General features: G+C 47.1%; 80 protein-coding genes. 30 read left to right on the forward strand and 50 right to left on the reverse strand.

The window, feature by feature from the left end:
- Window positions 1-584 precede the first annotated feature (584 nt).
- Entirely contained in the window at window positions 585-1,943 is a 1,359-nt protein-coding gene (locus ACQ4M5_RS18370; protein ID WP_430677110.1) for a CmpA/NrtA family ABC transporter substrate-binding protein, read from the forward strand.
- A gap of 350 nt (window positions 1,944-2,293) precedes the next feature.
- Here the strand turns inward: ACQ4M5_RS18370 and ACQ4M5_RS18375 are convergent, their stop codons facing one another.
- Window positions 2,294-3,532: a pentapeptide repeat-containing protein gene (locus tag ACQ4M5_RS18375; RefSeq protein ID WP_430677111.1), complete on the reverse strand. Its 1,239-nt coding sequence runs from the start codon at window positions 3,530-3,532 to the stop codon at window positions 2,294-2,296.
- A gap of 226 nt (window positions 3,533-3,758) precedes the next feature.
- Between ACQ4M5_RS18375 and ACQ4M5_RS18380 the strand changes: the two genes are divergently transcribed.
- Window positions 3,759-5,750: a CapA family protein gene (locus ACQ4M5_RS18380; RefSeq protein WP_430677112.1), complete on the forward strand. Its 1,992-nt coding sequence runs from the start codon at window positions 3,759-3,761 to the stop codon at window positions 5,748-5,750.
- A gap of 20 nt (window positions 5,751-5,770) precedes the next feature.
- Window positions 5,771-6,640, forward strand: coding sequence for an aldose epimerase (locus tag ACQ4M5_RS18385; RefSeq protein ID WP_430677113.1), 870 nt, complete (start codon window positions 5,771-5,773; stop codon window positions 6,638-6,640).
- A 65-nt stretch (window positions 6,641-6,705) separates the two neighbouring features.
- On the opposite strand, the gene ACQ4M5_RS18390 is transcribed toward ACQ4M5_RS18385, so the two are convergent.
- The 3 genes from ACQ4M5_RS18390 to ACQ4M5_RS18400 form a co-directional block, all read right to left on the reverse strand.
- Window positions 6,706-7,476 carry a PEP-CTERM sorting domain-containing protein gene (locus ACQ4M5_RS18390; protein WP_430677114.1) on the reverse strand — a complete coding sequence of 257 codons (771 nt, stop codon included), beginning with the start codon at window positions 7,474-7,476 and terminating at the stop codon, window positions 6,706-6,708.
- 401 nt (window positions 7,477-7,877) lie between these two features.
- Window positions 7,878-8,534 carry a phycobilisome degradation protein NblB gene (gene nblB / locus ACQ4M5_RS18395; protein WP_430677116.1) on the reverse strand — a complete coding sequence of 219 codons (657 nt, stop codon included), beginning with the start codon at window positions 8,532-8,534 and terminating at the stop codon, window positions 7,878-7,880.
- Between the two features lie 19 nt (window positions 8,535-8,553).
- Entirely contained in the window at window positions 8,554-9,018 is a 465-nt protein-coding gene (locus tag ACQ4M5_RS18400) for a CBS domain-containing protein (protein WP_430677117.1), read from the reverse strand.
- A gap of 193 nt (window positions 9,019-9,211) precedes the next feature.
- Here ACQ4M5_RS18400 and ACQ4M5_RS18405 point away from each other — a divergent pair, with 193 nt between their 5' ends.
- Together ACQ4M5_RS18405 and ACQ4M5_RS18410 are read left to right on the forward strand one after the other, a co-directional pair.
- Entirely contained in the window at window positions 9,212-10,276 is a 1,065-nt protein-coding gene (locus ACQ4M5_RS18405; protein WP_430677118.1) for a potassium channel family protein, read from the forward strand.
- Window positions 10,277-10,617: 341 nt separating this feature from the next.
- Window positions 10,618-11,604 carry a glycosyltransferase family 2 protein gene (locus ACQ4M5_RS18410; RefSeq protein WP_430677119.1) on the forward strand — a complete coding sequence of 329 codons (987 nt, stop codon included), beginning with the start codon at window positions 10,618-10,620 and terminating at the stop codon, window positions 11,602-11,604.
- Here the strand turns inward: ACQ4M5_RS18410 and ACQ4M5_RS18415 are convergent.
- Window positions 11,588-12,835 (reverse strand): EAL domain-containing protein, encoded by a 1,248-nt coding sequence (locus ACQ4M5_RS18415; protein WP_430677120.1) that lies wholly within the window; start codon window positions 12,833-12,835, stop codon window positions 11,588-11,590. The two genes, ACQ4M5_RS18410 and ACQ4M5_RS18415, sit on opposite strands and share 17 nt — an antisense overlap.
- 85 nt (window positions 12,836-12,920) lie before the next feature.
- Between ACQ4M5_RS18415 and trpD the strand changes: the two genes are divergently transcribed.
- The gene (gene trpD / locus ACQ4M5_RS18420; RefSeq protein WP_430677122.1) at window positions 12,921-13,958 is read left to right on the forward strand and encodes an anthranilate phosphoribosyltransferase; all 1,038 of its coding nucleotides are present in this window, start codon (window positions 12,921-12,923) and stop codon (window positions 13,956-13,958) included.
- Window positions 13,959-13,960: 2 nt separating this feature from the next.
- On the opposite strand, the gene ACQ4M5_RS18425 is transcribed toward trpD, so the two are convergent.
- The 3 genes from ACQ4M5_RS18425 to ACQ4M5_RS18435 form a co-directional block, all read right to left on the reverse strand.
- The gene (locus tag ACQ4M5_RS18425) at window positions 13,961-14,839 is read right to left on the reverse strand and encodes a hypothetical protein (protein WP_430677123.1); all 879 of its coding nucleotides are present in this window, start codon (window positions 14,837-14,839) and stop codon (window positions 13,961-13,963) included.
- A gap of 3 nt (window positions 14,840-14,842) precedes the next feature.
- Window positions 14,843-16,591: an iron uptake porin gene (locus tag ACQ4M5_RS18430; RefSeq protein WP_430677124.1), complete on the reverse strand. Its 1,749-nt coding sequence runs from the start codon at window positions 16,589-16,591 to the stop codon at window positions 14,843-14,845.
- Between the two features lie 125 nt (window positions 16,592-16,716).
- Window positions 16,717-17,037: a hypothetical protein gene (locus ACQ4M5_RS18435; RefSeq protein ID WP_430677125.1), complete on the reverse strand. Its 321-nt coding sequence runs from the start codon at window positions 17,035-17,037 to the stop codon at window positions 16,717-16,719.
- Window positions 17,038-17,447: 410 nt separating this feature from the next.
- Between ACQ4M5_RS18435 and ACQ4M5_RS18440 the strand changes: the two genes are divergently transcribed.
- Genes ACQ4M5_RS18440 through ACQ4M5_RS18450 form a run of 3 tightly spaced genes read left to right on the forward strand, consistent with a single transcriptional unit; the run spans window position 17,448 to window position 20,168 of the window.
- Complete coding sequence (locus tag ACQ4M5_RS18440) at window positions 17,448-17,729, forward strand: HU family DNA-binding protein (RefSeq protein ID WP_058998595.1); 282 nt, start codon at window positions 17,448-17,450, stop codon at window positions 17,727-17,729.
- Window positions 17,730-17,760: 31 nt separating this feature from the next.
- The gene (gene cobD, locus ACQ4M5_RS18445; RefSeq protein ID WP_430677126.1) at window positions 17,761-18,807 is read left to right on the forward strand and encodes a threonine-phosphate decarboxylase CobD; all 1,047 of its coding nucleotides are present in this window, start codon (window positions 17,761-17,763) and stop codon (window positions 18,805-18,807) included.
- Window positions 18,783-20,168 (forward strand): FAD-dependent oxidoreductase, encoded by a 1,386-nt coding sequence (locus tag ACQ4M5_RS18450; protein WP_430677127.1) that lies wholly within the window; start codon window positions 18,783-18,785, stop codon window positions 20,166-20,168. The genes cobD and ACQ4M5_RS18450 overlap by 25 nt, the downstream gene beginning before the upstream one ends.
- Here ACQ4M5_RS18450 and ACQ4M5_RS18455 read toward each other — a convergent pair.
- Both ACQ4M5_RS18455 and ACQ4M5_RS18460 read right to left on the reverse strand, forming a co-directional pair.
- Complete coding sequence (locus tag ACQ4M5_RS18455) at window positions 20,146-21,054, reverse strand: N-acetylmuramoyl-L-alanine amidase-like domain-containing protein (protein WP_430677128.1); 909 nt, start codon at window positions 21,052-21,054, stop codon at window positions 20,146-20,148. The two genes, ACQ4M5_RS18450 and ACQ4M5_RS18455, sit on opposite strands and share 23 nt — an antisense overlap.
- A gap of 64 nt (window positions 21,055-21,118) precedes the next feature.
- On the reverse strand, window positions 21,119-21,634 hold the full coding sequence (locus ACQ4M5_RS18460) for a DUF4168 domain-containing protein (RefSeq protein ID WP_430677129.1): 516 nt from the start codon (window positions 21,632-21,634) through the stop codon (window positions 21,119-21,121).
- 153 nt (window positions 21,635-21,787) lie between these two features.
- Between ACQ4M5_RS18460 and ACQ4M5_RS18465 the strand changes: the two genes are divergently transcribed.
- Complete coding sequence (locus ACQ4M5_RS18465) at window positions 21,788-22,606, forward strand: Uma2 family endonuclease (RefSeq protein ID WP_430677130.1); 819 nt, start codon at window positions 21,788-21,790, stop codon at window positions 22,604-22,606.
- A gap of 250 nt (window positions 22,607-22,856) precedes the next feature.
- Here ACQ4M5_RS18465 and holA read toward each other — a convergent pair whose 3' ends face one another.
- On the reverse strand, window positions 22,857-23,843 hold the full coding sequence (gene holA, locus ACQ4M5_RS18470; protein WP_430677131.1) for a DNA polymerase III subunit delta: 987 nt from the start codon (window positions 23,841-23,843) through the stop codon (window positions 22,857-22,859).
- 131 nt (window positions 23,844-23,974) lie between these two features.
- Between holA and ACQ4M5_RS18475 the strand changes: the two genes are divergently transcribed.
- Window positions 23,975-24,757 (forward strand): DUF1868 domain-containing protein, encoded by a 783-nt coding sequence (locus ACQ4M5_RS18475; RefSeq protein ID WP_430677132.1) that lies wholly within the window; start codon window positions 23,975-23,977, stop codon window positions 24,755-24,757.
- Between the two features lie 37 nt (window positions 24,758-24,794).
- Here the strand turns inward: ACQ4M5_RS18475 and ACQ4M5_RS18480 are convergent, their stop codons facing one another.
- From ACQ4M5_RS18480 to ACQ4M5_RS18490, 3 genes are all read right to left on the reverse strand, one after another.
- Window positions 24,795-25,460 carry a Uma2 family endonuclease gene (locus tag ACQ4M5_RS18480; RefSeq protein ID WP_430677133.1) on the reverse strand — a complete coding sequence of 222 codons (666 nt, stop codon included), beginning with the start codon at window positions 25,458-25,460 and terminating at the stop codon, window positions 24,795-24,797.
- 3 nt (window positions 25,461-25,463) lie between these two features.
- Window positions 25,464-27,077, reverse strand: a complete 1,614-nt coding sequence (locus tag ACQ4M5_RS18485; protein ID WP_430677134.1) for a DUF6930 domain-containing protein — start codon at window positions 27,075-27,077, stop codon at window positions 25,464-25,466.
- A gap of 89 nt (window positions 27,078-27,166) precedes the next feature.
- Entirely contained in the window at window positions 27,167-27,748 is a 582-nt protein-coding gene (locus ACQ4M5_RS18490) for a TetR/AcrR family transcriptional regulator (protein WP_430677135.1), read from the reverse strand.
- A 108-nt stretch (window positions 27,749-27,856) separates the two neighbouring features.
- Here ACQ4M5_RS18490 and ACQ4M5_RS18495 point away from each other — a divergent pair, with 108 nt between their 5' ends.
- Window positions 27,857-28,537 (forward strand): NADPH-dependent F420 reductase, encoded by a 681-nt coding sequence (locus tag ACQ4M5_RS18495; RefSeq protein ID WP_430677137.1) that lies wholly within the window; start codon window positions 27,857-27,859, stop codon window positions 28,535-28,537.
- 12 nt (window positions 28,538-28,549) lie between these two features.
- Here ACQ4M5_RS18495 and ACQ4M5_RS18500 read toward each other — a convergent pair whose 3' ends face one another.
- Window positions 28,550-29,941, reverse strand: a complete 1,392-nt coding sequence (locus ACQ4M5_RS18500) for a PLP-dependent aminotransferase family protein (RefSeq protein ID WP_430677138.1) — start codon at window positions 29,939-29,941, stop codon at window positions 28,550-28,552.
- A gap of 88 nt (window positions 29,942-30,029) precedes the next feature.
- On the opposite strand from ACQ4M5_RS18500, the gene ACQ4M5_RS18505 reads away from it, so the two are divergent.
- From ACQ4M5_RS18505 to ACQ4M5_RS18545, 9 genes are all read left to right on the forward strand, one after another.
- Window positions 30,030-30,497: a DUF3291 domain-containing protein gene (locus tag ACQ4M5_RS18505; protein ID WP_430677139.1), complete on the forward strand. Its 468-nt coding sequence runs from the start codon at window positions 30,030-30,032 to the stop codon at window positions 30,495-30,497.
- A gap of 52 nt (window positions 30,498-30,549) precedes the next feature.
- Entirely contained in the window at window positions 30,550-31,224 is a 675-nt protein-coding gene (locus ACQ4M5_RS18510) for a gamma-glutamylcyclotransferase (protein ID WP_430677140.1), read from the forward strand.
- Window positions 31,225-31,463: 239 nt separating this feature from the next.
- Window positions 31,464-32,477 carry a glycosyltransferase family 2 protein gene (locus tag ACQ4M5_RS18515; RefSeq protein WP_430677191.1) on the forward strand — a complete coding sequence of 338 codons (1,014 nt, stop codon included), beginning with the start codon at window positions 31,464-31,466 and terminating at the stop codon, window positions 32,475-32,477.
- Between the two features lie 30 nt (window positions 32,478-32,507).
- Window positions 32,508-33,950 (forward strand): NAD(P)/FAD-dependent oxidoreductase, encoded by a 1,443-nt coding sequence (locus ACQ4M5_RS18520; protein ID WP_430677141.1) that lies wholly within the window; start codon window positions 32,508-32,510, stop codon window positions 33,948-33,950.
- A gap of 9 nt (window positions 33,951-33,959) precedes the next feature.
- Entirely contained in the window at window positions 33,960-35,162 is a 1,203-nt protein-coding gene (locus ACQ4M5_RS18525; RefSeq protein WP_430677143.1) for a glycosyltransferase family 4 protein, read from the forward strand.
- The gene (locus ACQ4M5_RS18530) at window positions 35,162-36,199 is read left to right on the forward strand and encodes a glycosyltransferase family 2 protein (protein ID WP_430677144.1); all 1,038 of its coding nucleotides are present in this window, start codon (window positions 35,162-35,164) and stop codon (window positions 36,197-36,199) included. The genes ACQ4M5_RS18525 and ACQ4M5_RS18530 overlap by 1 nt, the downstream gene beginning before the upstream one ends.
- Window positions 36,196-37,638, forward strand: coding sequence for a lipopolysaccharide biosynthesis protein (locus tag ACQ4M5_RS18535; protein ID WP_430677145.1), 1,443 nt, complete (start codon window positions 36,196-36,198; stop codon window positions 37,636-37,638). The genes ACQ4M5_RS18530 and ACQ4M5_RS18535 overlap by 4 nt, the downstream gene beginning before the upstream one ends.
- Window positions 37,635-38,534: a glycosyltransferase family 2 protein gene (locus tag ACQ4M5_RS18540; protein WP_430677146.1), complete on the forward strand. Its 900-nt coding sequence runs from the start codon at window positions 37,635-37,637 to the stop codon at window positions 38,532-38,534. The genes ACQ4M5_RS18535 and ACQ4M5_RS18540 overlap by 4 nt, the downstream gene beginning before the upstream one ends.
- A gap of 3 nt (window positions 38,535-38,537) precedes the next feature.
- Window positions 38,538-40,202, forward strand: a complete 1,665-nt coding sequence (locus ACQ4M5_RS18545; RefSeq protein WP_430677147.1) for an LIC_10190 family membrane protein — start codon at window positions 38,538-38,540, stop codon at window positions 40,200-40,202.
- Here the strand turns inward: ACQ4M5_RS18545 and ACQ4M5_RS18550 are convergent.
- The 4 genes from ACQ4M5_RS18550 to ACQ4M5_RS18565 form a co-directional block, all read right to left on the reverse strand.
- Window positions 40,151-40,504: a hypothetical protein gene (locus tag ACQ4M5_RS18550; RefSeq protein WP_430677148.1), complete on the reverse strand. Its 354-nt coding sequence runs from the start codon at window positions 40,502-40,504 to the stop codon at window positions 40,151-40,153. The genes ACQ4M5_RS18545 and ACQ4M5_RS18550 overlap by 52 nt on opposite strands.
- Before the next feature lie 40 nt (window positions 40,505-40,544).
- The gene (locus tag ACQ4M5_RS18555; protein ID WP_430677150.1) at window positions 40,545-41,027 is read right to left on the reverse strand and encodes a hypothetical protein; all 483 of its coding nucleotides are present in this window, start codon (window positions 41,025-41,027) and stop codon (window positions 40,545-40,547) included.
- Window positions 41,028-41,253: 226 nt separating this feature from the next.
- The gene (locus ACQ4M5_RS18560; protein WP_430677151.1) at window positions 41,254-41,553 is read right to left on the reverse strand and encodes a type II toxin-antitoxin system RelE/ParE family toxin; all 300 of its coding nucleotides are present in this window, start codon (window positions 41,551-41,553) and stop codon (window positions 41,254-41,256) included.
- Entirely contained in the window at window positions 41,550-41,828 is a 279-nt protein-coding gene (locus ACQ4M5_RS18565; RefSeq protein ID WP_430677152.1) for a ribbon-helix-helix domain-containing protein, read from the reverse strand. Before ACQ4M5_RS18565 ends, ACQ4M5_RS18560 begins: the two co-directional genes overlap by 4 nt.
- A gap of 238 nt (window positions 41,829-42,066) precedes the next feature.
- Between ACQ4M5_RS18565 and ACQ4M5_RS18570 the strand changes: the two genes are divergently transcribed.
- Window positions 42,067-45,483: a leucine-rich repeat domain-containing protein gene (locus ACQ4M5_RS18570; RefSeq protein ID WP_430677153.1), complete on the forward strand. Its 3,417-nt coding sequence runs from the start codon at window positions 42,067-42,069 to the stop codon at window positions 45,481-45,483.
- Window positions 45,484-45,504: 21 nt separating this feature from the next.
- Here the strand turns inward: ACQ4M5_RS18570 and ACQ4M5_RS18575 are convergent, their stop codons facing one another.
- The 3 genes from ACQ4M5_RS18575 to ACQ4M5_RS18585 all read right to left on the reverse strand — a co-directional run bounded on the left by ACQ4M5_RS18575 (window position 45,505) and on the right by ACQ4M5_RS18585 (window position 47,307).
- Complete coding sequence (locus ACQ4M5_RS18575; RefSeq protein WP_430677154.1) at window positions 45,505-46,122, reverse strand: Uma2 family endonuclease; 618 nt, start codon at window positions 46,120-46,122, stop codon at window positions 45,505-45,507.
- A 63-nt stretch (window positions 46,123-46,185) separates the two neighbouring features.
- The gene (locus ACQ4M5_RS18580) at window positions 46,186-46,995 is read right to left on the reverse strand and encodes a carbon-nitrogen hydrolase family protein (protein ID WP_430677155.1); all 810 of its coding nucleotides are present in this window, start codon (window positions 46,993-46,995) and stop codon (window positions 46,186-46,188) included.
- Window positions 46,996-47,118: 123 nt separating this feature from the next.
- Window positions 47,119-47,307, reverse strand: a complete 189-nt coding sequence (locus ACQ4M5_RS18585) for a hypothetical protein (protein ID WP_430677156.1) — start codon at window positions 47,305-47,307, stop codon at window positions 47,119-47,121.
- Between the two features lie 221 nt (window positions 47,308-47,528).
- Here ACQ4M5_RS18585 and ACQ4M5_RS18590 point away from each other — a divergent pair, with 221 nt between their 5' ends.
- Window positions 47,529-47,981, forward strand: a complete 453-nt coding sequence (locus ACQ4M5_RS18590; protein WP_430677157.1) for a hypothetical protein — start codon at window positions 47,529-47,531, stop codon at window positions 47,979-47,981.
- A 62-nt stretch (window positions 47,982-48,043) separates the two neighbouring features.
- Here ACQ4M5_RS18590 and ACQ4M5_RS18595 read toward each other — a convergent pair whose 3' ends face one another.
- Window positions 48,044-48,820: a response regulator transcription factor gene (locus tag ACQ4M5_RS18595; RefSeq protein WP_430677158.1), complete on the reverse strand. Its 777-nt coding sequence runs from the start codon at window positions 48,818-48,820 to the stop codon at window positions 48,044-48,046.
- A gap of 231 nt (window positions 48,821-49,051) precedes the next feature.
- On the opposite strand from ACQ4M5_RS18595, the gene ACQ4M5_RS18600 reads away from it, so the two are divergent.
- Window positions 49,052-49,294: a DUF6761 family protein gene (locus tag ACQ4M5_RS18600; protein WP_068384969.1), complete on the forward strand. Its 243-nt coding sequence runs from the start codon at window positions 49,052-49,054 to the stop codon at window positions 49,292-49,294.
- Between the two features lie 39 nt (window positions 49,295-49,333).
- On the opposite strand, the gene grxD is transcribed toward ACQ4M5_RS18600, so the two are convergent.
- From grxD to ACQ4M5_RS18615, 3 genes are all read right to left on the reverse strand, one after another.
- Window positions 49,334-49,654: a Grx4 family monothiol glutaredoxin gene (gene grxD / locus ACQ4M5_RS18605; protein WP_430677159.1), complete on the reverse strand. Its 321-nt coding sequence runs from the start codon at window positions 49,652-49,654 to the stop codon at window positions 49,334-49,336.
- A 23-nt stretch (window positions 49,655-49,677) separates the two neighbouring features.
- On the reverse strand, window positions 49,678-49,923 hold the full coding sequence (locus ACQ4M5_RS18610) for a BolA family protein (RefSeq protein WP_430677160.1): 246 nt from the start codon (window positions 49,921-49,923) through the stop codon (window positions 49,678-49,680).
- A 66-nt stretch (window positions 49,924-49,989) separates the two neighbouring features.
- A complete protein-coding gene (locus ACQ4M5_RS18615) occupies window positions 49,990-51,525 on the reverse strand; it encodes a caspase family protein (protein ID WP_430677161.1) in 1,536 nt (511 codons plus the stop codon).
- A 135-nt stretch (window positions 51,526-51,660) separates the two neighbouring features.
- On the opposite strand from ACQ4M5_RS18615, the gene ACQ4M5_RS18620 reads away from it, so the two are divergent.
- The gene (locus tag ACQ4M5_RS18620; protein WP_430677162.1) at window positions 51,661-52,041 is read left to right on the forward strand and encodes a hypothetical protein; all 381 of its coding nucleotides are present in this window, start codon (window positions 51,661-51,663) and stop codon (window positions 52,039-52,041) included.
- A gap of 168 nt (window positions 52,042-52,209) precedes the next feature.
- Here ACQ4M5_RS18620 and ACQ4M5_RS18625 read toward each other — a convergent pair whose 3' ends face one another.
- Genes ACQ4M5_RS18625 through hpxO form a run of 3 tightly spaced genes read right to left on the reverse strand, consistent with a single transcriptional unit; the run spans window position 52,210 to window position 55,123 of the window.
- Window positions 52,210-53,466 carry a Zn-dependent hydrolase gene (locus ACQ4M5_RS18625; RefSeq protein WP_430677163.1) on the reverse strand — a complete coding sequence of 419 codons (1,257 nt, stop codon included), beginning with the start codon at window positions 53,464-53,466 and terminating at the stop codon, window positions 52,210-52,212.
- Window positions 53,463-53,963 (reverse strand): 2-oxo-4-hydroxy-4-carboxy-5-ureidoimidazoline decarboxylase, encoded by a 501-nt coding sequence (uraD, locus tag ACQ4M5_RS18630; RefSeq protein WP_430677164.1) that lies wholly within the window; start codon window positions 53,961-53,963, stop codon window positions 53,463-53,465. The genes ACQ4M5_RS18625 and uraD overlap by 4 nt, the downstream gene beginning before the upstream one ends.
- Complete coding sequence (gene hpxO, locus ACQ4M5_RS18635; protein ID WP_430677165.1) at window positions 53,963-55,123, reverse strand: FAD-dependent urate hydroxylase HpxO; 1,161 nt, start codon at window positions 55,121-55,123, stop codon at window positions 53,963-53,965. Before hpxO ends, uraD begins: the two co-directional genes overlap by 1 nt.
- A gap of 270 nt (window positions 55,124-55,393) precedes the next feature.
- On the opposite strand from hpxO, the gene ACQ4M5_RS18640 reads away from it, so the two are divergent.
- From ACQ4M5_RS18640 to xdhB, 3 genes are read left to right on the forward strand one after another with little or no spacing between them, the layout of a single operon-like run.
- On the forward strand, window positions 55,394-55,807 hold the full coding sequence (locus ACQ4M5_RS18640) for a gamma-glutamylcyclotransferase family protein (RefSeq protein ID WP_430677166.1): 414 nt from the start codon (window positions 55,394-55,396) through the stop codon (window positions 55,805-55,807).
- 17 nt (window positions 55,808-55,824) lie between these two features.
- Window positions 55,825-57,240, forward strand: coding sequence for a xanthine dehydrogenase small subunit (gene xdhA / locus ACQ4M5_RS18645; RefSeq protein ID WP_430677167.1), 1,416 nt, complete (start codon window positions 55,825-55,827; stop codon window positions 57,238-57,240).
- Window positions 57,237-59,561: a xanthine dehydrogenase molybdopterin binding subunit gene (gene xdhB, locus ACQ4M5_RS18650; protein WP_430677168.1), complete on the forward strand. Its 2,325-nt coding sequence runs from the start codon at window positions 57,237-57,239 to the stop codon at window positions 59,559-59,561. Before xdhA ends, xdhB begins: the two co-directional genes overlap by 4 nt.
- On the opposite strand, the gene ACQ4M5_RS18655 is transcribed toward xdhB, so the two are convergent.
- The 11 genes from ACQ4M5_RS18655 to ACQ4M5_RS18705 are packed head-to-tail and all read right to left on the reverse strand — an operon-like array spanning window position 59,558 to window position 78,832.
- Entirely contained in the window at window positions 59,558-60,424 is an 867-nt protein-coding gene (locus ACQ4M5_RS18655) for an FkbM family methyltransferase (RefSeq protein WP_430677169.1), read from the reverse strand. The genes xdhB and ACQ4M5_RS18655 overlap by 4 nt on opposite strands.
- 33 nt (window positions 60,425-60,457) lie before the next feature.
- Window positions 60,458-63,457 (reverse strand): DUF6519 domain-containing protein, encoded by a 3,000-nt coding sequence (locus tag ACQ4M5_RS18660; RefSeq protein WP_430677170.1) that lies wholly within the window; start codon window positions 63,455-63,457, stop codon window positions 60,458-60,460.
- 11 nt (window positions 63,458-63,468) lie between these two features.
- The gene (locus ACQ4M5_RS18665) at window positions 63,469-67,902 is read right to left on the reverse strand and encodes a WD40/YVTN/BNR-like repeat-containing protein (protein WP_430677171.1); all 4,434 of its coding nucleotides are present in this window, start codon (window positions 67,900-67,902) and stop codon (window positions 63,469-63,471) included.
- On the reverse strand, window positions 67,899-72,749 hold the full coding sequence (locus tag ACQ4M5_RS18670; RefSeq protein ID WP_430677172.1) for a putative baseplate assembly protein: 4,851 nt from the start codon (window positions 72,747-72,749) through the stop codon (window positions 67,899-67,901). Before ACQ4M5_RS18670 ends, ACQ4M5_RS18665 begins: the two co-directional genes overlap by 4 nt.
- Window positions 72,742-75,198, reverse strand: a complete 2,457-nt coding sequence (locus ACQ4M5_RS18675; RefSeq protein WP_430677173.1) for a putative baseplate assembly protein — start codon at window positions 75,196-75,198, stop codon at window positions 72,742-72,744. Before ACQ4M5_RS18675 ends, ACQ4M5_RS18670 begins: the two co-directional genes overlap by 8 nt.
- A gap of 1 nt (window position 75,199) precedes the next feature.
- The gene (locus ACQ4M5_RS18680; protein ID WP_430677174.1) at window positions 75,200-75,571 is read right to left on the reverse strand and encodes a GPW/gp25 family protein; all 372 of its coding nucleotides are present in this window, start codon (window positions 75,569-75,571) and stop codon (window positions 75,200-75,202) included.
- Between the two features lie 2 nt (window positions 75,572-75,573).
- Entirely contained in the window at window positions 75,574-75,897 is a 324-nt protein-coding gene (locus ACQ4M5_RS18685; protein ID WP_430677175.1) for a hypothetical protein, read from the reverse strand.
- Window positions 75,898-76,704, reverse strand: coding sequence for a phage baseplate assembly protein V (locus ACQ4M5_RS18690; protein ID WP_430677176.1), 807 nt, complete (start codon window positions 76,702-76,704; stop codon window positions 75,898-75,900).
- A gap of 10 nt (window positions 76,705-76,714) precedes the next feature.
- Entirely contained in the window at window positions 76,715-77,863 is a 1,149-nt protein-coding gene (locus ACQ4M5_RS18695) for a phage late control D family protein (RefSeq protein WP_430677177.1), read from the reverse strand.
- Window position 77,864: 1 nt separating this feature from the next.
- Complete coding sequence (locus ACQ4M5_RS18700; RefSeq protein ID WP_430677178.1) at window positions 77,865-78,155, reverse strand: LysM domain-containing protein; 291 nt, start codon at window positions 78,153-78,155, stop codon at window positions 77,865-77,867.
- Between the two features lie 5 nt (window positions 78,156-78,160).
- Window positions 78,161-78,832, reverse strand: coding sequence for a hypothetical protein (locus tag ACQ4M5_RS18705; protein ID WP_430677179.1), 672 nt, complete (start codon window positions 78,830-78,832; stop codon window positions 78,161-78,163).
- Between the two features lie 245 nt (window positions 78,833-79,077).
- Between ACQ4M5_RS18705 and ACQ4M5_RS18710 the strand changes: the two genes are divergently transcribed.
- Complete coding sequence (locus ACQ4M5_RS18710; protein ID WP_430677180.1) at window positions 79,078-79,500, forward strand: hypothetical protein; 423 nt, start codon at window positions 79,078-79,080, stop codon at window positions 79,498-79,500.
- Between the two features lie 7 nt (window positions 79,501-79,507).
- Here the strand turns inward: ACQ4M5_RS18710 and ACQ4M5_RS18715 are convergent, their stop codons facing one another.
- The 10 genes from ACQ4M5_RS18715 to ACQ4M5_RS18760 all read right to left on the reverse strand — a co-directional run bounded on the left by ACQ4M5_RS18715 (window position 79,508) and on the right by ACQ4M5_RS18760 (window position 92,850).
- Window positions 79,508-79,741 carry a hypothetical protein gene (locus ACQ4M5_RS18715; RefSeq protein WP_430677181.1) on the reverse strand — a complete coding sequence of 78 codons (234 nt, stop codon included), beginning with the start codon at window positions 79,739-79,741 and terminating at the stop codon, window positions 79,508-79,510.
- 19 nt (window positions 79,742-79,760) lie between these two features.
- Window positions 79,761-80,255, reverse strand: a complete 495-nt coding sequence (locus tag ACQ4M5_RS18720) for a DUF4157 domain-containing protein (RefSeq protein ID WP_430677182.1) — start codon at window positions 80,253-80,255, stop codon at window positions 79,761-79,763.
- A 245-nt stretch (window positions 80,256-80,500) separates the two neighbouring features.
- Window positions 80,501-82,030 (reverse strand): hypothetical protein, encoded by a 1,530-nt coding sequence (locus tag ACQ4M5_RS18725; RefSeq protein ID WP_430677183.1) that lies wholly within the window; start codon window positions 82,028-82,030, stop codon window positions 80,501-80,503.
- Between the two features lie 120 nt (window positions 82,031-82,150).
- Window positions 82,151-84,100 carry an ATP-binding protein gene (locus ACQ4M5_RS18730; protein ID WP_430677184.1) on the reverse strand — a complete coding sequence of 650 codons (1,950 nt, stop codon included), beginning with the start codon at window positions 84,098-84,100 and terminating at the stop codon, window positions 82,151-82,153.
- Window positions 84,097-85,302: a DUF4255 domain-containing protein gene (locus ACQ4M5_RS18735; protein ID WP_430677185.1), complete on the reverse strand. Its 1,206-nt coding sequence runs from the start codon at window positions 85,300-85,302 to the stop codon at window positions 84,097-84,099. The genes ACQ4M5_RS18730 and ACQ4M5_RS18735 overlap by 4 nt, the downstream gene beginning before the upstream one ends.
- Entirely contained in the window at window positions 85,299-87,818 is a 2,520-nt protein-coding gene (locus ACQ4M5_RS18740; protein ID WP_430677186.1) for a hypothetical protein, read from the reverse strand. The genes ACQ4M5_RS18735 and ACQ4M5_RS18740 overlap by 4 nt, the downstream gene beginning before the upstream one ends.
- Window positions 87,818-88,585 carry a phage baseplate protein gene (locus ACQ4M5_RS18745; protein ID WP_430677187.1) on the reverse strand — a complete coding sequence of 256 codons (768 nt, stop codon included), beginning with the start codon at window positions 88,583-88,585 and terminating at the stop codon, window positions 87,818-87,820. The genes ACQ4M5_RS18740 and ACQ4M5_RS18745 overlap by 1 nt, the downstream gene beginning before the upstream one ends.
- Window positions 88,554-89,090 carry a phage tail protein gene (locus ACQ4M5_RS18750; RefSeq protein WP_068385056.1) on the reverse strand — a complete coding sequence of 179 codons (537 nt, stop codon included), beginning with the start codon at window positions 89,088-89,090 and terminating at the stop codon, window positions 88,554-88,556. Before ACQ4M5_RS18750 ends, ACQ4M5_RS18745 begins: the two co-directional genes overlap by 32 nt.
- Window positions 89,091-89,153: 63 nt before the next feature.
- Window positions 89,154-90,725: a phage tail sheath C-terminal domain-containing protein gene (locus tag ACQ4M5_RS18755; protein ID WP_430677188.1), complete on the reverse strand. Its 1,572-nt coding sequence runs from the start codon at window positions 90,723-90,725 to the stop codon at window positions 89,154-89,156.
- Between the two features lie 529 nt (window positions 90,726-91,254).
- On the reverse strand, window positions 91,255-92,850 hold the full coding sequence (locus ACQ4M5_RS18760; protein ID WP_430677189.1) for a cation:proton antiporter: 1,596 nt from the start codon (window positions 92,848-92,850) through the stop codon (window positions 91,255-91,257).
- A gap of 159 nt (window positions 92,851-93,009) precedes the next feature.
- Between ACQ4M5_RS18760 and ACQ4M5_RS18765 the strand changes: the two genes are divergently transcribed.
- Window positions 93,010-94,257 (forward strand): aspartate aminotransferase family protein, encoded by a 1,248-nt coding sequence (locus ACQ4M5_RS18765; protein ID WP_430677190.1) that lies wholly within the window; start codon window positions 93,010-93,012, stop codon window positions 94,255-94,257.
- Window positions 94,258-94,384: the final 127 nt, after the last annotated feature.

The raw sequence follows: 94,384 nt of genomic DNA on the forward strand, positions 1-94,384 counted from the left end.
AAGCAAAAATTGACCTGAATTCAAATCGCAAAGGATAGAGCACACCTAATCTAAATAAAAGCTTGGATTCGATAAACATAGAACAGTCAACTGTCCATCTCATCGAGACTTCAAGCATTTTCAGATTTTGCATAGCTCACACTCAATTCTTATGATTAACCAATACAAGCGAGAAGAACCACTTAAGAAAACAGTCAATAAAACAATCACAACAAAAACTTATCGAACCAATTGGATATTACTCTTATTGTTTTATTCCTACCCTGTTCAAGATCACCATAAAAGGCTATACACTGAGTCTCATCACGAAGGAGAAACAACGAACTTCTCCAAAGTTTATTTCTCAATTGAATACTTGAACACAGATACAAATGCCGTTCGATTGCAGCTTCTATCCGTTTGTCCAAGCGCTAGAAAATGCGAGAAACTGCGCGGCTTTGCGTCCATCTGGTCGCTAAATTTGTGTTGAGAATTCAATCAATTCGTACTCAGCTTAACTTCTCGAAAAGCTGTCACTTTGGGATTACTCCTGACGGCTTCTCATGTCAAAAAATAGCGATTTTGTTTGTTAGGAGATTCGTGTTATGAGTCAGTATTCTCGCCGCCGATTCTTGTTCACCGCAACTGCAACCGGATTTGGTGCAGTCTTGCTCAAAAGCTGTGTCGGCAATCCTCCAAGCTCTGGCGGCAATGCTTCTGCTCCCGCCTCCCCTGGTGCTGTACCTGCGGTAAATCCGGGTAGCGGCGATGCTCCAGAAGTCACCACTGCACGTCTGGGCTACCTGCCGATTTTTGAAGCAGCACCCTTTGTCGTTGCCGTTGAAAAGCAAATGTTTGCTAAATACGGCATGACCGATGTGCAAGTTCTCAAGCAATCCTCTTGGGGTGCATTGCGCGATAACATCGTCATCGGTGCAGGTGGTGGTGGAATCGATGGCGCACAATTCCAAATGCCGATGCCTTATGCGATCGCAGATGGCAGAATCACCGATAATCGGAAAGTGCCGATGTACGTGCTGATGCAAACCTCGACGCAAGGAAACGGAATTGCGATCGCCAACAAGCACCTCGGCAAGAATCTCCACCTCGACCTTTCCAAAGGTGGCGCGAACTATCTCAAAGAGCTTGCCTCGAAAGGAACGCCATTCACCGCAGCTTACACCTTCCCTGGCGCGAACCAAGAACTCTGGATTCGCTACTGGTTGGCAGCAGGCGGAATCAACCCCGATACCGATGTCAGACTGATCGTTGTTCCTCCAGCACAAACCGTGGCGAACATGAAAACCGGAACGATGGACGGATTCAGCACAGGCGACCCCTGGCCCTTCCGCATCTTGGCAGACAACATCGGTTTCATGGGCACTCTAACTGCCCAAATGTGGAAAGATCACCCAGAAGAATACTTCGGGATGAGAGCCGACTGGGTAGACAAGCACCCGAAAGCTGCGAAAGCAATCATGAAGGGCTTAATGGAAGCTCAACAATGGTGCGACAATCAGGCGAACCGTAAAGAACTCGCGCAGATTCTCGGCGGGCGGCAGTACTTTAACCTGCCTGTGAACGTGCTCGAACCGCCGCTTGCAGGTCGGTACAACATGGGCGACGGTCAGCCTGAAATTAACGACACTGCAATGGGTCCGCTCTACTGGAAAGACAGCAAAGGCAGCGTGTCTTACCCATACAAGAGCCACGATACTTGGTTCCTGACCGAGAACATTCGTTGGGGCATAATTCCAGCCGAAACCAATGTCAAAGAATTGGTCGATAAAACTAACCGGGAAGATCTGTGGAAAGAAGCAGCAAAAGAAGCGGGAATCACTGATGCAGACATTCCAAAAGAAACCACTCGCGGTGTTGAGACCTTCTTCGATGGCACGAAGTTCGATGCTGCCAATCCGACTGAATATCTCAAGAGCCTGAAAGTGAAGAAAGTCAACGTTTAGTAAAAGCATGCGATCGCATCAGTCCTGTCTGATTTGTGCGATCGCGCTCTTCCAACCTGAGTCAAATACGACACTAGGGCAGGTTGAGACGTTGAAGAAATCTCCGATTCTTGTAGGTTTGATCTAGGTTTGATCAAAGAGAACAAGCTGAAAGTCGTGGGCGCGTACTACGACCTTGACACGGGCAGAGTCGAAATTCTCAAGGATAAAGCCGCGAAAGTTTAGAAAGTTTTGGCAGTTTGGAGCGTCGATACAAGTTCCTTCAAACTGCGATCGAGTGTCCCAAAGGATAGCATCAAGAGTGTGGAACGTCGAAAGACGGACTGTGCTCTTGTTTTCTTTTTTAAACTTCAGCGTCCCAATTTGTTTGGAATTCCCTCACACCCGCCCGGAATTGTTCCACGAGTCTTTGCACCGCCCCAAGCGCAGCAATAATAGCGCTGATCTTCCGTCATATCTTCTGCACCCGTGAAGTCTGCATTTTCAACCACCGCACCCGTATAAGCTCCCGTTCTAAAATTTGCGGGTTCAGTCCGGCTTCTGGGAGTCGCGGTTTCTGCTTTGCCATAGAAGAATCGAGTGCCACTCAAATCGGCTCCCCGCAAACTGGCACCACACAAAACAGTACGAGAAAAATTCGTTTTGACTAAATCGCAATTGGTTAAATTCGCTCGAATCAAATTGGCTTCACTCAAATCTGTCCAGCGTAAATCGGTTCCCGAAAGATCTGCCGCTGCCAACATAATGCCTAAATCGATCACGCGAATTCCATGCAGCCGATCTTCAGCATATCCACCTGTTCCATTCAGAATTGCCCGTCCTAACCGCGAATCTCGTTTGAGTGGCGACAGTAACTTTGCACGAGACAGGAATCGAATGATTTTTGCTTTTCCTGCCCCATCGACGCTGCTGAGAATCGCTGCCGTTCGTCCTTCTGCGATCGCTCTTTCTTGGGGCCAATCTTCTAATAATCCCTCTTCATCCAAGACCAAATCGGAAATCCCTTGAAAATAAGTATCGATCGTTTGTTGCTGCGTAATCGTATTTTGTTGAACCGTAAGCTCGATCGAGATAATGTACTGCCGCCACGCAATATAAACTGCCAAAATCGCAATTAGAATCTGCCCCAACGCGCCAAAGACTTCACCCAAAGCGCCGATCGCGTCCCATTGCAGATTGTTGTACAACTCTCCGATCACCCGATCTGCGCCCAACAGCTTGAACAATCCAATCAAGCCGACAATTCCCCCGATCGACCCCAGAACAATTCCTTGGTCTTGCTCGGTGAGAATTTCGATCACGATCGGCTTCACGGTTGGGTAGAGAATTTGAGCCGATAGCAGCAGCGTCACAATCGTGCCTGCCAAAATGATCCAAAACTGATTGAGAAATAGCCCGATCGACACCACCAACAACGCCACGATCAAGATTAGCGATCGAGACAGATTCGGCGACGAACCCAATTGGGTCGGAGAGTGATGGGCAGCGGTGCGCTCTCTAGAGACTTCTGCACGAGTAGGAATCGAGGAAATATCGGGCGATGAACCGTTCGTTGTGGACGATGGAGCCAAGTTTGGATCGACAGACATGGGCAATGGTGAACTCAGTCATTATGCTTATCCTACTCGCTTCCTAGAAAGGCGATCGGGGTCTTCTGGGTCATCCATTCGAGTATTGATCAAAATATCGCGTCATCATGCAAAAAATATTTCCGTAATGTGACAAAAATCGGCTGTTATGCCATAAAATTCGTTCAACTTCTCAGAATTGCAGTATTACTAATCTGTGTGATTGTGCGTGTGGAGTCTAAACAGTATGGGTTACGCAACTGAATCTAGTCCGCCTTCAGTTGAGGACAGAGCGCGATCGGGTGATCTCGAAGCGATCGCGTATTGGCTGAATGTGTTTCTGCTTCCCCATAATCTGTTTGCTCAAACTGAAGCCGCTCCCCAACCAGGTTGTATTCGGGTGTTTGTCGAGTTTCATCCGTCCCCAGAAATCGATGCGACCTCGCCCGAATTTCAACAAAGTTTAGTTCGATTCATTTGTCATCACATCTGGAAATTAAATTCGGATGCGATCGAGGGTGTTCAAGTCGTGGCTCGCTTCATCGGAAAGCCGCAACTCCTCTGGCGCAAGACGGTGAAAGTGATTTCTCCCGCCCGTCGCGCGAAATTAGCAGCAGGTTCAGAACCGCAACCTTCTCCTGATGTAATCAAGACCCGAATTCGGCAAGTCACTCGGCAGAAAGTTCAGTTTCGGGCATTACGATCGCTGTTGTTAACCGGAACGACTGCGGCTGCGTTTATTTTCGGATGCTGGCTCGGTTACGCAGATTCGCCTACAGAGCAACAAACCGCGACTGCTGCAAATTCGGAAACGGTTGCTCGATCGAATACAGTCACGACCGCATTAGAACCCGTTCAAGTCGAAACCGCTGGCACGTCACAGGATGGAACGGCAACACTCTTATTTGGGGGTGATGTGTCCTTGACGCACAGCTACACCGATATGGTGAAAGACGATAAGCACTGGGCATTTGCGGCACTTCAGGAGACTAAACTAGCGGATGTCTCGATCGTCAATCTCGAAGCGCCATTCACGACTGCAACTGATTCAGCTAAAAGCGATCCGTTCAAAGTTGATCCCGCTCAAGTGGAAGTCCTCAAGAACGGCGGAATCGGACTGGTGAATCTCGCGAACAATCGCATCATGGATTATCAGGGTGCAGGGTTAGAGGAAACGATCAAAACCTTAGATCAAGCGGGAATTCGCCACTTTGGAGCGGGACGGGATGCGAAAGAGGCACGCCGCCCAGAAATTCTCGATGTGGATGGGCAACGAGTGGCATACCTTGGCTACTACGGCACAGCAGATCAAGCCGCAGAAGACTCGAAACCTGGAACCAACCTGAAACAGAACAATCGCATTGCCGCAGACATTCAAGCGATTCGGAGCCAAGTCGATTGGGTGATCGTTAACTTTCACTGGGGCGAAGATATTGCCAAGTATCCGAATGATGCTCAGATGGCGTTAGCACGATTCTCGATCGACCAAGGAGCCGATTTAGTGATCGGTCATCATTCCAATATTTTGCAAGGTGCAGAAGTTTACAAAGGTCGCCCGATCGTTTACTCGCTTGGCAACTTCATTTTTGGGGGCAAAACCGAAAGTGATTATGACACTGCAATGCTGCGAGTTGCCCTGAAAGATCGGCAGATGAGAGTTGAGTTGTTACCTGTTGAGGTGCAAGGATTTCAGCCCCGTGTTGCCACTGGCGATCGTGGAAAAGAAATTTTGCATCAAATCGAATCTGTGTCCGATGTGTTCCAACAGCCGTTAAAGTCGCCCACTGTGATCGATGCTCGATCGAATACAGTGACTCATTCAGAAGAGTCGATCGTCAAACCGGATTCGTCGATCGATCAAACGACTCCATCCCCTGATTTGCAGACTGCTCCAGAATCTTCTCCCGATTCGCAGCTTGCACCATCCCCAGAAGCCTCGCCTGAGACGAGTCCGGATGCTTCGAGTGATCCCCAATCAACGCCTGATCCCGCTGCTCAACCCACTCCCTCTGATCAACCGTGGAATAACAATTCATTTATCAATCAAACCCCGTCTCCGGCTCCGGTGGTTCCCGAAACTGCGCCGCCTAATCCACAGGCAACCGACCCATCGAGCGATCGACAGACCGATTCCAGCAGCGATCGCAGTCGTCCCACACCGACCCAGAGTCTCGAACCTGTTCACCGTCGGTATGCAGACCATTCTTCTGAGACGATGACTGCTAATCTCCATCCTTAACACCATTCATTCACCTGCCTGTGTTTTCTATCGAACGTCGTCGCCTCCAATTTGATACTTATGTGCTTGTCGATCGAGCTTCTAATTCCAAGCTCGAAATCGTTCCCGATCGCGGCGGCATTATCACCAGTTGGCAAGTTCAGGGGCGCGAATTGCTTTACATGGATACCGCTCGATTCGCTGATCCGACTCTTTCCGTAAGAGGGGGGATTCCGATTCTGTTTCCAATCTGCGGGAATCTACCGAATAATACCTATACGTATAAGGGACAGACTTACACGCTGAAACAGCATGGATTTGCACGTGATCTGCCTTGGGAGGTCGTGGGGCAAAAAACCGATGGAGAACTGAGTTTCACGATCGCGCTTTCTAGCGATGCTCAAACCCTCGAAAAGTATCCGTTTCAGTTCCGGTTGGAATTTACGTATACCTTGAAAGGTCAGACTTTATCGATCGATCAAAAAATCACGAATCTGTCTGATGAAGCGATGCCGTTCTCGATCGGGTTTCATCCGTATTTTCTGGCATTGGAGAAGCACCAACTTCGATTTGAAATTCCTGCAACTGAAGCGCTCGATCAACGCACTCAAGACCGTTACCCATTTTTTAATACGTTCGATTTTGCTCAAGATGAAATCGATTGGGCGTTTCTTGAGGTGAGTCGTCAAGTCTCGAATGTCACAGATTTAAGCCGTCACACTCGAATTACGCTGACTGCCGCGAATGAATTTCCGCTCCTCGTATTTTGGACATTGAAAGGGAAGGATTTCTATTGTCTCGAACCTTGGAGTGCTCCTCGGAATGCGTTGAATACAGGAGAGCGGATCTTGTCGATCGAGCCTGGAAACACGCTCAATACAACGGTAAGTTTGTCGATCGAATTTTCGTAAAAAAACGATCGCCCCGTGAAGAGCGATCGCACCAGAGTTAGCTGCACGAAAAACCGAGAATCGGATTAGTCTGCTTTCGCGATCGTCCGACGACGCGCAAACGCCAGCAGACCGACTAAACCTAAACCAGCCACCGTCGTGGGTTCAGGCACTTGTACCGCAGTTAGAGCAAAGTCAGAGTTTCGAGAATCAGACGGACATTTTTTGCCAGTCGAACAAGTTTTCGTCGGGTCATCACTACGAACTTTTAACGCGGTCAGGCTAAAGCCTTGAATCTTGGAATCTCCAAATGGATTGAAAATTCTGTAAGCTCCGCCCTTGCGTCTGGTGGAAGGCGAAAGATTGATCACCGATCCGTCAGTCGATTCCCAAACCGCGCTGGTATCTCCGGTGACGCGCAGTTTACCCGTTTGCGTTCCACCCGTTTCTTTCACCAATGCAACTTCAAAGACTGCATCATTGAAAACACCAGGTTGGTAGAGGAAACTCAAATCAAGATACTTTAAGTTCAGCGATCGACCAAATCCCACGCTAAGAATCTCGTTAAAATCGATCTCACCGCCTGACGGATCAGGGTTCGTGCCGTTGCTTACACCCAAACCGAGAAGACCGTTCACGGTTTTCTGAGTGATCGTGCGGGAATTAGCAGGAGTGCTATTGTCTGTTGCAGTCAGTTTAAAGCTGTTGACAGTGCAAGTAGATGCTCCGACACAGCCTGCGTTAACAGCATCTTGAGCGGTGAAAGAAGCAGCGTTTGCTGTGGGCTGGAAGGCTGCGATCGCACCAGTGGCAACAACACTCGCAAGAACAGAGAGAGACAATTGCTTATTCATCATTTATTTCCAATTCGAGAAGAAGGTCTATGAAAGATCTAGGGGTAGAAATGCACAAGTTTACGGTGCGTAAAACTGATACGTAAAACTGAGGGGGAGAGCGAAGGAACTCGGTATTTCTGAGGGCGGCTTGCGGTTCCTGTCTTCGATATATACAGGTTATTACGGATACTGCGTGGATGCCCTATCCGTATCCACTTATTTATCCAAGCTTTAAGCACTCTGCAAAAATCACGAGTTTTCTATGAGGATATTGTCAGCATGAGAACTCACATGTTACTGAAACGCCTTTGTTTAATTTGCTACTTCATACGCAAAATGCCCATACCTCTGCGTGAGAGATACGGGCAAAAGCTAGGGAATTTAACTAAATTTTCGCCAAGCGCGATCGAGAATCCGGATGATTACGCAGCGAGGATTTGTTGAGCGTGTTTTGCCACCTGCTCTGTTTCATCGTGGGCGAGGGCTTCGATCGTGGCTCTTGCCTCCGGAGTATTCAATCGTCCCAAGGCTTGCACCACTCGATCGCGGACTTGCCAATCCGGATCAGAGGCATACGGAGTCAGTATTTCTACGGCACGAGTATCGCCCAATTCTCCGAGTGATCCGATCGCTGCGGTTTTCACCAATTCGCTGTCTGAATCTAGGGCTTCTTTTAATAAATCGAACGATCGAGGATCGCCCAATTCTCCCAATGCCGCGATCACACTGAAACTTACGAGCCATTCTGGAGTTCTGCGATAAAGTGCTTCAAGATCGCCGTAAGCTTCTGTAAGTTGTAGCGCTCCAACGGAATCAGCCGCCGCCGCTTGCACATCAGGTTCAATATCTGCCAGCGCTACTTTTAACAAAGACAGAGCCGCAGAGCGATCTTGGCTACCCAGAGAAGCGAGTTGACTGACAGCCGCATATCTCACCCGAACATTGCTATCTGCAACGGGAGTTTGAATCAGTTCAAACGCGATCGCAGGATCAATGTCTCGCAATTGATTAATCCCACGTAAGCGATCGCCAAAATCTTGGGATTGTAATAAGTCTCGAATTGAATCCGGTGTATTCATTTGCAAATCTCTTTATAAATCAAGCTTGATCGGCTGCCATTGTGCGGATAATGTCTCCACGGGTGAGAATTCCCACGACTTGACCAGCGGAATCGACCACGGGCAAGCGATGAACTTTGCGATCGTGCATCACTTTGGCAGCTTTGGAAAGAGGCGTATCTGGAGTCGTCGTCACAGGAGCCGGACTCATCACTTCTCCGACCGTTTGCCCTAGCGCTTTATGGAGTTCTTTCTCGTAGCGTCCCGGATTTTCCAGGTAGATAACGCTATCGAGCAGCATGATATAAGCGGGAGGCGTAACATCCGTTTCGCGCCACATTAGATCGGTTTCGGAAATGATGCCGACTAAGCGCTGATCCGCATCCAAGACGGGTAAACCGCTGATGTGACGTTCAGCTAGGATTTTGATGACATCGTTAATTGGGGTTTCAGGATGAACCGTGATCGGATTTTGGCTCATCGCGTCTGCAACAGTTTTTGCCATGAAGATTGTCGATCGCGTTTATCAAAGGTCTTACTGATCAATTATTAAGGAATTCCTGACGGAGACTGAGCTTATTCACTGGATTTAACAAACCGAGGCTCGATGTCAAAACCGTTACCGTTGCCGAGCGCACAGACCGAATCTTGATAAATCTGCGATGATAAGGTCACTTCGTCACTAAAATCCGCGATCGATGCAAGCTTCACTCAGACGAATTCTCATTGGAGTCGTCTTTTTCCTGATTACCGTTTTCCTAGCAACGATGGGCTATATTGTCGCGGGTTGGGAGCCGCTTGAGGCGTTCTATATGGTGGTGATTACGGTGTTCGGAGTGGGGTTTGGAGAAGTTCGCCCTGTGAATACACCAGAACTAAAGATTTTTACCATATTGGTGATCATCAGCGGTACATCGTCTGCGGTCTATGCGGTCGGCGGCTTTGTGCAGATGGTGACAGAAGGCGAAATCAAGCAGATTTTACAAAGAAAACGTATGTCTGAAACGATCAAGGCGCTAGAAGATCATGTGATTATCTGTGGATTTGGGCGCATGGGACAGATTTTGGCGAAAAAACTCACCGATGCCAAAGTGACGTTTGTAGTGATTGATAATGATGCCGATCGAATTGAGCAAGCCGAATCTCAGGGCTATCTCGTGCGGATGGGAAATGCGACAGATGATACGGTGCTGTATAAGGCAGGGATTGATAACGCGAAAGCTTTAGCAACAGTTCTTCCAGATGATGCAGCGAATGTTTTCATTACGCTAACCGCTCGCGAATTGAATCCGAAGCTGATGATTCTCTCGCGTGGGGAACTGCCTTCGACTGAGAAAAAACTCCGACTGGCAGGTGCGAATCAAGTGGTGTTACCTGCTTCGATTAGTGCTTTGCGAATGGCGCACATGATTACACATCCAGCGACTTTGGATTTCTTTAGTAAGGGTGACGATCGCAATACGCTGAATGAACTACTTGGACAGATGGATGTTCAGATTGATGAGCTGGCGATTACTCAGAAATCGGGGATGATCGGAGCCACGATCGGGGATATTGAAGTCCGAGGAAAAGGGACGATGATTATCGTGGCGCTGCGTCGGGCGGATGGAACGGTGATGACGCATCCGGGACAAATGACCGTGTTGGGAGAAGGCGATGCGGTGATTGTGATGGGACATCGGCAGGATATGCCGACCGTGATGCGGAGTTTAGTCGTGCGGAAAAGGATGCGATATCGCGGATCGCCTCGAATTTGGAATTGATGCGAATTACATAAACGCGCTTTAAGAAATAAAGTTTCATCTGTGGGTGTGATCTCGATCACGTTCATATCGCCTCTTGCTGTGACAATAGAGTTTCATCCGTGGGTGTGGTCTCGATCGCGTTCATATCGTCTCTTGTGTGAATCCCTGGCGAATGGAATTCGCGGCTATGCAAACAAAACCCGCCGTTGCGGGTTGACTACCAAACGCTCCTCGGACTTTGTTTGTATAGCCGCATACTTCAGTGTGACGGGCTTGAAGGATTCACATATGGGGTTTGATTTACTACCAGTGAATGTCGCGATAATGTGGAATAATCTCGAACGATCGGAGTATTTTCGATGCGTTGTCCCCGTTTGTCAGATCTGCCTCCACCGCCTCCAGGTAAAATAGGATTCCCGTGGACAGAAGAAAGCCAGCCGCTTCCAGATACGCTTCCGAATGGTGAAGCCTGGGACAAAATTAGTATCGTTACGCCGTCCTACCAGCAGGGCGAATTTATCGAAGAAACGATCCGATCGATATTGCTGCAAGGCTATCCGAATCTGGAGTACATCATCATTGATGGTGGCAGTACAGATGGAACGGTTGAGATCATTCGGAAATATGAGCCGTTTTTAACGGATTGGATGAGTGAACGCGATCGAGGACAGTCTCATGCGATCAATAAAGGCTGGGAACGGGCAACTGGAGAGATTTTGCACTTTCTGAACTCGGATGATCTTTTGCTGCCTGGAGCATTAGCCACGATCGCTCAGGTATTTTCTGAGGATCAAGCGATTCAAGTCGTTTCAGGCGTTTGTCCGGTGAAAGATGTGGAGCTAAAAGAAGAACTGCGGATAAAGCTGCCGAGAGCATTTGATTTGGCGTATTTTTTACTCGATCGAGAAGGTGTCGGACAGCCTGCAACGTTTATTCGGCGAGACGTTTACGAAAAAACAGGCGGCATGGATGAACGCTTGCATTACACACTGGATCGTGAATATTGGATGCGGATATGTTTGCGCTGTCCAGGAGTTCAGGTTGCAAAATTAGAGCAGCCTCTAGCAATTTTTCGGTGGCAATCGAACTGTAAATCGGCTCAAAGTGAAGCATCGTACTGTGAACGCGAACAATTGCTGAATATCTATTTTTCAGAGCTTGAGCTACCCGATCATTTACGATCGCTCAAACGAGAAGCTTACCTAACGTTTTATTCAACTGCGGCGGACTTGTGCCAGCAAACTCAAGCAAAACGCAAAGCGATCGAATTCTTCTTTAAAGCCATGTACTGGAATCCTCGTTTGATTCGATCGACTCCCAGATTTTTGCTCAAGTTGATGAAGTGACCGAAGCTCGATCGCATGATCTGAGTGGAGATCGCTTTCGGATGATGCCAATCGGTTTGAGACTCGGCATTCCCAAACCAAATCCCTGACCTAAATTCACACCAATCGATCGACAAAATTCGATGTCTTCTACGGCTTCCAATCCTTCTGCAAGTACCGTAATTCCAAGTTCTTGCGCCACATGAACTAAGCTTTTCACCATCACTTGTTTCATGTCATAGCGACTACACCCATCGATCAATCGTCGATCGAGCTTGATCACATCCGGGCGCAATTCTGTACAGTAATGGTCGATCGCGACATTGCTTCCTAAATCATCCAGTGCGAGTCCGAATCCCCCCGATCGAATTTGCGCGATCACTTTCGGCAGATTTGGATGATTGCTCAAAGCTTCAACTTCAGTCAGTTCAAACACGATTTGATTCGGGTGCAATCCTAGATCGAGAACTTGCTGAAAGTTGTGTTCTAACGATTCGGGATGATGCGCGATCGCGTTGGGTAACACGTTAATAAAAAAGATCGGGCGATCCGAATGACTCCACTGTGCCAGAGCGCTAAAACACTTCGATCGAGCTAAGTTATCAAACTCGCGGGTCAAATTCATCGTTAGCGCAGCATCGATCAACTGCTGTCCATTAAATAGCTGCCCTTGATCATTCTGAGCACGTGCTAAACATTCATGCGCTACCACTTGACCCGAATTTAAATCAAAGATCGGCTGATAGTTAAAAAAGAGTTGCTGTTGAGCTAAGACTTGAAAAAACCAAGAATGCTTTACCAGCATCGTCATTTGGTGCAGCGGTTGAGCATTGAGAAATTCACTGAGTAACGGAGCGGCATCAAGCGGCGATCGCGTCACAACATAGCGAGAAAGTGCTTGTCCCTGATCCGAAATTCGCTGACAGAGCGACACAAACAGATTAGACAATTCAAATTCGTTCACCGTCCGGTAAAGCAATTGCGGCACGATCGCGATTTTCTGAAAGCCCAATTGATACAGCACCAAATAGGTTTCCCGATCGCTCGGCTGCACGATCAGTTTTAGCGAGTGATTGAACTGAGGATTAAGTTGCACAAAAGAAGACCCTTCGCGTGAGACAGATGCGATGGTGATGCCCTGATCGTAAAGAGACGATCGCGCTGGATTAATCCGCCGACCGTCTAAAATATTTCCGCACTTATACGGTATCAAATACAGCTTCAAACTTGCCAATTCAACCCATCGCTTCATGTAATTTCCATAATTTGAGTGAAAAATCCGCAAGAAATCCATTGCATGAGATCATTTTTTACAGCGTTCTTTTTTGCCCTGACCTATGACTTCTCTGGCTGTAGACACCGCTCAATGGTCTGAATTGCTTCAACAACTGCTCGATCGCGATTCTCTATCGATGCAACAAGCCTCAACACTAATGCAGGGTTGGCTCAAGGATGAGATTCCGCCTGTGATTTCTGGCGGGATTTTGATGGCGTTGCAGATGAAAGGAATTTCAGCCGCAGAACTGGCAGGCATGGCGAAAGTTTTACAATCTCAGGCTCAGTTTGTCGATCGACCAGAGTTTCCCTTAATCGATACCTGCGGAACTGGCGGCGATGGCTCTTCAACGTTCAATATCTCGACTGCGGTGGCGTTTGTGGCTTCAGCAGCAGGACTGCGCGTGGCGAAACATGGGAATCGATCGGCTTCGAGTTTGGTCGGTTCAGCGGATGTGCTGGAAGCATTGGGCGTGAATTTAGCTGCGCCACCAGAACGGATTCAAGCCGCTGTTCAAGAAGTTGGGGTTACGTTTTTGTTTGCTCCCGGTTGGCATCCAGCATTGAAAGTAGTTGCCCCGATGCGGAAAACTTTGAAAGTTCGCACTGTGTTTAATTTGTTAGGTCCATTGGTCAATCCGTTGCAGCCGAGTGGACAAGTAATCGGGGTGTATAACTCAGTGTTATTGGAACCAATGGCAGAAGCGCTGAAACTTTTGGGGAAAGAAAGCGCGATCGTACTTCACGGACGAGAACGACTCGATGAAGCAGGCTTGGCAGATTTAACCGATATTGCGGTATTGCACAATCAAACGGTTGAAGTAACGACGATCGATCCTCAAGCTTTGGGATTACAAAAAGCTCCGATCGATTCCTTACGCGGTGGTGATATTTCTGTGAATACGGAAATTCTGCGATCGGTGTTGCAAGGAAAGGGAACTCAAGCCCAACAAGATGCAGTCACGCTCAATGCAGCGTTGGCTTTACGAGTTGGGCAAGAGGTAGACTCTTATGAACAGGGTATCGATCGAGCCAGAGACGTGCTGAAATCTGGTGCAGCCTGGGAGAAGTTGAATCAACTGGTTGAATTCTTGACTTGAGCTTATCTCAGCAAAATCCGGCTACTGGGTCCAATTTGCGTCGGGGTTGGTCGTGAGCCTTCTAACACGACGCGGCTCACCTGTTGAAGCTGATTCGTGCTGAGGATGCCGCTTGGATCGAAGTCAGGACTAATCGGAGTGGGCAGAATTGGATTCGGAACCGGAGGCGCGATCGGTGGCGCGATTGGAGGTGTAATCGGAGTAGGGCTGGGTGCTGCGGGAGGAGCTTGGATCGGGGCTAAACCTGCGGGAATCGTGACGCGCAATTGAACAGGCATCGCATCGATTCGGAAAGAATTCACCGTGGGGCGAGGCGGCAATTGCGGATTGGTGTTGAAATTGTAGTGCGATCGAAAATCGAACACGGTCGGACTCGTACCCCCATTACGATCGCTGTATCTCGGTCCTTGTCCACTAATATCAAACGTGCCTTGATACTGGAGTCCGGTGCTTGGATCAGTTGCAGTTCCGGTATATTTCCCTCGGACTACCAATTCGTCTTGAATCGTGCCGTGAAATCGAGTCGGAGCATTGTGATTCCGGCGAATCGGATCGAGTTGACCGTTTGATAGTACAGGAGAAGTTAGAGTGCCGTCTGTGGATACGATCGGGATTCCGCGAAAATCGACCCAGAATCGTCCTTGCCCATCGGTTTGAATGAGAGCGGGATTTGGGGCAGTGTAGACGAGTTGACCGTTTCTAAAAAACCGTCCTTGAGCATCAGTATCGACTCTGGTTGTCCCTTGGTTAAAATTCGGGTTTTGGCTTGGTGGAACGACGGTTCCAGTCACGACACCTGTACTGCGAATCACGACTTGAGCCGAGACAGATTGGACTCCGAGAGTAACGAGAGAAAGAGCAATTGCAAAAACTGTTTTCATAATTTAGAACCGGAAAGTCGCTCGAACTGCACCGACCACGATCGGATCATTGGCGGCGTTGTGATTGGAATTGAAAACGACGAAAACGCCAGGAGTAATATCGAGAAATGAGTTCAATCTGGCGCGGTAGAATGCCTCTAAATGCAGCGCGGTATCAGGTTGTCCGCCTCTGCCCCCTGTATCACTGAACCGAGGAAAATTATAACCATCGGGTAAGGTACTGCTTGTGATCTTAGGCGGTTGCCCAAAGAGAATTCCGCCGAGATTTCCGGGTACGAATAGATCAGGAAACGCGGAAAAGACCATCCAATTCGTGGTTTGGACAGAACCGGAGATGTCGATCGCTTTCGAGCTTGTCCATCCACCCCAACCACCGATCGTCAATTTCGGATTCAGTCGCCAAGCGAGTGTTCCCCCGATCGCATGAGTGGTAAATGCAGAATTCGTTGGCGCAAAAGGTGAAAGAAGTTGCGAATCTCCGATGCCAGTTCCCAGGAAGCCATCGGGAGAGCGGGAGAACAAATAGTGAATGCCAATGTCGATCGTATTTGTAGGTGCGATCGTCAATTGTGCTCCTGCTACATACCGACCGCCGATCAATCCACCTGCATTTGAATTCCCTGCAAATGAAGGCAGTTCCGCGCTGTAGAGTCCTTGTAAACTGAGGCGCGGATTAATTTGCCAATCGAAACCAATTCCACCGATTCCATTCCCGATCGTTAAGATTGGATTGCGCTGACCGAGTAACGAAAGCGTTCCTTCCCCTGAACCTTCTAAGGGATTGATGCCTCGGAAAACATTCGAGGGATTCACACCCGATGCACCAATCAAAACTCCGAAATTATTTGCAACTGGGAATCGATAGGATAAGTCACTGATAAGAAGCTGATTGTCTAGGTCAGACTCATAAGAAAGCCGTCCCATGTTGGTGGATAGATTGGGAGCATTCGATCGAACATTTCCCGTTTGCAGCGTTGTTAACAGCAAATCTCGTCCACTAAACGAAGTCGCGAGTGAAATTTGCACATTATTCGTTAAAGTCGGTTTCGTTTCTGCTCGACGCTCTGGAGTGCCGTCTCTTGGGAAAAGATCGACATCCGCTTTGTTGCTGAATTGAGTCGATACAATCGCTTGTCCTACTAATCGCGTTGTCGTTGAAAAATGATTTTTCTCCAACGTTGCAGTTCGGGCTTCTAAGTTATCCACTCGCCCTTTCACTTCTGCAAGCTCAGTCGAGAATTCAGTCTGTAGTTTTTGCAGTGCATCCAAATCTTGTCGGGTCACGGCATTCGATCGTTGAGCATTAATCAATTCTTGAACTCGATCGAGACAAGCATTCAAGCCCGCTGCAAATTCGTACCGAGTCAATGCCCGATTTCCTCGAAAGGTTCGGTCTGGATAGCCTGCAATACAGCCATACCGTTCTACTAAACTTTGAAGCGCCTGGAATGCCCAATCGGTCGGCTGCACATCTGACAATTGAGAAACAGAAGTGACTTGTTCCATTCCCTCTGAGCTAAATTCTGGGACGGCTGAGGGCAAAGGTTCTACAGTTGTTCGATCGAGATCCGGTTGAACTTCTTTAGTGTCAGATTTTACAGTGCTAAATTCTGGCGATCGCTCAGTTTCGGGAGCGGTTACGGAGGCGTTAATTGGGAGAGTGACGGACTGAACGGAGTTCTGAAGCGTCTGTTTCTGGGCAATTAACGGGGGCTGTTGGGGGGGAAGCGCGATCGCTCCAATCTCGGTCATCGTCTATCTATGTTAAGTGCGGCATTCCCCTTATACCCAAACACTCGTATAAAATTGCACTTTATGTAATGATCCGCGTCTCGAATGACTATTGATTGCGAAACGACAGGGCTGGATCACGATCGTTAATTGGTCGTGAGTGCGGTGACTAATTGAGCGATCGCAGGACTGAGATTCGATAAAACGACAACTGAAGCGGCAGCAATAATAATTGTGGTTGCCATTCGCACCATTGCATCTGTGCCTTTTTGGTAGACATCGAACTTGTAATCGATGCGATCGACCTTTTCTTCCAACTTGCCGAACCTTCCTTCCAACTTGTCGAATTTTTCGTCAAACTTCTCTTCAAGCTGTACCACTGTTGCATCAAGTCGTACTACTGTTGCATTCAATTGCAATAAAGCATCACGGATGTCGGTATTGGTTGGATTTTCTGAAATATTCATTTTGGATTTGTCAGTCAGACTGTATTTAGTCTATCGTTCCCTCATTTTTATTTGTTCTCTAAATTGTCTCAATTGAGACTGAATCAGAGGAGCGATCGCAGGTTTCTCGATCGACTCTCGATCGCCGATGAATATTGCCAAATCGTTAAAAACCTACTGAGTCTGATCAGGAAAACTGATTTTTTGAGTACAAATACTTACCAAAAACGTAGATTTTCAAAAAATAATTCTGAAATCCATATAACTTAAAGCTTTCAGACGTTCACATTTTGGAAACAGCCTATAGAATGAGCAATTGAAATTTCGAGGGAATCGGACTTTCAGACGATCTGAATTTCCCACCTTGACGTTTCACAAACCCGTCTCACTTGAGACACGAAAACCCTGATTACTTCTCTTAGGAGATTCTTATGAACAAAGGTGAACTCGTTGATGCAGTGGCAGAAAAGGCAAGTGTCACGAAAAAACAAGCCGATGCAGTCCTGTCCGCCGCGATCGAAACGATCGTAGAAGCGGTTTCCTCTGGTGACAAAGTGACTTTGGTTGGATTCGGATCGTTTGAATCGCGTGAACGCAAAGCGCGGGAAGGACGCAACCCCAAAACTGGCGATAAGATGGAAATTCCTGCAACTCGCGTTCCTGCATTTTCGGCAGGAAAACTGTTCAAAGAGAAAGTTGCACCCGAAGATTAAGCTCACCGTTGTAAACAGGCAGGAAATCATTTTGGTTCGTCCAACGCATGGGGGAAACGTATCTTGGGCAGCAAGTCTCGCTGGCTGTTCCCCCAGTGCAATTCTTGATTTTTCTGCCAGTATCAACCCACTCGGAACTCCTCGATCGGCAATTGAAGCGATTCAAGCTCATTTGCCGCTATTACGGGACTATCCTGATCCGAATTATCAGCAGGTGCGATCGATGCTAGCTCAGATCCACCCGCTTTCCCCGGATTGGATTTTGCCCGGTAATGGGTCGGCGGAGTTGCTGACTTGGGCGTGTTGGGATTTGGCGGAATTGGAGCAGACTGCGCTATTTGTGCCTGCGTTTAGCGACTATTTTCGGGCGTTGAATGCGTTTGGGGCGAAGGTTCAGCGGGTTCCAATGGAATCGCAGATCGAAGGGTCTCGATCGTCTGGATTGCTGTTGAACAATCCGCACAATCCAACAGGAAAACTGTTCGATCGTGTATGGATTCGAGAACAGTTGGAGCGGTTTGCGCTGGTCGTGGTGGATGAGGCGTTTATGGACTTCTTATCGCCGGATCAGGAGCAGAGTCTAATTTCCGAAGTCGAGAACTATCCGAATTTGGTGATTTTACGATCGCTGACTAAGTTCTATGCGCTACCGGGATTGCGGTTTGGATATGCGATCGCTCATCCCGATCGGATTAAAACTTGGCAACAACGGCGCGATCCGTGGTCGGTGAATACTTTGGCGGCGGCGGCGGCTGAAGCGGTTTTACAAGATTATGAGTTTCAAAAGCAAACGTTCGAGTGGCTAAATTCGGCTCGATCGCAGCTTTTTGAGAGATTAAAAGCGATTCCGGGACTGTCACCGCTTCCGGGTGTCGCGAACTATTTTCTGGTTCAATCTGAACGTTCCGTCCCGCAATTACAGAAACAATTACTAGAACACGATAAGATTCTTATTCGAGATTGCCTGAGTTTTGCGGAATTGGGCGATCGCTATTTTCGAGTGGCGGTTCGCTTACCTGCGGAAAATCAGCGTTTAATTGATGGGCTTAATTCATGCCTGCTGACTACGATTTCGTAATTATTGGATACTCAGAAACGGGAATTTATGCGGCAATCGAAGCGGCTCGAAAACGGGCAAGGGTCGCTCTGGTAGAGCAAGATTGTCAGCCGAAGATTTCACGCGGAACTGTGCTTTCTCAGTTTGCAAAAATAATTGATCAAAGTTCTCGATCGTGCTTCGATTCGGATGTGAAACTCCGGTTAGATTCGGTGAATCGATATACAGATGCGATCGCTCAATCTCATCAGGAATATTACGATCGAGCCAGATTAGAAGCGTTAGGAATTGAGTTCGTTTCCGGTGCAGGTGAATTCTGTCGCAAGCCTCAGACTGGATTTACGGTGAAAGGTCGAATTCTGCGATCGCGTTCTTATCTAATCGCAACTGATTACACGCCGATCGTGTCCGAAATGGTGAGTGCTTCAGGCGTTGAATTTCTCACTCCGAATTCTGCGATTACGAGAATTCCAGAATCGCTCGTGATGATTGGCGATGATGCGATCGGGGTTGAATTTGCTCAGTTGTATTCGCGATTGGGCGCACAAGTGACGATGTTAATTCGACAGCCGCACTTGTTATCGATCGCTGATTTGGAAACGGCTTTCCTGGTTCAATCTGCGCTCGAAGCTGAGGGAATCCGAATTATTAATGCGCTGCATATCCGAGATGTGCGGCAAAACGGGAATCGGAAATTAATCGACATTGAGAATTATACGATCGAAGCCGATGAGCTTTTTATCGCGGCAGGATGGCAGCAGAACGTTTCTAGTATGAATCTGCAAGCATTAGAAATTGATTCACCGATCCAACTCAACGATCGCTTACAAACGAATCATCCGCGTGTTTATTGGATCACTCATCCGATCCAATCGATCGCACGTTATCAAACGGATATTGTTCTGAAGAATTTATCATCGCTGCCGATTTTCAAAGTCGATTACGATCGCGTTGTTCAATCTGTTGCAACTGATCCAGAATTTGCGTGGATTGGACTGACTGAAACTCAGGCGATTCGCCGTTATCGTCGCGATGTAATGATTTTGCGTTTGCCGTTTAACACTTTAATGCAGGCACAAATCACCGGAGCAACTACCGGACTGTTTAAACTGATTGTGCGGCGCAATGGTCAGATTTTAGGAGCGCATATTGTTGGAGAAAGAGCCACAGAATTGATTCATCTGATGTCGATCGCAATCTCTGAGAATTTGAAAGTGCAATACTTCGATCGTTTTTCTTATGCGTCTCCAGCATTCTCAGAAATATTCAGAAATGCGGCTCACGAATATCGCAAGTTACGGCGAAATTATTCTGCACAAGATTTACAAGAGAGCTACTTTGCTTGGCAGCGAAATCGAACTAATTTGGACGGGCGACGATAACCCCGATCGCATCTTCCACCCGATTCAAATAAGTCTCTAAATCTGGAGAGATCTTCACTCCTCGACCCGGAGCCGCGTGAATGATGCCAACTTCGCCGTTTGGACTGCGGTAAACGAATCCGGTATGAGTCACATCCAAACCAGGAACACGAGTTGCGATCGCTAAAATATCCCCAGATTTCAATTCACGATACCGACTCCGAATCTGATTCGTCGGAATGTAATTTACCGTTGTCGCATTCAATCGCGCTTCCATTTGCTCGATGCACTGATGCTCTTTCTCACTCGCGACCAATTTCGGATATTTCTTCCAATTCGTACTCATGAAATTAAGCGTTTTACCGAGCGATATTCCACCCAATTCTTTCGTAATATCAGTAACAATCCCGCGCCGTTGATTATCTTCGATCCAATAAGAGAAATAATGCAATCGACTACAGTAGCCGTTAATTTCTCCGTTCTCGTATCGTTGCTGTTGTAGATGTTTTGTGAAACTGCTGGATGAATAATCTTGATTAACAATTCCACGCGCCATTGCAAGAACCGTTTCCACAAACAGCACACAATCGAATTCTCGCAACGATGTAAAAAGCGTTTCGTTTTTTGATCGATCGAGTAATCCCTCTGCGTAAGGCGTTCCTAGAAACTCTTCTGAGATAGCTTGAGTTACTTCTCCAAGCGATCGACGATGCCAATTTTGCTCGATCGCTAATTCCGTAATCTTTTGAAAAATCTTCCGATCCGGCTTAGATAATGGTTCCGGGGGCACAAGTGTGATCGAAGAAACAGGCTGTAAAGCAATCTTGGGCGGTTCCGTTTGGATCTCTAAACTCGTCCCGCAACCGAGCAGAAACGCGATCGTTGTCAAAGCATACAATTTTCTCATCGCGTTCCTGCTCAAATCGCCGTCACGATTCTACTGGAAAAACACAGAATGTTCCTACGAATCGTTACTTAGCATCTTTACAGCTAATTTCGCCTAACTGAAGACGACGTGCTTCTTGCGCCACCTTTTCGCACATTTGGCGATTGCCCACCTGACTTTGGAACGAATTGAATTCATCGATCGACAAAGCTGGCTTCTGATCCGCCAAGATTTGGTAGAAACTTTGACGAAACTGCTGACACAAATTCCGCACCTGATCGCGTGAATTGGTGTTCACTTGACCGATATTTTGGCAAACGCCGCTCGGAACATTACCGCCTGTCACCTGTTGAAGTTGAGTTTGGAGCGCTTGACGACGCTGTTCGAGCGCAACTGCCGATCGAACATACCGAGTAAAAGCGGACTCTTGAGCGAACGCGGAAGAATTAAAGGCTTGGGACACGGTGGGGGCAGAAAAATCAGGTGCCCAACCTGCCAAGACCGCGATCGAAGAAAATGCGCCTAACACGATCGAGCGTTTGACGAGCCAACGAGAGAGAGAAGAAAAATCACGGTTCATCATCATAAGGCGGTGTGACATTCCGAAAACTAGCACACAAGAGAGGTACAAATAATCTGAATTATTTTACTCGCAAGAAGTTCCAGGACACGGAAAAAACTTTGAAAAATTTTGACTTAGAACTGTGAAGTAATGATTTCGAGCATAATGAAATAACGAGTTTGATGACTGCCGATGACTGGTCAACTGCTGAATTCAGAAGAAATCGTCACGGAGCTAGACATTAGCCATTTGACGATCGAGGACGATACGCCCGTGGACAATATTCAATCTGAAAAACAGCAACGCCTGTTAGTTGAACCGCTCTACAGTTCCAAAGCGTTAACGTCCCCGTTTTTTGTGGCGGCAAATGTTGGGCTGTTCTATAAGCTGAAAAGTGATCCAGTCGTTCCCGATGTCATGCTGAGTTTGGATGTTCAGTGTGCGGAAGACTTTTCTCAAAAACAAAATCGTTCTTATTTCGTGTGGGAATTTGGCAAGCTGCCAGAGGTTTGTATTGAAATTGTCTCGAATGCGGAAGGCGATGAATTAGTTCTAAGTCGGAAATCGCAGCAGAAGGGGAAGTCGATCGCTAAAAAAGATCTCTATTCTCAAATCCGCATTCCTTACTACGTAGTATTCGATCCGCTCCGACAAATTCAGGGCGAAACCGAGATGAATGGTGCTCTATTACGGGTTTGGTCGAATTTTGCAGGTCGATGTACAGAACTCACCCCGCCCCAAGGAGTCACTGAGGTCGGGCAGTCGATTTGGCTCGAAGAGGTGGGATTGGGTCTTACGCTTTGGTCAGGACAGTTTGAGGAAGAGATCACGCGGCTCTGGTTGCGATGGTGCGATCGTTCTGGGCAAGTGATTCCCACAGGCGCAGAACTGGCGGAAACCGAACGGCAACGAGCAGAAACTGAACGGCAACGAGCAGAAGGAGCCGAGGCGAAAGCGCAACGATTGGCGGAGCGATTGCGATCGATGGGAATTGATCCAGACGAAGTTTAATGGGGATTATTTTTCTCGAATTTGCGCCCTAGCGAAGAATATACCCAGACCTTTGTATCGATGGGGATTCGTCGCTGCGATTCAGTCCGCCCGGAGGTAAACGCTCCGGGCTAATGGAAGAAAGGAGGCTGAAGCCCCCTAGAGCCGCAATTTCAGCCCTCTTCAGAGGGGTTCCCTCCATTAGCCCGGAGATTCATTTCCGGGCGAAATCGCGGGTAAACGAACCTGCCAAAATCTACAAGTCCGAAATCTAACGCCGCTGGAAAATTTGACACAGTTCGATCGTTTTAGTCTGAAGCGCGATCGTTTCATCACTTCCCCGCTTTAGGCTAAATTCTAAATCAAGCAAAATCGGCAAAACTCGCTGCAACTGCGCCACTGAAGTCGAGAAAAGCTCTTGTTTGAGAAAGTAAAGCTGTTTCGGATTGTTCAACTCCGCAGCTTTGGCAATTTCTCGATCGTCGCGTTCTCCCGATTCGAGCATTAATTTAATCCACAATCGCAATCGAAACTGCCCAACTAACGTGCTGACAATTCTTAGCGCTGGTTCGTTCTGACGGAGAAGATCCGCCACCAATTCTAGAGCTTCAGCAGTTTTCCCTTGGCGAATTGCGGCGAGTAACTTTAAAGAACTTTGGGTGCTGGCGGTGATTAGAGGCGCGATCGCATTCTCATCTAGTGGCTTTTTCGTGCCGCCTGCAAAAACTTTCAGCTTTTCGAGTTCGCTATAAAGCTGGCGGGTATCATTTCCAACCGCTTCGGTGACGTAACCGATCGCCTTCGAGGTCAATTTCAAATCCAATTCTTGAGCGACTTGCTGAACTTGTTTCGCGATCAGTTCCGTTTTCCAGGGCGGAATCAGCGAGAATTCTTGAATCGTGGCGTGAGTTTGTAGCAATTTCGTGGATTTCAAGCGCCCGTCCGGTTTCGTTGGACTGGTGAGCAAAAGCGTTGTAGTTTCAGGCAAAGCGGAAATTGTTCGATCGAGTTCGCTCAAAACCTCTTCTGGACAGCGTTGCGCCAAAGTCGTATCCGCCAGCCAGACCAAGCGATTCCCCGATCCAAAGGGCGGAGTCATCGCTTGATTCAATGCCTGCACGATCGCATCACTTTGTTCTGGCGAAAATTTATCAAAATTAAAACTTTCCCACATCGGGTCAAGCGTCTTCTGCTTCAAGACTTTCACCGCTTGAGCGATCGCAAAACTATCCTCGCCCCAATAAAAGTAAATCCCCATACCGAACTCCGCTTTCCCCTAGCTTAGAGTAATCATTCATCGTTAAATCTCTCGGAGTAGGATGTCACTTTACCGTTAGATTTAAGAATGGATTTCTAATTTATCGATTTACGGCGCGAGGCGATCGCACATTGGACGAGAATTATCAAACTTTCCTCAATCGGGTGATGCGGCTGACGCTTCCAGACACTTACAAGTCTCAGGTGCAGCACATCCAAGAATCCCCGAAGTTCCAGCGCTCAAATGGCGAATGGACTCCGACTCCGTTTCCAGGCTACACGGTGATTACGCCGCCAGGGTCAGAAGACGGCAAAAATCTAGGCATCTACGAGTCTCTACAGCGCTATCAGAAAAAGATCGCGGAAACGTTAGGGGATGAGATGTTTGCGCCGATTCCACCTGAGAGTTTTCATGTGACGATCGCGGATCTCATCTGGAATGGGGCATACCTCCACGCGGCGGAATCTCCGGGGTTCGATGACCGATTGCGCGATCGGGTGGCGAGTAGTTTGCGTCAGAGTCAACCGATGAGCACTGGACAAGCCATTCGCTTCCAGGTAGTCGGATTGATGGTGATGGCACGTGCGATCTCGGTGTGTCTGGCGACGACGGATGAAATGGGATACGAACGGATTTTGAAATTGCGTCGATCGGTTTATCAAAATCCCGATTTGATCGAGATTGGCATTGAGCAGCAATATTACTTTACGCCGCATATCACGCTCGGATATTTCGGGAAATTGTCACCCGATTTGGATCGAGATCGACTGAGCCAAACGTTTGATGAACTGCACCAGGAGTGGTTAGAGCACTATCCTGATAACGAGTTTTGGATTCACCAAGCGGAGTTTCGCAAGTTCAACAACATGGCGGAATATATACGAAATCCAGATTGGGCAACGTTTCAGTTTTGATTAAAAAGGTCGATCGTGTGGAGTGCGATCGACCTTTTTAGATCTGATCTGGATCAACTCCTAATTGGCGCAATCGTTCCGCTAGTCGTTCCGCCCGGAGACGTTCTTGCTGGAGTTGTTGGTCTAACTCGTCATAACTCAAGAACTTCTCGCCATTGGGACGGTAAAGCTCCATCGGGCTTGCAGTGACATCAAACCGAATGCCTAATCGCGGACTGACATAGCCCGAAAAATCCTCGACTTCCTGCAAAAAGATCTCGTTTCGCAGCCAGCCGCGCAACTGATTTCGATCTGGATTGTAGAGATAGTATTCTTCGACTCCGTACTGGTTGTAAAACAGGAGCTTCTGATCCATTTCTGGCTGTGTGTTCGTTGGCGATAGGATCTCAAACACGACTTGCGGCGGGATGTTGTCCTCTCGATGCTGAACGTATGATCCTCGCTTCGCGCCTCGTACTCCCATTGGATCGCCTTTGGGTCTGCCAAAGACAACCATCGCATCGGGAGCCGTACAGATATTCGTTTTGCCTTCGACTGGATACCAGAGTAAATCTCCCGCGACAAAGACATTTGGATCGTCTCTGAACATCAGATCTAAATTCTTTTTGATCAGGACGATCCATTCAAACTGTTGGGTGTTCTCCGCCATCCGCTTGCCGTCACTTTCTGGATAAATAATATCCGATTTAATTTCAGCAACCATAAATTACATCCAATCTACAGCGAATTTTCTTTCTAACAAGCCTAAACCGAGATCATCTGAAGAAAGCGATCGTACTTCATACAATGCCATCATATCTTTCAGGCTCGGATTGCCCCGACTCGCTCCCGTTAAGCCTTTCGCAATCAGTAAGCCGCAGATTCCTTGCGTTTTTTTGCACCGCTGATCCCATTTTTTCCGCGCTTGAACATGAGTCGGATCGTCCTCGTCAAACTCACCGAATAAATGCAAATCGCCGTTCTGAGTTTGCAGCAAGCCCAAATCATAGCGACTGCCCATAAATGGGTCAGATCCCGGATTAAAACAAATGCCGCCGAGTCCGCTACAGGCTTCGATTTCTTCGATCATTTGTTTGGCTTTTGGGCGGGAAGTTTGGATCAAAATAATCGGTAAACCGTCGCCTGCTTGGGTAGGGGCATCCAGTTGAAAATGATCGGAAACTAATCGCAATTGTTCAACAATTTCCCAAGGCACGACTCCGAGGCTCAGAAAGGAATTTTCGGGGACTAAATCATCCCGAATCATCGGCATTTCCCCGATTTCCGGTTCATCGTCATCCACCATCGCATACAGTTCTTCTGCGATTTCAGGCAGGGTTGAGACTTTGACAGAAATCGTATCGCCTTCGGGAGACGGAATCTTGAATTTACTACTGATGGCAGGAAAAGCATCGTTCATCAATTTGCGGCGATGCGTTCTGATAAATCGGTGAAATGCTTCAAGGGCGACAATAAACGCCATCGCTTCTTCATCGTAGAGAAACGATCGAATTCCTTCTAACGGATGCAAGTTGCCGAATACGGGTTTTAAGGCAGGCTCGATCGACATCATTTCCAAGTCGTCGTCGAAGTCGTCCTCATCGTCTTCGGTTTCAAACGTGAGAAACAAACAGTCCTGAGCTAAAAACGCCTCTTCCATCCGATCCATCGAATCGTTTGAAAGCACTCTCTGACGAAATTGTTTCAGCGAATCGAGCGATCGATACAGCAAAACGCCGTATTCCATGCCCAACATCCCCATGACTGAAGCGTAGACCGACCCTAAATCCCACCGATTCAATTCAATTTCTAAAATCTTGTGGTCGGGCAACAGTGACCAAGGCGCATCTTCCCAAAGTAGATCGGCTTTCGCTAACAATTCCTCAGCAAATTGGGGCGGTAATGCAGGGGGGCGGGAATTTGTCGCATCCTGAAAGCCTCGGAAAATCTCATCAATCAGCGGCAATTCTGGAACGTAATCGAGGGTGATGTCTAAATCTTGGAGAACGCCTCTTAAATAAAAGAGCGTTTCTCGATCGCGCACCACGATTTTTTGCGGTCGAGCGGGTTGCGCGGGATTGTGGGGATGTTCCATCGCCCGGAGTAACGTTCTGACGATCGCTTCATGCCCCGTCTCGATCGGCACGACATCCATCGCTCTCACCATGCCTTGAGAGCCATCGACCCAGAGAATACATTCTCCTTCTGGTGTGGGCGATTCAGACCAGGCGGGGTCGATCGGCGCTCCAGAAGTTAAGACTCGTCGATCGCCTTCCCAAACTGAGGGGATTTGCGGCAATTCCAATAATCGACGAAGAGTAGAAGGGTTGATACCAGTCATAAACGCGCCATGAACACAGTGGAACGATGCTGCATACGAAGCAGTAGCCTATATCTTAATCTGTTCATCTCAACTCAGCACCGAAACGATTAAGCTTCCGCAATGTTTCTCGGTTCGTAGGCTTGTAACAGAATGGTGGCAGCTTGTTGAAGGTTCACTTGATGCGATCGATATAACCGTCTCTGAACAAATGCACCATCAACGAGCAGCATCAATCCTGTGCTGAGTTCTTCTGCTTGTTGAATGCCTTGTGCTTTTGCAAGTTCTGTGAATCGATCGCGCATTTTGGTTTTATGAGCGATCGCGACTTGATGCCCTGGATAGTCTGGCTCTGGAAATTCACTCGCGACCATCAGAAACGGACATCCATAATTGGTTTCACTCGCAAGCAATTCGTCTAGCCAGCCGAAAATGTCTGATAGCTTCTGTTCTGGATTCGTCGATCGCTGCACAACTGTTTCAAACAACGCCCAAAACTGTGCATTTCTATTTTCTAGATAAGCAACCACTAAATCATCTTTTGACGGAAAGTACCGATACAAAGTCGTCTTCGCGACTTCAGATTTGGCAATAATTGTATCGACTCCGATCGCACGAATCCCTTCTTGATAAAACAACTGATCTGCGATCGCTAAAATTCGTTCTCTAGCATCCGTTCGGGTTTTGGGCATATTGATCTTCCGCGACTTCCTTGAGTATACCTTGACAAGATACAGACCTGTCTGTTTTACTAAACTTACAAACGATACAGACCTGTCTGCTTACTTAGGAGAACTCAAATGAAGATCGGGATTATCGGCAGTGGCAATATGGGAAGATCGCTCGGCATTCTCTGGGCAGAACAGGGACATGAAGTCTTTTTTGGGGCGCGAACTGCTGAGAAAGGACAAGCGATCGCAGAATTTGCCAGACATGGAACGCAAGGGGGAACGAACGATCAAGCCGCAGAATTTGGAGAGGTGCTGCTGTATTCTGTGCGGGGCGTTCATCCAGCCGAAGTGTTGACTTCTACGGAAGTGTTAGCTGGAAAAGTTTTAATTGATCCCAACAATTCAACCATCCCTGATGGATTTGCTTATGAACCGATCGCGAAATCATTAGCGGAAACACTCGCAGAACAGGTTCCGAATGTGATCGTTGTTAAAGCCTTTAATACAATGGCGCAAGAAGTGTTTGAGCTTGCCCCTGAACCTTTGAGAACGCATCAAGTCTCAGTCTTTGTTGCAAGTGATGATGATCAGGCGAAACAGAAGGTTATGACTTTAGCGGAAGAGATTGGATTCAGTGCGATCGATAGTGGAAGCTTGCGAAATGCTCGATTGATCGAAGGTTTAGGAGACTTCATTCGCTTGATTATTATTGGGCAGCAGAAAGGAGGCTACGCAACGATTTCCGTCAATGTATTACCTGGAGCAACTTCGCAACGTTTAGGTGGAAGACAAGCTTCGATGTTGAAATGAGGAAATTTCTCATCATTCAGCAATTCCATTTTGGTTGAGTGCAATGTTTAATCGATCGACTCCTTGCCGAATGGTTTCGATCGACAGATTGCCATACCCCAACATAATTTGATCTAATCGTGCTGAACTTGCATAGTTTGAAATCGGATACACCCGAACTCGCTGTTGGTTTAACTGTTGAATCACTTCGGGAGTAAATTGAACCAATGTAAACTCTGCGACTAAATGTAATCCGGTTGAGTCTCCAAGAATTTGAACCTCATTGCCGAAACATTCAGTCATGTGCTGCCGTAGAAAGTTACGACGCTGGCGATAGAGCTTTTTCATGCGTAAGATATGTCGTTCGAGATGTCCGTCTGCAATAAAACAAGCTAAGGTCAATTGATCGATGGTAGTCGTATGTAGATCACTGAATCGTTTTAGTTCTCGACCTCGATCGATGAGTGCTGAAGGCAGAATCAAATAGCCCAATCGCAAACCGGGAGCCAGTATCTTGCTGAATGTTCCAACATAAATTACACGATCGGGTGCTAATCCTTGCAATGAACTTACTGGCGTTCCTTCATAGCGAAATTCACTATCATAATCATCTTCCAGCACATAGCTATCCGTTGCTTGAGCATATTCGAGCAGAGCGATCCGACGCTGAATCGTTAAAACACTTCCCATTGGAAACTGATGCGAAGGTGTGACATGAATGAAGCAAGGGAATTGATCGTGTGGGAGCAGATTCGTTTGCAATCCATGTTCATCAACGGGAATTGAATAGAGGTTGCTATAGGCTGAGTAAATCGATCGTAGTTCTGGAGCAGTTGGATCTTCGATCGCAATCATACGATCGGGTTTTGCCAGTAGTTTTGCAATCAGATTAAATGCTTGGGTTGCTCCAGTCGTCACAATAATCTGATCTGGATGACACTGAACGCCTCGACTGCGCCATAGATACTGTGCAAGAACTTGCCGCAATTCTGCCAAACCTTCTGCGGAACTATAGCTTAGTGTATGTTCAGACAAGGTTGTGCAAACTTGGCGCGTCAGTTGTCCCCATAGTTTTTGTGGAAACTGATCTAGTGCAGGAATGCCCGATCGAAAATCGATCCAATCTTCATCGATCGTAGATTCGATCGACGAAATTGTTTGAACGGTTCCTATCTTCCACGTTGCACCTTTAGCAACATAAGTTCCCGCACCTGGACGAGTTTCTAAGTAGCCTTCTGCAATCAATTGATCATACGCTTCAACAATCACATTGCGCGATACGCCTAAATGCAATGCCCATTCCCGCGAGGCAGGTAAACGCTCACCCGCTGATAGCTGCCCATTGAGAATACGATCGCGCAATTGCAAATAAATCTGTCGAATTAACGGGACATCAGAAGTTCGATCGAGTGATACCCACAACAAACTGGTACTCCCAAACTGCAATAAAACTGGCTCTACCAAAAACCACTTTAGCGGCTTATCGTAAACACTGTCATTGTTTGCAAAGCCTATGCAGCCTTATCATCTAGCTCAATTCAACATTGCTCGAATGCTTGCGCCGCTCCACGATCCAATCATGGCGACCTTTGTTGAACAATTAGAAGAGATTAATACGATCGCAGACAACACTCCGGGTTTTATCTGGCGCTTAGTTGGCGATGATGCGATCGGGGCAACGAGTATTCGCCCTTATGAGGACGATCGATGGTTGATTAATCTATCGGTGTGGGAGTCGATCGAAGCACTCTCGGACTATGTTTATCGCAGTCAGCATGGTCGTGCAATGCGAACTCGTCGCGATTGGTTTGAGAAATCGGATCAGGCAACCTTTGTTCTATGGTGGATTCAAGCTGGACAGATTCCAACGGTTGAAGAAGCTCAGATTCGTTTAGAGCATCTTCGGCAACATGGAACAACTCCCACTGCATTTACGTTTCGGCAACCTTTTCCGAGTCCAATCCAACACTCTGAAGTGTAATTCCAACTCTGGCAAGACGCTACAATCAAAGCGCTCTTTAGAGATTGAAGGCATGACACTGACTCGTGCAGCGCTAGTTACGGGAGCCTTGAAACAGATGATTCAGGCGTTCCCCGAATTAAAATCCTTTCTGCTCACTGAAGACGAGTTACAAGCCTCGATCGACCAAATTCTCCAGCAAAAACCGCCCCAGTCTGATGTTTGGATCTTCGCTTACGGCTCATTGATTTGGAATCCGATTATCGAATATCGCGATCGCATTCCTGGAAAAATCCACGGTTGGCATCGTAGCTTCTGTCTACGCACTCCGGTTGGGCGCGGAACTCCCGAAAATCCGGGGTTAGTTCTCGCTTTAGAATCCGGTGGTAGCTGTCGTGGGATTGCTTATCGAATTGCACCCGAACAATTGGCAACAGAACTGTTGCTACTGTGGAGGCGTGAAATGGTTGCGGGGGCATACATTCCTCGTTGGGTGAAAGTCTGGACAGCAGGCACTTTCATTGATGCCATTACGTTCACAATCAATCCTACTCATCCGATGTATGATCCGCATCTCTCAGTTGAACAAGTTGCAACCACGATCGCAACGGCTGGAGGTGCGCTAGGGTCTTGTTCGGATTACTTATCGCAAACGATTCAAGGATTGGCAGAGCATCAAATTGTCGATCGAAGCTTACTGAACTTAAAAAAACGAGCGATCGAGATTGATTTCGATCCTCAGAGATAAACAATCTGTAAAGATACGCAGGAAAGTTCTGCTTTCAATCTGACCTACAGGTGCGCTTATTTCAAGGCTTGCCGATCTCAGTTACAAGTTAGAGCGAAATCCTCCGGACAAACCATTGATTCTCTGAAATCTGAAGTAATTGTTTTTACTAGATTTAGGCTTTATCCGCTTGGGTGTATTACCAGTCTGCAAACTTACCCGATCTGGAGACAACTCCGGTGCTATCTTTACCTGAGCTAATGGTCTCTGTTGTGATCCCCGTACACAATGGAGGCGAAAACTTTCACCACTGTTTAGTAGGAGTGTCCAGCCTCTCTACAGCACCTCTAGAAGTCATTGTCGTGATTGATGGAGAGAGCGAAAATTCATCGGATGTACAACAGGCAGAGCTTTCAGGAGCCAAGATTGTTCGATTACCGATCAATCGCGGTCCTGCTTGTGCGCGAAATGCAGGAGCCAAAATTGCTCAAGGTGACATTCTGTTCTTCATAGATGCTGATGTTGTGCCTCATCCGGCTGTGATTGCTCAAGTTCAGCAAGTCTTTCAGCATGATCCAAACCTTGCAGCTTTGATTGGGTCTTATGATGATGCACCAGGACAAGAAAACTTTCTCTCTCAGTATCGAAATCTCTTGCATCACTATGTCCATCAAACAGGCAGCGAAAGTGCTTCAACCTTCTGGGGCGCGTGTGGGGCAATTCGTCGATCGCTGTTTCTCTCAATCGGTGGATTCGATGAACGCTACCCGAAACCGTCGATCGAAGATATCGAACTCGGCTATCGCTTGAAAAAAGCAGGCTATCGAATTCGACTTTGTAAGCAAATTCAGGTCAAACACTTGAAGCACTGGGGTGCAGGGTCGATTCTGAAGACGGATTTCTTCTGTCGGGCACTGCCTTGGACAGAGTTAATTTATCGCGATCGACAATTTATCAATGATCTGAACCTACAAACCTCGAACCGGATCAGTGTTGTGCTGGTTTATAGCTTGGTTTGTAGTTTGGCGTTGTCTTTGGTTTGGTCTAATGCCTGGATCGTGAGCGTGATTGCAGCAGTGTTCTTAACGCTACTGAATCTATCTGTTTATCGGTTTTTTGCTCGAAAGCGAGGATGGAAATTTGCGATCGCGACCCTTCCTTGGCATTGGTTGTACTACGGCTACAGCGGATTAGCATTCGCGATCGGAACCCTTCGGCATTACTCACGCAATCTGATCAAAGCGGGCAAGTCACGTCTGCCACAAGCATCTTAGTAGATTTGAAAACAGCTCGGAGATTCATCTGTGAAACATCATCCTGTGATCATTGTGGGCGCGGGTCCTGCTGGACTGACTGCGGCTTATGAACTGGTAAAGCGTGGAATTAAACCCCTCGTGCTAGAAAAAGCGGATAAGGTTGGCGGAATTTCGCGGACTGAAACTTATAAAGGCTATCGCTTTGATATTGGAGGACATCGGTTTTTTACGAAAGTCGAGGAAGTTACGCGCTTGTGGTATGAAGTGCTGGGCAACGATTTTATCAAAGTGCCGCGAATGTCCCGGATTTACTATCAAGGTAAGTTTTTTAACTATCCACTGGAAATCTTTGATACGCTGTCAAATCTGGGAATCGTGACCAGTGCTTTGATGGTTCTGAGCTATTTCAAGATCAAGGTTCGTCCCTTGCCTGTGGAAGAGACGTTGGAGCAATGGGTTACAAATCGCTTTGGTGGGCGGCTTTTTCAAGCCTTTTTTAGAACTTACACCGAGAAAGTTTGGGGAATTCCTTGCGACCAAATTCAGGCAGATTGGGCGGCACAGCGGATTAAAGGACTGTCGTTGAAAAAAGCGATCGTCAATGCTCTTTTTGGAAGTAACGACACGAAAACCTTGATCAAAGAATTCGACTATCCGCGATTAGGTCCCGGCATGATGTGGGAAAAGTTCCAAGCGCGAGTCGATGAGCAAGGTGGCGAAGTTCAGTTGAACACAGGCGTAGTTCAGTTCAAGCGCCAAGGCAAGAAGATTACGAGCGCGATCGTGCAACAGGCTGGAAATCTCATCGAACTCACCGCAGACCACTACATTTCCAGTATGCCTGTCACGGCTCTGATTCATCGCCTTGATCCGCCTGCTCCAGATGCAGTGATCGAAGCTGCGAATAGTTTGAACTACAGAGCCTTCATGATTGTGTCGATCGTCATCAATCAGCCGACTCTATTTCCGGACAATTGGATTTACATTCACAGTGCTGGTGTGAAAGTGGGACGAATTCAGAACTTCAAAAACTGGAGTCCCGAAATGGTTCCTGATCCGAGTAAAACCTGTCTGGGTATGGAATATTTCTGCAACGAAGGCGACGAACTCTGGAATCTAGCGGATGCAGAACTCTTAGATTTAGCAACCAAGGAAATTGCAGAACTTGGTCTTGCTTGTGAATCTGATGTTGAAGATGGCGTTGTGATTCGTCAGCCCAAAGCTTATCCAGTGTATGACCAGCACTATCGGAAGCATCTTCAAGTGATTCAAGACTATCTCGCAGATTTTGACAATCTCCAAACGATCGGGCGGAATGGAATGCACCGCTATAACAATCAAGACCATTCCATGCTGACCGGAATGTTAGCAGCGAGTAACTTGATGGGCGAAGAGCATGATTTATGGGAAGTCAACACAGAGCGGTCTTACCACGAAGAGTTTATGACCAAAAAGACAAACTCTGAGAAACAACCCGCTTCAAAGATCTGAGCCATCTCTATGAAAGTGCTGCTTTTACATGATTATGGAACCGCGATCGGGGGTGCTGAATTGATGATGTTAGCGCTGCGGGATGGGTTGCGTCAGCGGGGACATGATGCACGACTGTTTACAACTCGTGCTGAAGGAACGGGGATGCAGGCTGACTATGATTGTTTCGGCACAACTTCGCGCTATCGTACCTTACTGCAAACGGCAAATCCTTGGGCGTTTTGGCGATTGCGTCAGGTGTTAGCTGAATTTCAGCCCGATGTGGTTCACGTCCGCATGTTCTTAACACAGCTATCTCCGCTGATCCTACCGCTGCTCAAACCCTTTCGGAGCTTGTATCATCTGGCGTGGTATCGTCCGATTTGTCCGATCGGGACGAAGATGCTCCCCGATGGCACAGCGTGTACAAACGATTGGGGTAAAGCCTGTTTGGACTGTTTGCCTGTTTGGGATTGGTCGGCTCTGATGCTGCAAATGAACTTATGGCAGCATTGGCGAGATGCCTTTAACTTGATCGTGGCAAATAGTGGAGCGGTTAAACAGCAATTGATTTCGCAAGGAATTTCTCCGATCGAGGTTGTCTGGAATGGGATTCCGGTTCGTCCGGTTCGTCCGGCTCTGACTTCTCCGCCTACGGTTGTCTTTGCAGGTCGATTAGTTCCAGAAAAAGGAATTGATCTCTTATTGAGTGCGTTTGCCAAAGTGGTTCAGCAGATTCCAGAAGCTCGATTGTTAATTGCAGGAGATGGAGCAGAACGCGATCGCATTCTTTCACTGATTTATTCCCTCAATTTGCACTCGAATGTTTCTCTGCTCGGTCATCTCTCCCGCTCAGACCTTGAACAAGCCTTTTCAACCGCTTGGGTGCAAGTTGTCCCATCTCGCTGGGCAGAACCGTTTGGAATTGTAGCAGCGGAAGCCATGATGCGAGGAACTGCCGTGATTGCGAGTCGGGCGGGAGGATTGGCAGAGATTGTACGCGACGGGCAAACTGGTTTTTTAGTGCCTCCAGGTGAAGTTGAACCATTGGCAGAAGCACTCTTGAAGGTTTTGCAAAATCGGGAGCTTGCTGAACAAATGGGACACACGGGACGCACGATCGCACTCTCGCAGTTTAGTGAAGGGGCATTTGTCGATCGATTCATTGAACTTTATCAGCAGCTTTTACAGAATTCAGCTCACTTCAATCCTGATTGGGAGGCTTCTTATTAATGGCTGAAATTACGATCGTCGTTGTTCCTCGTGAGCGTTTCAGTTACACTCGCGAATCCTTGGAAAGCGTTTATCAATATACGACTGTTCCGTTCAAATTAGTCTACGTAGACGGCAACTCTCCTCCAGACATTCAAACCTATCTCCAAGGGCAATCTCAAGAGAAGGGATTTCAGATCATTCGCACAGACTATTATCTCTATCCCAACCGCGCTAGGAATCTGGGATTAAGCTTGGTCGATACCCCGTATGTTGTGTTCCTTGACAATGATGTGGTTGTTTCTCCTGGCTGGCTAGAGGCATTGATTCACTGTGCCAAAGAAACAGACGCAACGATCGTCGGACCGCTCGTCTGTCATGAAGAACCCGTTCATGAAGTCGTGCATTGTGCAGGCGGCGAAGTTCACATCAATGTAGACATCAAAGGAAGACGACGATTACGAGAAAAAATGTACAAGCAGGGACATCGAGTAGAGAAAGTGCGACCCAAAATGCACCGGACTCAGACTGAACTCTGCGAGTTTCACTGCATGTTGGCGCAGACAGATATCTTTCAACGAGTGGGACTGCTCGATGAAACTCTGCTCAATTCCAAGGAACATCTAGACTTCTGCATGACTGTGATTCAGGCGGGAGGAACGATTTACTATGAACCTGATTGTATTTTGACCTATGTTCCTAGCACTGCATTAAGACTCTCGGATCTACACTTTTATATGCTGCGGTGGAGTGATGCTTGGGAGCAAGCCAGTCTAAGTCGATTGCGAGAGAAATGGGATTTAGCAGAAGATGGATACTTTCAGCACAAGTACAAGATTATGGGATGGCGGCGGAAAAATACGATTCTGCGTCCGCTGGCTCGTCGATTAGCCTTGGGCTGGAAAGGGAGCTTATTAGAGAAAGGATGGGTCTTCGTATTAACTCTGGCTGAAAAACCGCTAAATCGCTATCTCACGGCTCGGTATGCTGCGATCGAACGTCAGCGCACAGAGGTATCACAACAGGTGAAGCCGCCTGTGTTGGAGACCACTCGATGAATCAATCCACGGCTTCTGCTAACCGTCGGATGCTGAGTGGAGCGCTGCGGATCTTTCTTGCGGAAGCCGTTCTACTGCCGACCGGATTGTTAACCGCAGGTTTTCTCAGCCGTCAGCTTGGTCCAGAAGGGTATGGATTATTTACGCTGGCGGCAGTGATTCTCACTTGGGTGGAGTGGGGAACTAGCTCTGTGTTTTCCAGAACCACGATTAAGTTTATCAGCGAGACTCGCGACGATTGGCAGCCTGTCATGGTGACTGTGTTGCGGCAACATCTCTGGTTAGGAAGTGGAGCCGCGATCGTACTTTGTTTGTTGGCAATCCCGATCGCAGGTGCAATGGGAGAACCGAAGCTGGCTCCCTATCTCTGGCTGTTTGCGCCCCAGATCTTATTGTTCAATCTATCGCGTGCCCATCGCACGACTTTGACCGGATTGGGACGATTTTCAGAGCAAGCGATCGCGGGTGCAAGTCGATGGATTGCTCGATTAGGGTTGATTGTGCTCTTTGTAAGCTTGGGGTTTTCGATCGGGGGAGCGATCCTTGGTAGCGTGCTGGCAACCTCGATCGAGTTACTTATGGCTCGTCGTTATGTACAGTTGCCGCTGTTTCATCCCAACCCGATGCCCGCTCGGAAACTTTGGGCGTATGCGGCTCCGATGACGTTCTATTCTCTGGCGCTTCAGCTTTATACCAAGATTGATTTGCTGTTGCTAAAAGCGTTGGGCGGAACTGCTGAACAAGCTGGATTTTATGGCGCGGCTCAGAATCTGGCGCTGATTCCAGGACTGTTTTCGATGGCGTTTGCTCCCGTGTTGCTGTCTAGTTTGGGGAGAATTCGTCGAGAGGACGATTTGGGGGCTGCCAAAGAGATGAGTCGAAATTCAATGCGACTGGGGTTTTTGGTGTTGCCGCTAGGGGCGATCGTAGCAGGTGCGGCTCCAGAGATTGTTCGATTTATCTTTGGAAATCAGTTCTTTGCAGCGGCTCCATTGTTGGCGTTGCTGATCTTTGGAGCATTGATTCAAATCCTCACGTCTGTAGCATCGGTGACTTTGGTTGCTGCGGACAAACCGCAATGGACGGCTTTGTTAACACTCCCCTTAGTGCCGATCGTTTGTGTCGCGCATTGGATCATCATTCCGCGTTGGGGCGCGATCGGGGCGGCAAGTGTGACGGTCGGAATAATTAGTCTAAGCGCGATCGCAACGTTGATCGCGGTTTATTTTACTTGGCGAATTGTTCCACCGTTGGCAACCTTTTGTCGATCGATATTAGTTTGTGTTGGCATTTATTTCTTATCCGCGCATTGGTCAGGAACCGGACTTTGGTTGTTTCTAAATCTAAGTGCGATCGCGCTTTTGGTTCCTGTTTGCTATCTCTTGCTTGGAGAATTCACTTCTAAGGAAATTGCTCTGATTCGTCACTTGAAATCATGATTCAGCCTTTATTCTCGATCGTCATTCCTACGTTTAATCGTCCGGTTCAGATATTCGCTTGCTTACAGTCGATCAGTCGATTGGACTATCCCCGCGATCGCTTTGAGGTGATTGTGGTCAATGATGGCGGTGTGAGTCCGAACATTGAGCCTTTTCAATTTTTGAATCTCAGTGTGATCGATCAAGACAATGCTGGACCTGCCAGCGCTCGAAATACTGGAGCAAGTCACGCAAAAGGACAATTTCTAGTCTTCACCGATGATGATTGTTCGATGCTTCCGAACTATCTCAGTGTTCTAGAATCTCATTGTTCAGAGCAAGGATTAATCGGTGGAAAAACTTTGAATGCACTGCCACACAATGTTTTTTCCACTGCGAGCCAAATTCTGATTGACTATCTTTACGAGTACTACAATCGCGATCCGAATCGAGCAAGCTTCTTTGCCTCGAACAACTTCGCAATGTTGCGCGATCGCTTTCGAGCTTTGGGCGGATTTCACACCGGATTCCCACTCGCTGCGGGTGAAGATCGAGAATTCTGCGATCGTTGGTTGGCTCAAGGCTATCCATTACTCTATGCGCCAGATGCCCAGATTGCTCATGCTCACAGTTTGACTCTTGCTAAATTCTGGCGGCAACATTTGAACTATGGACGTGGAGCTTATTGTTTTCACCAAATTCGCGCCGAGCGGCAACAAGAATCGATCAAAGTCGAACCGCTGAAATTCTACTGGAAGCTCTTAACTTATCCGTTTGTTTGTCGATCGACACAACCGCCAATTCTGCTATCGATGCTACTCTTTGTTTCCCAAGTTGCGAATGTATACGGATTCTTTCTCGAACGCTGGCAACAAAGAAGAAACTCAGGTGAACAAGTCTGGAGTGCAGGAGAATGATCGATGTTTTATTTTATTGTAGTCTGGTTAATCTTATTGATTGTTTGCGGCATCATCGGTACAGGAATTCTGAAGGGATTGAGAGTTAGTTGTTTTGATCGAATGGGCGATCGAGCAGTTTTATCTCTGTGGTTGGGCGTGATCGTGATGTCGATCGCGTTATTAGTTACCTCTTGGTTTCTCCCCTTATCCCCACTCACCGGAATCATACTAGCAGCAATCTTTTGTGGTCTATCATTCAAATCAGCACGATCGGAGCTAGTCCAGCTTTTCACTCAACTGCATCCCAAGCAAATCCCTCTACTGTTGATGCTTTTAGTTGGGATTGCAGCCTTTATCATGCAGCCTGTCACTTGGATGGATTCAGGATACTATCATGCTCAAGTCATTCAATGGTTTGGTAAATTTGGTGCAGTTCCAGGGCTTGCTTTATTGTTTAACCATTTGGGCTTTACATCGTCCTGGTTTGCGTTTGCGGCTCCTTTGAATGCAGTTAGCTTAGAAGGGCGAGTTCTAGCGATCGCGAATGGATTTGCTTTGTTGCTGGCTATCTTGCACTGTGGTATGGGTTTGTTTTATATTGCTCGATCGCAAGCTAAACTCTGTGACTGGTTTATCGTTTGCTTCTCGATCATCCTGTTGCCGACCATTGTCCAATGGAATCACATCTTAGCGGAGATCTTTGTTTCACCGTCTCCAGATATTCCCGTCTTGTTCATCACAGGCACGATCGCTTGGTCGATGATCGCGATCGCAGAATCCGAACAAAGATCTGCACCCCAAAACCGCCTCCTTCCAGTCATCTTGGCAGGTGGAGCCTTCACATTCAAACTAATCGCACTCCCATTGGTTGCAGTCACAGGCGTATTCTATCTTCTGAATAAACAGTTAAACCTCAAGCATTTGCTACTCAGCTTAGTAATTTTAGTAGGATTGCTTTCTCCTGTATTAATTCATGGCGTGATTGTTTCTGGATGTCCCCTATATCCTTCTACAAAGCTGTGTTTCGATTTACCTTGGACTCCCGATCGTGAAGCTGTTCAACAGATCGCCAGCAGAACGCACCAATGGATACCTGAATATCAATCCAACTCATCGGGTCTAGTCTCTGAAATCCAGCAGCGATGGCGATGGTTTGAGGACTTTATCGGGAACCCCAAAATTGTCGCGAGTTTGCTATTGGCTTCGATCGTTTCTTTGATTGGCTTATTCAGCATTCGTAAACGTCCACTCGGTTCAGAATGGATTGCAGGATTAGCGATCGCGGGAATTACTTTTTTCTTTCTAACTTCGCCCCTAACGCGATTTTGGATTACGTACTTATCAATGTTGCCGATCCTTTGGTTGGCGATATATTGTCGATCTCAAATCAAGCTAAAAATCGCCAAACTGCCCCAAACTGTTCTAGTCGTTCCAATTTTTCTAACTACAATCCTATTGTTCAACTACCTTCATTCACATTCAGTTGCAGAACTCTTGTTACCGCCTGCTCGATCGAGCCTTCCTACATCTCAAATTGCGGTCAATAATATCGTAATCAATGTTCCCAATGAAGGAGTTCACTGCTGGGCAACTGAGATTCCTTGTGTTCCGAAACCGCAGATCCCAAAGCGAATTCAACTCCGTGATCCAGAGCGTGGAATTGGAGCAGGATTTGCTCGCAATTGAAGCGAAATCAAGATAACAAAGCTTGTCCGCTTAAACGGATCATCCGAACTTGGCAAGGATCGCTCCCGGATGCAGGTCATTTTCTGCGATCGTTGCTTGTGATCGAGCGTTAACAGGCAACGATCGTGCCTTCCTGCTTCATGCTTGCCACTCAGACGAGAATTGATTGTGCCTTCTTCCCCGATCGTTGCTGCTTCAACGGACAACGATCGAGCTTTGAGAGGAATGGATCGTGCCTTCTTCCCCGATCGTGGCTGCTCCAACTTGGATTCAAGGAGCTTGCCACAGAAAAGGAGCATCATGACGATGCTCCTCTGCTGGTCACGAGTGGAATGATGACCGTTAATTGAGCGAGACGGTTGCGCTCTTCTCCTCGGATGGCTTCGATTTGCGCGATCGACGGAAGTGTTCTCGCATCTCAGCCACGATCGGCTCCATGCCATTCGCATTCATGCCGCTTTTCTTGGCATAGTCATAGACGGTTAATGCTGCCGTATAGGTTTGACTGCCGACGAGCATACAGGTATCGTCTACCATGTCATGAAGCTGAGTCAGGCTCATCAAAATTTGGTTGAGATCTTGAAACAGTTCCAGGTCTTGCCGCATTTCCTCGACATCAAACGATCGCGGTAAAAAGTCGGGATTGTGACTGGCAAGATTCAGGGCAGTGCTGACGAACGATCGCGATTTAGGGCTGAGTTTCGGCAGCGATGAGCGTTCTTCCGCAACTAAATCGATTAGAAAAGGGAGATGCTTTTGGATCGTGGTGATGGCTTGTGCGATCGCGTCTCGATCGGCTTGAGAAAGGGTGGCGCTAATAGTCATCTGAGTCTATCGAGAATAAAAGGACTCTCCCAATGTGATAAATATTACAAGCAGTGTGCAGAGGGTTGTGACCCCTCAGTTGGATTTAGCGCGATCGTGACCAGACGAATAGACAAGAGACGTTGTTGAGAGGAGCAGCATATTCTATCAATTGGATATCGATCGAACTTAGAATCTGCGCTAACGAGCGGGAGTTGAGTGACGATCGCACGACTCTGATTGCTGCCTAGAACAGGGCTTCTAAATTTCGTCGTCCGCTGACAACTCTCAAAATTTCGATTCTGACCAACCCGTTTATTTCACTCACTCGGTACAGAATAATAAAGCCACGTAATGCTAACCCACGTAGATCAGGACGAATGTGAGCATAACTCCGTCCGATGTTGGGAAAGCTCACGAGTTGCTGACATTTTGTATTGAAGGCGATGAGGAACTGTTCGCCTGCTTCCACATTGGTTTGTAAGAAGTAATCAGAGATATCGTTGAGATCCCAAATTGCTTCATCGGAAATAACATATTGACTCATTCTGGACTCTGCCGCGCCTGTCGAAACTTATTAAGAAGTTGATTGACCGCAGTTTCTCCATCTGTACCGCCGTTTTGCTCCAAGGATTGAATCGCAGCATCTACTTTTTGGCGAGTCGATTCGATCCAGGCGGGATCTTCAGTTAAACTTTGCTCCTCCCAGTCGTCGAGAAGTTGAAAGGCTTGTGCGAGAAGATCATCAAGAGTTTGATAACGTCCACTTTGCAACTTCTGTTGAATGATTTGGGCTTGTTCGGGAGTGAGAGTAATGTTCATTGTCTGAACAATTATGATGATTTGCCTTTAGTGTAGCACTGGAGAGTTTGACAAATTGCGCTCTTGATCCCGAAGCGTACTTTCCAAAACTCTCAGCGTGGAAGGTCGTTGAGTGCGTCCAAGACACTTGCGCTGAGTACCACAAAGAACTAAACATTTTCCGTAATCCAAAGCATCGAAGCGAATCCTGTGTTATTTCTGTAAGAAATCGACGCAGTTCCTCTTTTTGCTAGTCCCTATGTCGCAATCGATGACGCATGATGAACTCTTGAAGCTGATTGACCAAGCGGCGGCGGAAGGCTGGGAAGAGCTTGATCTGTCGGGAAAGGGGCTAGAGTCTTTGCCATTGGAAATTGGGAAACTGACAGGGTTAAAGTCACTTAATCTTTTTGACAACCAACTGACGGTCATCCCGGATGCGATCGCCCAACTGACGAATCTCACCACGCTTTACCTCTCTTTCAACCAACTGACGGTCATCCCGGATGCGATCGCTCAACTGACGAATCTCACCACGCTTTACCTCTCTTTCAACCAACTGACGGTCATCCCGGATGCGATCGCTCAACTAACAAATCTCACCACGCTTCATCTCTCTGGAAACCGACTGACGGTCATCCCAGATGCGATCGCTCAACTAACAAATCTCACCACGCTTTTCCTCTCTAGCAACCAACTGACGGTCATCCCGGATACGATCGCTCAACTAACAAATCTCACCACGCTTCATCTCTCTGGAAACCGACTGACGGTCATCCCAGATGCGATCGCTCAACTAACAAATCTCACCACGCTTGACCTCTCTAGGAACCAACTGACGGTCATCCCGGATGCGATCGCTCAACTGACGAATCTCACCGAGCTTTCCTTCTATAGGAACCAACTGACGGTCATCCCAGATGTAATCGCTCGACTAACAAATCTCACCACGCTTTCCCTCTCTAGGAACCAACTAACGGTCATTCCGGATGCGATCGCCCAACTAACAAATCTCACCACGCTTGACCTCCTTAACAACCAACTGACGGTCATCCCGGATGCGATCACTCAACTAATAAATCTCACTGAACTTTCCCTCTTTGGCAATGAACTGACGGTCATTCCGGATGCGATCGCTCGACTAACAAATCTCACCAAGCTTGACCTCTCTAGGAACCAACTGACGGTCATTCCGAATGCGATCGCTCGACTAACAAATCTCACCAAGCTTGACCTCTATAACAATCAACTTGCGGTCATTCCGGATGCGATCACTCAACTGACGAATCTCACCACGCTTTCCCTCTCTAGGAACCAACTGACGGTCATCCCAGATGCGATCGCCCAACTGACAAATCTCACCACGCTTGACCTCCTTAACAACCAACTGACGGTCATCCCGGATGCGATCGCTCGACTAACAAATCTCACCACGCTTTCCCTCTCTAGCAACCAACTAACGGTCATTCCGGATATGATCGCCCAACTGACAAATCTCACCACGCTTGACCTCTTTGGCAACCGAATCACAGAAATCCCTTCATCCATCACATCACTTTCTGAGCTAGAAGAACTTGATCTGCGTGGCAATCCACTTAGCATTCCAAGAGACATTTTAGACCCACCAGAAACATACGGACTGCCAGCCGCAAAGCCGATTCTCGACTACTACTTCACCGTCCGCGACCCCAACCAAACGACCCACCTCCACGAAGCCAAACTCCTCATCGTCGGTGAAGGTGGAGCCGGAAAAACCAGCCTTGCCCAAAAGCTGCTAGACCCCGACTACGAACTCACCCCCGAAACCGAGGATACCTCCACCCAAGGCATCGACATTCTCAAATGGGAATTTCAAGGTACAAACGGCAAAGACTACTGCATCAATATCTGGGACTTCGGCGGACAAGAAATCTACCACCAAACCCACCAATTCTTCCTCACCGATCGATCTCTCTATCTCCTCGTCGCTGACAGCCGCAAAGAAGACACCGATCACCCCTACTGGCTCAACATCGTTCGCCTCCTCAGCGACAACAGCCCCGTCCTCCTCATCCAAAACGAAAAACAAAACCGCACCTGCACCCTCAACCTACGAGAACTCCGCGCCGAATTCGATAAACTCAGCTTCCCCACCCCCATCAACCTCGCCGACAATCGCGGACTCTCCGACCTCCGCAAAACCATCCAACGCGCCCTCGAAGACCTGCTCGGTGACGGACTCCCCTTCCCCAACAGATGGCTCAACGTCCGCCACAGCCTCGAAAACGACAACCGCAACTACATCCCCCTCACCGACTACGAAGCCACCTGCCGCCGCCACGGAATCACCGAGCGGAGCGAAATGCTCGATCTCAGCCGCTTCCTCCACAGTCTCGGCATCTGCCTCCACTTCCAAAAAGATCCCATCCTTCGCAACACCTTCATCCTTAAACCCAACTGGGGAACCGCCGCCGTCTACAAAGTCTTAGACAACGATCGAGTCAAACAAAACCTCGGACAATTCCATAACTCTGACCTTGCCGAAATCTGGAGCAGTCCCGAATACGCCAACCTCCACCACGAACTGCTGCAACTAATGAAGGAGTTCAAAGTCTGCTACGAAATCCCTCGCCGTCCCGGTTACTACATCGCCCCTCACCTGCTCAGTCCTGCCTCCCCAAACTACCCTTGGGACAGTACTCACAATCTCACGCTCCGTTATCGCTACCAAGGCTTCATGCCCAAAGGTATTCTGACCCGCTTCATTGTCGAAATGCACCGCCAAATCGAAAACGTCTCCTGTCCCGGTGAAGCGCTCGTCTGGAAAACGGGAGTCGTCCTCACGAATGGCAGTGCCCGCGCCGAAATCCTCGAAAACCAAACCCATCGCGAAATCCAAATCCGCGTCTCTGGCAACCGCCCCCGCGATTTTCTCACCGTGATTAATCACCAATTCGAGGAGATTCACGCCAGCTTCGACGATCGCTTAAACTACGACACCCTCATTCCTTGCAATTGCAACATCTGTAAATCCAGCAAAACTCCCTTCACCTTTCCGCTCGATCGCCTCTACACTTGTCTCGATCGCGGTCGCTATCAAATCGAATGCCATGAAAGCGGCGAAGATGTTCAAGTCCGTGGCTTAATCGATGGCGTAATTGAACCTTATTTCAGTGAACCTGATTCGCCCGATTTCAATCCCAACCTTGCCTCTTTCCGAAAGCGCGATCGCAGATTCCGTAGTTATCCAAAACGTGATCGACCGATTGTGATCGAAAACCACATCCACAACACTAATCAACAGGCAGAAAACATGAATAATGACAAAATCTGGAACGGCGATCGCATTGATGGCGATAAAGTAATGGGTGACAAAGTAGCAGGTAATAAACAACAGATTGGAACAGTACAAGGCGATGCGATCGCAGGAAACAAAATTGTTCATTCCCAAAACCTTGCTCAAGCAGCCCAAGATATCAAATCGCTCCTGGATCAAATCTCTGCGGCTGATAGCACAAACAACAATACTTTAGTCGCTATCAAAGCGATCGAGGAAATCGAGAAGAATCCCACTTTAAAAGCCCGAATCATTAATGCTGGCAAAGAAGCTGGATTTGCTGCTCTAGACGCTGCTGTTGATCACCCTGCCGTTAAAATCGTCACTGCTGCAATCAAAGGCGCGATCGAAGCTTCATAGTCCTTCTAGAGAACTACGAAATTAGTCTTGTGCTGCAAAGACTTGTGCTGCGGTAACTGTGAGTTCGGGGAAAGTGGGGGAAACAATGCGATCGTCCCCTCGAAACGCCTTCATCTCGTATTCTCCATCCTCCAAAGAACAGACGAACACGGCAGGCTGTTTCGGATTGCCAAGAAATCGTCTTCCTCCGATCGCCGCATAGTCTACAATCCAATATTCCTGAATGCCTAGTGCTTCATAATCTGCGAATTTCTTGAAATAGTCATCCCGCCAGTTTGTACTCACCACTTCAAGAATCAGTTTGATCGAAGCACCATTCTCGATCACAGAGGACTTATTCCAGCGAGGCTCATGTGCCGTGGCTTGCTTATCCAAAACAATCCCATCCGGTTCGTAACCCGACCCTCCGTCCGCCGAACGCACAATACATTCTCTAGGAATGGCATAAGGCAGGTTAAGCTGACGGAGTTCAGAGTTCAGTTCACCACTGACAAATCCAGCAACATAAGAATGCGGTCCACGCGGCTTTGGCACTTCAACAATCACTCCTTGATGCAGTTCATAGCGCATCTCAGAGTTTTCTGGATACCATTCGATAAATTGATCAAATGTCACCGTCTGCCGTAGTGCCTGAATCATGGCGGCTCCAATGAATTGCAACTCATTGTACTTAAGATTCGGTCGAAGCGCGATCGCTTCCAACTAAAACACGCGATGCTGCAAAGAAGGCATTTGTCGTCGGACTTGTTCTAATCGACCTGGAACAATTTCCGCGATCGCAACTCCCGGCATTTCCCCTGCATCCGCTAAAATCACACCCCACGGATCAATAATCATCGCGTGACCGTGAGACTGTCTCAATGAATTGTGCCGTCCGGTTTGTGCGGGTGCGATGACATAACACGTATTCTCGATCGCTCTTGCCTGTAACAAGACTTGCCAATGGTCCTTCCCGGTATGAGCCGTGAATGCTGCGGGAACAAACAGCACCTCAGCACCCATCTGAGTCATCTGGCGATACAGTTCTGGAAATCGCACATCATAGCAAACCGATAAGCCAATATTGCCAAGCTCTTTAGACGGATGAATTGGGGGAACTCTCGTACCTGCGACCACCGTTGCCGATTCGCGATAAGTATTGCCATCCGGGAGATTCACATCGAATAAGTGAACCTTCTCATAACGCGCCAGTTCTTGACCATTCGGAGCTACAAGCAGCGCTGTATTGTAGACTTTGCCCTGTTCAACCGGAACCGGATAGCCGCCGCCCAAAATCGTCACCTGAAAGCGTTGCGCCATTGTTTTGAGAAACTTTTCGCTCTCAACTGCGATCGAGTTTGCTTGAGCAATCTTCGCCTCTTCATCTCCTAAAAACGAAAAATTTTCTGGCAAACCGATTAACTCTGCCCCACGTCGAACAGCTAAATCGATCAATTCTTCTGCTTGCGCCAAATTCTTTTGCAGATCAGGCAAGCTATTCATTTGGACAGCGGCAGCTAAGTAAGGCTTCATGGGATCAACTCACGGGGTATCGCTGGAAAAAAGTGATTGTACCGGGGATTTAAAACAGCTTTAAGTGAGCCACCAAACTCGATCGCTCACTTACTACTTTAAATCGCGTTGATCCCGATCGATCTAAGTTCTCTGAGAATCCGATCGCTCTGGCGGATTGTGATGCACAACTAAATGCACCATCGAGTTAATCGTTCCGGCAATTCCACCTACCAACAGAAACAGCATCAACATCGCTAATGCGGAAAAGGGGGAAAGCACAAACGTTAGCAGCAACGTCATCACTAAAAGCGACACAACTGCGCGATTCATATTCGGTCTCCTGCAAAACTTGAAAGCTGTTTTTACGTTAGCAACGCAACTGTTCGATCGACCTCTAACGAAAGCAGCACTTTAATTTATTCACAGACGAAAAGCGTAAGATTCCTTCACAGTTATGTCACGAACATTCAAGTTATGATCACGCCTATGAGTCGATTTGAGCGATCGTCTCAGTCATCTAAACCTGCTGAATTTCCCCGGCAATACCTGTTATGAACGATTGGCAAAAGGATTGGTTTGAAATGTTTGACACGATCGCGGATCAAATTGAAGGATTCTTGCTCGACGTGGCGCAGGATATGACCGATGCCATGAATGATTTTGTTGAGTTTTCCGAAGAAGTTTCGATGCAACTCAACACAACATTTGTGGATGAAATTGAGCAATCGATTACCGTGTTAGTCAGTCCGATTCTCGAAGCTTATTTTGGAATTGGTGGCGCGATCGAAGAGTTCACCCAGCCTGTGACCCAAACCGTTGAACCGATGTTAAAACAGCATCCAGCTTGTGTCGGTTGCCGCCATTTTCACGGGCAATACTACGGGGATAGTTTATTAGTCTGTGGAATGCACCCGTATGGAATGGCAGAAGGTGTGGAAACCTGCCCGGATAAAGAAGCCGTAACTTGGGGCGTGTTCCACGCTGATGATTCTGAAAATTGGTAATGCGATCGCATTCTTGTATGAGTGCCCTCCGAATAGAATTCGCCCAGGCATTCGGAGGTCTACTACATTCGAGGACGGGGAGCCGAAGCCATCCGAGACACCGGAGCGGTTGCGGCTCTCCGATTCACATGACCATTCGGAGCAGGCAGCGCAGCATTCAAAATCTCTAGATTCAGCCGATAACCGACATTGCGAACGGTCTGAATCAAATTCGGCTGACGTGGATCGATCTCAACCTTTTTCCGCAGCGACAGCACATGAGTATCGACCGTCCGAGGATTGTCAATTTCATCGGGCCAAGCGCGTTCAAGTAACTCCGATCGACTCAACGCCGATCCCCCCGCCTGCGCCAACACATAGAGCAGACTAAATTCTTGCGGCGTTAACTCGATCAATTCCCCTTTGAATCTCACGCGACGATGCACGAGATCAATCTTCAGATCGCCAAAATCCAGATTGATCGGAGGAGCCGCGATCCGTTGCCGACGCATCAGAGCTTCCACTCGTGCAAGAAATTCCTGCATTCCGAACGGTTTGGTTAAATAATCATCCGCACCCGATCGCAATCCTTCGACAATATCCGACTCTGCCGTTCGTGCCGACAACATTAGAATCAAGCACTGCTGCTGTTGTAACCAGCGACAGAACTCCAGACCGCCCCCTGACGGCATTTCGGCATCGAGAATGACGAGATTGGGCTGACGCAGCAAAAACACTTCCCGCGCCTGATGCAGATCAGCGGATTGGTGCACTTGGTAGCCCGCCTGCTGGAGATGCCATCCGAGCAGCGATCGCAGGTGCGGATTTCCTTCAACGATTTGTATGTGAATGGCTCCCACGGGGGCTGATTTCCTCAAAATGCTTGAGATAAGGGTATCAGAGCTTTATCGATGCAATTTGTAACGGGTGCTACTCAGCTAGACTCAGGTTGTACTACGATCCGTTTCCGAATATTCCAATCTGTAGATTTTCGATACAAAGCGAGAGACAGTGAGCCGAAATGTTAAGCTTAGGTAATACCAAAGTGAGTCAGATGTCAAACGGCATCTATTCTTCTCGTCGATCGCATTATGCTTCAAGATTCTTTGACGATCCGCTACTACCAACGCCTCTCCGACAACCTAGTCGAACTCTGGAACCGTGGCTATCGCTTTGATGATCTGCGGCTCTATTTAGACGGTTACTTGTCTGCCCTCAGACACGCGAGTGTGTTGGAACCCTACCAAATCAACCGTCTTGAGGAGGAAATAACTCGCTACATCTATGATCCGTCGAATTTCGATGCCGTGATGCCAGAACCCGATTACCGATAGAGAAGAAAGGGGCGCGTGTGTGCCCCTTCTTTATTGGAATTAGGAGGCGAGTGCGACTTCTACGAGTTGTTGCAGTTCGCCTTTCTGGTACATCTCGATCATGATGTCCGAACCGCCAATAAATTCCCCATTGATGTACACCTGGGGAATCGTGGGCCAGTTCGAGAATTCTTTGATGCCCTGACGGACTTCGGGGTTTTCTAGCACGTCTACGGTTTCGTAAGGGACTCCGAGCGTGTTGAGAATTTGCACGACATTGTTAGAGAATCCACACATGGGCATGAGTTTAGTGCCCTTCATGAAAACCATGATTTTGTTGGTGTCAACCAGGTTTTTGATTTGTTGTTGAGCGTCTGACATAGGGATTTAAGAGGGGGTAAACGTTAGTTTTTGGTCGCCCATTCTTCGGGCGTGAAGGTGTTGAGGGAAAGCGCGTGAATTGCCTCGGTGGAAAGCGCCTGTTTCACCGCACCATAGACGAGTTGATGCTGTTGAACGCGCCGTTTTCCAGCAAACTCAGAAGAGATGACCGTGACTTCAAAATGCTCACCATCGGGACTATTGACCGCAACTTGAGCATCCGGTAATCCTGTTTTGATCATTGCCTCAACTTGATCCGGGCTAATCATTCTTTCTCCTCGTGATTGATTCGCGACTGTTTCTTCTCTAGTCTAGCGGGAGATGCCAGAGAATTTTTATCGCGATCGTCGCCATTGCTGAATTGCTTTTTGTGCTTCGGCATACACTTCAGGGCGATCTTTGGGCACGAGTTGGGCGGCAGCGATCGCTTGCTGAAACTGCTTCTGTGCGGCTCTTTGGCGGGCAATGTCAAGAATATTCCGACTCCAGCGATCGATGTCTTGTTGTGCCTGAGCATAAAGCGGATCGCTCGGCGGAATTTCACGGGCGCGGACGATCGCTCTACTCGCATCGGAGGCAAGAGTGGGCTTGATCAGCGATCGGGCTTCATTCAGAATTTGAGTCGAAGATTCGGTAGTCGGACTCGGAGATGCCACTGCTGTTGGAGCAATCTGAGTCTTCGCAGTTTGTTGCTGTCCGCCCATAAACGCTGACCAATTTCGGAACAAAACACCGAGCAGTAAGACCAATAGAATCGCACTGCCGCCAAATAGAAGCCGTTCCCAAAACATCTGATCCTGACCGTCGGATTCTGGAGGAATCGGAGAAGAAATCGGAGCGGGATCAGGAATCGGATCAGACAGAGTGAGATCGGGAACTGGCTGAGAAACTGTTAAATCAGGAGCCGGGTCAGAAATCGTTAGATCTGGTATCGGCTCTGGATCATGGATTTCTACTGGGTCAAGTCGGAATTGATCGGGAATTTCTTCTTGAGATGCTTCTGCGGTTGCGCCCATGATCGTGGACGGATTGATGAAATCACCGAATGGAGAATCACTCTCGCTTGTGAGATACAAGTCATCTTCGATCGCGAACGGATTCGAGTTTGCTGCCACCCAAGAATCGGTTTCCGCCCAATTCACAGGCATGACCACTTGATAAAGCTGGTCGGGATCAGAAACGACGAGAACCGGATCTTGTAGCGGTCGATCGCTGTGATCACATAGTTCTGGTAAGCGCAGTTTGAGAAAATCTTCGAGAGCAGACAGCGTTGAACATTGATGCGATCGCAATCCCTCCAACAACGCCTGAGTAAAGAGTCCGTGATTGTAAGCGGGCGCTTCATGAGAAAACTGTTCTGGACGGCAAGAAAGCATCGTAGGGATGCCATACTCCCGTGATAATGCAGCCGTTTGAGACCCAATTTTCTCATTGGAAACCGACGAAGAACGATTGAAATCGAGCAGGACAAAAATCTTTTGAGTTGGAAGCGATCGTAAAGTTTGAAAGAGAGTACGAACCGAGAATCCGGTTTCTTTAACGCGATTGGGATCAGCATCGATTGGTAATAGAAAATCTTCACCATCGACACAAATTCCATAGCCGCTGAAGTAGCACCATAAGCCATCTTCGGGCTGAATCTTTTCCTTGATAACTTTTATCCAATACTGCAAATTCTCGTGATTTGGATCAGTGGAATGTCCGAGTAAATCCGGAGAAGTATCGGTGAGTAGTAAGCAATGATCAGGTAAAAATCCAGCATCACTCACCAGACTTTCACAGAGAGATTGGGCATCCGGTTGGGCAAAATGAAGAGGTTGAAGGAACTGGTAGTGATTGATTCCGACTGCGATCGCCCAATAATTGCTCATCCCGATACCTCAACTGTTTAGAAAGATTCGCGCAAACACATCATAGAAAAAAACTGCTTTTTTGCAGCAAAAATCTATCCGTCAACTAACATGATTCACAACTTTTCCCGTATTGTTCGTTTTTTGACTTCTCCTATGAATTTTCGTTCTTCGGTGGTTCTGAGTCTACTTACGCTTGGATGTGGTGTTTCAGTTTGGGGAATCGAAGCGATCGCGAATCCGGTCTCCGTTCAGGCTTATACGGCTCGGATGGAGGTAATGCTCGATCGCACTGCCAATGAGACGTATGAAGGAATGGTGCGTCGGGCGGAATTGGTCGCACGAACGGCAGCGCAACGGGGATTCGATCGGGATTTGTTGGCGGATCAGGTGTCGGTGATTGTGGTGGGACGTAATGGCGGAATGGCGGCTCCGGTCGTTACGTTGTGGGTGACGCGATCGCAGTGGCAGCAACGTCCAGAGGTGCGACGCTGGGCAACGTATTATCGGAATTCGTCGGCGCTATTGGGATTTTAGCGATCGACCTTGCTCTGACTTTAGAGCAGTAGAAGTTTAGATTAGGACATCCTCGGAGTCGCCCCCAAACCCCCAATTCTGGGGGCTTAAGACTCTTGCTCCCCCAAACTTGGGGGCTGGGGGGCGAGAGATCTCTGCAATGACCAACTCGATCGCATTTTGCTTCATTTAATGCGCGTACATCTGATCCAATCGCAGAAACGTTTGTAGCAACACATTCGTCCCTTGAGCGCATTCTTCAGGCGACGTATATTCCTCCTCAGAATGACTAATTCCCGCCTGACTCGGAATAAAAATCATCCCCATATCCGTCACCCGTCCAATCTCTTGAGCATCATGCCCCGCACGACTCGGAAGCTGCATATTCCGCAACTTCAACTCCTGGCACACTTGCTCGATCGCATTCATAATTCCCGGTGCTGCCAACGTCGGAAGAATGTGTAACGTTTGACGCATCTCGATTTCGGTTTCAGTGGATTGAGCGATCGCATCAATTTCCGTTTTCAACTGCTCGACCAATTTTTCTAAATGCGACTGCGACAAATCCCGCAAATCAATTCTCAAATCGACTTCACCCGGAACCGTATTCGTCGCATTCGGAGAAACAGTGAGATAACCAACTGTTGCAACCTGATCGCCTGGAGTCTCTACCGCGATTCGATTTACCGCAAGAACAATCTGTGAGCCAGCAACTAGAGCATCCTTTCTCATATTCATCGGAGTGGTTCCTGCATGATTCGGGCGACCTTTGATCTTGAGCGCGAATCGATACTGACCAACGACACCGCTCACAACTCCGATCGGCAATTTTGCATGTTCTAATACGCCACCTTGTTCGACGTGTAATTCGACAAAAGCAGCAATATCACTCCGTTTTGCGGTAGTAATCTTTGACCAATCGCCGCCCACTTTTGCCAAACAGTCTTGAATCGGTGTCCCGTCTAAGCGGACATAGTAAGCGGGATCTTCGTGAACTTCACCCGCGATCGCTTTACTGCCAATCACCGATCGTTCTTCGTCACTGAAGATAATCACTTCGATCGAATGATCCAACCGAATGTTATTTTCTCTCAGCGTCCGAACCACTTCAATTCCGGCTAATACGCCCAAACAGCCATCAAATGCACCACCAACCGGAACCGTATCAATGTGCGATCCAGTTGCCAATACGGGCGCATTCGGAAACTTGCCTTCGTAGCGTCCGATCACATTTCCAGCCGCATCAATTCGAGTGGTCATGCCTGCGTCTTCCATCCAGGCTTGAACTTGATTTCTGGCTTGCAAATCAACATCGGTAAAAGCAATTCGGCAGACTCCACCGTTTTCGAGTTTGCCGATCGAGGCGAGGTCAACAATACTCTGATTTAAGCGATCGCTATTGATCGTCAAACGTGCAGTAGTTAAGGATACGGGAGTCATTGTCATACGTTCACCTGTTGTAAGAGTCGAAAGTAAGCAATCTGGGAAATTTCAGAGATCGCTTGACGCATTTCGTCGGGTTGGGAATGTTGAAGTCGGGTTTCAAACGCTTCGAGAATGCTGGATTTGGTGTGGTTTTTCACAGCAATAATGAAAGGAAACCCGAATTGAGATTTGTACTGATCATTCAGTCGGTGAAAGCGATCGTATTCTTCGGGAGATAAGCGATCGAGTCCGGCTCCAGCTTGCTCTTGAATGGATGCTTCCGCCATTTTTGCTTTGCTGCCTAGATCCGGATGGGCACGAATCAGAGCTAACTGTTGCTCATTGCTCATTGAATTCACAACCGTCAACATTTTTTGATGAAGATCATCGACATCAGTAAACGGTCGCTGCTCCCAAGCTTGAGAAACGATCGTTGGAGTTTGTTCAAAGATCTCGCCTAATGCTTTTGTAAAGGTGGATTGATCCATCTGATTGAGTTGTGAGAGCGAATAAGGCATCAGTGCATCGGTCCTGTCAAAATGGTTTTCGCGATCGCGCTGGTGACATCACTGGGCGATTCTGTTCGCAGTTGGTCGTACCATTGGGCGGTGAGTTCAGGATCTTTTCCGTGGATCATTTCGGCACGACTGCGGGCTTTCTTGACGATCGAACTGGTGCGATCTTTCCGCGCCTTCTCGTATCGCTTCAGGGCATCTTGAACGCTGATATTGGTAGTCATTAGAAAATGGGTCAGCATATAGACATCTTCGAGCGCCTGACAGCCTCCTTGACCGAGATCAGGACAAGTCGCATGAGCGGCATCACCGAGGAGGGCAACTCGACCGCGCACCATTCGATCGACAGGTCCCACATCGGAAATCTCCAAGCGATTCGTTTTTTCAGGATCAATCCGCTGAATCAAAGTTTGAACGGGTTCTGCCCATCCTTTGAAATGTTCGACCAGTTCCGATCGAATTAATTCTGGTGGCGCACTCGTTCCGATCGGCAAGGGCACATCGAAGAAGAAATACAAGCGATTTCCCCCGACAGGCATCATTGAAGCGCGTTGATGATTGCCGACGTAAATCGTCCAGGTATTCGGGGGAGTAATCACTTCATCGAATTCGACCAAGCCATTCCAGTTCACATAATCGCGATACGTTGGATGGACTTCGTGTTCGAGGACATATTCACGTAATGTCGATCGAACTCCATCGGCTGCAATGACTAAATCGCCAGTCGCTTGATGTCCATTGTCAAACGTCGCTGTCACTTGATCCCCGTGTTCTTCGACTCCAACACAGCGATATCCCAAATTCACAGTTCCAGGAAACGCTTCTAACAGCATCGCTTGTAAGTCGGCTCGTGCGACCGGATAAGGACGCTGCCCGACTTCCTCGATCAAAGGCTGGAGGTGAATTTGGTTTAGAACTTCGCCCTGAAAGCCGAGATACTGCATCTGATTCATCTGACCGCCGATCGCGGCGATTTTCTCTCCCAATCCAAAGCGATTCAGGACTTTGACACCATTCGACCAGAGCGAAATTCCTGCACCACGGGGACGAAGTTCTTGAGCGCGTTCGTAGACTTCGACTTCATAGCCCGCTTGAGAAAGTGCGATCGCAGCCGTCAGACCCCCAATTCCCGCACCAATTACCACAACTTTTAAGCGATACATAACCCATTCCCCCTAGAAACTGAGCGGACTCTCAAGCAATGCTGCGGTATATCTTGATTGTCACAGAATTTAAGAATACTGTATACAGGTAGATCTAGCAGTCACCATTGAGAGAGATTTATGGCGCGATCGTTGTAATCGCACCCTGGAAAAGATCCGAAAATCCAGACGGCACAAGGCTGTCAAAATGGAGAGTTGCTCGGATGGAATCGATTCGATCGGATCGTTCCTCTCAAAGTTCTATAACATTACAGAAGGAGCATTGGTATCGTGACGAGCAAAGTGAACCCCGGAAATCGGCGTGTATTTATTTGTGGTTCTGCTCTGCGTGGACAGCCCGACCACCAAAATCTACAGGGAGCAGAATTTGTTCGATCGGCTGCAACTCAACCGCGCTATCGGTTGCACGTGGCGGGAGAAGATTGGCATCCAGCGATTTACGAAACTGAGTCGGGTGGGATCTCAATTCCGGGTGAGGTGTACGAAATGACACAAGAACAGTTCGATTATCTCGCTGCTAATGAGCCACCCAATATGTATCCGGTTGAGGTGCATTTGGACAATGACGAAACCGCAACTGCGTTCTTGTATCCCAAGGCACTGATTGACGAGTACAATTTGCCCGACATTTCTAATACTTATGGAGGTTGGGCAGCTTACAAAGCGAGAGTTGCCACTGTTTAATTTTCTTTTAGTAACTCATGATGACTCAGGCGTTCGAGAATCGATTGTGTCTCACTCTGAATGGCGATCGCATTACGCTCAAAAATGTGTCGCCTTCGATGACTCTCCTTCAATATCTCCAGCAATCTAGACGGACTGGAACCAAAGAAGGCTGCGGAGATGGGGATTGTGGAGCTTGTACGGTTGCGATCGTCTCTCGTGATCCAGGAGGCAATCCAACGTATCAAGCGGTGAATAGCTGTTTGATTCCGATGGGCGCGATCGCGGGTCGGGAAATCGTCACCGTCGAAGGAATTGCGAATGGGAAGCTTCATCCGGTTCAAGCCGCAATGGTAGAAACGGGTGGATCTCAATGCGGTTACTGTACGCCCGGATTCATCATGAGTTTGTTTGCAGATTACTACACAGGCAAAGTTGATGATTACACTGTCGAAGGAAATCTATGTCGCTGTACAGGCTACATTCCAATTCGACGAGCCGCCCAAATGGTTACGGGTGCTGAACCTTCCGATCATTTCTCAGAACGATTAAAGCAAGCAGAATTAGATCTCAGTTCAGTTACTTACTCGAATCAGGAACAGCAATTTTATCGCCCAACCCAACTATCAGAAGCGTTGGAACTATTGCAGCAACATCCAGAAGCAACCTTGGTCGCGGGCGCAACTGATTTGGGTTTGGAAATGAGCCATCACAGGCAGACCTTTCCAATTTTGATTTCGTTGGAAGGTGTGGCGGAACTTCGACAAATTGAACAAACCAACGATCGAGTAACAATCGGTGCTGCTGTTCCGCTCCATACTATTGAAACGAACTTACACGGCATTTTTCCAAATCTCGATGAAATGCTACATTGGTTCGCTGCTAAACAAGTGAGAAATCGAGCCACGATCGGCGGAAATATCGGAACGGCTTCACCGATTGGTGATCTTCCTCCGGTGTTGTTGTCATTGGATGCGGAACTATCGATCGCGCATTTGACCGGAACCAGAACAATCCCATTAATTGATTTCTTCAAAGGCTATCGTCAAACCGATCTCAATCCTGGCGAAATCATTGTTTCAGTGACAATCTCAAAGGATATTGCTGAAGGTGCTGCCAAACGCTTGAGTCAGTCTTACAAGATTGGAAAACGTGGAACAGATGACATTAGCATTGTGGCTGCATCGTTTGTGATTGATCTGGATGCAAATAACACGATTGTTCATGCACGATTGGGATATGGCGGAGTTGCAGCAACACCTGTAAGAGCGATCGACATTGAAAACACTTTGATCGGTCAATCTTGGACAATTGAAACGGTTCAACGAATTAAACCGCTTTTAAGAGAAGCCTTTACACCGTTAACTGACCTGCGCGGCAGTGCTGACTATCGAAAGCTATTAGTTGCAAATCTATTTGAGAAATTCTTTGTAGAAATGGAGGGCGAATCATGAGTGTCGGTAAACGTCGATCGCACGAAAGCGCAGAACTCCACGTGACTGGAAAAGCCATCTACACCGATGAGCAGCGTTTACCTGCGGGAATGCTTTCTGTTTATCCGGTAATGGTTCCTTGTGCCAAAGCAAAGATTCACAAAATTGATTGTTCTGAAGCTTCAGAAGTTGATGGATTTGTCACAGTTATCACTGCTGATGATGTTCCAGGTTTAAACAATACAGGCGTGATTGTTCATGATGAGATTTTATTACCCACTGAGGAGATTAGCTATTGGGGGCAAGCAGTTGTCTGGACAGTAGGCGAAACCGAGGATGCAGCGCGGGAAGCAGCTTCTAAAGTGAAAGTGGACTATGAACCGCTTGAGCCGATATTGAGTATTAAAGATGCGATCGCAAAAGATAGCTTCCATTCCAAGCTACCTACAATTAAACGCGGTGATATTCAAAGCGCTCTATCGTCCTCTGCTTTTACTCTCAGCGGCGAAGTTTCAATGAATGGTCAAGACCATTTTTATCTTGAAACGCAAGCGACTTGGGTGATTCCAGATGGCGAAGGGAACTATCAAGTTTATTCTTCAACTCAGCACCCGACCGAAACTCAAATCATTGTTGCTCAGGCGTTAGGATTGCCCTCAAATCGAGTGATTGTCACTTGTATTCGGATGGGTGGCGGATTTGGTGGAAAGGAATCACAAGCGAATCCTTATGCCTCGATCGCAGCAATTACGGCTCACAAAACAGGTCGTCCGGTGCGGGTGAAATTAAAGCGATCGCACGATATGACCTTAACCGGAAAGCGTCATGGTTTCCTTGGAACTTACCAAGTTGGATTTTCTGAGACTGGAAAAATTACTGCGCTTGATGTGGATCTCTATTCCGATGGAGGCTGGAGCTTAGATTTATCGCCACCTGTCTTGTTGCGAGCAATGTTGCACGTTGACAATGCTTACTATATTCCAAACTTAGAAGTTAGAGGCGCGATCGCAAATACAAACAAAGTCTCGAACACGGCTTTTCGAGGGTTCGGTGGACCTCAAGGCATGGTCGTGATCGAAGATATTGTTGATCGGATTGCTCGTACATTGAATCTTGCACCCGAAATTGTTCGAGAACGGAATTTTTACTATGGTTCTGGCGAAACCAACACAACGCACTACGGACAAGAGATTTTTGAGAATCGGATTGAACGAGTTTGGACAGAAGCTCAAGAGCGATCGAGCTTTTCAGAACGGAAATTAGCGATCGCTGAGTTCAATCAATCTCACCGCTACAAAAAACGTGGACTTGCTATCACTCCAGTAAAATTCGGGATTTCCTTCAATAAAACTCAATACAATCAAGCGGGCGCACTCGTTCACATCTACACCGATGGCAGCATTCAACTAAACCACGGTGGCACTGAGATGGGACAAGGCTTGCACACTAAAATGCTACAAGTCGCAGCGATAACATTGGGAGTGAACATCGATCGGATTCGGATGATGCACACTAGCACCGATAAAGTTCCGAATACTTCTGCAACTGCGGCTTCTAGTGGGGCAGATCTCAATGGTCAAGCAGTGAAAAATGCTTGTGAAACCTTGAAAGCTCGAATTGCGATCGTAGCGGCTCAATTACTCGAACTTGATACTCCAAACGATTTAGTATTCGAGGATGATTGGATCTATTGCAGAACTTACCCCAGTGCTCGGATCGAATTCGATGAAGCGGTGAGACAAGCTTACGGCTATCGAGTTTCGCTATCTGCAACGGGTTACTACCGAACACCGAATTTATCTTGGGATGCTGAAACTGGAAAAGGTAGACCATTCTACTATTTTGCGTATGGTGCAGCCGTGAGCGAAGTTGAAGTTGATGGTTTGACAGGAATGTTCAAACTGCGACAGGTTGATATCGTGCATGATGTTGGGGAATCTCTAAATCCATTGGTCGATCGAGGTCAGATCGAAGGCGGTTTTGTTCAAGGAATGGGCTGGCTCACAATGGAAGAATTGGTCTGGGATGCTCAAGGACGACTCCGAACGGATGCACCGAGTACTTACAAGATTCCGACGATTTGCGAAGTCCCTGAAGCCTTTAATGTTCATCTGCTACAACGTGCGGCACAAGATGGCGTGATTTACGGCAGTAAAGCTGTAGGAGAACCGCCGTTTATGTTGGCATTGTCGGTTCGGGAAGCCATTCGATCCGCGATCGCATCTTTCGGTCAGGTGGATTCTGTGCCGCTCCCCTCTCCTGCAACTCCTGAAACGATTCTTTGGGCGATCGAGCAAATCCGAGCAACTTCGGCTCAACCTCAACTGAGTCAAGTTCATTAGAGTCCGATCTTGCGTTTGATCGATCGTACATAGCTCCGAAAAGAATTAGGTGCAAATCCATGTTTGTAGAGCTTCCTGAACTGCTCAAGTTTGTTCTCATTGAACGCTGCTAGTAAGTTTGGGAAGTTGCCTTGCAGAATGTGATGATACATGACTGTGTAGCTTTCATCTTCATTGTGTAGGTTCAGATAGTTCGAGTCGTCGATCGCTAAAAGAATCGGAAATGTCGATCGCAGAAAATCAAAAAAATCTGGGATCGAGGTTCGCTGGAACGCATTCAGACACCAATGATTCAATTCCAGAACAATGATTGGCTGATAGGTTGAGAGTGTTTCTGTTGCTCCTCGAAGCACTTGTCCTTCAAATCCTTCCACATCAATTTTGATGAAATCTATCTTGGATAAATTCAGCGATCGAACTATTTCATCAAGCGGACGAATCGTAATCGTTTCAGTCACATGACCTGCATTAATTTGAGTTTGATTTGAGACGAAACCACCCGATCGATTTGCAGGTGAAAATGTCAAAGTAAACTCACCCGGTTCGGCTCCAAGCCCAATGTTTTGCAGCGAAATATTCTTCAGTCCTGACTGTAAAACATTCTGTTCAAGAAAGTGAAAAGTCGTTTGAGAAGGTTCAAAAGCGTAAACCCGCTTCGATAGTTCACCAAACAGTAATGCAGTACAGCCAATATTTGCACCGATATCTAGAATCACTTCACTATCAGTTGCAAGTGTTTTGAATAGCTGCACCATTTTTGGTTCAAAACGGTTTTTAAGCTGCTTCACATAGTTGTCATCAGAGCAAATCGTATATGTTCTGCCTCCAATTTCTACGATCGATTGTGTGATAATAGTTCCCATCTTCTTCCGCGCTAATAATTCTGTAATAGCGTATCATCTGCGCCCTTTACGCGGATTGAAAAATTGCATCACACCTGACACGAGCGATCGCTGTGGAGCGCGTTCACCTCGATTGCGAGTTTCTAAAGCAAAAATGCGATCGCTCATCACTGCCATTTGTTCGGCTTGATTCGCTAATTGTTGCGCCTGAGATGCGATCGTGGTTTCGTGGTCTTTTAGGTTCTTTGTAAGAATCGCGACTAGCTCCATTAATCGAACTGCTTGACGGTCTTCGGATGCAACTAAATCTGGCACTTCTTCTGCAATAAATCCGGCACGAGGTTGTTGTTTTTCATCTTCTCGACGCACAAATTTAACTGGATTCAATCCTCTAAGCAGTGATGTAGCTTCTTCGCTCGTGAGATCCACAATGTTATCTTTGTTTGCGCTTGAAGATGAAACTTGGGCATCGTTGTGGAGCACTTTGCCATCGACTTTAATATCTCCGGTGATGTGCAGTTTTGCTTCAGGTGTCGTTGTTCCAATACCAACATTGCCAGATTGTAAAACAGTGATCTGAGCAGTCTTGTTTGTTTGAAATGACAGCATTTTTGGACTGTTTAGAATGCCAGATGCGATCGTAATCGATTGATCAAAGTGATAGCCGCTTGTATTCGTTTGAAACTCAGTTTGATCATCAGTTTGTACTTCAAAAAAGCGATCGCTATGACTTAATCGTAGAATTGCAGGACTATCCGAAGCGATATGAAGCCTAGTCGTAGGTGTTTCCGTTCCAATACCAACATTGCCATTGTTCTGCAACACAGTGATTTGATTGTTCCCTGCGGTTTGTAGCTTCAAATCCTGAGTGCTATTGATGATCCCAGATTCAACATTGATAGATTTATCAAAATGGTAGCTTTGACAGTTTGTTTGAAACTTTGCTTGCTCTAGAGTACTGAATGCAAAAAAGCGATCGTTGTTACTGAGCCGAAGTGTCTGTCCTGTGGTTGTCGCAATGTGTAATTTTGCTTCTGGTCGATCAATTCCGATGCCAACATTGCCGTTTGCACCGAGAACAGTCATACGATTGAGGCTGGCAGTTTGGAATAAGAGATTTTGTCCAGCGATCGCATTAATGCTTCCTGTCGAAAGTCGAATGTCTTCATCGAACTGATAACCGTTTGTATTGGTGACAAAATGGATCAGATTATCGTCTTGAATGCTTGTATTGATGAAGCGATCGCCGCAACTCAATTGTAGAATTTGAGGCTGTTTAGAAGCGACTTGGAGCTTAAATTGGGGATTCGTCACACCAATGCCAACATTCCCGGTTGCTTTGAGAATTGCAACTTGAGATTGATCATTGGTTTGCAACAATAAATCGGTTGAACTATTGAGCTTTCCTGATTTGAGTGTGACCGTTTCGCTGTTTAGGCTTTTAGTGGTTAAGGATTGATCAACTGTGAGAGAATCTGCGATCGCTAATGAGCCAGTAATTTCTCCACCCGTTTTTGGTAAACAATTTGCGAGTGATGGTAGAGAATTGCGATCGTCTTTAACTTCCAGCTTTTCGTCTGCATAACTGAGCAATGCAAGACGCGCATAAGCATGATTGATACCATCAATTTGTTGGGGAAGCGGTTGGCGAAAATCGTCTCGTAACCATTCAATATCATTCGTAATCGTTCGCGCTGGAATTAGCCAATAATCGCCAGTATTATAGTCTGAATTCTCATCAAACCGAATCTCAATGCCTTCCTCGCCTAGCGGAATCCACTTGTCTTTTGCAGTTAGAATCTCAGCCGTCGAAGTGGTGTGATCCCATCGTCGCACTTTTGGCTTCTGAGCTTTCGGAAACTGAGTAAGATTGACACGATCGCGATCTTTTGCTTTTTGAAAGACTAACTTTGTGCCCGAAGTTGCTGCTGTCAGCCTCACCAGTGTTCCTGGGATACGATTAAGGTCGCGCACTTCATCCGTAATCTCAACCCATTGATTCGGTGCAAACAACTGTGATGCGTCGCGATGGGATTGAGCGATCGTCATTGTATTCGCGATCGTATCGTCCATCATCTCGATCGCAGCCACGATCGCGCCATTGTCTCGTGACCATTTGAAGGTTGCTTGCCCTGCTTTACCGGGTGAATGAATTTCGATGCGATAAAGCTGATTTTCGAGCCGTTTTAAGCTTGAACTGGTGTTTGTTGCTTGTGCAGTTAATAGAGCAGTTCTCGGTTTGAGAAACGTCTGCCATTGTTGATCTAGATCAGTGTTAGGCGCTAATTCTAATAGCTTGACTTGCCAAACTGTTTTCGTTCGAGTGGTAGTATCTGGAAGACTGAGGGCAGATTCGCGGATGGTTGGATCTTCGATCGCGGTAATGTGTCGCTGCCAAACATCGAGATAAGCAAGATACCGCTTTCCTAATGTGAGTGTTTGATTAGATTTTGGATAGTCTGGCTGTGTGTTGAGCGTTAAAATTCGTCGAAGTATTCCCGTCGCTGGAAATGGTTTAGGTGGAGCAGTAAATGGCTCTAATGTTTGGGGATCGAGAGTAATGGTAAAACCAGTGCTACGGGAAGTCGGATCAACAGTTAAGATCTTCACGCGATAGATTGGTTCAACTTGATCGAACTCTGGATCAAATAGTTCGATCCATTGATTTGCTTCCAGATTGCGCCCATCTAATAATAGTGTTTTAACTTCGATTTCAGTTCGATCGAGTCCTGGAGTAACTTTCTGTGTAAACGTCAAAGTGCTTCCTGGCTCTAACTCACAGAGAATCCCATCGACATAGATGCGACCGGGAGTAATCGTGAGATCTTTGCCCTTATCGATCGCATTCAGTTGAAAGCTTAATTCAGTACTACGATCGGCTAAAGGCACACCCGCGACACCGAGCATATCTCGCGCTTGCATTTGCAATAAATGTCGTTGAATATCAATTTGCTCATTCCAATCGGCATCAAGTTGTAAGCGTCCTTGCTGCATTCGGACACTGCTGTAATGTTTTTCGCGTCGAAATGTCGATCGAGTAAAATCACCTTTCATCGTCAATCTCCTCAAGTTATATAAAACGGGTTAACTTCTAAACCAAATCGCAGATATTCAGTGAGACTCGTTTGCAGGTTTGCTTTGCGTTGAGGCTGCTTCAGACTGTTGAAACATCCAATTTCGGCACTATCTTCAGCACCCACACAAATTTCATTTGCACAAGTTAAACTCAGTTGAGCATAACCCGGATCGCCATATTGTCTTGAGGTAAAACTCGGCTGTAGTTGATTGAGCAAAAGTTGCTTTGCTTCTGCGTTGTTAAATCCAGTTTGGCTCGAAGTCCAATTTTCTCCATTGTTCTGCGATCGCCAAATCATTCCTCCTGCTGTCCCCACAAAAATCTGTCCTTGAGCATTGATAGTTAGTGCTGTAATGTTCCGAGCAGGTAAGCGAGTTGTTGCCCAAGTTTGTCCCCCATTTTGAGAGTGAATGAGTCCTCCGCTAGTAGTTCCCGCAAAGATAGAACCATTCGGATGAATTGCGATCTCGCTAATGTTGCGCTGATTCACTGGAAGCTGTACAAAGACCCAACTTTCTCCATTGTTGATCGAGTAGAAAATGCCGCTATCTTTGGTAAACACTCCAGTCGTTCCAGCAAAAATCTTACCTTTGGAATCGATCGCTAATGCTGTAATCGTTTGATTCGTGAGATTGATATTGAGCGGTTTTCTCCAGCTTTGAGCATTGTCCTGTGAGTAGTAGATTCCACTTCCAGCCGTTCCCACGAAAATCCAACCTGTTAGGGGATGAACTGCGATCGTATTCATTGTCCAAATGGCTTGCTCTAATCCAGTTTGGGAAGCTGTCCAATCCCACGATCGAAACACTCGCCCGCCCAAGGTTGCCGCGAAAAGCTGTCCATCTTTCGCAATGATGTGATTGATCGTTGGTGCATTAATACTAATATTTCGAGTTACAACCTCGCTCCGAAGCTGAATCAAAGGCTTCCAATTTTCGCCATTGTCGGAGGTAGAGAAAATATAGCCTTCGGTTGTTCCTGCGTAAACTTGCTGAGCATCAATCACGATCGTTTGAATCGGTAGATTGAGCAATCCGGTGTTTGCCTCTTGCCAAGATTCGCCAGCATTTGTCGATCGCCAAATCTTCCCAGTTGCAGTTCCCGCAAACAAAGTATCATCATTGCTTGTCAGTGCAGTAACTCTAGAGGGAAGTCGATCCAAAGATTCCAGTACTTGATCGGGTTGGCAACGATACCGACGCGGTGTTCGAGATTCATCAGGAACATAGCAAAATCGTAAGCTTCCGACCTGTTGCCGCCAAACAGCTACATGCTCTGTGAACAGTGTATTAGTTGCTTCAAGACTTAGGACTGTGGTGCTACCCAAAACCGTTGTATTCTTGCAGAAAACCGGACTGCTCAAGGCTTCGATTTTATTTTCGATGATGCTATCTGCGATCGACAATTGCGCGATCGCGGCATCGATTTGAATTGCCCCACAAATACTATGATCGAGAGTAATTTCTAGCTGTTCATTATCCTCTGTGTCTACCGTGTAAGTTGCGAGAATATCACCAGCTTTCAGAGAACGACACGATCGCCAGCAATCCATTACCAGATGCCGAACCCGCTGAATTCCATGCTGAATCAATTGAGCTAGAATCTGACTCGAAGTTCTCTGACTATTGAGATTGATCGTGATTAGCTCTCGAATGAGATAGACATAGTACATTACAAAAGCAATCATTGACCATTCTGAAAACTCTGAATCAATCACTGGTTTTGGTACAGATTGAACGACAAGACGACCTAAGTTTGGAACCAATGTACAGTGAGTTAATTCAAAGTGTTTGAGGCTTCCAGGCAGAATCGTAATATTCCCTTCAATTAACAATCCTTCTAATGTAAATTCTCCAGAGCCGTGAACTTTGAGATTGCCCTGTAGATGAGAGCGAAACCCATTTGCAGCAATGATTTCTAAGCGCTTCTCTGAAGGGACTTGAACTTCTAAATTTTGAGTGTTGTAAGAGGCACTATCTTGAATCTCGATTCTGCCGATTTCAGCCTCTTCAGCAACCGCTCCAAATCGCCATCCAGAACGCGCTTCATAAGCTAAGAAGAGCACTACTGTTTGTCCTCGATAGTTCCGCAGATCAAAGTTCTCTTGGCTTGGAATGGTTAGAGATCGACCTTGAGCATCGATCGCAGTTCCCGCCCTGATCGATACTTGTGGAGTAGCAGTCTTAGTTTGAGCATTAACCTCTAACCCTTGCAAAATGCCAGGATTGAAGCGCGATCGCAGATTAACATCGGGCAAATCATACACTCGTCCCTGTGAATCCAGTGTAATTCGTGCAAGTGCGATCGCAGTTTTTCCTGGAGAAGTTCCAGCAACCATAATCGACCACTCTGAGGACTGATAGATCAAGTAAATCGTCACCGTTGAAGACGGATAACCTCTTAACGGAATTCGTTGATTGATTGGAACAGAAATCGTTTCTCCTTGTATCCCAATCGCGACTCCAGGAGTTACGATCGCTCGATTTTGACCTGGATAAGCGATCACAGACAAGCCCCATACAATGCCCGATTTGAAGTTCGGACGCATATCATTGTCTGTACTAGCGATTGATTGTTTAGGAGAACCAGGCAGTTGAACTAACCGGATAAATCGCTCACTCGGATAGTGATGTTCTTCAGATTTTTGAACCCAATCTAGTTTCCATTGTTGTCCTCGTTGTTTGCCAAGTTCAAGACATCGAGAGAGAACTAATAGCATTGTTCGATCGCGCTCTGGAGTGAATGCGATCGCGTCTTGAACTTGCACATCGATTAACTGTCCTGCCCCATTGACTGCTAAGCCTGGTTGAATCAGTAAACCATCTGAATCTTGGTTGAGTTCAACTTTCAAACCATAGATAATTCCAGGCTGAAAATTAAGCCGTTGTGCGGTCGAATGGCTGATCATTTGTCCATTACCATTCACAGAGACTAATGCAAGACGGATATAGATTTGAGGAGAGTGACGATCTGCGATCGCGGCAGAAATGACTTCGATCCGACTTCCCGAATTACTACAAACTGCAACTACGAACATAGTTTGATCTTTGTACTGATCGAGCAGAATTGTAAAGGGTTGCTCTAGTTGAATCAATCGTCCTTGAGTGTCGATCGCGCTTCCACGATTTACAATGATTGCCCCTGTACCTGGAGTTGCTAAAACCTCTAAACCCGTCACAATTCCAGGTTTAAAGAACTCTCTTACAGATTCCAAAGCAAGTCTAGGTAAGGATGGAACTTGCAATTTTGCTAGTGGAATGTAAGTATAATCTCGACAAGCTTGCCAAGCTTCGATTGTTTCATGCCATTGCGCGATCGCACTTTGCAAACTATCTTTGACTTGCCAAACGATCGTCTTAGTATTCGTTTCTACTCTCGGTCGATTGTACGAACCCCCACCAATATCAGCACTAAACCCATAGGAATAGCTCACTTCTACTCGTTTCGGTCGCGGACGATTCAATACAATAAACCGTCCTAATTCTGGATCGACTGCCACTTCATAACTAATCCTCGAATCATCACTCGGCAATGTCCAGTTCGGAACTTTCCAGGCTGATAAATCTGTGATCAAAATCTGCTCAGGTTGCAACGCTTCAGTTTGACCATCTAGAAAGATTTCAAATACAGGTGCAATTCCAAAGTAGCCGCCACCCATGTTTTTCGAGGTTCGTCGCTGTTGAATTTCGTTAAACAATGCGGCTCGATTGAGTCGATCGGGAACATGTAGCGCGATCGTCGGTTCTGTTGCGATCGATTTTGTTTGCGGTTGATTAAAGAGCGGCGCATCATAACCTAATGGATTGAATGTATATCGGTTTGAAGACAGTCCGATCGCTCTTGCGCTTACTCTGGTCAAAGGATAGCTCTGTAGTCGCCAGAGAAACAGTCCGATTGTTCCTAAGCTATATCGTCCATTGCGAATTTCAGTTGTAAATGCACCTTGTTCAAACGGTGAGCTTAACTGTTCGAGTTGCTGACTTCGCCGCAGGTCAACCGTATTAGAAACAGGTTCGGTAGCGATCGACAATCCTGAACTATGCCCTAATAAATTCACAGATTCGACGGCTCTTCCATACCAACCGCTGATGTCGATCGCTAATTGCTCAAGAACCGTTGTCGTTCCTTTTTGCCGTCGATAGCTAATCGTATTGGCGATAAATGCTCGTCGTTCTTGCCCTTGTCGCAAGCTCCGACTGTAGAGGGTTTGAGCATCTAGCAACTCTCCAATATAAGGCACAACCCAATCTTCACAAGTTTCGATAAACCAAGCTTCGTATAATCGATCGAGATCTGTTTCGACAATCTGAAGTTCTCGTTCTAACAATGCCAGCAACGCCCGCAAGGATTCGCCCTGGAGCGCGTCATAGCTCTGATAGATACCAGGTAGAAGATGATAGAGCCGTTCTGAGAGTTGAATCATACTTGAATCCTGAGCTTAGCGGTATGAAGGAGAAGCAATTGAGCAGGCGTGAATTGACACTCTGGACTCCAACGAGCTAACGAAGCCGTGAGAGATGGTTCTAAGGTTTTCGGTCGATCGACGCGATACAAGGCATCTAAATCAACTGAAATCACACTGTCGATCGATTGAATCAGCGCAATGATTTCTGCCGCAGTCGCGCTCTGCCCAAAGGCTCGATTGTTAAACGAAAACGTGTCTCGTAACTGTGTTGCAATTGTGGTTTGAACTTGTTTTGCTAGATAACGGGAATCAATCAGCACAGTTGCCTCAACATGAAATTCAATTCGTTCATAAGAAGTAATGATCGGTGGCGACTGGTAGGGATCGCGTCTTTGCTCGATCGCGTCTACTAAGCTTTGATAAAACGCGGATTGGTCTGAAATCTCTGCTCCTTCGCTACCTGCGATCGATAAATGAATTACTTTACTCTGTGCCGACCAAAGCGAAACGCCCTGAGCTTTCCCAATTCCTGGAAAGGTACGAGTGAAGTCTTCAAAATCGCGAACTGAGACAATTCGATCCAAGGTACGGATTGTTAGAGGAGCGCGATCGCGAATTTGATCACGAGGTTCAGGATTCGCTCCCCCTGTGGCAGGAACGGGATTGTTGACACCTTGAATGCCTAATGTTCTGGTTTTCAATAAGCTCAATTTATTAGGCGCAACATTCCCGCTTAGTCCAAGTCCACTCCGATAAGTTGCAATCACATTGTCAATTCCACTCGGCAATCTTGCACCTGTGATGCCGTCTCCGAATGTGATGTAAGTTGCGCCTTCATCTGTAGTTCGCACAATGTAAGCCTGCTCGTCTGGGCTGAGCTTGTAAAGTGCAGGAACTTCATGCCACAGAAGATTATTGACTCGGATTTCTAAGGAATTTGGAGTGAGCGGCGGTTTTCGCAGCACGAATGTTTGATTTGAAATGTTTCCATCTCCACTGCCTAAAACCTCGATCGTATCTGCGATCGTTTCTCCATGAGTAGCGGCGACCACATTTGCGTGAATTGCAACAGTGCTCGGATCATAACAATGCTTTAACGGTTGTTGAAACTCGATCACGGGAATTGATTGATCAATCGGTGCAGCGAGCAATGTTGTAAGTTCACTGATCGATTCATCTTCAGCGATCGCAGATTGTATTGTTACTTCCTCTGTGGTCGTGATCAGACTTCCTGGGAAACCTTCAGCATTTCGCAATCGCCATTCCACTGTATTCGTATCAAAAGTAGGTCTGCTCAGGACTTGCAAGGAATTGCCCGGACGAATTCGAGTGTAAGATTGTTGATCCTCACTCAGCAAAATTCCAAGACCACCTACTAGGTAATCCGCTCCTACTCTAGAAGGCGGCAGAATTGCTCGAATAGAAGTGTTTGTTAATCCAGAATTGTTGCTAATCCAGCTTTCACCTCGATCGAGTGAGTGGAACAATCCATGCGAAGCAGTCCCAACAATTAAGATTGGAATTGTATAGGTTCTGCTTTCAGTTGAGCTAAATTCGCGATCGATAGTAAATTCGACGATGTAATCTTGAGTTTGAGGATCAGTTGCAACCTTTTGAGGATCAGTCGTAACCGTTCGAGTTTGCTGATCGATAACAATCGATGCTCCTTTTCTAAAATTGAGCGATTCAGAGGACTTGAGTTGAACTCTGATTGTTGTTCCATATTGATCAAGTTCACCCACTCCTGGATGATGATAGGCAACTAATGTCGTAATCTGATAGCTTGCTAAGTCCTGACTTGCTGACTTCCAGTGGTTTCCACCATCGCTCGATCGCCAAATTCCGCCGCCTGCTGTTCCAGCAAAAATCATTATCGGGAGAGTCGGTTGCTCATCGATCGCTAAAGTGGTCACGTTCAAGTTACCTAGCCCAGTACTCAGTGTAAATGGTGTTCCTTCAGGCAAACCAGGCGACTCAAATGGATTGTCGATCGTTAATCTAGTATTCGGCTGCAAATCATCAACTGCCTGAATCGTGCGGGTTTGTCCCATTGCAATGATCAAATCATTTCGTTTTAGCTGCTCACTAAATTGAGTTCCAATTCCTGAAACGATCGTGTCGGTACTTGCGATCGCACCAATCCCTGATCTGCCCGAATAACCAACCCAATCCCAAGTTTCACCTTCATTGCTCGATCGCCAAACGCCATGTGCCACAGTTCCCGCAAACAGAACGCCTTGACTATCTGTGATTAATGCTTGTACTTGGACTGCTAATAAATCTCGATCGATAGCTGTCCAGTTCGCTCCTCGATCGACGGAGCGAAACACGCTTTTTTCTGTTGCAACAAAGAGATTGTCACTGGCGATACTATATGCGATCGCGCGAATCTCTTTGAAAGTGCCCATCTTATCCCAATTCTTGCCCTGATTAATCGATCGAAATAACCCAGAGTCAGTGCCCGCAAATATCATTTCTGAAACTGTACAGAGCGATCGGACTTCGAGTGTTGCAGCGATACCAGAATCAGGCTGATAGAGTGTATTGATTGGTTTCCAATGTCCTTCAGATCGTTGGAACAATCCTTGCTCAGTTCCAGCAAAGTAATTGTTTTCGCTGGTCACTGTTAAGGATAAAACACCCAGATTGGTTAAACCTAAATTGTCGTAGAACCAGCGATCGCTTTCTTGTTGAAACACTCCACCGACTTGATTGATCTGAATTCGTGGAAGCTTTCCAGAAACAATCACATGCTGCCCCGCTTGTAGTCCAGGTACAAATTGCTCTAGATACACGGATTGCGCTCCAATCGGGTCTTGGAACTGTTGCAAAACTGATCCTCGATTCACGCTCAATTCTGCAACTGTGAGTAATTCACTTTGAGCTAAAACAGTCGTTGTACGGGGTGGAAGCCGATCGAGCACTGTCTTGGCTGTAATGCGGCTCACAGGTGCTTCTAGCGTAAAACCTTTTGCGATCGCAGTATTCACATTCTCGATTCGCACTGCTTGGAACTGTTCCTGATTCAAGCAAACTAGCCAACTCTTCGGCAGAATTTGTGGATAGACTGCATCTAAATCCAACTCATTCTCTGGGGTTTGCGAATAAGACCAATCAGTTTCTACAAATCCAGCAAATCGAGTGCCAGCAATTAAGCGATTTTGCAAGACGGTTAAAGCTGTGATCGCAGTTTTGATGGCATTTGGATCAATTTCTGCCCCATCTTGTGTATTAAAAACTTTGCCGCTTGTCGTGGCAGCAAACAACGTATTATTTGCGATCGCAAATGCGCTAATACTTTCATCGATCGCGATTGGTTCCCAAGTTTCGGCGCTATTACTCGATCGATAAACACCATTCTTTGTTCCAGCAAATAGATAAGCTGTCTCACCTACTGTAATGGTTGCAAGACTGGTAATGCTTTGATCAAGACTTCCCGTTTCCCAAGTTGCTCCCTGATCATTCGATAGAAAGATACCCTGATCCGTTCCAGCATAAATCACAGTTCCAATCGAGAGTAATGCTCGAACTGAAGCCGTTCGCAAACCTTGAGCAGACCAGTTTTGCCCATCATCTTCAGAGCGAAATATGCCGTCATCCGTTCCTACAAAGAGATAGTTCTGTCTGGTTGTTTCTACTGTGAATTGATACGCTAGAATTGATCGAACGACTGTATTAGGAATGCTCGTATTGATTGTTTCTAAGCGATTTGCATCATTCGGTTGAACGCTAATACTACCTGTTCCGATCGCTGTCCAAGTCTCACCATTATCTTTCGATCGAAACACTCCCCCCGATGGACTTCCCGCAAACACTGAACCAGCATGATAGTACAGAACTGTAATGGACAAATTTGACAATCCAATGATTGCAGATTGCCAGGAAACACCATTGTTTGTCGATCGATAAATTCCCCGACTGCCCGTTCCCGCAAACAAAGCTGTCTCCGAAGCCGTTAAGCTCCAAATATCGATCGTGGGCAATCCGCTGCTAATTCCCGTCCATTGTTCTGTGTTCGATAGTTGAAAACAACCGCCCTGCATGGTTCCATAAGTCTGCTTCACTTCATCGGGCAGTGTTTCCCACTTTGGTGCAATGTTCCCAAACAATCCGATCCGCTGCCGAAACGCAAATAACTGAGGACGAAGTGGCGAGCCTTCACCCAAGTTTTGAGCTTCCCAAGTGATTCGAGTTTGCTGCTGGTCTGTGACTAATTCAACTGCGGTTAATTTCAGTAAATATTGATAGTCTGGGGCATCGGCATCACTCAGTAAGAGTCGATCGCCAATTTGTAACTGTAAATTTAAGCCTTGTAAATAGAGTTGATTCGTTTCCGGTGTGATCGTTTGCGATCGCGATTTTCGAGGTGTTAAAGCATTCCATTCGGCTCGTGCAATGAATGTTTCACTTGTCTCAAAGATCTGTGATTGTTCATTCTCACCCGGAATACTCGCGATCGCAGTTCCTTTCTCAACTGTGACGATTTTGGGAGCATTCAGCGTCGTCTCAACTGTAAAAACAAGATAAGTACTCGCAGCCGCTCCCGGATCTAATTCTGCGCCGATTGTTCGAGCTAGTTCCAACAACGATCGACGTTCAATTGCAGTTCGCCAAAATCCCTCATTGGCAATTCGCTCCTGATAGAACGTCAGCACATCGATTACCATTGCCCAAGCATCAATCAGCGCGATCGACAAATCATCTCGATCGCGTGTTTTCAATGCCGCTAATGTTGTCCCGTCTGGAATCAGCGGAACATACAACGACTCTAAAATTCTTTGTCTTGCAGTCGTATAATTGCTAATTCGATACGTCAACGCAGACAATCCAGGCGGATTCCGAGTAGTCAAGGATGAATCATTCATACGCTAATCCTCCCTGCATTTCAAACACGATCCTGCCGTCTTCTGGAGCGCTAGGATCACTTCTTAGCAACGGAATCTCTAATCGATCGAACAACAGTTTCCCAAGCTCTAATTCTCCCTGTGGAGGCTGCCAAAGCCGTTGAAATCGGCTTACTTCCACAGATGCGACTCCAGCAACTTGCATCGCCGCTTGTACAATTTCACTCAAATAAATCGGCTGAGCGAACGTGTGTAAAGTCGGATGGAAAAAGCCTAATTGCCCATTGCTTTGAATCCGATCGCTAAATGTTTCTTGCAGCAATGATTGTACCGATCGACGAAAATAATCAGGTTTAACTTGAACCATCAATGCAAAATCCAACGGCACAAAGCGCGGATTATCAATCTCTAAAATGTGTGCAGCTAATCGAAACGGCTCCAAATAAGCAAGTAACCGCTCCCGAAATTCAGCATCAATGAACTGTCCATTTGCTCGATCGACGGTGATAAAAATCGTGTCCCAACTGCCTGTCCAGCGCCGAGTTGCCACGGCTCTTTGCACTCCTGGAAACTGTTGAGCAAAGTCCGCATAATCCGCTTCTGTCACTGCACATCGACGCTCTCGAAACGCTTGAGGTGCTTGAAACCGCACTTGATCTAAAGGTTCTGGCTCAACACCTCCCGTTGCAGGTAGAGGATTACGAACTTTGATCACACCTTCAGGCTGAGCATAAAGATGTGCGATCGCTTCCGCTCCGACATTCCCCGCGATGCCGTTCCCAATCCGATAAGTTGCCTCGAACTGTGTTCCCGGTAAGGGTTTTCGCCCTAATTGATCATCTCCAAACCGCAATTGTGCCTGTCCATCTTCTTCCATCTCAACCACAAAATCTCGCGCAAATCGATCGCTAGCTAATAGATCGATTCGCGGCTGCCAACGATAGCCTGTTTTCAATTCTTTGAGTCGAATACTCGGCTGTAAATCTCGCAGTGCAACATGCTGCAATAACTCTGTTGCACTGAGGTTCTCTGGAATGCTCGGAGAACAATAAGTCAAAGATTCCTGTTGTAGCTTCGGACTATATCTTTGATTGCTAAGAACTTCTGCTAATCGTTCTGGTGGTAGTGTTTGACCATGATCGACTAAAACAACATTGCCCCGTACAACGCTAATATTCTCGATCGCAGTTTCATCGACAAGCTCATTCACCCAAACTTCAAACGGTAACGCATCGACGATCGACCATTCAATCTCAATCAAATGTTGTGGCTGTGTGACTAATGCGATCGCGCCTTCTTGTCCTAGAGGATCAACGATCGCACGAATACGAGTAATTCGCACTGCATGACGACGAACGGGATCAGCATCTTCTCGCTTTCCGGTTGTTCTGCCGCGAACTTGCTCAATAATTAAAACTGCTCCAGGTTGCAATTGTTGTTTAAGCTGTCCTCCGGTATCTTTCAAAGTCGCTTGGGTTGCACCTTTTGGTAAGCTGTACTGCAATGCTCCCCAGGCGTAAATTTCAATCTCATTCTGAGCCGAGTAAACGGTTAAATCGTGCATTACCTCGAAAAATTGCGCTCCAGATTCCAAGGCGGCAGTGTATAGCTTCTCAGGTTCAGAAGACGTGCTATTGACTCGTGTGAAGAACAAGGCTCCCGATCGATTCAGCGCGATCGAGGCTCCTAAAAAAACGGTTCCATCTAATTCGGGTTTAACCTCGATCGCAATCCAAGTTCGAGCATTCCGACCATTGTGGACGTAGTAATCTAACAATCGAGCATGGCGACGCACAGAGAGCCGTTTTCGTGCAGTTCCCAAATATGCCTCAGTTGCAACCGCATCTTGGTAATAGCTCAAATAATCTGCTGCATAAGCTAACAATTCCACCAGCATCATTCCGAGGTCGGCGGGATTGCGCTCGTCCCAGTTTGGAGTCGTGATTCTTAAGCGATTCAGCATCAATTCTCGAAAGCTAGAATAGTCTTTTGCCAGATAGTCGATTCCAGGTGATGTATCAGGAATGGTTTGATCGATCGCACTTTCTATCTCTGCGACAGCATCGGCTCGAAACACAAATTCAACCTGAGCAAGCTGTGAATCAAATCCTGGTGGAGGCTGAGTCGGATTGCTCGAATCAACTAGCCGTAATGTATAGACAGAAAGATCTCCAGGCGTATCGACTCGGATTGTTAACAGATTGTCGATCGCAGTTGCAAATTCGGCTTGTATCGATCGGAGTCTTGTGCCTCCTTCGATCAAAATATTGTCCGCTGTTAAAGCTGGAACGCCCGCAGGAGTCGCATATTGAGTCCCTGGTAAATCATGGATGAAGTACAGATTTAATGTGCGCTGACCATTTGCCACCTCAAGATAATCGATCCCATTGAGAATCGATCGTCCATCTGCCCCTTTCGTATTCCGAACGGCATTCCGTCGTTGAGCATTTTGATCAGCTTGTTTCAGCATGTCAAACCTCGCGAGTAAACTGTACCACCTGTTGCTGTTGAGTCCGTCGAACAATATATTGCACAATCACCTGAAGACTATCACCTTCGCTGATACTATTGATCGTCGTTGCCTCGATCGCTTGTACCTGAATCACATCTCCTAACCACTGTTCTAATGCACCTTGTAATAGAAACTGAGTTGCCGTAATCAATTCACTGTTATTTGGTGCAAAAACGACCTGCCGAATATTGCTCCCAAAGGTTGGACGATTCACCCGTTCCCCAGGCATCGTAAACAAAACTTGCTCAATCAAGTTGCGAATATGCTCATCTTCGGGCACATCTGCGGTTCGTCCACGCTGATTAATCTGAAAAGGATGAGCAATTTCCATTGTTATATTCCCCTGACGCGGATTTGAGTGAGAACGACTGTGAGCGGTGTTCCGGTTGGAGCGCAAACCGCCTGACTATCTTGTAGCAATACAGGCATTCCCATTGCTTTCACTCGAAGTGCTGCTACAACCCATATTCCAGTGATACAAGGACCCACTCCTGCAAGCGGCGGTGGATTGGTACAACCCGCAATCACATAAGGGGGAGGCTGCACTGTTACTGGCAATCCCATGACTCGAACTCTAGGAACGGGCGCTGTTGATTGAGCTTGCCCCCCGTGAGCACAAATTACAGTACTCCCCATGTTCAGCAGAAATCCAGGCATCTAAACTACCTCCAATGCGCCATTGTTGACATTGACCGCGATCGGGAGCAGTTTAATGTTGGCAGCCGTATTGCTCAATTCAATCTGAGCAGGCGTAATTTTGACCTGTGGAACGGTCGCACTCATTTCGATGCCACTACTGTTCAATTTGGCATTTGCGGGCGCATTATTGAGTTCAATGCCGCTAGATGCGGAAAGTTTGATCGTAGCGGGGTTGCAAATTAAATCGATCGTGCTTGAGGTAATATCGGTTTTAACACTGGTTTGCTTTGATTCAATGTTGTTTTGAGTAATCGTAATCGTAGAATTGGCGCGATTCTTCAGTTCGATAATATCCGCCTTAATCTTAATCGTGGTTTCATCTTTGTTATTGAGTTCAATGCCATCGGCGTTAAACACCATTTTCAGCGTTCTCTCAACCGTTGGACTTTCTACAGTCAGCGTCAGTCCTTTGTTATCTCCCAAATTGCTCAGAGTTAAAGTAATGCCATAAGGTGTTCTAAAGACTTGAACTTTATCAGGATCGTCAACTTTGGCATCCGCAGGCAATTCATCAGTTCCCCAAAAGCACCCTGACCAAATCGGATAGTCCGGGTCGCCTGCTTCAAATTCAACCCAAATATTGCTTCCGACAGGTGGAATCGTAAAAAACCCAATATCTTTTCCCGCATAAGGGGTACAAGGCATCGCCCAACTGGTTGCTCCCACACCATACACCGCTGGCACAGTAACTTGAACCCGTCCCAATTGCAGCGGATCTTTGTTCGCTGTGACTTTACCTCGGTACTTTCCAAAAAAGCTCGGCATCAATTTCTCCTCACACATTCACACTCGACCGTGTTGTTCCCACTCCTTCCCGCGTCATCACAAATCGCTGTTTATAGTCTCCTTGTCGAATTTCGTGTGTGACTTCGTTGACATAGTAGCGACCATCATAGGTGTAACCCACTCCACGCAAATCTACAGTTCCGCCTGCTTGCAACAAATCTCCGTATGTTAAGGTGTCTACTTCGCCTGTCGCTGTGATCACTCGATCGATAGATTGATCCACTTTCGCCTGAGCATAAGCCGATGCTTGTGTCGCCAACCGCGCTGATTGTCGAAACTGCGTTGTGCGAATGTGCGATTGTGTCGTTAAAGCAGGTTCTCGTGAGAAGAGCGATCGCTGACTACTGGTTTGCGATACAGCTTGAATTTGATTGGTTTTACGATCCTGAACTTGTCCAACAACCTTGGTCGCGGCTAAACCATCGTATTGAAAATTAATCGTGTCCACATTGGTAAACGATCCCATGTTAAAAGTGAGCGGTTTGCTCGGTACTGCCGCACGATCCGGCGAACCCCAATAAGCAATGTTCTGTCCGGTGACTGCTCCAGGCTTGATATAGAACACAAAGCCATGTCGATTCGCAAGTTCTTGAATGTACGCCAGATCAGTTCCAAGCTGAACCGGAACTCGCTCTGTGTTCAAAGGTCTTTCGCTCCACTGGGGAGTAGACAACTTTGGAACTAATCCATACTTTCCATATTGAGTAATTAAGGTTTCAACAATGGTTTTGTCGTTTAATTCGGGATGCTCGATCGACTTTTCTTCCAAGTCCATCATCACGCCCACATCTTCCCCAGTAATCGTAAAAATGGATTCCCCAAGTTCTAAGCTGGGTGCAAACTCATGAAAGGTAATGATCCCATCGAGCAAAACACGCGGCTGACTATTCAAAGTCATCGTGACAATCACTCGATTAAACGGTAACAATAGCTGTTCTTCAGAGCCTCGCAACAAAGGATCATCCTGCAAATCCGCAGGAGTCGATCGACCCACCCGAAACACAATTTGAAAACCCGATCGACCACTATCCCGATAGATGATCATCAAACTATCGATCGCTTCAGTCAATTTAGTTGGAGCAGGACGAGGTGTATTTGCACCAATTAAGATCGTCAGATTCAAGTTTCCCTGTGGCATATCACACCTGCGGTACAGGAACTTTCAGCGTTTGATTCGGCTCTTGTGTTAGCTGTCTCGGCTGCATCGCATCATTCGCATCACACACGCGCCAGAACAGTAAAGGATTCCCAAGAGTTCGATCGCTAATTAAATCCAATCGATCGCCATCTACGACAGTGACCTCTGCTAATAATGGAAGCTCTCGACCTTGTGGTAAAAATCTTCGCCGCTTGTAAGCCACAATCCGACCATCCGGCAAGGTCAATTGTGCAGTTTCGATCGCACTGTAACGACTATTCAGATCAAACATTAGTTCTATCCTCGTAAACGCCCTGCAACATTCACTCCTGTGATCTCCCGAACATTGGAGATATTCGCTTTAGCCGCCATTCGCTCTTTGCTAACCTGATGAGCAAAAAACAGCTTGGCACGCTGTTCTTCCCAGGGCACATCACTATAGGTCAACACTTGCAAATTCAGAGAAACTTCTGCTCGAATCGGATTCAATCGAATGTCATGATATGCCTCATCCACGGTGAAGCCTGTGAGCCGAACAGGAAGCACTCGCTTGTCTCCCCAAATCAGCAAAGTAACAGGAGCCGCTAATGGATTAATCTCTAGAACGCCTTGCTGTGTCCGCTGATTGGCAGCTTTTACCAGATCACTTTTCGGATACATCAACACTTCTAAGGCAGAAAGCTGAGGATAGATCCCCAACTCTAGAGCAGTTCGATCGCCTTTTTCGAGTTGGTCGATCGCATCGATTACAACTTTCAGATTAATCGTTTCTCGTGGTGTACGGTTCAGCAAAGTCTCAGGCGAAGGTGCTCCAGCACTTTCTTTGGTCGCTTCAGCATTGAGCGATCGACTAAGACTATCGGGATTATATTGAAACGCGATCGTACTTTCGATTTGGTTGTAGCTAGGGGCTTGCAACGTCACGATCGCACCCTTGATCAGACGAGGGGAACCGGGAAAAGTGGACATAGAACGCAAAATCTTTTAACAATCAGAGTCGAACAATGAACAATTCATATCCAATGATTGCAGCAATACTTTAGCTACAATTACTTCGCGAGCTAACAATCAAACGAACTTGTCAAGTAGTCATAGCTACCACAATAGACCCAAATTGAAAAAGTCCGGAACTTTGTAATGTTTTTTCTCAAAGTTCCGGATTCTTAGATTGTTACTCCATGATAGGGAATCAAGCTTTTGTTATGGAGGGTTGCATGAATCCGGTTAAAGCTGCCGCCTGGAATTTTTGGTATACCTTATCGAATGCAGAAACACTAGCAGTGTACCGATTTGCGATCGCAAAAACCTGGGAGTTGCTCAAACGTGCAGCACAGTTAGTGCTCTTACTATTCCTATTCGCAACAACGATCGCGGTTTGGTTATGGTCAGTCAGCTTCCAGAGTGGTCGATCGCTCCGAGTTTGGCTCGAAACTAAGAATCCAACTCTGCCAGAAGTCCTTACTGCTGCAAAAAATCTATTCTCACAAACGTTCCGCTCGATTTGGAACTGGATGCAATCTCAGATCAAGCAACAGTTCGGGATCGAGATCAAACTTCCCGTAATACCAGAACTTCAGCAATTAGATCCCATACAAAATGCGGGTTCTGTGACAATTACAAAACCCAGCAAGAAGTAGAGCATCTCTAACCTTTCGCTTCTTCTAAATTTAAAAGTCCCACCACCGAATCTTTGAGCTTTCCAGTGTTGGGATCAAGATAGCCTTTCTCTCGAAGTTGCTGCATTGCTTCGGGAGAAAGTTTAACTGTGACGGGATCAACAGTCGTTACGGGCGGCTGTATCAGCTTGCGAATCCCATAGGTGATGAAGCCCAAAATAAAAGGGATCAAGATGAGTAGTGCAAAAGACGTGTTTAGCATTGCGATCGCTCCATAAAGGTTATCGTTCTGTTTCCATTAAAGGCTGTCCAGATTTGTCTTTTTTCTGGATTGCAGGCATCTTCATTTGTGCTGCCTTTTGCCCCAGAGTATCCGCTTCTTGCTCTAACGCAGACTGGTCATTCACAGGTAAACCCTTCACTTGCGTAGTAGGTTTAACTCTGCCCTGCCTTTGCTGAACGACGTGAGCGAGTTCATGTCCTAAAAGCGCTTGACCCGACGACGTTTCGGGATTGAGTCGACCGGGTGCGAAGTGAATTTGGTTGCCTTGAGTGTATGCGATCGCGCCGATTGAATCGACGTGATTACCTTCATGCACTCTGACATCAGCAAAACTGGTATTGAACGCACTTTCCATTTTCGATCTCATTGGTGCGGGGATTGTGCGTCCGGCAGTGTTGGCGATCGCGGTGCGTTGGAAGGAGGTCTGAGCGTTTCTATCTAATGGTTGGGTGAGATGCGGTTGCTTCGCTTCGTCGAGTGTACGTTGCGGCATTGCTCGAATCCTCCAGAACAGAGTAAGAATTTGGTCCTTCAGGTCGTAGATTAATTGCTCAATCTTCTCAGGGTACGGCTAATCTACTGGCGCAAGTTCGTTTCGGCTGCGATTTTATCTATCTGAGCCAGAGTGAGAAATTCGGAGCGGCGATGAACGATCGCGACAGATAAAGTGAATTTCCTAGGGTTTCAAGTTCAGCAAGGAGAACATACCCTACGATCTCGACAATTGCGCTCCGCTTATTACAATTGCGCTCCGCTTATTATTGTGGCACTCGAAGCGTTTGGATACTTTCTGCGGAGTCCTCGGATTACCTCCACATTTTTAGTGATTTTGTGCAGCAAGTCCCAGAATGCTTCCCTTATCTCCTGGTTTATTTCCTCTCTACTCGTCTCCAAACCCGAATTATCCCATTGTGATTGCGTATACATCCATTTGGCACCCCGAATTAATGTCTCTTCATCCCAAATGCTTTGATCAACCCTCATTAAGGCATCCCTTAGAGATGACACAAAACCATCTCTGTCGTAGCCTGATGTGGGGTTTATCGCTGTTGATAATAGACCTTCCACGTCTGTTAAGCGTCCACCAGCAGAGGTGGAAATAGCCTCATTGAGAAACAGGTATTTCGGTGTTGCAGTGTATTGCGCCATTAATGATTTGGCAAATGATGCTCCTTCTTTGATTTGCTTATTACCTGGATCGGTGTGGTTTTCATAGTCGTTCCATGCTGCTGAAACGTCCTGTCCCCCTGGTGCGCGATAATAGGTTGTGGGTTCGATCGCGTACGTACGCATTGCATACTTTTCACTGATGCTATCGATTGTGATAGCCTCTGCCCTGTAGATTTCACGGCACAAATATTGAACAATGGCATTAGTTGAAGCTGGAGTTAAGTTGTAGTTGAACGAGATGAGATTGCCCTGATCCCCCATCTCTGCATTATCTTGCTCGACTTCCGCTAATTTTTGATTAATTTCTATATTGACATCATTTGGATTAGGGAATGGCATATCATCATCGCCCATCTTCCTCCAAACAGTGCCTGCCTGTGTTTCCAGATCTTGGTACAATGCAGTAGCACCCACATCGCTTGCTGCACGCCTTCTTAATTCTGCGAACGGAACTTCTCCTCTAATACTCTCATTAGGGTCTTGTCTTCCATCCTGCCATAACACCTTCACTACATTAATATTAATCGGGGGCGTGCTTGCTGCGATCATTTGATTTGCCGTCTGCTGCAACGCTGCCTGTTTTGCTGGAACTTGGCTAGAATTCTGATAATAATCATTTAAGGCAACGGTCAGCCCCACGGCATTCCTAAAATTCGCTGTTGCGGTGTTATACCGAGTTGCTAATGCGACACCATCACTCTTCTTGACCATCGTTTCATGAAGCACTGCTCGATTGAGGTTTGCTGCTTGAAGATTTCTGCCCGCAAAATTCCCTGCTTCAACATAGATATGTCTAGTAGCGTTTGGTGCGAGTCGATACGTATTTTGGTTAAATACTCCTTGAATCGTGGGTAAGCTGTTCGCGGTTGCTGATGACGCATTTCGCTGTGGTTGTTGGTCTACCTTCATCAGGGGAATCTGGCTAAAATTCTGTGGGTAGAACGAGGACTCGTTCCCCTCTTGCTGAAGATTGCTCCTTTCATCTTTCCTATCCAACGCCTGATGAATTGCCGGACGCTGAAAGGGACTTCTTCTCGAAGTTTCTTCCTCGGTGACGCATGACTTTTCACGATTTAACATACTTCCATAAATCGTCATTCCCTTATCCTCCTTAGTCCTCTATCCTGCAACAAGCCTGACATTTAATTGGTTGATCGCTCTCTCGAAGCTATTACCAGATCGCGATTGGTAGGAATCCTATCTGCCAACAGGGTTAACTCAGTTAGGCGCAGGCGAGAATGATTTCAGCTTTGTTTCTGGAAGTTTCCAGACAAAATCCGCTTCATTCACAGGTCGATCGAGCTTCCGAAATTCCGTCCGTGCCACTGTCAACACTAACGGCATCGTAATCTGTCGCTCCTCACTCGCTGCCGCCTCAAACGCTGAATTCAAAGCAATATTCATGATACTTCCTCCTGTCAATGGTAAACGAGCTAACCAAGCATAATCAAGATCTTTAGCTTTCGGAATTTGTGGCGGAAACACTTTCTCCCACAATCTTTGTCGATCGCTAATCGACGGAAACGGAAAGTTAATCACAAACCGCAATCGTCGCATAAATGCTTGATCCAGTGAGCTTTTCAAATTTGTGGCGAGAATGGCTAGACCGCGATAAGCTTCAATCCGTTGAAGCAAATAGTTAGTCTCAATGTTGGCATATCGATCGTGCGAATCTTTCACTTCACTGCGCTTACCAAACAACGCATCCGCCTCATCAAAGAACAGAATCGCACCTCCATCTTCAGCGGCATCAAACAGTTTACGAAGATTCTTTTCAGTTTCGCCAATGTACTTGCTCACAACGGCAGAGAGATCAATCCGATACAAATTCAACTTCAGTTCATTTGCAATGACTTCTGCTGCCATTGTTTTCCCGGTGCCGCTTTCGCCTGCAAAGAGCGCAGTCACACCCAATCCTCGATTCATGCGATCGCGAAATCCCCATTCGTCATAAACGATACTTCGATGCCTCACCTGAGCTGCAATCTGGTGCAATAAATTCGTTTCTGATTGAGGTAATACAATGTTTTCCCAGGTTGCCTTTGTGTCTAATCGCTGTGCCAAAGCATCTAAGCGGGGACGAGTTCGCATCAGGCACGATTCCCAAAGTCGATCGAACTGAGTCGTATTCGCCGCTTGCTGAATTTCAGTTAAATTCAAGTTAAATTGTCCTGCCAGTAAACCTGCATGGTTAGATTGTCCTAAAAATTCTTGCCAAATTTGCCACTGCTCGATCGAGGTCGGTTTCTCCACTTCAAACGACAAGGACGGCTGATCGAATGAGCTTGTCTGCTCTCGCATATCCAAAAAGAATAAGCCTTGTGTACTCTCCAAAAAGATTTTGAGGGCTGCTGCGGCATTGTTCTCGATCGGTTGCCCGTCTAGATAAACTGCGATCGGAAATAGCTGAATTTCTCGCTGCCATAAACGAATCAGCGTTTCTAGCTCAGAAGCATGAGTGGGTAAGAGTTCTACGCGCATTCGATACAGTGGAATTTCAAACTGTTCCACAACCGCTAAAGCAACCGATTGTTTACTCGATCGATCGCTGCCTAGTAATTGAATTTTCGGTAGATCATCCCCATTGGCTTCGAGTTGCTCCACGATCGCATTCACGACTCGGTGTTGAGAGGGAGCCAAAGCTTGATCCGCATCAAGTGGAGCCAGCAGCGAATTTAAGCGATCGTCTAAATAGTTCAACCCCTTCGCATAGTTAACAATTCGTTCATCCGCTTTGATTGCGCTGACGGTGAGCGGTTGCACTCCTGATTGGTGAATCTCAATTAATCGCCACGATCGTAACGGTCGCTCTGGAGAAACAACATCCCAAACTGGATGATCAAACAGAGATAATGCAAGGGCATAAGTCGGATAGCATCGAGCCGGATCATCTTGGACTTTGGCACAGAAACTTGCAATCTGGGTGTCGAGTTCCATTGCAACACAGAGCAATAGGATCAACTGTTCAAACCGAGTTAATCCTAAAATTGAACTTAATGTGATCAGTGCAGGTGGTGGCTCGATCGCTTCGGCATCCAGCATCCTCGTTTCAGCTTCAGCAAGTTCATCCTCTGTTACGGTTGTGTCTGGAATCATGCGCTGAAGCCGAAGCCGCAACCAGTGGATTGCAACCGATAAGTAGTGAGAGTTTGCTTCTTGCCAAGTCATGTGATCCTCACCGTTTGATTCTCTGCAAACTGAAGGGGACGCGCCCCAAAATTTACCGGAATGCTATCAACCCGATCGACTCTCAACCGAATCACATAGTTACCCGGTTCAGCATTCGGAATGCGAAATCTTAAAGGTGAGATGGATTCAGGTGGAATTTCTCGATCGCCCCACAATAAGCTGATTCGCTGTGTCGATCGAACTTCTGGAGTACAAGTTAAAGTTAGCGTCACATCGCCGCTTGGTGCAGTTAAGGGATCAACCGTTGTTACTTTAGGAGCCAACGCGATCGGCAAATCATTTGTTGCCCATCCTGGAGCAGCAGAGCGATCGACCACTGAAACTGTATAAAGTCCGCCTACCCAATCTAAAGCTTCAGAGAGTTGCACTCGAAGTTCGTTGATTGTGCGATCGCTCAAAGGAGCAATTTCAATCTCAGCATCAGATAGCACACTGCGAAACCGAACGGTTAAATCTCCTTCTAAGCGATCGCCCCGAATGACTAAAATATCTCCCAGTTCTGCACTCGGTTTGCGATTCGGCGGACTAATTTCTAACAAAGTTGGTGGGAGTGAAGCAACCGCGATCGCGCCTCGATCATCACTGCCACGACGCAACACAGGCAGTGGAGTTTTCACGGGTAATCCACTTTCGATCAGTACGATCGAGGCTTGATAAGCGGCTGAGATTCGATATTGTGCCTGAAAGGGTCGCCAGATTTGAGCAATTTCATCAAACGATAGCTTTAATAGAACAAGGCGAATTCGTTCAATCTGCTGATGTAGATCACTACTAAACAAAGCACTATCCGCTTCAGTCGGACGGGTTGCAAGTTCGATCTCTGCGGGACTCAAAATCGTGTGATCATGTAATACGCTCATCGCCTGTCCAAGCAACCGATGACTTTGGATATCATTGTCGTTTTCGCCGTAGGCTGTCACAAGATAGTAAAGCTCCAGTCCCAATGGAAATGGGCGAGTTTCACCCGCTTTACCCTGATGTGGCATGTCCATATTGCGCCACGCACCGCTGACCGCAGTATGGTACAGAAATAGATTAATTTGATTCCCGTCATTGTTGCCACGTGCTTTATCAAGCGGTCGCACAGTGACACTTCCACTCCCTAGCTCATTTCTGACCCCTTGAAAGAGCAGCGATCGTAAAGTGGTTGTCGTTGCCGCGATCGCGAGTGCGTTACTCATGTGTCACCTCTGCGCCGTTTAAGATAGTCACCGAGCTTGAGCGACGGACGAAAATAAGCGATCGTTCTTGGAGCGGGCGGCTGTGCTGGCTCTGGTGCGAGAGTTCTTTTTCGATGCTGTTCTTCGATCTCTTCTCGTATTGTGGACGTTAGCTGAACGTTTGGAATTTGAGAAGATTGATAGTTCTGCGAAGGGTTGGATGTTTCTGGAATACTGCGATCGCGTCTTGCTTCCAAGGGTGATAGTTCAGGAAATTGCTCAGAAATTGATTCGTTTTCGTCTAACTGCGATCGAACAATCCGATTTGGCGATCGATCTTCTTGAGTAGCAACAATCTGAGGTACAGATTGCGATCGAGATGTTACTTTAGAGAGCCGAGCCAATTTTTCTAAATCAGGCTCAGTACGTTTTTCAGGTTTGGATAAATTGCTCGATCGGACTTGAGAAACGATTTCAGGTTGAGCTAATTTCGCTTGAGAATCACATTCTATCTCCTTGAGAAACAAGGAACTTACAGATGGACTTTGTACAATTTGCTCTGAATGATCGACTGTACTGATTTGATCTTCAGCGACTAATCTGACTTGCTGTGGATCAGGCGAATTCTCAATAGTGCGATGAACCTCGGCTCTAAATCCCGATTGTTGGGCTTCTGAAATTGAAGAGAACTCTGAATGATCTAAACCGGGTATATCTTCACGAACTAAAACGATATTTTGGTCAACTGTTTTTGTTCTATCTTCCGAGGAAAAGCCTCTTTGATTCGGGGCTGTGTGATCAGAAGCTTGAGAACGATAGTTTGCCTCTTTAATTTGTGCGATCGCTGAATCCAATAGTTGCTCATTTTCAGCATCTATCAGAATCGGGGCGATGATACCAGGTGCGTTCTTCAAGGATGCTTCTTCAATATCTTTCCTAATAGATGAACTGTTAAATTGTTGATTGTCAGACCAAGAACTCGTAGAAATAGGTTCATTCAATCCATCTTGTTGTGTCTTTGTCCTTTCTGTAATTAGCAAACGATTGTGATTATCAAATTGCTGAGTCGAACTAGAGGCTTGAAATCGATCGATCAATTGCCCTATACCGTGATGTTCAACTTGAGGATAGTTCTCATTCCCTAACTTAAATCTTGCACCATTCCCAACAAGACGTATTTTAGGCATTTCGTCCTCTGCGCTATCTCGCTCCGGAGTAGAATTTGGGGCTAACGGTGCGAAGTCCGTTTCATCGGACTGAAGAAGCTGAAATGTGCTTTCAGTCCCCTTGAGTGGACTTGGTTCTATTAGCCCCGACTTCCAGTCCGGGGCGGGTGAATGCAATGCACGAGAACCTGGAACAATCGCTTGTTGAGACTGCTGCAAGATCTGAGCTAACCCTTTCTCCAAAGGTAGAAACAAAGAAACCAAACTCTTGCTTCCCTCTCCTGTCTTCGGAGAGTAGGGTGGTTTCATTGTCAGTGATGAATCTTCATCTTCGTTCTTGCCGATTCTGCCCTCATCCCCTAGCCCCTTCTCCCAAGCTTGGGAGAAGGGGAACCGGAACTCTTGCTCCCCTCTCCCAAACTTGGGAGAGGGGCTGGGGGTGAGGGCACTCCGAGAAGTTTGCACATCACGTTCTGTCTCCTTAAACCCCAATTGAGATTGAACAGCGAACCAATCCTCTCCCACACGATCCTCTTCCAAGTGAGCCTCAGAGCTAAACACACGAAGCCTATCATCTCGAATTGGCTTGCTGTTAGTGTGCGGAGGCACACTTTGTTTGTATAGCTGCGAATTCCATTCGCCAGAGCACCTCTGTAAATCCAATCGTGAATTCGCGATCGAATTCAGTCGCGAATTCAATTCCTCAAATCGCCCGTATGTCTGCAAATTCTGTCCGTCAAACTTCCCATATACCTGCGAATTCGCTTCCCCAGATTGCCCAAGGTCGATCGCAGAATCTAACGATACTAAACCAGAAATACTCAACTGACTTGGCAATGGTTGATTATCGATCGACAAATTCCCACCCAACAATCCACTATCAGCAACATCAATCCGAGATAGACTACCTTGAACATTTCCTAATAAAACCGTTTCAGCATTCTCAATTTCATCGATCCCCAAACGCTTAATGGAAGATCCCAACCCTGTCATCCCAATCCCAGACTCTTCAGCATAAAGTCCTCCACCCGTGGGGGATTTAGTGGGCACAATTCCCCCCAAACGAAGCGAAGGACTACCCGAAATCAAATTCACTCCAAAGCCCGGTAATGGTTTCCCTACTGCGACTTGCTGTTCCTGCCTCTGTTCAATCTCAGAATTCGGCTTCAGAGGCGACGATCGAAAAAAAAACTGAGCATCCGACGACTGTTCCGACGGCGGTAAAACCCGTTGTTCGATCGTCTCCGAGTTCTCCTCACTGCAATCTTCCATCAACATCATTCCAGGCTCGAACATGGACGCGATCGACGGTTGCAGCGTTTCTCTCAGCCCCAAAGTTCGTTCTGCTAAGCCTAAAAAATAGTTTGCCATCAGCTTACTAAACCCAAATACAACTGTCGTCGGGCGGTTGTCATGCTCAAAATATCGATCTCACGCCAACCATAAAACCTAGCTAACACATGCACTTCATGAAGCAATCGTTTTGCCTGTACCGTAAGCTCTGTCCAAAAAAACGCCACAATATCAAACAACAAATTCCATTGATGCCCACAAGCAGGACAATCAAAACTCAACAGAATTTCAGCTTGAGGATCATAGTCCGACAATGTTTCCCCAAACTGTTCAATGACTCCAGTAGGCAACTGATCATAGTTCACCAATTGCCCATCCAAGTTCGCCTGAAGCAAACAACGCTGCTCCAGAATCGTCTTTGCCTGCATTGCATCTTTTTGCCCAGCGATCGCAGCTAAATCCCAACTATTTGCCAATCGAAACTGCAATTCATACGAATCAATCCGACAGCGATAAACTTGGGGCTGCGATCGCTGCAATTCTACAATCCGAAAGTTCGATACATTCAGCGTAGACTCTAGCTTTTCCTGACAATGCGGACAAGCTGTAAGACTGGTCATCTGATTTCCAAACGTCAACTCTCGCAGCCTCAGTAAATAAGCATCTCTTTGCCCAATACTTAAGGCTGCAAGTTCTGAAGTAGTCTGTTCTGGACAAGCCATCGACAGCATCGTTATTGCTCGATCGAGAAAATGCTGTCGCTGCCCCAGTTCCCAAACCTGGATAATTTGCTGTGCAGAGAGCGATCGCATCTTACGGTTTAATCTCCTCTTCTGAAGGCTCATTCACGTCCGTATCGCGCTCCCAGCCCTCGTTCTGGAGTTGAATGCTTTGAATCGCGATCGCATTCCCATTCGCATCGAGTTCTGGCAATGCTTGATACTCCGACACCCAGCAGCGATAGACTTTGTAAGAAATTGCTTTCTGTCCCGCTTCATTAAACACATCAATAATGATGTCTTGTCGGAAGTTCTTCAATCCCATTTCTTTTGTTCGACTGTCTGGTGCTGCCTGAGCATTCCGATAGTTCCAAACCCGATTTGCCCAATCTTCAAACATCGTATCGTGTGTCACGCCACGTTCTAAAGTAATCGGATCGTACTTACTCTGTCCGGGTGAATGTCGCTGTGTGCTGGCATCTCCGCCCTCACGATGACTGATTACTTCTGTCGATCGCTTGAGTCCTCCAACCTTGCTCACCCCTGCAACATACTGCCCATTGACTTTCACCCGAAACTTAAAATTCTTATACGGATCAAACCGTTCCGTATTGACTGAGAACTGTGCCATTGTTTCCTCCAATCATTCTGTTTAAGACATCTAACCCATTGTCGATCGACCTAGTTTGTAATCCTAAGTCGCAATCTTTCCAGCAATCTGCTGGAACTTCAGAATGACGAACTCCGCAGGCTTCAACGGTGCATAACCCACCACAATATTCACAATCCCCAGGTCAATATCATTCTGTGTCGTAGTCTCTTTATCACATTTGACAAAGTAAGCTTCTGTAGGCGAACTTCCCTGAAACGCACCTTGTCGAAATAGATTGTTCATAAATGCGCCAATGTTCAATCGAATCTGCGACCACAGCGGCTCATCATTCGGCTCAAACACGACCCATTTTGTACCCCGGTACAAGCTTTCTTCGAGAAACAGCGCCAATCGCCGCACCGGAACATACTTCCACTCCGAAGCCAGTGCATCCGCGCCCTTCAATGTTCTCGCACCCCAAGCTACATTCCCATACACCGGAAATGTCCTCAAACAATTCACCCCTAACGGATTCAAGATGCCATTCTCTTTATCGGTCATGTTATACGACAACTGACTCACACCCGATAGCACCGCATCAATTCCCGCTGGAGCTTTCCACACACCTCTCTGAACGTCCGTCCGGGCATAGATTCCCGCCATAATTCCAGAGGGCGGAAACTCTTCTAACCGAAACTCTCTTGCTGCATCAGGAAGCTTCACCCGTGGGTAATAAACTACTGCATTCGGACTTCGCAAGCCCAAGCTATCGATACCACTTTGAGCATCTGAAGGCTTATTCCAACCTGTGGGCGGATCAACCAACAACATCGATCGACGTTCTTCACAGTAAGCTAACGCCGTTCTGAGCAGCGTCAGTCCTCCAGGAGAATCCTCGTTTGCAACGGCTTCATCGAGCGATCGAGGAGCAATACACAGCAAGTTAAACAAATCTGCTTTTTCTAACGCGAACAATCCCGTCTTTTCTCCTGCATCTCCCAAATATTCAGCATAAGTCGGTGTTTCTCCATCCACTCCATTCGCAAAACCAGCCGGAGCCGCAGTAGGAATTGGACTTGGCATTGCTGTGGGCGGTGTGGATACATTCGCTAACGCAGACTGTTGATCCACCACTTTCTTCACGTACCGAGGAGAATCTGTTTTCCACGACACGTTCCGAAACACCTCTAACTCTACATAAGTGGGCGGTGCATTACTATCCAAAGCGCGTTGAAGTGGCGTGGGTTCTACTCTCCGACTAATTGTGAGATTAAACAAAGAATCATCTTCATCCCTAATACTTGGATCAACGGCGCTAACAGAAGCCGCTAAACCACCACTCCAAGTCCCTGGACTCTTTGCAGTTAGACCAATATTCGATGCTGTTGCTGTTCCTGCTGCTGCGTCTTTTCCAACCACTCGGATAATCAGTGCATCACTTCCACCATTCAGAAAGTACTGCTGCACCATATAAGACATTGGACTTTTAATCCACAGTCCCCCAAATTGCCGCTCAAACTCAGCATAGCTCTGAATCCGAATAGGAGTATTAACAGCTCCTCGAAGCGCTTGACCGATAAATGCTGTAATCGCGGTTGCAACTCCGGTAATGGTTCGGACACCGCTTGGGATTTCCTCAATGTAAACACCGGGATAAGTCGGAGTGACGGGCATAATGTTTCCTCTTCTGGTAGCAATGCACAGAATCAAGCCGCAAACTTTCTATTCAATCTATCTATTCAGAATCTTCTAATGTAGTGACAAGCTACAAAGTCAAAAGAATCCGCAGCATCTGGAGCGCTAAAACAAAGACTACGAAATAATGTCGATCGCTAACGAAGTCATCCTAATAAGACGCTTTAAGAATCCTTCACTTCCGTCGCATCCACCCGTGATTGAAACCGCAGTCTATCGGTGGAAAGTTCAATAAATGAAACTAAAAGCTATGTACAGCAAGCTTTTCAGTCTGTCTCAATAGACTCTGTTCCGATAGCCCCGAATTCATTCGAGGGGCGACTCATGCAATGAACGACTACCTTCAAAGCAATGAACGATTATTCTAAAGCATCTTCTTAAGACACTACGGCAGATTGTAGATGGAAAATCGCAGCAGAGGAAGAATAGTATCAAAATTGTAAGAAAACAACACTTAATTTTATTGCTCACCACAATCGATTTAGGACGGGTGAGCACCTTCCGTGTGCTAATCATCTGCATTGAGTAACTGTTCATCAATCGCTTTCAACCGCGATCGCACAACTTCCTCAGACAAGATCCGCTTTCTCAACGCATCAGTCAGTGCATTCTTCTCTGCTAACAACAATCGCCGCCTGACTGCATCAAATCTCGAATCTCGAATTGCGATTTCAACTGCTTTTTCCGATCGACGATTGTAAAAGTCCCTCAACGATCGCTCTGCCGCTGCAACTTTAATTTGATAGCTCGATCGTAGTTCTTCATAAACTGATTTCGGCAGCACTCCACTTTTCAACAAGGTATCGAGTTCATCTTGTGCTGCTTTTGCGGTCATTAACTGCGATTGCAATCCTTCAATCCACTGCTGCGTCTCTGAGGTATGAGATAACTGTAATCTCTGAACTGCTAACGGCAATCCTACTGCTTGACCCACTAGCGACAAAAGAACTGCGCCAAATACGATCGCAATCAATGACTCTCTCCCCGGAATGTTTGCTGGCAAACTCAGCACCAAAGCCATTGACAATGATCCTTTGATATTTCCCAGAAACAAAACGTGCTGCCATTTCAATGGAATAGGTCGATCGAATACTTTTACTAAGGCTAACAATGGATAGACTGCTAACAATCTCCCAATCTGATACGCCAACACTGCCAACAATACTGCGGGCAAAGTCCGTCCCAAAGTATCTAACCGAAGCTCCAACCCAATCAGCAAGAAAATAAAGGTATTCACCCCAAATCCTGCATATTCCCAGAAACTTAGAACAGTAATGCGACTTGATGCGGAAACGCTCTGCGATCGCTCTAAGTTCCCGACCATCAATCCCGCAATCACAACTGCTACGACACCCGAAACGCTCAAAAACTGGCAAAGCTGAAACGCACTCAGCGCGATCGCAACCGTCAACAAAATACTACTGAGCGGATCATCTTCCGATTGCCGATACAATCCCACGCCCAAATAGCCCAATACCAGTCCAACCGCCACTCCTCCTATAATCACAAACACCAATTCACGCAAACCATCGAACAACGTAATACTTCCAGTTGCATTAAATTTCAGAATCAAACTAAATAAAACGAGCGCAATCCCATCGTTGAACAGACTCTCCCCTTCCACGATCGTAATTAACCGCGACGGAACTGCCACCTCTTTAAACACAGCAATCACTGACACGGTATCCGTAATCGCCAAAATGACTCCCGCCAACAACGCGGGAACCCAGGGCAATGTCAGCCCGAACTTCAACCCAATCGCGGTCACCCCTACCGCAATCAACACTCCCGGACCTGCCAGCAGCAAAATCGGCATCAACGTACTTCGCAACCGTCGAATATCCGTATTAATCGCCGCCTCGAACAACAAAATCGGCAGAAACAAATTAATAATCAGTGCCGAATCCAGCCCAATTTTTCGAGGCAAAAATTCCGCGATCGCAACTCCCGCCAAAACCAACCCAGTCACATACGGAACCCGCAACCGTCTCGACAACAATGCCACGATCGTTGCCACCAGCAGCAAAATGATCAGCACCGTAACCAACTGTGCAAACTGTCCCTGATCGCCCGTTGCGATCGCCAAAACTTGCTGTGTCATCATTTTGTGACTGTCTCACCCCGAATCGCCTCTAAAGACCATACTGGATCTAGGCAAGATTGCGTCGCCCAGCTTTGCTGTTCCAAAATCAACGCACTCTCCCGCTCTCGAAAAACTTCCATTAAGATGTTCTTTTCCCCGCTCATTTAAGGATTAAAAGCAGTGAGTCCAGAAACCCTTGTAAAATCCCCCACTCCCTTCTCCACCGCAGAATTTGACGAATACGTGATGACCACGTATGCCCGCTTCCCGTTAACTTTAGTTCGCGGCTCAGGCTCTCGCGTGTGGGACGACCAAGGGCGAGAATATCTGGATTTCGTCGCCGGAATCGCCACCTGCACCCTCGGTCATGCCCACCCTGCAATGGTCGCCGCTGTTACCGAGCAAGCCCAAACCCTCGTCCACGTCTCCAACCTCTACTACAACGAACCCCAAGGCGAACTCGCGAAATGGCTCGTCGATCATTCTTGTGCCGATCGCGCTTTTTTCTGTAACTCCGGAGCCGAAGCCAACGAAGCCGCAATCAAACTCGCCCGCAAATACGCTCACACCGTCTGCAACATCTCCAACCCTGTAATCATTACGGCAAACGCCAGCTTCCACGGACGCACTCTCGCCACGATTACCGCCACTGGACAGCCCAAATACCAGCAAAACTTTAATCCTCTCGTTCCAGGCTTCCACTACGTCCCCTACAACGATGTCGAAGCCTTGAAAAGCACGATCGCTGAACTCGACCAATCCGAACCCCAAGTCGCCGCCATCATGCTCGAAGGCTTACAAGGCGAAGGTGGTGTCCGTCCCGGTGATCTCGCTTACTTCCACGCCGTCCGCCAACTCTGCGACGAAAAAGGCATTCTCCTGATCATGGACGAAGTTCAAGTCGGCATGGGACGCAGCGGCAAACTCTGGGGTTATGAAAATCTTAGCATCGAACCCGATATTTTCACCTCTGCAAAAGGATTAGGTGGCGGTGTCCCGATCGGTGCAATGCTCTGCAAATCCCATTGCAACGTATTCGCCCCTGGAGATCACGCCAGCACCTTTGGCGGAAATCCATTTGCCTGTGCGGTCGCTCTCGCAGTCTGCCACACGATCGAGCGTGAAAATCTTCTCGCCCAAGTTCAAGTCCGTGGCGAACAACTCCGCTCCGGTCTCACCCAAATCGCCCACAAATTCCCCACGCTGATCTCAGAAGTTCGCGGTTGGGGACTGATCAACGGTCTAGAACTCAGCGCTGAGAGCAATTTCACTGCCGCCGATATTGTCAAAGTCGCGATTCAAGAAGGCGTTCTACTCGTTCCAGCAGGTCCCAAAGTCGTCCGCTTTGTGCCACCACTGATCGTCACGACTGAAGAAATCGATCGTGCCCTGACCGCTATCGATCGTGCTCTGACCGTCCTCAGCTAACAGCAATTCTCATTATGAAAAATCAACTGGAGTTGGGCGGGACTTCTAACTCCAGTCCTTCAATCATAAAGGTCAGCAAATGATCCCAATTCTCGAACAATAAGTAGCGAGTTAAGGCACGCAGATC

Source organism: Leptolyngbya sp. AN10 (assembly GCF_050565645.1).
Taxonomy (GTDB): Bacteria; Cyanobacteriota; Cyanobacteriia; order Leptolyngbyales; family Leptolyngbyaceae; genus Leptolyngbya.

Bases quoted from the DNA above. Each gene is read 5' to 3' on its own strand.
- ACQ4M5_RS18370 (WP_430677110.1), top strand. From the start codon at position 585: ATGAGTCAGTATTCTCGCCGCCGATTCTTGTTCACCGCAACTGCAACC.
- ACQ4M5_RS18375 (WP_430677111.1), bottom strand. From the start codon at position 3,532: ATGTCTGTCGATCCAAACTTGGCTCCATCGTCCACAACGAACGGTTCA.
- ACQ4M5_RS18380 (WP_430677112.1), top strand. From the start codon at position 3,759: ATGGGTTACGCAACTGAATCTAGTCCGCCTTCAGTTGAGGACAGAGCG.
- ACQ4M5_RS18390 (WP_430677114.1), bottom strand. From the start codon at position 7,476: ATGATGAATAAGCAATTGTCTCTCTCTGTTCTTGCGAGTGTTGTTGCC.
- nblB (WP_430677116.1), bottom strand. From the start codon at position 8,534: ATGAATACACCGGATTCAATTCGAGACTTATTACAATCCCAAGATTTT.
- ACQ4M5_RS18400 (WP_430677117.1), bottom strand. From the start codon at position 9,018: ATGGCAAAAACTGTTGCAGACGCGATGAGCCAAAATCCGATCACGGTT.
- ACQ4M5_RS18405 (WP_430677118.1), top strand. From the start codon at position 9,212: ATGCAAGCTTCACTCAGACGAATTCTCATTGGAGTCGTCTTTTTCCTG.
- ACQ4M5_RS18410 (WP_430677119.1), top strand. From the start codon at position 10,618: ATGCGTTGTCCCCGTTTGTCAGATCTGCCTCCACCGCCTCCAGGTAAA.
- ACQ4M5_RS18415 (WP_430677120.1), bottom strand. From the start codon at position 12,835: ATGAAGCGATGGGTTGAATTGGCAAGTTTGAAGCTGTATTTGATACCG.
- trpD (WP_430677122.1), top strand. From the start codon at position 12,921: ATGACTTCTCTGGCTGTAGACACCGCTCAATGGTCTGAATTGCTTCAA.
- ACQ4M5_RS18425 (WP_430677123.1), bottom strand. From the start codon at position 14,839: ATGAAAACAGTTTTTGCAATTGCTCTTTCTCTCGTTACTCTCGGAGTC.
- ACQ4M5_RS18430 (WP_430677124.1), bottom strand. From the start codon at position 16,591: ATGACCGAGATTGGAGCGATCGCGCTTCCCCCCCAACAGCCCCCGTTA.
- ACQ4M5_RS18435 (WP_430677125.1), bottom strand. From the start codon at position 17,037: ATGAATATTTCAGAAAATCCAACCAATACCGACATCCGTGATGCTTTA.
- ACQ4M5_RS18440 (WP_058998595.1), top strand. From the start codon at position 17,448: ATGAACAAAGGTGAACTCGTTGATGCAGTGGCAGAAAAGGCAAGTGTC.
- ACQ4M5_RS18450 (WP_430677127.1), top strand. From the start codon at position 18,783: ATGCCTGCTGACTACGATTTCGTAATTATTGGATACTCAGAAACGGGA.
- ACQ4M5_RS18455 (WP_430677128.1), bottom strand. From the start codon at position 21,054: ATGAGAAAATTGTATGCTTTGACAACGATCGCGTTTCTGCTCGGTTGC.
- ACQ4M5_RS18460 (WP_430677129.1), bottom strand. From the start codon at position 21,634: ATGTCACACCGCCTTATGATGATGAACCGTGATTTTTCTTCTCTCTCT.
- ACQ4M5_RS18465 (WP_430677130.1), top strand. From the start codon at position 21,788: ATGACTGGTCAACTGCTGAATTCAGAAGAAATCGTCACGGAGCTAGAC.
- holA (WP_430677131.1), bottom strand. From the start codon at position 23,843: ATGGGGATTTACTTTTATTGGGGCGAGGATAGTTTTGCGATCGCTCAA.
- ACQ4M5_RS18480 (WP_430677133.1), bottom strand. From the start codon at position 25,460: ATGGTTGCTGAAATTAAATCGGATATTATTTATCCAGAAAGTGACGGC.
- ACQ4M5_RS18485 (WP_430677134.1), bottom strand. From the start codon at position 27,077: ATGACTGGTATCAACCCTTCTACTCTTCGTCGATTATTGGAATTGCCG.
- ACQ4M5_RS18490 (WP_430677135.1), bottom strand. From the start codon at position 27,748: ATGCCCAAAACCCGAACGGATGCTAGAGAACGAATTTTAGCGATCGCA.
- ACQ4M5_RS18495 (WP_430677137.1), top strand. From the start codon at position 27,857: ATGAAGATCGGGATTATCGGCAGTGGCAATATGGGAAGATCGCTCGGC.
- ACQ4M5_RS18505 (WP_430677139.1), top strand. From the start codon at position 30,030: ATGCAGCCTTATCATCTAGCTCAATTCAACATTGCTCGAATGCTTGCG.
- ACQ4M5_RS18510 (WP_430677140.1), top strand. From the start codon at position 30,550: ATGACACTGACTCGTGCAGCGCTAGTTACGGGAGCCTTGAAACAGATG.
- ACQ4M5_RS18515 (WP_430677191.1), top strand. From the start codon at position 31,464: ATGGTCTCTGTTGTGATCCCCGTACACAATGGAGGCGAAAACTTTCAC.
- ACQ4M5_RS18525 (WP_430677143.1), top strand. From the start codon at position 33,960: ATGAAAGTGCTGCTTTTACATGATTATGGAACCGCGATCGGGGGTGCT.
- ACQ4M5_RS18530 (WP_430677144.1), top strand. From the start codon at position 35,162: ATGGCTGAAATTACGATCGTCGTTGTTCCTCGTGAGCGTTTCAGTTAC.
- ACQ4M5_RS18535 (WP_430677145.1), top strand. From the start codon at position 36,196: ATGAATCAATCCACGGCTTCTGCTAACCGTCGGATGCTGAGTGGAGCG.
- ACQ4M5_RS18540 (WP_430677146.1), top strand. From the start codon at position 37,635: ATGATTCAGCCTTTATTCTCGATCGTCATTCCTACGTTTAATCGTCCG.
- ACQ4M5_RS18545 (WP_430677147.1), top strand. From the start codon at position 38,538: ATGTTTTATTTTATTGTAGTCTGGTTAATCTTATTGATTGTTTGCGGC.
- ACQ4M5_RS18550 (WP_430677148.1), bottom strand. From the start codon at position 40,504: ATGATGCTCCTTTTCTGTGGCAAGCTCCTTGAATCCAAGTTGGAGCAG.
- ACQ4M5_RS18555 (WP_430677150.1), bottom strand. From the start codon at position 41,027: ATGACTATTAGCGCCACCCTTTCTCAAGCCGATCGAGACGCGATCGCA.
- ACQ4M5_RS18560 (WP_430677151.1), bottom strand. From the start codon at position 41,553: ATGAGTCAATATGTTATTTCCGATGAAGCAATTTGGGATCTCAACGAT.
- ACQ4M5_RS18565 (WP_430677152.1), bottom strand. From the start codon at position 41,828: ATGAACATTACTCTCACTCCCGAACAAGCCCAAATCATTCAACAGAAG.
- ACQ4M5_RS18570 (WP_430677153.1), top strand. From the start codon at position 42,067: ATGTCGCAATCGATGACGCATGATGAACTCTTGAAGCTGATTGACCAA.
- ACQ4M5_RS18575 (WP_430677154.1), bottom strand. From the start codon at position 46,122: ATGATTCAGGCACTACGGCAGACGGTGACATTTGATCAATTTATCGAA.
- ACQ4M5_RS18580 (WP_430677155.1), bottom strand. From the start codon at position 46,995: ATGAAGCCTTACTTAGCTGCCGCTGTCCAAATGAATAGCTTGCCTGAT.
- ACQ4M5_RS18585 (WP_430677156.1), bottom strand. From the start codon at position 47,307: ATGAATCGCGCAGTTGTGTCGCTTTTAGTGATGACGTTGCTGCTAACG.
- ACQ4M5_RS18590 (WP_430677157.1), top strand. From the start codon at position 47,529: ATGAACGATTGGCAAAAGGATTGGTTTGAAATGTTTGACACGATCGCG.
- ACQ4M5_RS18600 (WP_068384969.1), top strand. From the start codon at position 49,052: ATGCTTCAAGATTCTTTGACGATCCGCTACTACCAACGCCTCTCCGAC.
- grxD (WP_430677159.1), bottom strand. From the start codon at position 49,654: ATGTCAGACGCTCAACAACAAATCAAAAACCTGGTTGACACCAACAAA.
- ACQ4M5_RS18610 (WP_430677160.1), bottom strand. From the start codon at position 49,923: ATGATTAGCCCGGATCAAGTTGAGGCAATGATCAAAACAGGATTACCG.
- ACQ4M5_RS18615 (WP_430677161.1), bottom strand. From the start codon at position 51,525: ATGAGCAATTATTGGGCGATCGCAGTCGGAATCAATCACTACCAGTTC.
- ACQ4M5_RS18620 (WP_430677162.1), top strand. From the start codon at position 51,661: ATGAATTTTCGTTCTTCGGTGGTTCTGAGTCTACTTACGCTTGGATGT.
- ACQ4M5_RS18625 (WP_430677163.1), bottom strand. From the start codon at position 53,466: ATGACAATGACTCCCGTATCCTTAACTACTGCACGTTTGACGATCAAT.
- uraD (WP_430677164.1), bottom strand. From the start codon at position 53,963: ATGCCTTATTCGCTCTCACAACTCAATCAGATGGATCAATCCACCTTT.
- hpxO (WP_430677165.1), bottom strand. From the start codon at position 55,123: ATGTATCGCTTAAAAGTTGTGGTAATTGGTGCGGGAATTGGGGGTCTG.
- xdhA (WP_430677167.1), top strand. From the start codon at position 55,825: ATGATGACTCAGGCGTTCGAGAATCGATTGTGTCTCACTCTGAATGGC.
- xdhB (WP_430677168.1), top strand. From the start codon at position 57,237: ATGAGTGTCGGTAAACGTCGATCGCACGAAAGCGCAGAACTCCACGTG.
- ACQ4M5_RS18655 (WP_430677169.1), bottom strand. From the start codon at position 60,424: ATGGGAACTATTATCACACAATCGATCGTAGAAATTGGAGGCAGAACA.
- ACQ4M5_RS18660 (WP_430677170.1), bottom strand. From the start codon at position 63,457: ATGAAAGGTGATTTTACTCGATCGACATTTCGACGCGAAAAACATTAC.
- ACQ4M5_RS18665 (WP_430677171.1), bottom strand. From the start codon at position 67,902: ATGATTCAACTCTCAGAACGGCTCTATCATCTTCTACCTGGTATCTAT.
- ACQ4M5_RS18670 (WP_430677172.1), bottom strand. From the start codon at position 72,749: ATGAATGATTCATCCTTGACTACTCGGAATCCGCCTGGATTGTCTGCG.
- ACQ4M5_RS18675 (WP_430677173.1), bottom strand. From the start codon at position 75,198: ATGCTGAAACAAGCTGATCAAAATGCTCAACGACGGAATGCCGTTCGG.
- ACQ4M5_RS18680 (WP_430677174.1), bottom strand. From the start codon at position 75,571: ATGGAAATTGCTCATCCTTTTCAGATTAATCAGCGTGGACGAACCGCA.
- ACQ4M5_RS18685 (WP_430677175.1), bottom strand. From the start codon at position 75,897: ATGCCTGGATTTCTGCTGAACATGGGGAGTACTGTAATTTGTGCTCAC.
- ACQ4M5_RS18690 (WP_430677176.1), bottom strand. From the start codon at position 76,704: ATGCCGAGCTTTTTTGGAAAGTACCGAGGTAAAGTCACAGCGAACAAA.
- ACQ4M5_RS18695 (WP_430677177.1), bottom strand. From the start codon at position 77,863: ATGCCACAGGGAAACTTGAATCTGACGATCTTAATTGGTGCAAATACA.
- ACQ4M5_RS18700 (WP_430677178.1), bottom strand. From the start codon at position 78,155: ATGTTTGATCTGAATAGTCGTTACAGTGCGATCGAAACTGCACAATTG.
- ACQ4M5_RS18705 (WP_430677179.1), bottom strand. From the start codon at position 78,832: ATGTCCACTTTTCCCGGTTCCCCTCGTCTGATCAAGGGTGCGATCGTG.
- ACQ4M5_RS18710 (WP_430677180.1), top strand. From the start codon at position 79,078: ATGAATCCGGTTAAAGCTGCCGCCTGGAATTTTTGGTATACCTTATCG.
- ACQ4M5_RS18715 (WP_430677181.1), bottom strand. From the start codon at position 79,741: ATGCTAAACACGTCTTTTGCACTACTCATCTTGATCCCTTTTATTTTG.
- ACQ4M5_RS18720 (WP_430677182.1), bottom strand. From the start codon at position 80,255: ATGCCGCAACGTACACTCGACGAAGCGAAGCAACCGCATCTCACCCAA.
- ACQ4M5_RS18725 (WP_430677183.1), bottom strand. From the start codon at position 82,030: ATGACGATTTATGGAAGTATGTTAAATCGTGAAAAGTCATGCGTCACC.
- ACQ4M5_RS18730 (WP_430677184.1), bottom strand. From the start codon at position 84,100: ATGACTTGGCAAGAAGCAAACTCTCACTACTTATCGGTTGCAATCCAC.
- ACQ4M5_RS18735 (WP_430677185.1), bottom strand. From the start codon at position 85,302: ATGAGTAACGCACTCGCGATCGCGGCAACGACAACCACTTTACGATCG.
- ACQ4M5_RS18740 (WP_430677186.1), bottom strand. From the start codon at position 87,818: ATGGCAAACTATTTTTTAGGCTTAGCAGAACGAACTTTGGGGCTGAGA.
- ACQ4M5_RS18745 (WP_430677187.1), bottom strand. From the start codon at position 88,585: ATGAGCCTTCAGAAGAGGAGATTAAACCGTAAGATGCGATCGCTCTCT.
- ACQ4M5_RS18750 (WP_068385056.1), bottom strand. From the start codon at position 89,090: ATGGCACAGTTCTCAGTCAATACGGAACGGTTTGATCCGTATAAGAAT.
- ACQ4M5_RS18755 (WP_430677188.1), bottom strand. From the start codon at position 90,725: ATGCCCGTCACTCCGACTTATCCCGGTGTTTACATTGAGGAAATCCCA.
- ACQ4M5_RS18760 (WP_430677189.1), bottom strand. From the start codon at position 92,850: ATGATGACACAGCAAGTTTTGGCGATCGCAACGGGCGATCAGGGACAG.